We start from the raw sequence: 113,853 nt of genomic DNA on the forward strand, positions 1-113,853 counted from the left end.
CTCCAGCGGCAGGTTAAAGGCGCGGACGATCATGGTGATGAATTCAGCACGGGTCACTTCTTTGAGCGGTGCGAATGAGTTGCTGCCTACACCGTTAATGATGCCTTTAGCCGTCAATTCTTTGATAGCAGCTTCTGCCCAGGCTACTTTACCGAGATCCGTGAAATTGACCGCCGGAGCTGGTGCAGCTGTCGGCTGTGGTGTAGCCGGAACTACAGTTGGAGCCGGTGTTGCGGTTGGCGTTGCGGTTGGAGCTGGCACACTAGTATCCGGGTAAGCCGGTGTAGCCGGAACCGGCTCAAGCGCACCATTATCCATACTGTCTGCTTCCGTAGCTGCCGGAGCGGAGGCATAGATCGCGTTCGCCAGTAATCTGAACTGGTTCTGCGGATGATATTTGTTCAGCAGATCGTTCGCGAACAAGGTCACATGGATGCTGTCCGTTTGATAATCCAGTGCCAGCACCTGACCCTTGGCAGAATCGCTTTTCGGCCACCAGCCGGCTTTGAAGAAATCATCGCCCGTTCCGTATTTCGCCAGCACTTCAGCGCCTTCCGGAACAGCCGTGATATAAGCGGCAGATACGGTATACAGGTATTCATTGTCTGCATAAGGAGCAGTAATTACGCTGTCTTGCGAGACGGTTGCTTTGAACAAGCCTTCATGTGCTGCGGATCTGTCCGATTGGTTCACCGGATTGGAGTAGTCCAGGCCCGGTAAGATATTCAGAGATTTAAGGCTGTTGAGCATTGTACGTCCATATCCGATGAACGGCTTGCCGCTGGCAATCAGGTTTGTACCTGTATTGACGAGGACGTCTGCCGCAGCAGCATCAGAAGTTACCTTAAATCCAAGATCGGCCACGATAAAGGAAGGTGCTGCGGCAATGCCAACATTCACTGGCTTGAGCAGTTTGCCTGTCTTGTCACCTGATGTGCTGAATGGCACTAAGTCGAGCAAGTATTTGGATGCTACTGTTCTCAGGTTTGATCTGGAGACCAGGAAGCTGCCTTTTTCATAGCCGGGTCCATCGTTCGAGAGCAGGGTTACTGCTTTTCGGTTCGCAAGCAAATCGTTAACCGCTTTGATCGCATCGTTGTTGCTGTTGCGGATGACGTAATTTTGCTCAAAACGGTATTGATTCAGATCTGTCGTTGGAATGACGATGCTGCTAACTTGCTGTGTCTTGCCGGAGAATGCACCAGCGAAGCGGCTGATGTACCGGTCGAATCCCCGCATGTCCGCAAAATTCTGTACGGTGTCGGAATACATCGCATCGAAGTCGGATACATCCAGTCCGTCATACAGAACCAGGTTGGCATAGCCTCGTTTGGCCTGATGCATGTTCACCACATAGGTTCCTGCCGGATAGGTGACGCCATCCACGTTTACCGGAGTAATTGTCTGCTCTACCTTCACTCCATTACGAAGCAGGTATTTCACCATTTTGTATGTTTCCAGCTCGTTCTTTTGCAGATCTTTGGCTACTGGAAGCACATAATATTCAGGGAAAAAGTTACTTTCTTCCGTTTCACGCTCACGGCCGACCGATTCATATTTAGCATTTATCAAATACGGGTCAACTGCTTTGTTGTCTTCATTGTTCAAGCCGCGTTTGAAGATTTCGAGCTGGTTCAGGAACAGCTTCTCTTTGTTGTCCTGCACATAGTTAGTGGCAGCAAGAGTTGCATAATAGAAGGCGTTCAGGGAATCCTCATTCAGCTCCGGCACTTCAATGGTATGTCCAAGGGCACCTTGGTGCATTGCATAGACAGCAGTGTAAGCCGGTGAAGCATCATCCCATCCGGTAGCATTGCCATAAGGATCGGCATAATCCGGGTCATTTTTTAATTTCTCAGCTTCCAGGTAAGGAATGTGGTACTCCTCATATTTGGTGTTGGCGATCCCGGCATTCCCCATTGCTGTGGCCTGTTCAATCAAATTGTCCATGACCAGATCGTATTCGACGTTCGGATCATGCGGTGGTGTGCATGGCTCGATCAGGAAGCCGCTCACGAACCCGTGCATATCCAGGAAGCTCAGCGGGGTCCACTTGGCGATTTGTGCTGTAACAGCCTGAGTCTCCGGTTGGGTCTGGTAGGAGTTGTCGCGGTTCGGGTCAAGCAGCGTTGAAGTCGCACGTGTGTTCAAAACCCGCCCATCCGGATTCTCCACATAGTCGAGCAGGAAAATCACATTGTCCAGCGCCTTGTCAATGTCCAGTGTAACCGGGACGACAGTGCCGTCAGCATTGGTCGTATCATAGTTTACGATTTTCTCGGTCATCAGCGTATCCAAAAACTTAATAATAACGTCTACGCCATTGGCTTCATCCGCATGGATGTTGTTCAGCCAGATGGGCACTTTATAGTCCTGCAACTGGCCGTTTTTGATCATCTCCTGCAATGCAGCAGGATCATTGTTCATCAGCGGCAGTGTTTCATTCAAATATTGGTCTACGGACGCTTTGTCCTTGGCTACGATGGAGAAGTGGATCGCCCGTCCTTGTGTGGACGTTCCGATCTGCTGATATTCCACATAACGGCCATATTTATTGTTGCTGTCGGCAGTAATGGTATCAATCGCCGGTTTGATCTCATCATATGTATGATAGGTATCATACGGGTTCAGCTTCACTTGCTGCTGCACCAGCACATCATCGTCAGGAGCGGTCGCCGTCAGGTTGTATACACCCGCAAGCTTCACATACTCGGCCCGGATGCCGCTAAGTGACAGGTTGGAGCCGAATGGCATATCGAAGTATACCAGAGCGGTTACCGTAGAAGGTGAGACAGTCTCATAGCTTACTTTTACGAACGGATCACCCGTATATGCTCTAACGTTAGAAACGTTGTTCCATTTTTTCCACTGTGTTAGCGGCTTCATCTCTTCCGCCGTTCTGCCAAACTTCCAGGTGATTTGGTCTGCTGTCAGACCATCGGGAAGGGTCAATGTTATCGGCAGTGTTCTGGCCTCGGTCATTGAGGCTTGGTAGACTGCTGTCGATACTGAAGGAACAGAAGTTTGATAGACTTCCGAGGAAACCGTAGATGATAAGCCGGAATCCGTGGATACCGGTGCGGTTAGAACCTGAGGCTGTGCCTCAGCGGCAACTTCACCGGCATAGGCTGCCGGAAGGATTCCGGACAACGTCAGGGTTAACGCGATTAATAAGGATAATAATTTCTTAGACATCATTTACCTCCCAGTAGTTCTCTCTATTTGTAGGCTTTCTAGTAAAACGGACTACTCCAGCGTCTGCAGGTTTATGCATCCCTCCAATAGATTCGCACGGCAATGCTACCATGATTATGTCATAATCACATCGCGTGTGATGAATTAATATACATAATATATTTTTAATATACATTTAATTTAATATAATATAGTATTTTATTCAAAAGCGGAAGCTTTTTCATAGATTAGTTCCAGAAAATAAAAAAGACTGCGTCATACGTTGCCGGGGATCGCTCAAGGGGAGTTTATCAATGAGTCTGACAGTGAAAGAGAACGAACTGGATAAGCTTAATGAAAGGGATCTGCGGGAGCCATGGGAGGAAGAGCCTGAGATATGGATTGACGATGACTGCGTATGATGTGGGAGGGTAGATTCTGTAGGTGAGAAAAGAAAAGCCAGCGGATAAATAACCGCTGGCTAGAAAATAAGCATTTATATGCTTCACGCTATAAATTATCCTTCTATTTCTCGCTGAAACGGATACCGTCCTGTTGAGGACGGCGAAGCCGTTTCCACTTGTTCAGCAGCGGCAAATTATTGAACGCTGCTGGAGGATACTGAGGAACCGGCAGTGCCGGTTACAGGCTGGGCTGTCGCTGTATAGCCTTCCGGCAAGTAGGTGACTACGGAAGCTGCCGAGATCACCTGCGCGTAACTTTTGCCGGGATCCGGCTGGGTTACGCTGTAATAGATGACGGCTGTCTTGTTCTTGCCAAATTCGATCCGGTCGATGCTTAGGCCATAGCCCGGATGCGGCAGGTTGCTGACGGTCACCGTAACTTTGTTTACTCCGTCAGCGGCTTTTTCCAGCTTCACTGCCGTTTCATAATTATAAGAAGGAGCTGTTGTTCCGCCATCCGGCTCAATGACTTCCTTGGCAAATTTGACTGCATCGAAGAGCCATACCGCTGCTTCCCCGCGGGTAACGGCTTCTGATGGGCGGAACGTGTTGTTCTTCTCCAGGGTAACGATATGTGTGTTAACCAGAATTTGCAGGCTGTTCATTTCCGCCGTGGACAGCTTGCTGCCATCGGAAATATTGGCAAACATCATCGTTACCGGGAAGTTGCCCTTGCTCTGCAAAGCCTGGGTCAGCAAATGAGCGAACTGGGCGCGTGTCATCGTGCTGTTCGGATCAACGGTTTTGTCCAAGGACAGGCCGTTCTGCTTGGCGGCTACGAATGCGGAAGCATACCAGGCTTTGTCCTTTACTTTGTCAAAGTAATCACTAGCTTTACCAGCGGTTTGCGGGGACAGCTGCAGTCCGCTTACGATAAACTGAATGCCCTGGGCGAAGGTTACCTTTGATTTCGGTGCGAACTTGTCGCTGGTTACTCCGTTGATAATCCCGTCCTTATGCAAAGTGTTGATTTTGGCTTCGGCGGAATGGCCTTTCAAATCGGAAAATGCAAATGCCGATGTTCCCAAAGACAAGCTTGCTGCCAGAATGCTGCACGCTATGGTTAGTTTTTTAGCGTTCATCTGGAATGATTGATTCTTCTTCATTGTGCCTCACCTCTTATTCTCTTAGATGGCAGAATGCCGCAAAATGTTGCAGAGTAGCTCAAATTAAATGTAATTAAAGCATTTATCCGCGGAGCAGCGACTCGGCACCATCCACAAATATTTCCGTCCCCGTGACATGAAAGGACTCGTCCGAGGCAAGAAACAGCACCAGATTAGCTACCTGCTCCGGCTTGCCGGGAGCTTGCTCCAGCGGATGACTGCCGTCCGGAAACTCCACGGGGATTTTACTTCCTTAATTGCATCGCTTTTGTACGTATTATCTCCAATATTGTTATCAATTGATCCGGGGCAGACGGCATTTACGCGGATGGCGTATTGCGCCAGCTGCAGTGCAGCCATTTTCATAAAAGCGACCTGGCCTGCCATAATAAATTCCTCCTAAAAGTTGCTCTGTCAGTAACTACATACCCCTCTCATTGGGGATGAACCAGTCCGGAAGCGGGGATGCGGGAAGGTGCAGGGAGGCTTCTGGTCCCTTCACCAGCGCTGTTAGCAACTCATACCGCTATGTCTCTTGCAATTGAACAAAAGTGCCATTTCGCAGTACACTTAAGGATGATAGCGCTATATTTACTACTTTCAGACCATGACAGGAGAACATAGATGATTCAGCAGCAGGGAATGGAGCGGATTAACGTCGGGATCTTTGCCCATGTCGATGCGGGAAAGACAACCACGACGGAGCATATTTTATATGAAAGCGGGCGGATTCGTGCGCTGGGCAGTGTGGATAGCGGAACGGCTATGACAGATTCGATGGAGGTCGAGCGGCAACGGGGAATATCGGTGCGGGCGGCGCTGGCTTCATTTGCCTGGAAAGGGGTGCAGGTTAATCTGGTGGATACTCCGGGCCACGTCGATTTTCTGTCCGAGGTGGAGCGGAGTCTGCGCGTGATGGACTGCGCGGTGCTGATCCTCTCGGCGGTGGAAGGTGTGCAGGCTCAGAGCGAGATGATCTGGAATGCGCTGCGCAAGCTGGGGATTCCGACCTTGATTTTTGTGAACAAAATGGACCGCGTCGGCGCTGATCCGGGGGCTGTGCTGGCCCAGGCGCGCACCTACCTGTCCGGCGATATTATTCCGGTCCAGCAGCCAGTCGGCAAAGAGCAGGAATACACGGGGGCCTCAGATTTATGGCAGGCAGGTGCAGATGCGGCGGCACGGACGGAGCTGCTGGAGGCGCTGGCCGAACGAGATGAGCGGCTGCTGGAGCTCTACATGTCAGGTGGTTCCCCCGATCTTGCGGTATGGAAAAAACATCTGCAGGCGGAAGCGGCTTCGGGGCGGATGTTCCCGCTTGTCTACGGCGTCGCGGCCAAAGGCCTCGGCATTACGGAGCTGCTGGACGCGATGATCGATTATTTTCCCCGGGCTGGAGGAGATGCGGAGCAGCCGGTGTCCGGCATCGTGTACAACATTCAGCGCGATAAAAGCATGGGCCGGATGGCTTTTGTCAGGCTGTATGACGGAACGATACGCAACCGTGATACGGTAAAGAACTACTCACAGAATGTAGAGGGCAAAGTGACGCAGATCCGCAAGGTGGAGGGTGGACGGACGGAGGATGTCGGGGCGCTCGAGGCCGGAGATATCGCCGTAGTATACGGGCTCTCCGGCGTGCGGATCGGTGATGTGCTGGGCCGGCCGGATGCCATTCCGCAGGAAGCGAAGCTGGCTGTGCCGCTGCTGACTGTTCGTGTCTTCTGGGGAACGGAATTCGATGACCACAAGGTGATTGGCGCGCTCCAGGAGCTGGCGGATGAAGATCCGCTGCTGGATGCCCAGTGGCTGCAGGAGGAGCGGGAGCTGCATATCAAGGTCATGGGCCCGATCCAGCTGGAGGTGCTGGACAGCGTAATGGAGAGCCGTTACGGCCTGAAGGTCACCTTCGGCCAGCCGTCGGTGATTTACAAAGAGACGCCAAGCCGCGCGGGTGAAGGCTTCATCGCCTATACGATGCCGAAGCCGTGCTGGGCGATTCTGCGCTTCCTCATTGAGCCGGGGCAACCGGGCAGCGGTCTGGTGTATGAATCGCTGGTGCGCAGCTCGGATCTGCTCCCGCAGTACCAGAACGAGACGGCCCGCCGGGTGCCGGAGGCGCTGCAGCAAGGCCTCTACGGCTGGGAGGTGACCGACCTGAAGGTGACGCTGGTGGAGGGGAACCATCATGTGTGGCATACCCATCCGCTGGATTTTGCCGTGGCTACGCCGATGGGCATTATGGACGGGCTGAACCGAATCGGCACCACGCTGCTGGAGCCGATTCTCCAGGTGCGCATTGTCGTGCCGGAGGAGAACGGCGGCCGTGTAATGAACGACCTCGTGCAGATGCGCGGCACCTTCGAGCCGCCGCTGCTGCAGGGCGAGCGGATGATCATCGAGGGCCGGCTGCCGCTGGCGACATCGCTCGATTACCCGGTGACCCTGAGCTCCTACACGAAGGGGCGCAGCACATTCACGTCTTTTTTTGCCGGCTACGAGGAATGCCCGCCTGACGTCACCGCCGAGCGTACCCGCCGGGGCGTGAACCCGCTCGACCAAGCCAAATATATCCTCAGCGTGCGCAAGGCGCTGCAAGGGTGAAACGGATGAGGCTAGTGGAAGAGGTTTAGTTGGAGTGAAGCTGGATGAAGGAGAACGGGGGGCGGAGGATTATGCCGGCCGTATGCGAGTAAGTACGTCTCCCAGCGGGCAAAGCGCTGGAGGGGCTAAAGCTAGAAGTCGAGAGGCTGGGGCTGAAGGGATTCTATTGTAAAAAATGCAGCAGATAGCTGATTTTTGAGCTGGAAATGGCAATCTGCTGCACTTCCTGCAGTTGAATTTCTCAATTTGCAATAATAAGGGGGTTCCGCTGATTTCTACTGCACAAACTGCAGCAGAACACGAATCTCAGGTTATGGCAGGCATTTCTATTGTAGAGAATGCAGTAGATTATTGATGATCGCATGATGCATGGCGGTGCGCAGGGATGTCACATGGGGGATGCAGTAACCTAGTAGAATGGATAGAATGGAGAATCGGTATGGAATGCCTGGGATGCAGAATCGCTAACCGGCTGGAGCCGGGGGTGCAAATTGTTTATGAAGATCAGTATGTGGCCTGTGTGCTGGACATCGCCCCGTTTAATGACGGACATTTGCTGATTATGCCTAAGGAGCATTATCTGGATGTTGAAGAGATGGATGAAGCTACCTCAACGCACATTATGCGTGTCTCTGTCACCATGTCACAGCTGCTTAAGCGCGCCTTCCGGCCGGATGGAATTACAATCTGCCAGAACGGCGGAGTGTTTAATGACCTGGGACATTATCACATGCATGTGATCCCCCGGTATGAGGGAGACGGATTTGCCTGGTCCGAACCGAAGGAGGGCTTTCTGAGCGGAAGACCCCTAAATGAGGTCAAGGAAAAGCTGGTCAGAGCATTGGAAGCACCAGAGTCAGCAGCATTACCAGAGTCAGCAAAAGCACCAGAGTTAGCAGCACTACCAGAGCCAGCAACAGTTCCAGAGTCAGCAGCACTACCAGAGCCAGCAACAGCTCCAGAGTCGGCATCAGCAACTACATCAGAGTTGTTATCAGCGCCTGGGGAGCCTCCAAAAGAGTGAACACCGGCGGAGGCCGCAAGGATAATCTTATCCGCAGGCTGGCAGGAAGATGAAGCCGGGGGCTTTTCACCGATCCCCTGTCATTGATCGAAGACCTTGTTTAGCGGTACAGCACCAGCTCAAACGCAGTCCGGCCTGGGCGGTTGTCCAGGTTCAACTCGCCGCCCTGCCGCACCATCATCTGCTTGGCAATCGACAGTCCCAGCCCGCTGCCTCCGTCCCGTTTTCTGGAGGCGTCGCCCCGTACAAAAGGGTCAAAGATCACAGCCTTCAGTTCATCGGAAATGCCTACGCCATTGTCTATTACAGCTAGCCGCACGACATCCTCCGACTGCTCAAGCCGGAGCGTAACCTCTGTGCCGGGGGGATTGTAGCGCAGCGCATTCGATAAAAGATTGGCAATGGCCCGCCGCATCAGATTGGTGTCGTAGGGTACCAGCACTTCATTGGACGGGATTTCAACATGCAGCATAAACTGCTTGTCCTCGAACTGCTGATAATAATCCGCTGCGGCTTCCCTCAGCAGCTCGGCGATATCACCGGGCTTGACGGATACAGGAAAGTCGGGACTGTCCAGCTTCGACAAATGGAAAATATCGTCGATGAGCGAGGTGACAAGCTGGGATTTGTTATAGATAAGCTGCAAATACTGCTCTCTTTTCTCCTCGTTGTCCGCCATTCCGAGCTGTAGCGCTTTGGCGTAGCCCTGAATAGTAGTAATCGGGGTCTTGAGGTCATGCGACAGATCGACAAGCATCCGCTGCTTGCTCAGCTGTAGCCTGCGGTTTTCGGCTTCTGTCCGCTGCAGCGACTCAGCCAGATCATTGAAGTACATCTGCACCTGGGCAAATTCATCGCTATCGCCAGTTTGAATATCAAGCCGCTTATGAAATTTACGCAGCCGCATCTCCCGGATGGCTCCGGCAATCTGCTCCAGAGGTCTGGTGATCCGCCGGGCGGTCCAAACACTGTAGATTAAGACGTTTAGGCCAAATAATACAAGCAGGAGCAGCAGCCACTGCACGGAGACCGTAATGGTTTCCTGCTCCACATCAATAGCCATAATCAGAAAGGTTATGCCGACTACAGCCAGTGTACATGCGAACAAGATATAGGATTTGACCAGCCTGGACAAAAGCGTGTTTTTCTTCACCGGAATTCATCCTTCCTGGCGAACTTGTAGCCCAGTCCCCGGATGGTCCGGATATACACCGGCTGTCTGGCGTTGTCCTCAATCTTCTCTCTCAGCCGGGAGATATGTACCATAATGGTGTTGGCATCTTCATAATAAGGATCGGACCAGGCCTGTTCGAACAGCTGTTTTTTGGTCCATACCCGGCCCGGAGAGTCCATGAAGGTGGTAAGCAGCTTGTATTCGATCGCCGTCAGCGGTATGTCTTGGCCCTCTTTGTACAGGACACAATCCAGGTGATCCAGCTCTAGCTGTCCGATGACTGTGCGTTCCTGCGGAGCCGGTGGCTCAGGGTTCTCCTGGCCGGTAGGTTCGTTAAATTCATAGGTCCGTCTCAGCATCGCCTGAATGCGGGCCATAACCTCCAGCGGATTGAAGGGCTTCGCAATGAAATCATCCGCACCCAGCTGAAGTCCCAGAATTTTATCACTGTCCTCATTTTTGGCGGAAATAATAATAACGGGAATTTTGTAATCCGTCCGGAGCAGCTTCAGCAGCTGAATACCGTCTAGTTCAGGCATCATAATATCAATTACAGCCAGATCAACCCGCTGCTCCCGTATAAAACTCCATGCCTCGATGCCATTCAGTGCCTCCAGCACCTTCAGGTTCTCCCGCTCCAGAAACAGCCTCAGCAATTCCAGAATATCCGGGTCATCATCCGCCAGCAAAACAGTTCTGCTCATCTGCTGCTCCGCTCCTCTCAAGTTGTCCTATTTTCATCAGTCTATCATTTTTTGATGCGTATTTTATGATCTTAAGATGAATTTAAGATTGAGGGAAGATTCAGGACAGAAACGGACGGTATGCTAAAAGCAGAACGAACCATTATAGTGCTGGAGGTTGCAAGAATGAAAAACAAATTACAGCGATTGCTCGCAGTGCCGCTTGTCTTCTTGGGGATGAACGTCTTCATGGGCCATGAAGCAGAAGCGGCTGCCACACCTGCTGTGTCTGCCGCTTTATCGGCGAGTCAGCTTGAACAGAGTATAGACCCTATTATGCAAGAGGAGCTTGAGAAGCGGCATATTCCCGGATCTGCCGTAGTCGTGACTCAGGGAGACCGGATTATTTTCAGCAAGGGTTATGGTTATGCCGATGTTGAACAGAACATCCCTGTAGACCCTGCAAAAACGATTATGCGGTTAGGTTCGATTACCAAAACGGTCACAGCCGTCTCTGCTATGCAATTGGTAGAGCAAGGGAAGCTGACGCTGCATGATGACCTTAATTCTTTTTTGCACGCGTATCAATTGCCATCCTTCGGAAAGCAGCCCATTACGCTGCATCACCTGCTTACCCATACTGCCGGGCTGGACGAGTCCATCTACAAGATTCAGGCCCACTCCCGGGAGAAGTCTCTTTCGGCAGAGCAATATCTGCGGCAATATTTCCGCCAGCAGCCTCCCGTGCGGGAGCCGGGACAGGAATACGAATACAGCAACGCGGGACTGGGATTGGTTGGCAACTTGATAGAGCAGACTGCGGGTACTGATCTAGGGGCCTACATGTTCCAGAATGTGTTTACTCCCCTGAAGATGCCCAGCGCAAGCCTGACGGTTCCCGAAAGCAGCCCGGATATGGCAAAATCCTATGTGTATTCCAATAAAAAGTACACTGCTGTGTCGTCGACTTACCCCCACATCCCTGGGGCCGGGGCCCTGAGTGTGATTCCCGATGAATTTGCCCATTTTATGATCGCTTTACTGAACCAAGGGGTTTATCAAGGGACGGCATTGTTGAAGCCTGACAGCGTTGAAATGATGCAGCAGTCTCAATTTGCTGAGCACCCGAAGGTTGACGGTGTAGGATATGGCCTGTATCGGGGACATCTTGCAGATGGTAGCACTGTGCTGACGCATACCGGAGAGATCGAAGGATTCGCCGCCAAAATGGAGCTTATCCCTTCGCAGAAGCTTGGCATTCTAATTGTCAGCAATGGTGAAGAGGGTGGGATAACTTACAACAAGGTCACGGATGCGGTTGCCGGGCTGTTAACCAAAAAGACGGAAGCTGTGACGCCATTGCCGTATTCCTTGGAGGATTTGCAGCAATACGAGCGGACTTATACCTTTGCCAAGGTTCCGCAGCATGGCTGGGGCAAATGGCTGTATTTCCTGGGCGGCAGAAATTACAAGGTTACAGCAGCTGAAGGAGAACTGGTTGTGAGCGGAGTATTCCCGGGTGGGAGCGGAGAAACGGCGGAGAAGAGCTTCGTGCCGATTGCCGATGGATTGTTTCAGGAACAGGAGGGTGGGATGCAGCTATTGATCGACAAGCAGCATGATTGGAAAATGACCATCATCCAGGAGACGACCTTCTCACCGGAGCCGGGATTCTGGAAACGTCCTTCCACCTTGCTCATCGTTTACATTGTCCCTGGATTACTGTTCCTTGCGCTGCTGGCAGTCACGCTGATCCGTTATGTCGTGCGGTTATTTCGTAAGCCGCGCAGAACTGTGTCGCTGCATATTACTGCAATCTCGCTGCTCATGTCCGTCTTTCTGCTGCTTCAGCTGACTTACAGCAATGGGGCCATTACCTTCGGCTACCCGGCATGGTATGCATGGGGTATCTCTTCCCTGCCTCTGGTGGCTGTCCTGTTAGCACTTCATTTGCTCTGGCGTAATGCCGGTCAGGCTGTTAAAGGAAAGGTCGTTTCCCTGACGCGCTGCTTCGTTGCGATTGCCTGCATCGGTTATACGGGATTTATGTTCTATTGGAATATGTTATCGATCCATTTCTCGTAGCCCGGGAAAGCTCACTTTTCCAATGGGGATTTATTTAGGCACTCTGTTCATGCCCGGAGCCCTAGTGTATGATTAAGCTATGATCTTAACGTTTGCTATAAGCGATGGGAGAGAGCTGACATGAAGAACATACAGGATGGAGTCTTTCCCGCGGTATGCCCGCTTGATTGTCCGGATACCTGCGGGCTGCTGCTGCACAAAAAGGACGGAAAACTTGTCAAGGTAGAGGGCAACCCGGAGCATCCGGTGACCAAAGGAGCGATTTGCAATAAGGTGCGGCATGCAAGCGAATGGACGCAGCATCCGGACCGGCTGACACAGCCGCTGAAGCGGGTTGGCCCTAAAGGGGAAGGTGCTTTTGTACCGATCAGCTGGGATGAGGCCATTGCCGAAATTGCCCGGAAGCTTCGCTCGGTGAGTGAAGAGTTCGGCTCCGAGAGCATCCTTCCTTATAACTTTTACGGCAATATGGGCTTCCTCAGTGTGGAGGGGATGAACCGCCGTTTCTTTAATGCGCTTGGCGCGAGCCGGTTGGAGCTGACCATATGTGCATCCGCCGGAAATGAAGGCTGGAAACATACGATGGGCTTCAAGGGCGGGTTAAATCCGGAGGATACGGTGAACGCCGACCTGATTATTATCTGGGGAGCCAACATCGTCAGTACGAATATGCATCAGGTGGTGCTGGCGGAACAAGCGCGCAAGCGCGGGGCGAAGGTCATTGTTATTGATGTTCACCGCAATCGCACGGCCCAGTGGGGCGACTGGTTTATCCAGCTCCATCCGGGAACGGACAGTGCGCTGGCGCTGGGGATTATGCACATCCTGTTCCGTGACAAGCTGGTGGATGAAGATTTTCTGGCCCGTTATACGTTTGGGCATGAGGAACTGCGCCAGCAGGCGCAGCTGTATCCTCCGCAGACTGTCTCGGATATTACCGGCGTCCCTGTGGACGACCTGGAGCAGCTTGCACGGATGTACGGCGAAGCCAATGTGTCTTACATCCGCATCGGCAACGGCCTGCAGCATCATGACAACGGCGGGATGAACGTGCGCAGCATCAGCTGCCTGCCCGCCTTGACCGGCCAATGGCTGAAGAAAGGCGGCGGCGCGCTGAAGTATAACGGCGCTTATAACGCGCTTAATGCCCGGGCGCTGGAACGGCCGAAGCTGCGCCCTAATCCGCGGGCGCGGAGCATCAACATGAACCGGCTGGCCCAGGCGCTGGAGATGACCGAGCAGCCGGTGAAGGCGTTGTTTGTGTTCTGCAGCAACCCTGTGGTAGTGGCGCCGGAAGCGGACCGGGTGCGCGCCGGCATGCAGCGGGAGGATCTGTTCACCGTGGTGCATGAGCTGTTCATGACCGACACCGCGAAGTACGCCGATATCGTGCTGCCGTCAACAGCTTCGTTCGAGAATACCGATCTGTATGCCTCCTACTGGCATCACTATATGCAGCTCCAGGAGCCAGTTCTTGAGGCACCGGGAGAGTGCAAAAGCAACTTTGAGCTGTTTTCGCTGCTGGGCCGGGCGATGGGGTTTGACGAGGAGGCCTTTAGTCAGAGCGAGGACGAAATGATCCGCGAAGCGCTGGACAATCCGGCTAATCCGTACCTGAACGGTGTCACGCTGGAGCGGCTGCAGGCCGAGCGCCATGTGAAGCTGGATCTGACAGCGCGGGAGAACTTTCTGGATAAGCTGCCGACGCCATCAGGCAAAATCGAGCTGTATTCTTCCACACTTAAGGCAGAGGGCCTCTCGCCCCTGCCTGTTTACGAACCGCTGAAGGAAGGATATGACGGTGTACGCCGTCCCCGTGCAAACGATGCGTACCCGCTGAACTTCATCTCGCCGCCGAACCACAATTTCCTGAACGGCACCTTTGCCAATGTGGAGAAACATCAGCGGATGGAGAAGGGGCCGATGCTCCAGATCCACCCGCTGGATGCCGAAGCCCGCTCCATCCGTGACGGTGACAGAGTGAAGGTCTATAACGGCCGGGGCGAAATCGTGCTGAAGGCCGTTGTGACCGACAAAATGCTGCCCGGCACGGCGATCAGCCAAGGCCTCTGGTGGGAAGGGGAAAACGGCCCGCAGCGGGTCAATGTTCTGACACCGGACCGGCTCAGCGACATGGGCCGCGGTGCCACCTTTTTCTCGACCACGATTCAGGTGGAGAAGCTGAAGCTAGAGGAGCAACCGGAGACGGTGGTTCAAGAGTCGTAATATTGCAAATAAATGAGCCGCCCTTGCAAGTGAAGGGCGGCTCATTTGATTATTGACGCAATAGCTGGTGTTTTTTGAGAATAGGAAAATCTGCATTGCTGAGGTTGAGAAACCAATGTTAAAATTCCCATAAATAAACAAGGTTCAGGGTGAATAAATATGATTGAACGGGAGGTTGAAGCGGAAAACAGGCAGAGCCGAAATGAACCTGAAGGGGATAGCTGAACATGATGATAGTTGGAACGATACTCGCGATTTTGGCTGCTGTGGTATTAACCATTTTTTTGGGCCCCTACGGGATACTGGTATTGTTTGCAGTAGGGTTTGGATTCTTGCTCAGCATACACGTCAGAACGAAAGAAATTCATGACGACATGCAGAAAATCAAGGAGAAGCTTGGCCTTACAGCCGGCGATGATTATGTCAGCGATCAGGAAATTGAGGCGGAGCTGGAGCAGGACAGAGTGAAGGAAGAGCATTAGGACGAGGAAATGGTAAGGATAAGGTAAGGAGAAAGATAAGGACAAAGATAAGGGTTAGACAAAAAAACTGAAAAACTGAGTGCTTTTATATGAATTATTAGGAGGAGTGTATCTCCCCATGCAGGATTGATATTATGTACTGTGGTATCTTGAAAAAGAAAATAACACTCTATAAAACTAGGTATCGGCTGAAAGTCGATTAAGACTAATGCCATCATGTAATCCTTGTTTGTACATTAATACTTCTGCAATCCCTTGAAGGAGGGTGGTGGCTGTATCATAATTTTGAAGAGTATCTTTACAATCTTCAGGCAACTTGGTTAGTAAATCTAAAAAAATCCGGTTGCAATCACCAATTAGGTGCTTATATTCATCGGACTGAGACAAAATTGACTTATCGATGTAGTCCATACGTATGGATAGAAATTGATTAAAAGCGTGCTCTATATCAGCCATGATTGTTCCTCCGACAAAAAAATGAAATGGAATGTATATATCTAATTATATAGTGACATCACTTAGGTGTCAATGTGAATGTATGAGTGCGAATTTCACAATGATACAATAATGACATCACTTTTAGGGAGTAATAAATATATGGCTACGGATAAAAGAGTGTTTACTTTACGGTTAAAGGATGAAAATTTCAGTAAAATCAAATATATCGCAGACCGAAACAAGCGGTCCATTGCTATGCAGATAGAGTATCTAATCGAACAACAAATAGAACAGTTCGAAAAAGAAAAAGGAATTATAGAAATTGAAGAATGAAGCGTCAGTTTTTTTGTATGGCTTCGTTTTGTACCCTCGTACAATCCATTTCCTGTCTTAGCATGGTCCTCTTCTTAAATCAATTCTTCTCTGATAGTCTGAAAAGTGCGAACCTGAAGCGCACATGGAATCTCTGGGAGATTCGCACCCTTGGTGTTAGAAGGTAATTCGTAAATTTTGCAGAATATACTTGTGATGTAGTATCTATATTTTGAGTGGTTCGCACTTTTAGCTGTTTGAACCCTTACGTAGTAAGGGGTTTCGGGTGAACTGTCGCTCCCCGTGCGGGAACGTTGATTGAAACACGTTTGGATGGAAGATAACCACGCGCGCATTATTCGCTCCCTACGGAGAGCGTAAATCGAAATCCAAATACTCCAACATGGTTTGCCCAAATAGCGCGTAGCCCCCTATACGCATGGTCACTTCAGCAAACTTTTTAGGCTAGATTTAACCTTGTTTATGTGTGCCTTTTCAGGCGGCTACTTTCTTTATTCTCTATCATGGGATTATTGGCTTAAGTATGATTGAAGTGGATTCGATCTGGTGACCATCCTCCTATCATTTAACATGATCCCCGGCGTCTTCTGCTTTTTTTCGTGCCCGGAAGCGGCGCACCTTCATCAGATTGCCGCAGAGCTTGTCGTCGCAGTAGCGCTTGGAGCGGTTGCGGGTATCGTCGTAGTAGACCCAGAGGCAGTCAGGATTGTCGCAGATGCGGAAACGGGAGGTTTCCTTCTCCAGCAGGGCAGCAGCAAAAGAAGCGGCAATCTCGGCCATAACCTGTTCCCAGTCGTTGCGTTGCGGCAGAAGAGAGAGCTCCGCCCGGCCGTCCGGCTTCCAGACTACTTGTCTAATCGCTGGCCCTTTGCCCATATACATATTCAGTTGCTCCAGCAGCTTGGGATCTGCGCTATTGCCTTGCACGAGCTTCTGCACTTCGCCCCATAACAGGCCGCGCAGCTGCTTCAATTGCTCCAGTTCATCAGGCTCCGGCGGCGAAGTTACCTGCAACGATTGCTGCTCCAGCCACTTCTCCAGCCATTCCTGATCCTCCAGCCTGTCCCGGTCCTTGCTGCGGTCGCCTGTCCGCCAATCCCGCCAATAGCTGTTAATGAAATCCTCCCACAGCACGGTTCATCCATCCTTCCGCAGCCTTCTCTTTCTCTTGATTGTAACAGTTAAAAAACATGTTTGCTAGTTACTTGAATCCTCCGCTTGAATATGCTACATTTCTTGTGTAACGGTTATCGGAGCTTTGAGTGGTTACATTGCTCACAATACTTTGAGGAGGTAAAACATGCAGAATAAGATTAGCGATGTTTTGCTGCAAAACTGGGATTATGCCATGGATGTCGAGGATTGGGCGCCGCCGCTAAGTGATGCGCTGCAGGGTGTGGACAGCATTCAGGCCAGCTGGAAGCCGGGGGAAGCGGGCAACTCCATCTGGGAGACAGTCAACCATCTGACCTATTACAAGGAACGTTTGCTGAATAAGCTCAAAGGTCTGCCGCAGCTGCCGGATGCAGAGAGCAACGACGCCACGTTTACCGTAACAGCTAGCGGGGAAGAAGCGTGGGAACAGGCGGTTTCCAAGCTGAAGACCATCCATGCTTCACTGCGGGAAGTGATTGAGGCGCTGGAAGAAGGCATCTACGACTGGGGCGGATCGGGTCATGCTCCGGGTGAAGAAGTGATGAGCCTGATTCTGCATGATTCCTACCACACCGGACAGATTGTGCTGGTCCGCAAGCTGCAAGGCTCCTGGCCTTCCCACCGCAGTTTTAACTGATTATTTAACATACAATAATGAAGCCGCATCTCCGCTGACCGGGTATATCCTGGCTTTGTGGGGATGCGGCTATTTGTTTCAAGCAGGAAAAGCCGGGGTTAATGGATGCTATACAAGCTCAAGAATCGAAAGGAGAGATTGATGATGGAACCGAACTATAAGGACAGAAGTGTTGAAGTAGAACGCACGGAGGTACACAAGAAATCGGATTCCAGCGTTGTCGCATCCACCTTTATTAAATACGCGGCGTATATTATTATCATTTTCGGAATCCTGTTCTTCCTGGTGAGGTACGTTTTCCCGATGTTCTAAAATCATAGACGACGAGGCAGCGAGCTTGCGGCAAATGTAAGCGCCTGAGGATCTTCACAAACCAAAAGCCACGGCTACCCTGACGGTAATCGTGGCTTTTGATCTTCACACACACCTGAATTGCAATATAACTCTATACTTCTCTAGGTACAGAATCACGGGATTCGGCGGAATTGCGGTAAAAAAACCAGCATTCGTTCAGCAGCTTGATCTGACGGCGGTCCTTTTTGAAATAAGCCTTCATGAGCTGATGGCAGAGCCACTGTGGCAAGTGTACCCCTCCTCTGGCATGCTTCCTATGTACAGCATATGGGAAGGAGTGCCCAAAGGTGCGGCGAAGGCTACAATTTAATGAATACCTTCTTCTTCCTCTTCGTACCACTGTTCCAGCTGTGCCTGCAGCGCACGGATTTCCGTCAGCAGCGAGATCAGCGGATAATTATTCTCCTGAATAGAGGAAAAAGCGCTCTCCAGCCGGTTGATGTACGCAAGCCCCGACTCCAGCGTATACCCCTCGCGCAGCAGATCCAGCGAATCACATTCCGCGATGGCCAGCGGCAGGTTCGGCACATTGTCCGCCGTCAGCTTGTCGATCTCTTTATTGAGGCGGAGATTAAGCGCACTCAGCTGGTACGCATATTCCTCCGGCATTTCCACAAACTGCAATTCCTGTTTCTGCTGCAAAATTACATACCGCATTTTCGGCATACGTCATTCTCCCTCCGGACTTGTCTTCCTTCTTGACAGTTTAGCCTATGGGCAAGTTACAATTCAAGTAGAGATCTTATTTCCTGTGGAGAGGACCTGTGAGAAACGCTATGACGACTATGAGTAACGAAGAGCTGCAGCTGTGGATCGAGCAGGTGTCGCTGGGCAGCTTTGGCGTGCCATTCCGGCACAAAGCAAGCTTTAACAACAGACTTACGACAACAGGCGGACGATATTTTACCAAAAGCCATAATATAGAGATTAACCCGCAGCAGCTGGCGATGTATGGGCGTGAAGAGACGGAGAAGATCATCAAACACGAGCTCTGCCACTACCATCTGCATCTGGCGAAGCGGGGATATATGCACCGGGATGCCGATTTCAAAAGCCTGCTGGCCCAGGTCGGCGGAAGCCGTTACTGCGGAGCGCTGCCGGGGGCCAAGGCCCGTAAGCCGCAGCCTTACCGGTATAAGCTCGTGTGCACCGACTGTGCCATGGAATATCCGCGCAAGCGCAAGGCTGACCCGAAGCGCTACCGCTGCGGCAAATGTGCCGGCAAGCTGAAGCTGGTAGCACTTGAACTAGGAAATGGCCAGTCTACTTAATGACGAGGCCCAGCAGCCCGGCAAAAGAAGCCGCCTGATCTGCGGAAATAATACAGCCCGGCAGATCTTCAATATCCACATTCAGGCCGCTGAATTCGCAGTCGCTTAAGTCGATATCTCTTAATTTGGAGCCTGCCATTACCGCCTGATCGATTTTGCAGACTGAGAACGACATTTTATTGAAGCTGGCTTGATAGAAGTCGGCGCTGTTCAGCGAACTGTTCTCGAAGGCCGTTTGTTTGAAGTTTCCTAACCGGAAGCTGGCGAAGTCGCCTATGCAGTCCGTCACACGGACATTCTGGAATCTTGCTCTGGTAAAGTCGGTTCCGATCATTTTGCACAGCTTGAACTCTGTCCGGTGAATGAAGGCTTCGCTGAAATCGACGTTGGACAGATCGCAGTTTTCAAAGATCACATCCGTCAGCTCGACAGCACGGAGTGAGGACTCGGTGATCGTGACATTTTTGAACAGTACTTTATCGAAGGATACCTTGGACGCTTCCTGGTATTCAATGAAGGTATCGCTGATGGCGCAGAGGCTGAACTCCTCTTTGGACTCCAGGGAGAACACTTGCTGCACTGGCAGAGAGAGCGGGTCGGCGATTTTGGGCGGATCAATTTTATGATTCATGCTGGCCTCCAATAATGAATAGGGTGGGTTCCGTCGCCGAAGCGGCGGGTGAATGAGTTAACTATCCTGCGCGGCAGGTGTTTTGTCAATGTTCCGGTAGTCTGCTGGAGGCTAGCTCAGAACAGGGATAACAGCCTAGTTATAACGGGAACCCAAAGGCTTTCTATTGCAAAAGATACAGCAGATTTCTTACTTTTGGCCTGCAAATAGCAATCTATTGTATTTCGTGCAGCAGAATCCGTCACTTCTCCGAAAATCAGGGGCACTGGCCAAATTCTATTGCACAGAATACATCAGAACGCCGATTCAGACGGCTGAGAGGCAAATCTATTGTATAGAATGCAGCAGATTGAGGTAGGGGTAGAGGTAGAGACCTTTCACAGAGTCACTCTATTGATGTTCAGCGGAGGGCGGCTGGTATTTGCGGAAAATATGCAGCAAAAAACAGCTGTTTGGCGTTATTGCCGATCAGCTGTTTCTGCTATTCACCTATTCTGCTGCTCACCTATTCTGCTGTCCATCTGGTGATACTGCGGTTTATTTGAGCTGTTTCATACCCAGATTAATCCGATAATTGCCATAATCCAGCAGTTCGTCGAGAAAACCATTCAGCTCCGCCTGATCCCCGGTACGCACGCGCATCCAGTAGCAGCCTTCCCCGCTGACACGGTGCAGTTCCACTACGCTGCTGTGGTTTAGGGCGAACTTTTGAAAGGGCGGATGGGCGGCGTTGGAGCTTAAGAACACGGTGATAAAGGCGTGGATGCTCTGTCCGATTTTGAGCGGATTCCAGCGGACGGTATAACCTTCGATAATCTCCAATTCCCGCATTCTGCGGATTCGTGCGCCTACCGCCTGCCCCGTCATATGAACATATTCTCCGATGTCCTTGTGGCTGAGCGTGGAGTCTTCTATAAGATATTGAAGGATGCGGTAATCCGTATCGTCGATGAGGTAGGGGGTCATAAGTTAAATTCCTTTCCAGATGAAAATAGAACAGGCCAATCTCTTTCACGGTACAATGTATTCCGCACGCAGGTCCATTTATAATGAATTGTAGCAGAAGACAGCTGGAAAGAAGAGGTGTTTAGAATGAAAATTCAATTGATCCGCAATGCGGCCTTATGGCTGGAATACGGCGGTGTTACCTTCCTGATCGACCCGATGCTCAGCGAACAGGGTGCCAATTCGCCGATTGTGAATACGGAGAATGACCGTAGAAATCCGCTCGTTCCTTTGCCGGGGCCGGTTCAGCAGTGGCTTTCACCGGATGCTGTGCTGGTTACACATCTCCATCAGGATCACTGGGATGCGGCGGCGGTGTCACTTTTGCCGCATGAGATCCCGCTGTTATGCCAGGATGGGGATCAGGATACAATCGCTGCCCAAGGGTTCGGCAATATCACCGTGGTACAAGACAATGCTGCATTAACATTCCGGGGGGTGACCCTGACACGAACCGCAGGCCGGCATGGAACAGGAGAGATCGGAGAGTGGATGGGCAAGGTATCCGGTTTTATCTTTCAGGCTGAAGGTGAGCCTGTACTGTATTTGACCGGAGACACCATCTGGTGCGCGGAGGTCAAACAAGCCTTGGACGAGTATAGTCCGGAAGCGGTCATTGTCAATGCCGGAGGCGCACGGTTCATAACGGGAGGCCATATTACAATGAATGATCAGGATGTCGTTGATTTATGCCATTATGCCCCTGAAACATCCGTCATCGCCGTCCATATGGATGCCATTAATCATTGTCTGGTTACACGTGACTTGCTTAAAGCATGCTTGCAGCAGGAGGGGCTGCTGGACCGTGTTGCCCTTCCGCTGGATGGAGAATGGATTCAGATCGATGCCTAAATCTAAGCTTCGTGTATAGTGTTGGGCCCGTCAGATACATGAGCTGATTGTAAACGATCTCAGAGTGGATTTTGTCCGCTTGACTAGATCACGAAATCATGATAAATTATTCCTTGTTCATGTAATGTTCCCTGATAGCTCAGTTGGTAGAGCACTCGACTGTTAATCGAGTTGTCACAGGTTCGAGTCCTGTTCGGGGAGCCATTTACTTGGAGAGATACCCAAGTGGCTATAAGGGGACCCTCTGCTAAGGGGTTAGACTGCGTAAGCGGTGCGAGGGTTCGAATCCCTCTCTCTCCGTATTGATACTTTCAGACAGTAAGAGCTCCCGAGCGGGGCTCTTTTTTTGTGCTGTATACTCATGCTTTTCCAGCCGGACTACCAGTGCAACCCGTTACCTCTTTAATAAATTGAAGGATTGAAGCAGTAAAGAGACAAATGTTATATTATTTACAGAAAAACAAAGCATTGTAACAGAAAAGGGAATAAATACAAAAACAATCGACCTTTAAAATCCTCTGCTTTACTCCGGTTTTCATCGATTATTGCGAACAATACACAAAACACTCCATTCAATTCACACATAATGTCAATAAACCTAACGTTTAATTTCGAATTTTATATTAAAACCGCTCATATATTAGTGACGGAGAAATAACTGTATGTTAATATAAATGACATCTTGAGGGATTGAACAGAATGTAAGGCGTAGAAAGGGGAATTTTGATTATTATGGAGAGAAGGGGATGGCGATGGAGTACTTCATTCAGCAGTTAATTAACGGTATTTCCGTAGGCAGTATTTACGCTCTAATCGCCCTTGGTTACACCATGGTGTACGGAATTATTAAGCTGATCAACTTTGCGCATGGGGATGTGTTTATGGTCGGTTCGTTTATCGGACTGTACAGCGCAAAATATTTGGCGAACGCAGGGCTCCCTCCTGTGCTTGTGTTGATCTTGTCGCTTATAATTTCGATGACCATCAGCGCACTGCTGGGCATCACGATTGAACGCTTCGCCTACAAGCCGCTGCGCAAATCGACCCGGATTGCCGCACTTATTACGGCCATTGGCGTATCGTTCCTGCTGGAATACACCGGAGTGCTTATTCTCGGGCCTCAGGCGAAAGGCTTCCCGGACATAATGGACAAGAAACAGTACCAGTTGTTCGGCACATCCATTCAAGTGGAATCCAATCAAGTCATGATTCTTCTAACAACTATAATTCTAATGATTCTCTTGCAATATATCGTACGTTACACCAAAACCGGTAAAGCGATGCGGGCGGTATCGTTCGATGTGGAGGCGGCCCGTTTGATGGGGATCAACGTAGACCGCACCATCTCGGCAACCTTTGCTATCGGTTCGGCGCTGGCTGCTGCTGGGGGAGTGATTTTCGGTATGACTTACAACTCCGTCGATCCGCTGATGGGCGTTATGCCGGGGCTTAAAGCTTTTGTAGCCGCAGTGCTTGGAGGCATTGGAAGTATTCCCGGGGCGCTTGTTGGCGGCTTACTGCTGGGAACGGTAGAGACGGAGATTTCTTCGCTCGGATTTTCCTCCTGGCGTGATGGAGTGGCTTTTGCAGTATTGATCCTGATCCTTATCTTTAAACCATCCGGGCTGTTCGGCAAGAATGTCCGGGAGAAAGTGTAGGAGGGAACCGGCGTGAAGATGATAAGCAAAAAGTTCTGGATGGGCATTATTGTTGCCCTGGCGTTTTATGGAGTCGTTCAAGTTCTTCTAACAACGGGAATATTCAGTGATGTTACAAGGTCGATGCTTCTCTTGATCGGTGTCAACATCATGCTGGCGGTATCGCTTAACCTCATTACCGGGATTACCGGACAATTCTCCATCGGTCATGCAGGCTTTATGTCTGTAGGTGCGTATACTTCGGCGATTCTGACACTGGATTATAACGTTCCATTTGTTCCGGCGATTATTGCCGGCGGTTTGCTCGCTGCCGTGTTTGGGGTCCTGATCGGAATGCCTACACTCCGGCTGAATGGTGACTATCTGGCCATCGCCACACTGGGGTTCGGCGAGATTATCCGGATCATCATGCTGAACACGGAATTCGTCGGCGGCGCATCCGGGCTCAGCGGCATCCCGGCCAAAACGACCTGGACCCTGCTATTTCTCTTTACCTTAATTACAGTGGTTGTGATCAATAACTTTATAAGATCCACACATGGCCGGGCCTGCCTTGCCATCCGCGAGAATGAAATCGCCGCAGAGGCGATGGGGATTAACACGACGCGCTATAAGATTATTGCTTTTACAATCGGTGCATTGTTCGCCGGTATAGCGGGTGGATTGTCTGCGCATACGTTCTACGTGATTACTCCGGGCAGCTTTAACTTTCTGAAATCGTTCGAGATTATCGTTATGGTTGTTCTCGGGGGACTCGGCAGTACAGCCGGCTCCATTGTGGGGGCTGTCTTCGTTACCTTGCTCTACACCTATCTGCGTGAATTCCCGGAATGGCGGATGATTATTTATTCGATCGTTCTGATCCTGATGATGATATTCCGTCCAAGCGGGCTGCTGGGTACGACGAAATTTTCATTCGGGAAGCTTGGCAAAAAGGAGGTGAAGGCAGATGACAGCATCACAGGCAGCAGTGCTTCTTGATGTTAAAGAGGCCAGCCGTTCCTTTGGAGGGCTTAAGGCGCTCAGCGAAGTTTCTCTTCACATTAACAAAGGTGAACTGATCGGTCTGATTGGGCCGAATGGTGCCGGCAAAACGACGCTGTTCAACCTGTTAACCGGCGTATACCCGCCCTCTACAGGCAGCATTCTTCTTAACAATGAGTCCATTGGCGGGATGAAGCCCTACAAGATCAACCATAAGGGCGCTGCGCGCACCTTCCAGAATATCCGGCTGTTTACGGCCATGACAGTATTGGAGAATGTCAAAATCGCCTTTCACCAGCATGCCAGACATTCCTTGTTCACCTCCATGCTGCGGCTGCCGAAGCATTTCAAGGGAGAGGACGAAATTACACGGAAGGCGATGGATATTCTCAAAATATTCAATCTCGCGGACCAGAGTGAAGAGGTTGCCAGCAATCTCAGCTATGGTAACCAGCGGCGTCTGGAAATTGCACGGGCGCTGGCGGCCGGGCCGAAGCTGCTGCTGCTGGATGAACCGGCAGCGGGTATGAACCCGAACGAGACGCGGGACTTAATGAATCTGATCGCCTGGATCCGCGAGGAATTTGACCTCACCATTCTGTTGATCGAGCATGATATGTCGCTTGTTATGGGCGTCTGCAACCGGATTTATGTCTTGGATCGCGGGATACTGATTGCTGATGGAACTCCGGCGGAGATTCGGAATAATCCCAAGGTTATCGAAGCGTATTTGGGACAGGAGGCGTAATGGCAATGCTTAAAGTACAGGGGATCAATGTTTATTATGGAGCCATTCATGCTCTGAAGGACCTTAGCATCCATGTCGAGCAAGGGGAAATTGTAACACTGATCGGAGCCAATGGTGCAGGCAAATCAACGCTCCTGAAGACTCTGTCAGGTCTGCTTAAACCCAAGACAGGCAGCATTGAATTTCTGGATAAATCAATAACCAGCCAGAGTGTTCAGGCGATCGTCAAGCAGGGCCTGATCCATTGTCCTGAAGGACGCCGCGTGTTCGCCAATATGTCTGTTGAAGAGAACCTTGAGCTTGGCGCTTACCTGCAGGAATCCGGAAGTCTGGCGGCTGATTTCGAGAAGGTGTACGACATCTTTCCGAGGCTCCGGGAACGCAAGAAGCAGCAGGCAGGTACTTTGTCCGGTGGCGAACAGCAGATGCTTGCCATGGGGCGGGCCATTATGGGGCATCCCCAGCTGCTGCTGCTGGATGAGCCGTCCATGGGGCTTGCACCACTGCTGGTACAGGATATTTTCAAGATTATTAAAGATGTGAACGAAGCCGGAACTACCGTGCTGCTGGTGGAGCAAAATGCGCATCAGGCGCTCAAAATCGCCCACCGCGCCTACGTGCTGGAAACGGGCAGGGTTGTTCTTGAGGGGGATGCCAAGGAATTGGCGGATTCCGAAGAAATCAAAATGGCCTATCTCGGGCACTAAGAGGTTAGCCTCACTAAGAGCATCTAGAAACAACATATATACAATTCTATTATCCGGGAGGCTGGGAGAAACTATGAAGAAAATCGGGGCCATTATTTTGTCAACAGTACTGATTGCAGTATTGGCATCGGGCTGCGGCAACGACAACACAGAGAACAGCGGAAACTCTGCAAGCGGCGGTAATTCTGGCGGGGACACTATCAAAATCGGCGCGAACCTTGAGCTCACGGGCGGCCAGGCCTCTTTCGGCGATTCCGTATCCAAAGGCGCGAAGCTGGCGGTACAGCAGATCAATGACGCAGGCGGCATACTCGGCAAGAAACTGGAATTAATCGTAGCCGATAACGCCTCGAAATCCGAGGAAGCCACGCAAGCCGCGCAAAAACTGATTACCAATGATAAGGTTGTTACCATCATCGGCGCTTCGACCTCGACCAACACGCTGGGGATCGTCCCGGTGGCTACCGAGAAGAAAATACCGCTGGTATCCGTTGGTGCCACCAACCCTAAAGTGACGGTGGATGAGCGCAGTGGCAAAGTGAACGAATGGGTGTTCCGCACTGCCTTTATCGATCCTTTCCAAGGAGAAGTTATGGCTAACTTTGCTGTAGATTCGCTGAAAGCCAAAACAGCTGTAATTTACACAGACACGTCGAGTGACTATTCCAAAGGTCTGCAAAAGTTCTTTGAAGAAACCTTTAAGGAAAAAGGCGGAGAGGTGCTGAGCCAGGAATCCTATCAGCAAAAAGACTCCGACTTCAAAGCCGTGCTGACACGGATCAAAGAGCAAAACCCGGATGTAATCTATCTGCCGGGCTACTATGAAGAAGTCGGCAAAATCGTAAAGCAAGCCCGCGAGATGGGCATTACAGTTCCCTTCCTCGGCGGCGACGGCTGGGATTCTCCGCAACTCGCTGAAATCGCCGGCAAAGCGGCTCTGGACAATACTTATATGTCCAACCACTACTCACCGGAAGATACCGCTACTGAAGTTACATCCTTCGTTGATGCCTACAAAGCTGCCAACGGGGGCGCAGTACCGGACGGGATGGCCGCTCTTGGTTTTGATTCCCTGAAGCTGGTTGCTGACGCCATTACCCGTGCAGGTGAGGCCGATCCTGCCAAGATTAAAGATGCTTTGGCAGCGACCAAAGATCTGCAGCTGGCTACCGGTAAAATCACGCTCAACGAAACGCATGACCCTGTTAAGGCAGCTGTCGTTCTGAAATTTGTTGACGGCACACAAACTTTCGAAACAAAGGTAAATCCGTAAGAGGTTCAAATGCATACAATAACGGGTAGGAACGATTAAGAACCGCAATCAAATTTGTTTATCATCGGGGTGTCCAGTGCGCCCCGAATCACCTTAGCTGTGAAGAGAAGGGCTCAACATTGGGCCTTTCTTTTCGCATAACATTAAGGAGGAGAATAAATGATTGTCGGAGTACCCAAAGAGATCAAAAATAATGAGAACCGTGTAGCGATTACTCCAGCCGGAGTGGAGGCGCTCCGCAAAGCAGGTCATGAGGTGTTGGTCGAGCAATCGGCAGGCGCGGGCAGCGGATTCACGGACAGTGAATATCTGGAGAAGGGTGCAGAGGTGCTGGACGCTGCGGCCGGGGTCTGGAGCAAAGCAGCGATGATCATTAAAGTGAAGGAACCGCTGCCGGAAGAGTATGGCTACTTTCGCAAGGGGCTAATCCTGTTCACGTATCTGCACCTCGCTCCTGAGGCCGGCCTTACCCAAGCGCTTATGGAGAGTGGAGTAACTGCGGTCGGCTACGAGACGATACAGCTTGAAGACGGTTCATTGCCGCTGCTTATCCCGATGAGCGAGGTAGCAGGACGGATGGCTGTACAGATTGGCGCCCGGCTGCTGGAGAAGCCGCATGGCGGCAGAGGTATCTTGCTTAGCGGAGTTCCGGGCGTGCAGGCCGGTGAAGTGGTCATCATTGGCGGAGGGATCGTCGGCACAAATGCGGCGAGGATTGCGCTGGGAATGGGGGCACGCGTGACGGTGCTTGATTTAAATGCCAGTCGGCTTCGTGAGCTGGATGATATTTTTGACGGGCGAGTGGCTACCCTTATGTCTGATTCTTATCACATTGAACAAGCTGTACGCAAAGCCGACCTGTTGATCGGTGCAGTGCTTATACCGGGTGCCCGTGCACCGAAGCTGGTAAAAGAGTACATGGTGCGGCAAATGGCAGAAGGTTCTGTAATTGTAGATGTGGCGATTGACCAAGGGGGTTCGATTGAGACAATCGACCGAGTGACTACTCATGAGCGCCCAACCTATGTAAAGTTTGGTGTTGTGCACTATGCTGTGGCCAACATGCCGGGCGCAGTAGCCCGGACTTCAACGCTAGCGCTGACCAATGTAACCATTCCTTATGCCCTGCAAATTGCCAATTTGGGCATTCATGGAGCAGGGGTGAAGAACGCGGCGCTTGCCCGCGGACTTAATGTCGTGGCCGGACAGGTGACCAATTTGGCTGTTGCACAAAGTCTGGGATATGAGGCGGCGGATGGGCTGGAGGTACTGGCTGCTCAAGGGGTGTGACGGGCATAGATAAGTTGGAGGGTCTCTGCGGGAAGGCGGAGATTTAGCGGGGATGAACGGCTGATTGCTGCAGCTGTGAATGTCCGTTATTTTTTTGAGAAAAGTTCTTGTCAAATCCCCCTGGGTTTGATATACTCATTTTTGTTGTGACAAAGACAACTTATCAATCATGGCCCGTTGGTCAAGGGGTTAAGACACCTCCCTTTCACGGAGGTAACATGGGTTCGAATCCCATACGGGTCATATATGCGGTAGTGGTGGAATGGCAGACACGCTATCTTGAGGGGGTAGTGGGTGTATACCCGTGGAGGTTCGAGTCCTCTCTACCGCATACGATGTTTAGAAGAGAAAGTCCTTGATATTCAAGGGCTTTTTTCTTTGCATTCACAGGTTGTGGATTTCTGGTACTTGGACAGGAGAAATCACCATTTCAAGGCTCCGGCGTATTTCGGGTACAGCTCACGGATGCAATCCGGACAAATATCATGGGTGAATTGCAAAGACAGCTGCTGCAGCAGGAAACGTTCAATGGTCACCCACTCCTCGCTGCTGTTGCGGATAGATTTGCAGGAGGCGCAGATAGGAACAAGAGGTTGAGGGTTCTTCTGGTGCAAACGCAACGGCTGGATCGTTCGGACAGGCTGAACAGGCTGACTTGTGACAACAGGGCCAACATCCTGCAGAGAGAGAATGATAGCCTGGTTTGCAGCCGGATTCTCATGGATAAGCGGAAAGGCATTTACACGGAATCTTTTGCTGCCTTTGGCCGCAGTCTGTAGAATAAACTCGGAACTGGATATTAAAGACTCGCCGCGAAGGATGTGATGCAGCGCCTCCTTAAGTGCAGTGATCTGGGAAGGGGTGGACATCGATTGTTCGAATAACTCCAGAGCATCAGCGCCAGTCCAATCGGCATGCGGGGAGAGTCCATAATGGTTGTTGTATTCCTTCCAGGAGTCGTTGGTGAACAGGATGATCCCCTGGCTGTCGATAACCAGTGCATTATGCGGCAGAGCATTAAGGGAACGGATGAGGGAAGTGGATATGCTGAATGGCAAAGGTTATCTCTCCTTGATAGATTGCAGGATGGAAAGCTAGGATGGGGGCAGGTTAAGGAGCTCTGCGACTTGGCGCCTGTAGCGCTCGGCCCTGCGGGTACCGTGAATCAGATTGGATAGGCGATAAGGCGGAATTCCGTACAGCTCGCAGAATTTCTTCTGATCCATGTGCATTTCCGTCAGCCGCTGTTTGATTGCCCAGCCAAAAGGAGTAACAGGACGTTTGCTGTTCAAAACACTTCACCTCTTATCGACTATCCAGTCGTGTGATATAATGAATGGGAATAATAATAGTTAATTATATACTTTTTTACGTCATTTTACAATAAAAAATACGTAAATAAGTATATTTAAATAGTGCGGAAGGCGGATTGCTGATGGCGTCGATATACGAGCGGATAGAATATTTGATCAAACAAAAAGGACTGACAAAAAAGTCCTTCTGCGAACAGTTGAATATCAGTACCGGCAACATGGGGGATTGGAAGCGGGGCAAGTCGACGCCCGGAACACATAAGCTGATCGAGATCGGTGCTTTTTTTCATGTGAGTCTGGATTGGCTGATTCTGGGCAAAACTACAACGGAGATTCTTCGCGAAGGCGGGGAGGATTATTTTTCTGGCCAAATACGGCAACTGAATTGCCAAAGTGAGGAATTGCTGCAGAAGGAGCAAGAATTTATTAAGGAATATATCGAGTTTGCCCGATACCGCAGGCTTAAAGAAAATGACGAAAATTCTTAAAGTGGTGTCTTTACATTTTGCTGAAATGGATTTATAATATTGAATGTTGGCCTCAAACAATGCTTTAACGTTATACTCACCGCGCGGTAGTGGTGGAATGGCAGACACGCTATCTTGAGGGGGTAGTGGGTGTATACCCGTGGAGGTTCGAGTCCTCTCTACCGCATACTTGAAGAAACCTGAAATCCCTTGTTGCTCAAGGGATTTCAGGTTTTTTTGTTTTGTTTTATAGACTGACCCAATGGAGGGAAAAAGAGTGCCGAATAAAATTCACAACACTAATGAGCGGTTCCTGATCGTTACCGCCGACGATTTCGGAATGTGCCATTCCATGAATGAGGCTATTATGAACCTGTACCAAGCAGATGCAATCAATTCCAGCATGATTATGATGCCGGGGCCCTGGGCGAAAGAGGCTGCTGAGTATGCCAAAAATCATCACAATGTTAATGTGGGAATTCATCTTACGCTTACTTCGAGTCTCCCGGCCTATAAGTGGGGCCCGGTTACCAGGAGTTCCAGGATACAGTCGTTAATTACTGCAGAGGGATATTTTTGGGAACATGCAGCTCATGTGGAAGAGCGGGCTACTGCTGAAGCCATCCGAACTGAAATCCGAAGTCAGATCGAGATGGCTCTAACGCTGGGGATTGAACCGACACACTTGGACAGTCATGAGGGCAGTTTATTGGGATTGTCGAGAGGCCGGGATTTTCTGGAGATCGTATTTGATCTGTGCCAGGAGTACCGGCTGCCTTTTAAGCTGCCTGTTAATATAGTAAATCAATCATTTCTGGATTTAGAGACGAGGGAATTAATGACGGAGAGGATTGAATCGGCGCGGAAAAGAGGGATTTTGTTAATTGATGACTTGATTAATCTTCCCTATCACTTGGAGCAGGGGGAGGACTATGACATTGCTAAGGTTAAAATGATGGAAGCTATAAAAGGTGTGGGAGGAGGGATAACAGAAGTTGTCATCCATCCTGCGCTGAATACTTATGAAATGCGGGCAATTACTCCACACTGGAAGAAAAGGGAGATCGAGTACCTGTTATTTATGGATGAGGATATTCACAGATTACTGCAAACCGAAAAGATTCAGCTCACTTCATGGAAAGACATACGCGATAGACAACGTCAGGCCAGTGGCGGTGACACGACGGGAAACCCGGATTACAAAGGTTGCCGTTCGTAGGATGCAAACGGCGGATCGCCGCTATTTTTCCACCACAGGTACACACAGATGGGCCTCGAATCTTTCGTCATCAGGTCCTGACTTCTCTGTATAGTTGGCTGATCTCCTCATTCAGATGATCTTCGATATAATCGAAAACCCGCTTCAAAACATCCTGCTTCATAGCCAACCTGCTTTCCGGGGAATTAAACGGTGATATGTTTCAAGCATCGAGTGCTATATTCTCTGTATACCATAATTAGGGAGGATGGAAATGACAATTAGCATAATGATTGTGGTATAGCGAACACAAAGATACTCTTCACAGGAGCCGCGGGCCTTTGTGAAGAGTATCTTTTCATATTATAGGGGAGGATTAGTCCAGCAGTTTGGCAATATCGGCTTCGATCTGGTCCGGAGTAGTTTGTGGTGCAAACCGCTTCAGGACACGGCCTTCCTGATCGACCAGGAACTTGGTGAAATTCCACTTGACGCTCTTAGAGCCCAGGACGCCCGGCGCTTCCTTGGACAGGTATTTGAATAACGGATGCGCTTCGTCGCCCTTCACGTCAACCTTCTCGTACATCGGAAAGGTTACTCCGTAATTGATTTCGCAGAATTCGGCGATGTCTTCGCTTTCACCCGGCTCCTGTCCGGCAAACTGGTTGCTCGGAAAACCAAGCACCTCAAAACCACGGTCCTTGAATTTATCGTACACTTCTTGGAGACCCTTATATTGCGGGGTGAATCCGCATTTGCTGGCTGTGTTCACGACAAGCAGCACCTTACCTTTGTACTTGGACAGGGATTCTTCTTCCCCGCGCAGCGTGTTGGCTTCGAAATCATAAATACTCATGAATAACGCCTCCCGAACTTTGATTTATCACAATTTAATTTTACACTATTTATCGTAAGAAGCAACCCGTCAGAATTGTGACAACATTGTATATTCGTTTCAAAATATCTCTGTTGTTTAAATGTAGGGTATGCGGCGGTACAAATACATTTTGATAAAGGAGCAGATACAGATGAAAGCATTATATACGGCTACAGCAACGGTTCACGGCGGACGGGAGGGCTCTGTGAAGTCCTCGGATGGTGTACTTGAACATGATTTGAAAATGCCAAAGGAGCTTGGCGGCCCCGGGGGTTCCGGCACGAATCCTGAGCAGTTGTTCGCGGCAGGCTACGGTGCCTGCTATGAAAGTGCCTTGGCCAATATCGCCCGTAAAGAGGGCGTTAAGCTGCAGGATGTGGAGGTCACCGCCAACGTATCGATCGGCAAGGATGACAGCGACGGCGGCTTCAGACTGGCTGTAAGAATGGATGTGAAGCTGCCCGGCATTGACCGTGCGCAGGCGGAGGATTTGGCAGAGAAGGCTCATGCGTTCTGTCCGTATTCCAAAGCTACGCGGGGGAACATCGAAGTTGAACTGAATGTGTTGTAACGAGCAGTCGGTATTTAGAAGGATTTCTGGAAATAATGGCTAAATAGAGACGGTGAGGCAGGAAACAGCCGGGAATAGCGGTCTAAAGGGCGGCTTTGGTTGACATCACCCCTAAAATTCTTTAATATGTCTAAGTATCTGTTATGCACGTGTGCTACTAAGTACCAAAAATATAAATAATGGGTGATGAAGATGTCTTACAGACCGCATATTACGAATGTGACCAAAGCCAGCAGCAATGATAAGGAAGGATTGTACGAGTTCATTATCAAGCTTGCTGACGGAACGGAGTGCCGCGCGTTCTATCATCGGTTTCCGGAATGGAAAATGACGAACATCAGCCGCCTGCTTAAGACACCATGTCCGGTTTGCCGCAAAGATTTCATCTGCAAATGTATGGAATCCTTCACTGCTGATTTCGAAGGGCAAATGCTCGGCGACGAGTGGATCGACAAGGCTATTGCTGAATAATTAAATGGACGGATGATGAGGCGCGGGAGCTATCCCGCGTTTTTGTTTATTTCCGGGGAGATACTATGAAGAGGGGGTGCGGCAAGATGGAGGAAGAGCAAAACAAGACGGGCGGTAAGTCTATTGTGCTGATCGACGGCGTATGCCATCTTTGTCAGGGGCTGGTGCGGTTTATTATTCCGCGCGATCTCAAGGCCAGATTTCTGTTCGCCCCCTTGCAGAGTGAGACAGCAGGCAGAATGCTGAGTGCAGGCGGGCTTGGATCAGACCCGCTGAATACGGTCGTGCTGGTGGAGAACGGGACCTGCTATACAGAGTCGGCTGCAGTGCTGCGGATCGCCCGTGGCTTGCGTTTTCCATGGCCTGCCGCATATATCTTCATACTTGTGCCGCGGCCTCTGAGAGATGCCCTGTACAGGCTTGTGGCAAGGAACCGGTACCGCTGGTTTGGGCGTGACGAGCAATGTCTGCTTCCCACACCGGAAATCCGCAAGAGATTTCTGTAAGGTGCACAAGCCGATATGTATAACCCAAAAAAAGCAGCAGGTGGCTATGTCACCTTGCTGCTTTTTGGGCTGGCTTAACCCCCTATTCGGTTTGGGAATAGAGGATTTATTGATTAAGGGCTGTCGTCGTGAGGATATAGGTTTGCGTAAGTTTCCATTTGCCGTCTGCCGTTTTTTTCAGTATATTGACCGATACGGCCCGGTTGTCCTGAAACTCCGGACCTTTTACTTTCTTGGACGTCTGCACTGTGTATACCGCCGCAGTGTCCCCGGTATAATCAATAATTTTAGAAGAGTCAAGCGTAATGGCTAAATCATAGGCTTTAAACATTTGCATATAAAGTTCTTTACTTTGCTCGTATGCAGGGGAGGTTTCGTCAATGGTGGATAATGCCCCATCCAGATCCTCTTTGTTGGAGTAATCCACATTGGCCTGAACCACAGCTTTAATTTGGTCTTCATCTGTTTTGGGTACAGTGATCTTAGCCTCCAGCACATCTGCCGGAAGAATGTACTGTAGCGCAGCGATTTGGATACCGCTGATTTGCCAAGCAGAACCGGCGGCTTTTCTGGTGAGGGAGTATACATACTCCGCTTGGCTATCCAGCATGAAGGGACCGTTTACTTTCTCGGAGGTTTCAATCGTGTGTACGGTTGCTTCATTCCCTTTGGAATCTATAATTTCCATCTGGAGGACGGTAGTCTTGGCATCAAAATTCTCGTACTGCTCTTTGATTTCTGGGCCGATCCCTGCCAGTGGGGATTCCGGATCAATAAGGTTCATGAACCCGTCATAATTCTCTGTATTAGAATACGTCACATATTTATCAAATAATGCGGAGATTCCCTTGACATCAGCGGTATTCTCCTTGCTTGTAATTGCAACAGTTCTGGAAGCTGCTTTCCACTCCACACTGTTTCCGGTGGCTTCGCTTACAAAGCGCAGAGGAACATAAGTGACTTTGTCTTTTGTTTTTGGTGCGGAGGCCAGCTGTTTAACGGTTCCGTTTATAGTTGCTTTTTTGCTTCCAATCTGCAGCTTGATGCTGAGACCTTCCTTGGTGGCTGTGATCGTGTTACTTTTGGCATCCCAGACCAGCTTCATACCGAGCTTTTCAAAAATGGGCCGCATAGGGATGAGCACGGAATTGCCCTCCTGAATCGGGGCGGCGGTGGTCAAATTAAGCTTCTGCTGGTCAACGAGTACAGTGATAGGTTTGGTTGCTGCGGCTGCTGACAAGCTGATGGATCCGGATAAGACGAGGGCTGCGAGTAAACTGGGCACTAATTTCATGTTGAATGATCTCCTTTAGTTGTAATCTGGCCGTGCTGAAAGCGGACTGGCTAATAGTATAGGGCAGTGGAATGATCCGGTAAATATCCAACTCAGGATATGGTGCGGGCTCAGGAATTGGAGTATAGAAGAGGTTTTCGTAAAAAAGATATTGCCGCTCTACTGCATATATGCTACTATAGCTGTAAATTAAAGGATAGTAACGGAAGCACCGTTCAATGACCGTATACCACGGTTATTGGCGGTGCTTTTTTTGCTGTCTTTTTTGTTGTTTTTTTTAAAAGGTAAGCATTACAGGAAGGAGAGTGGTTTCATGGCGGCGAGGATCGTACTGGCAGTTCGTGAGAGTCAATACATTGAGCCGTTGCTGCATTACTTGCATCACAGTGAGTATGGGGAGATGCTGCGGATCACAGCTTTCAGCCGGCTGGATACCTTTATGGAATTCATGAAGGGAGAAGAGCTGCCGGACGCCGTTGTAGGCGATCCCATTTTCGTTGAGGCCTGGCTGGTGGAAGGCAAAAATACAGTTCCTTGGGGTGTTCTAAGCGAGGCCGGGAAGTATTCCGGCAGCAATACGGGGAGTCTGGCCGGGGGCATGGTGATTGAGAAATATCAGTCACTGCCCTCACTTCTGGAGTCTATCCTCCGTATAGGTGATGTGAAACGGATGAGGACAGCTTCGGCTGCCAAGGAGGAGACGCTGCTGCTCGGGATAGTTTCAGCCAGCGGCAGCAGCGGCAAAACAACGATTGCGCTCAATTTGGCCAAGCAGCTTGGCGGGATCGGGCTGTCTGTATTTTATCTGAACCTGGAAAGTGTGGACAGCAGCGGGTTGTTCCTGCGGATGCCTCCGGGTAATGCTTCCGGCCTGGAACTTCTGTTGTATGAGCTCAAGGCAAGCGGCAGCGAAGGAAGCAAGGGGAATGCAGGCAAGCCTGAACTCGGGAGATACGCCGTAAGACATGACAGCCTCCGCTGTGACGCCTTCAGACCGATCGGTAATTTCAAGGAAATGCTGCAGATGACCCGGCAGGATACGCTGGATTTATTGGAGCTGCTGGCCGGCGATGCTGGCTATGATGTTGTGATTGTAGATACAGGCAGCATTGAGGAAGAGCGGGCCCAGGCAGTACTGCAGCGGTGCGGCATTCTGCTATGGGCGCTGAAAAGTGACGAGGCAAGTATGTATAAGACGCTCAGGTGGCTGGAGCATTGCGGAGATCCGCATTCCGGTCTGCCGCCGGAGGTGCCGGGCAAGAGCAGGTTTGTGATGAATTTTGCCGGGGATTCAGCCGCGGGCCGGCCAGGGCGGGAAGAACTCAGAATAGATGGTGCGCTTCCTTTTATCCCTTCCTGGGCACTTCAGCATCATGTGGAGCTCTGCTTGAATTCTCCGCAGTTTACGGCTGGGGTGCAGCTGCTCTGCACCGGTATCATTGAGCCGGCGCTGCCGCGGGTATTCACCGGGGGCTTACATGAATGAAGCCATGTTCAGGAAGCTGCGCAGCGACATACGCGCAGGGCTTGATGTCACTTCGGCTGTCGGAAACCGTGAGCTTAACAGCTATATTGAACGAACCATTCTGGAGATGGACAGCCTGCGTTATTTAACTGCCCAGGAAAAGCATGAACTGGTAAAAAAGCTGTTCGATTCCTTCCGGGGGCTGGATGTGTTGCAGCCGCTGGTGGATAACCCGAATATCACCGAGATTATGATCAACAGTCATGAGGAGATATTTATTGAAGAGGAAGGGCAGATCCGCCGCCTGCCGCTGGCTTTCGAATCCAGGAGCAGACTGGAGGATATTATCCAGACCGTAGTTTCCGGTGTGAACCGGGTGGTTAACGATTCCACCCCGATTGTGGATGCGCGGCTGAAGGATGGTTCCCGCGTCAATATCGTACTGCCGCCAGTATCCTTGAAAGGGCCGGCGATGACGATCCGCAAATTTCCGGAAACGCCGATGTCGATGAGCGAGCTGGTGCATCGTGGGGCGCTGAGCGGAGAAGCGGCGGAGCTGCTGCAGATTCTGGTAGCTGCCGGATACAACATCTTTATAAGCGGCGGCACGGGCTCCGGCAAGACCACCTTTCTGAATGCTTTGTCTCAATTTATTCCGCCGCAGGAGCGGGTGATCACGATTGAGGACTCTGCCGAGCTGCAGATTGTCACCGTGCCGAATCTGGTCTCGCTGGAGACCCGCAACGCTAACACAGAAGGCCGCGGGGAGATCACGATCCGCGACCTGATCCGCTCCTCCCTGCGGATGCGCCCGAACCGTATCGTGGTCGGCGAGGTGCGGGGGGCCGAGTGTCTGGATATGCTGCAGGCGATGAACACGGGCCACTCTGGTTCGCTCTCAACTGGACATTCCAACAGCGCACAGGATATGGTCAGCCGTCTGGAGACGATGGTGCTCAGTGCAGCTGATTTGCCGGTATCAGTGGTCCGCCAGCAAATCGGCTCTGCGATTGATATCTTTGTCCATCTCTCCAGGCTGCGGGACCGCTCGCGGCGGGTGATGGAAATCTCTGAGGTCATCGGGCTGCGGGATGGGGAGGTGGCGCTGAATCCGTTATATGCGTTTCAAGAAACGGGGGAACGTGAGGGCAGAGTAGAGGGGGGCCTGGTTCCTTGCGGGAATCCTCTGCTGCATTCCAGCAAGCTGAAGATGGCCGGGGTACAAAGTTATCCGTTATCGCAATACAGTAAGGGAACTGAGAAGGAGGTGGTCTTCTGATTCATTTGGGGAAGAAGCCGTCTTCGCCGGGCAAACGGAGGGGGTCCTCCGCAGAGAAGGGAGGGACGTCTGCGGAGGCTGAAGCCGGGGGCAATCCGCAGCTGCCGGATTATACCGTCTATGTGTTGACGCCTTTGTCTAGAATGCTGGCTATGCTGGCAGGCGGGCTCCTGCTGTTCGGCATCGGGTACCTGTTCTACCATAACCTGTTGCTGTCTTTGCTGCTTGTGCCGGGGGGAGCTTATACACCACGGCTGTTGCGTGAATACCTGCGGCAGCGCCGCCGGTCTGCGCTTAACCTGCAATTCAAGCAGACCTTATTTTCGCTCTCTTCTTCGCTGTCCGCCGGACGTTCCGTAGAGAATGCGTTTCGCGAGGCCGTGCAGGATCTGCGGATGCTTGACCCGGAAGGGGGCAGCGATATGATCTTTGAGCTGAATATTATATGTGCCCGGATGGAGTATGGCCAACCTGTGGAAGAAGCGCTGCAGGATTTCAGCAGACGGGCAGGCATGGAGGATGTGGAACGGTTCGCTGATGTATTCTCTGTCTGCAAGCGGACAGGGGGCGACCTTGTGGAGATTGTGCGCCGCACCTCCACAATCATCGGGGAGAAGCTGGATATCCAGCAGGACATTGCCGTCAGCATCGCCCAGAAGAAATTCGAGGCGAAGGCGCTGCTGGCTTCCCCGCTTGCCATGGTGTTGTTCATGAGCCTGACCGCCGGAGATTATATGCAGCCAATGTATACAGGTGCCGGAATTGCAATTTCCACACTGGCGCTGGGCGGGCTGTTTCTGTGTTATCTCTGGACCTCCAAGATTATGGATATCCCGCTGTGAAGGAGGTGAAAGAATGATTTGGCTGTGCGGTTCGGCCGTTCTGATGTTAGGGCTGGGATGGATATTCCTGCGCCTGAAATGCGGCAGCCGTTATGCCGGGCTTCGCGGTCTGCCTATGGACGGGCTGCGGCTGCGCGGATTGGGCGAGCCCTTCCTGCTGCTGATTGAGCGATGGGGAATAGGCAGTCATATTCCTTCGGTGATGTTCCGGATTCAGCGATCCTTGCAGCGCAGTTACGGCATGCGCTACAGCTCAGAACGGACGCTGCTCTTTATGGGGGAGATGTTCAGCTACAGCTGGCTGCTGCTTATCGGTGGAAGCGCGCTGACCCTGTTCAGCGGCGAGAAGGCGGGAATTCTCCTGGGGGCTGGTCTGGCAGTTATTCTACCCGTTGCACTGGTCAGTGATTTGCACAAGAAGGTAAGGCTGCGGGAGCAGAATATTATGCTGGAGCTGCCCGAGCTGCTGAACAGTATTGTCCTGCTGGTCGGCGCCGGGGAGAATGTGCAGCGGGCGATTATCCGCTGCGTGGAGAGCCGGAAGGGAGATTACAGCCATCCGCTCTATAAAGAGCTGTCAATTATGACTGGGGAGTGGGAGAGCGGCTACTCCTTTCAGCAGGCGTTTGAGAATTTCAGCAAACGCTGCGCCGTACAGGAGGTATCGCTATTTACAACCACGGTGCTGCTGAATTACCGCAGAGGCGGAGCCGACTTTGTCTTGTCGCTGCGCGATCTTTCGCGGATGCTCTGGGAGAAGCGGAAGGCGATCAGCCGGACGCGGGGGGAGCAGGCTTCTTCGAAGCTGGTGTTCCCGATGGTGGTTATCTTTTTAATTGTAATCATTCTGGTGGGTACACCGGCATTTATGATGATGAAAATGTAGGAGGATGAGACGAATGATGACATTCATAACAGAAGGCGCTAAGAACTTGTGGAAGGACGAGGAAGGGCTGGGCACGCTGGAGATGATCCTGATTATCGCTGTACTGATCGCTGTAGTTTTGGTGTTCCGTAAGGAGATTGTCAAAGTGGTAGAAGACTTGATCAGCACTGCAGGAAGCAAGAGCCAGGAAGTATTCGAATCATGAAACTGGAGGATGACGAAGGCAGCTTTACTATCGAAGCTTCACTTTTGCTGCCTATCATCATGTGTATTACGATGCTGCTGCTATTCTTCTGCCTGTACAGTTACCAGAAGTCAATGCTGCTGCAGGTCGCTTCCGCTGCCACTGAACGTGCGGCCTACAATTGGGACAACAGCCATAAAGAGACAGAAGGATCATTTGTTATTGGCGAGTATGACTCGCTGTATTGGCGGATCGGCGAGGATGGAATGCTAGCTTCTTTATTCGGGCTTAGCGCCGGGAACGGCGGGGCTTCTGTTACACTGCCGAATGCTGCCGAGGGTACTGGCACCTTGCCTGTAATTAAGCTTCAGCAATCTTCCGGCATAGTTCCGGCAAATCTAAGTGGCCAGATGAATTATACCTACAGTTTAACCGGCCGGAAGATCAGTGCGGAATTGAAGCAAATGCTGAATCTGCCCGTGCTGGATGAGATGCTGGCGGACGAGGCCAACCCTCAAGTGAATGCCCAGTCTGTTGTTTCTGAGCCTGTTGAGTTTATCCGAACAGTAGATCTGATGCGTTATTATGGTGCGAAGTTCAAGGGAGGCACGGAGAGTGGCAATACCGGAACAAGCATGGAAAAGAAAGACGCATCCCAGATGCTGAAGAAGCTGCGCTGATCTGGTTTGTTTGTAAGTGCTGTGAAGGAGAGTTCGGAACCCCAAAGAGACCAAGGAGGGGCGCGGATGAGGAGTAGAAAAGGTACGGCCTGCAGTCCAAGAAAAGCGTTCAATTCGTGGCGAAAGAAAGGAACAGAGGGATCGGTTTCTATTTTCCTGATTATGATACTGGCCTTCGTGTTCCTGTTCACTGCTGTGCTGATAGATTATGCACGGATTGCCGCCGTTAATGTGCAGCAGGAACGTTTGGCGAGAGCCGCAGTCCGTTCGGTAATGTCTTCTTATGATATTCAGCTGCGCGAGAGCTATGGCCTGTTCGCCTTTGGCGGCAGTGACGGCAATCAGCTGCTGTCCGGGGTGCTGAACGACAATCTATACGAGAGCGGGCGGGGGGATGCTTTTAATTTATTGCCCTTAGGACTGGATTCTTCGGTCTTGAATTGGAGTCGCCCTCTTGGAAGCTATGATGTTTTTCAAAGGCAGATTGCTGAGGAGATGAAATATAAAGCACCGATCGATTTTGCCCTGGAGCTGGCCGGCAAGTTTAAGCCGCTCTCGGCGGCTATGGGTGAGGCTTCACGCTCAACCAAATTATTCGGCAAGCTGCAACCCTTGTATGATGAACGCGAGGCTGCACTGGATCTTATGATGGAGCGGCGAAAGCAGGCTGCGGAAAGCGTAAGATCCCTTCAAGAACTGATTATGAATCCGCCGGGAGACCATATTGAGTACCGTTTTCTGGGGGAGATCACTTCTGCGGCTGACATTGCAGCGATGTATGACGATTATGTCGGCAAATACTATGCGGATTTTTACCGTGAAGAGGATGAATATTCCAGATACAGCAGTCAGATCAGCGAGTATTTAAGACAAACTACGGATTTTCTTCCGAGGATTCCGTCAGCACTGACTCTTTTTCGTACGGAGCATACCCGTCTTATCGCTGATGCCGGGAATGCGCTGCAAAGAGTCAGGGAGCTGAATGAAGAGATGAGGTACATACTTGAACAGTCCAGAACTAACGGGGCGGGGAGTGCCGAAGATAGTGCGCGGAATTGGGACATACCGGGAAGTGCCGGTGAACTGAGTGCAGAGCCGCTAAAAAAAATGCGGGAGCAGGAGGATTCGCTTATTCTCGCACCGGCAGAGATCAGCGCCATGGAGCATGACTTAAATATTCAGGAAACTGCCTCTCAGACAGCGGAGCAGGCAGCTTCCGGATTGCCTGGCGCATTGAGTGGAGCCACGGGGCTGGATGCGGATTTTGGCAGTATGAATATGGCAGTTTTGAACGCTTTACAGGCCGTCAGCAGTTACCTCCAGAACTATGGTGAACATGGAGATATCATTGCTGCTGAAGCCGGGAAGATTGAAGCCCACCGAACTTCGGACAGAGAGCGCAAGCAAATCGAACGGCAGGCAAAAGCCAAGCTGAACGATGCTATGAAGCTGTTGGATCAGATTCGTCAGCTTGGCGACAGCGCCGGAGCAGCACGGGAACGTTATCAGACGCTGAGCCAATATTATCAGGACAACATTCAGCTGAACAGTGGATCGGACCAGGAAGCCTCGAATGCGCAGAACACATCGGATCCTTATGCAGCCGGAAGTTCTTCAATGGCAAAGACAGATGATATTTATGCCGCGATGGGCAGCATTATGGAGGGTGCCAGAGACCGGCTATTCCGAACAGAATATTCTGCAATGTATTTTCCGCATTTCGATCTTTCAAAGTTGACTCCGGTAGCTTCCGGCTCCGCAGGTGACGCTGCACTGCCGCTTGCGGACCAGCTTGATCCCCATGCCCAGGAGCTTGAATATATTCTCTACGGCTTCCATAACCCTGCGGGTAATGTGGCGGCAGCGTACGGTGAGATCTTTGCGCTGCGGCTAGCCATCCGCACTATGGAGGGCTTTATAGAAAGTTCCCGTCTCGGCAATCCGCTGGCGATTCTAGCTGCAGCGCTGCTGTACGGAATCGAGCAGGCTGTTCAGGATATGCTGCTGCTATGCAGGGCAGGGGAAATCCCGCTGTCCAAATACATGCCTGCAAAGCTGTCCTACCGTGATTATTTGCGGTTGTTCATGCTCCTGCATGGAGGGGGCGATGTGCAGCTCTCCCGCATGCTCGCTTTGATCCGGCTGAACACCGGAATTAATCCGGCCGAGAAATTCACCTATGCCTCGGCGGAGATTAAGATGGCGATGCCGCTTTGGTTTTTGCCGGGCGTAGTGAAGCTGGTGGACTACAGCGCCGGTCTTCCCGGGGATGTTCAGGGCAGATTGTATTACAGAGGGGTAAAGGCTGATTTTTCATATTAGCGGGAGGTTGCAGAATGGAGCAATGGCGGAGCCAAACCAGACAGCGGGATGAAGGCAGCATGGTTGTTGAAGCGGCTATGGTTCTCCCCATGTTTTTGCTGTTTGTCCTGTTCCTGATTTTTATCGTGCAGATGACCTTGTACTCTACAGCCTTGCAGAGCACAGCTTCTGATACGGTCAAGGTGATATCGGCCCACATGTATCCGGCGGCACTAGCTGCGCAGAAGTGGGGGGAAGAACAAGGAGCAGATAGCGGAACGGCAGGTCAGCCGGCTGCAGCAGGAAGCACTGGTGGAAGCAGAGGAAGGGAAGCTGATGCAGCTCCGCAAATCAATGCTGGCACAGAAGGAGGAACGTCCCCGTTATCATCCGGGACTTGGAGTATCCCGCGCCTGTCGCTTGAGCAATGGGGTGGAAGCTTCGCCGCAGACCTTCCTGAGCCCTTGAACGAGTGGGTCAACGCTGCGATACAGCGGGGTGAAGGCCCGCTTCAGGAGCTTCAGGCGGAGGCGTCGCAGTCGGTGCTGGATCTTGCGCTGAAGCCAATAATGAAGCCTTATCTCTCATCTGACTGGCTGGATTATGAACGGGTTCATGTCTCCAATGCCATTATTCCGGAGCTGAAGAAAGGTGCACGTCCTTATTTTGGTCTCGTTGTCAGCTACGAGCTGCCGATGAAGGTCCCCTTTCTGAACCGGAGCATTGTACTGGAGGCAAGTGCGGTGGAGCGGCTGTGGATTGGCGATACCGGAGAAACAGGGGCAGATGGAGACAGCGGTGCCGGAGAAGAGCAGCATTCCATTGTAGTCCTGGCGAAGCCGAATCCGGGGGTGGCAAATCACCAGGGCAAGATCCGGGTTAAAGTTCCGCCAAATGCTTCGGCGAACTTGTCGATATTTTATAAAAGCGGCCAGAGCACGGCCAAATATCTGGGCTGGAAGCAAGCTGATGAAGGCGGTTATATCGAATGGGAATGGAAAATCGGCGTGAATACAACACCGGGTTCCTGGCCTTTTGTAGTCCGTTTGGATGACGGTACATTCCTAGAGGCGGCATTTACGGTTGTGAAATGAACATGGCGGAAGAAGGATGTTATGTATGACGGAATGGGCATTTTGGGGTTGCCTGCCGTTTCTAACGGCGGCGTTAATAACTGATATCCGGTGGATGAGAATACCAAACTGGATTTCAGTCTCTGCACTGACGACAGGCCTGCTTGTGCAAGGCATAATGAACGGCTGGCACGGATTGCTGTTTGCTGCCTGCGGTGCTGGAGTTGGCTTTACATTGCTGCTGATCCTGTATGTTATGGGCGCTGTCGGAGCTGGAGACGTTAAGCTTTTTGCAGGAATAGGTGCATGGACGGGCGTGCTGTTCACGCTGCAGGTCATGATGTATTCTATCTTATTCGGTGCTGTAATCGGCTGGATGATTGTCTTGTGCAGACGGGAGGCAGGAAGGAGGATTCGCGGTATTGTCAGCAGGACTGCCGGATTTCTGCTGCTGCGTAATCCAAAAATATTAAAGGCTGGGAACGGCAAGGAAATGCTCAGGTTTCCCTTTATGCTGGCTGTAGTTCCAGGGTTCATTTGTACATATCTCTACTTATAGATTGGAGGTGAAGCTTGATGTTCGGATTGAGCCGCGATTTTGTGCAGCAGGACGGTATCTCTATGCTGCTCGGCAAGCCGGATGGATTGTCTGCGGGCGAGCTTAATATGGTTCAGGCCCGGATGCTGATGAACAGCGGCATTCCGTATCACCTGCGGCTGCTGCTCAGAGAAATTGATTTGCAGGTGACCTTGGAATATTCCCTGTCCCGCCGCAAAATGCTCAGCCATTTGCTGAAAAGCGACAGGCTCAGCATGAACGATTTTTTCGGGCTGCTGCTGCAAATTGCCCAGGGAATGGAGGAAGGCCGGCTGTACATGCTGCGGGCGGAGCAATATGCGCTGCATGAGGATTACATTTTTGTAGAAGGTCCGCTGAACGGAGGAAGAGTCTACTTGACCTGCATTCCTTTGCAGCAGCCTGCAGCAACCACGAAGCCGGGAGAATGTTTGAGGTCTTTGATTATGGTGATGATGGCTTCGGTAACAGAGCTTGCCGGAAGCGGTGTGCAGAGACTGCTGCAATATTGTGGAGGAGAGGATTTTACTCCTGCAGGCTTAAGGGATTTGCTCTCGGAGCTGCTGACGGTGATTAGACCTGTGAATAATACAGAGCTGCCGGGAGAAATCCAAATATCTCAGGCAGCAGTGCCGCCGGGTGCAGAGAGACATATTCAGGAGAAGGCAAGTGCACGTGAAGCAGGTAGACCGACAGCTCTGCCAAGGCGTTCGATATATGGGGGAACCGAGAATGCAAACACTGCAGACAATGCCCAGCAGTATGAGCCTCCATGGAACAATGACTTGCCAAAACTTAAGCGGAAGGACGAGGAGGAGGAGACAAAGCCGGATAAAGCGGGCAGTGAGCATCGTCTTTCTTCCCAGTCCTCTGCTAACAGAACCTATGTTGTACTCGGTGGTGTTTTGGCCGGCGCGTTGTTATGGAAGTTCCTCTATTTAAATAGTCCCAAGCCGTTGTGGCTGGCAGTTTGCGCAATAGCAACGTTAGTATTGGGTGGATTTTGCTGGTTGGTCTGGAGTGAAAGGCTTGTGCTCGGAGGGAGCAAACCAGAGGAGGAGGAAGAAGGCGAAGTGGATGCTGCGGACAAAAGCTGGAGGTCCAAGCGGGAACTGGAATGGGATTTTGGCAGAAATCCGGTAACTCCAGTCCGTACTGAAGCTCCTGTCAGAGCTAGTCCGCAGCTGTCTACAGCTGCAAATGCTGGTGTTCCTGCGGGCATACAAAGAACTGAAGTGGAGATGGAGGGGCGCAGCAGGATTAAGCCGCCGGTGGCTGTAGCCGCGACGGCACTGCTCTCCCGGGAGAATCTTTCAGAGATAAGGCCGGAGGTAAAGCCGATATCTGCCTCTCCTTATCTGGAAAGATGCGGTGAGGATGAAAGCGGACCAGCAGAAATCATTGAACTGAACCGAGCCAGCTTCATTATCGGCCGCTCGCCGGAGGTAGCCCAGTATGTAGAGAAATCAGAAGGCGCATCGAGAGTGCATGCCGAAATCTCCAAGAGTCCTGAGGGGTACATCCTGAAGGATCTGGACTCCAGGAACGGCACCCTTTATCAGGGAGAAGCCATGATTCCTTATAAGGAGTACCCGCTGAACGAAGGATCTGTTTTTACCATTGTAAAAGGGTCTTATACGTTTCATTCGCTCTAACCTAGGAGAAGCGGGCCGATAGCAGATCTATACTCTATTCTGATTTCAGCTGTTCCAGAGCCGGCTGCAAGGTCGGATAAGTAAACGTGAAACCATGCTGAATGGCTTTGGTAGGGAGCACGCGCTGGCCTTCCAGCAAAATTTCCGACAGTTCACCTACAGCTGCTTTTAATAAAAACGCCGGAAGCGGGAACCAATGCGGACGATGATATACTTTGCCGATCATTTTGCCGAAAGCCTCATTTGTAACGGGATTCGGGGCAGTCGCGTTGACAGGGCCTTCTATTCCGGGAGTCTGGATGCAGAAATCGATTAGCCGGGACATATCGGCAAGGTGAATCCAGGACAGCCACTGCTTGCCGCTGCCCATTCTGCCGCCAAAGCCCAGAGCATAGGGCAGCTTCATTTTGGGAAATGCTCCGCTCTCGTTGCCGAGCACAACTCCGGTCCGCAGTTTCACCAGCCTAACCCTTGTATAAGCTTCATCCGCGGCTGCTTCCCAGGTCTTGACAACCTCAGACGGAAAGTCCATTACATGTGCGGGTGAGGCTTCGTCAAAAGTATCGGCCAGCGATGTTCCGTAAATGGCAACAGCGGAGGACTGGATCACTACCGGGGGCTTATGCTGCAGCGTATTCAGCAGCTTGGCGGCTGCGGCAACGGTTTCAAGACGGGATTCCATAATAACTTTCTTTCCCCTTGGACTCCAGCGCTGGCTGAGCGAAGCTCCGGCCAGATTGACCAGTGCATCTGCACCTTCAGCAGAATCCGGATTCTCTGAAAGGCTGTCCCAGGTAAGGTAACTGAGTCCCGGATGTATCATTTGGGTTTTGGGCAGCTTGCGTCCGACGATGATGATTTGATGTCCGGCCTGCAGCCAGTATTCTGTAAGCTCTTTTCCGATAAAGCCGCTGCCGCCGCAAATTACGTATTTCATAGGGCAATCTCCGTTTCAGGACGTCCTGAAGAGACGTTAGTGGTATATCTACAGCAGGAGATAAGCGGATTGTTACTTGATTAAATGCCGGTAAGGGGAGTAGTCGATGCCGTTCTTTTCAAGGAAGGTGATAAGAAACCGGTTATCACGCCGCGGGGTGGCGACAATGTAGCCTTTGATGCAGTGCTCGCGGGTGACTGCCGGAGCATTGCTCTCTACCGCGATTTTACCGATCTCTGCAGCAATGGAATGTTTGGCAATATCGCGGAAAGGTCCGGGCACCGGCTGCACAAGCTGATCCAGGAAAGCCTTCGTCTCGTCGCTCCATAGCGGACGGCTGCGCTCGACCCAGTAATTCTGCCAGTCCAGCTTGGACTTGCCGTCGGCTTTGGGCAGCACCTTCAAAAACTTGCGGAACATGAAATAGCCGCCGATGCACATGCAGCCCAGCAGCAGAAAAGTCCAGAATGCGATGGAGTTCATAAACCAATTGCTTGGTATTGCGGATAATAAGCTCAAGTCTGATTTAAAAGACATGTATACACCGCCTTTGACAATGATGATTGTCACAATCCTTAATCTCTTCTAAAGTATAGCGTATTTCCACAGTTTTGCGAAGCGAAAGACGTCCGCTGGAGCTTGCCTAGATTTATTTTCCCGATCACGGTAGAATAAGGGTTAATTCGTGAAGGAAAGAGGGAAATGGCATGCTGAAAATAGGTTCACATGTGTCCTGCGCGGACAAGGGTCTCCTGAGCGCGGCCAATGAAGCAAATGAGTACGGTTCAAGCTCGTTTATGATATATACAGGAGCTCCGCAGAATACACGCCGTAAGCCGATCGAAGCGATGTACCCTGCTGAAGGGAAGCTCGCTATGCAGACTAACGGAGTCGAGGAAATCGTTGTTCACGCTCCATATATTATTAATTTGGGTTCCTACAAGGAAAACACCTATCAATTGGCGGTTGATTTCCTGCAGGAAGAAATCCGCCGTACCCATGCACTTGAGGTCAAGCATATTGTATTACATCCCGGAGCGTATACCGACAAGGATGCCGAGTACGGAATTCAGCGTATTGCCGATGGCCTGAACGAGGTGCTTGGCGGTACGAACGAGACAGAAGTACACATTGCTCTTGAGACGATGGCCGGCAAAGGAACAGAGATCGGCCGCAGCTTCGAGGAAATTGCCTCGATCATTGACAAGGTCGTACATAATGAGCGGCTGTCCATTTGTCTGGATACCTGTCACATTCATGATGCCGGATACGATATCGTTGGCGATCTTGATGGTGTGCTGCGGAAGTTCGATGAGGTGATTGGCCTGAAACGGCTTGGCGTAGTCCACATTAACGACAGCAAAAATCCGCGCGGAGCGGGAAAAGACCGCCATACCCCGATTGGGTCTGGCTGGATTGGCTTCGAAACGATCAATAATGTGGTTCACCATGAAGCTCTGGCAGGTTTGCCGTTCATTCTGGAGACCCCTTGGATCGGGAAGGACGCCAAGACACTTCGCCCGATGTACGAAGTGGAGATTGCTCTGCTGCGCGGCAATGTGGCTGAACGGTTCGGAGCAGAATTCCTGCAGGAGGTAGAAGAGCTGCATGCTTTCTTTGCCAAACAGGAGCTGGATTCCCGCAAGTATGTGCTTGATGTGTGGGAACTGCTGAAGAATGATGCCAAAGCCAAAAAGGCTGATCCGCGTGAACCGCTGGAACGTTTATATGATAATATCGCTTCTGCCGGATTGTTCCCGCAGCTAAGCGAGGAAGCCATCAATCAGCGTTTGATCGCCTGGCTGGCCGGCAGACAAGTTCTCGTGAACGCTTAAGCTAAACTACAGATTGCGCAAGTAGATGAGAGGATGGACAGGGGATTATGGAATTACATGTGAAAAGAGATCATTCATCAGGCGGACAATACCCGAACCGGGCACGTATGCTCATTTCTTGTCCCGACGGACCGGGGATTGTTGCGGCTGTATCGCATTTTCTATACCAGCACGGAGCCAATATCGTGCAATCCGATCAATATACAATGGACCCGGATGGCGGAATGTTCTTTATGAGAGTGGAGTTTGACTTGCCAAAGCTGGAAGAACGTCTGGAAGAGGTACGGTCCATCTTCGGAGGGGTCGCCGAGCGGTTCAAGATGGACTGGCAAATTTTCAATGTAAGCCACAAGAAGAAACTGGCGATTTTCGTCTCCAAAGAAGATCATTGTCTGGTAGAGCTGCTCTGGCAGTGGCAGGCAGGCGATCTGGATGCCGATATTGCGCTTGTTGTCAGCAACCATACCGATATGCAGTCGTACGTTGAGTCTTTCGGTATTCCGTTCCATCATATCCCGGTTACGGCGGATACCAAGATGCAAGCAGAGAAACGCCAGCTGGAGGTCATCGGTGATGATATTGACGTCATCATTCTGGCCCGCTACATGCAGATTATCTCTCCTTCATTTATTGAGCATTACCGGCACCGGATCATCAATATCCACCATTCCTTCCTGCCGGCATTTGTGGGTGGCAAACCCTATGCCCAGGCCTATCAGCGCGGAGTGAAGATCATCGGCGCTACTGCCCACTATGTGACCGAAGAGCTTGACGGAGGTCCGATTATCGAGCAGGATGTGCAGCGGGTCAGCCATAGCGATGATGTGAATGAACTGAAACGTATTGGACGCACCATTGAGCGGGTTGTTCTGGCCCGTGCGGTCAAATGGCATATTGAGGATAGAATCCTTGTTCATCACAATAAGACAGTAGTATTTAATTAATTGAATTCATCCGGTGAAAGCCAGAGTGTAATATCGCTGCCAATCCTGTCCCAATGGGAATACCAACTGTATTGCTAGTGTCATTGACGGCAGTATTGGCCTGGCTTTTACCGGAATCCTTTCTCCAGCCGGGAACCTTTATCCTGCAGTTGCCTCTAGATTTGTTACCTCATATGTATAATCTAATAATCTTCTTATTCTCAATCAGGTAAAAAAGCATTTTACCAGCATTTTGGCTACGTATGCCAAAGTGCATTTTGTCATGCGCAAATGACCGTATTTCAAAGGAGGTAAATCGCTTGGGATCACAGCGGGGACATCTGTTAAAACGAAATTATTTCTTCGCCTTTCTTATACTGATCATTGGCTTTGGCGGTCTGCTTGGCTATGATCTCTATTTCAAGCCGTATGTGCTGTCACAGACAGTAGTTAAGGTGAAGGTGGCTGAGGGTGGTTTTTTACCCAAAAATTATGAGCTGAAAGTGGGAGATCTCTACCTGGATTCTGTCCAGACCAAGGATATTCCCTCAGGGGTCATTACGGAAGTCAGCCAGGTGGAACACAAGATAACTAATGTGAATTTGATGGACGGCAGTATCCTGACGGAATCGCTGGTCGATGTCAGTGATTTGGAGCCGCAGCAGGATGAAGGGATTTTCCCTATTCCGAAGGAAGCTATCTATGCGATCAATGGATCGCTCCGCAGCAGGGACAAGGTGGATATCTATCTGGTGGAAGGAGATCCGCCGGATAAATCCGAAGCCGCCCCTCCTACTGCTGCCAATGCATCCGGAACTCCGGCGTCCACCACAGGAGTCAAGCCTGATCCATCGGCAAGCAACTCAGCAGATAAGGCAGTCCAGCCGGCTGAACCTGCCCGTCAGGTTTTCCTCAGCGGTGTCACTGTAAACTATGTCCGTACAGAGGATAACAATGATGTGCTGGATACAGAGAAGGGCAACAATAACAACCGCTTTACTTCTACGGGCAAGGTTGCGACGCCGGAACTGAAGCTGAAGAAAAGCGACGGTGAGCTGCTGGGACAATATTTGGAGCAAGGCAAGAAGCTATGGATTGTACGAGTTGAGTAGAAAGGAGGAAGGCAGTCTTGAAAATTTTCAGTCTCGGTATGGATCAGCTAACCATTAACGAAATCAAGCTTGCCGGGTTCACCGTCATCACACAAAGTGTATTGCCTGAAGCACAACATGCCGAGGGGCACATGCTGATGGTAACAAGCGAGCAGGTACCTGTTGCAGCCTTAAGCGGACTTCGCCAAGGATATCCGGGTTCAACCATTTTATATATGTATTTGCAAAAGGGAGTCCGCGGCTATCAGTCTATACATATGCTGTGTGAGAGCCTTGGCATATTCTTCATTCCGCCCCGCTCAACATCATCGGCGGTGGTGGAGAAGCTGCGGTACATTCTGGAGGAGGAACACGAGGAGCGCGGAAATCTGGTCGGCTTTTTCGGATCCGGTCCGGGCATTGGCTGTACAAGTGTGGCCAAGCTGTTCGCCAGGAGGATTGCGGCAGCAGGACTGCGTGTGATTTTGCTCGGTTTGGATTTGTATGATCCAGGCTATGATCCCAAAACGGCCGTAAGTCTGGACAGGCTGCGGCCGCGTATTACCGGCAAGATGCTCCACCCCGAGGATTTCGCAGGGTTGGTTAAGCAGGAGGGATATAGCTATTTGCCGGGCAACTTCGATTACTTAAGCGCACAGGATTATCAGGAGGAGGAGATTGAATATTTGCTCACGGAAGCCAGGGCGAACGCAGACCTGGTGGTTGCCGATTTTGGCTCCATTCCTGAAAGTGCCGCGTGGTACGTAGGAATGCAGAAATCAGTGCTCCGGATGATCGTAACCCATCCCAAACACGAATATCGTCTTCAGCCCCTGATGGAACTGGCCGGACACATGGATCTCTATCCGCAGGACTTCCAGTGGATTATAAACCGCAGCAATGTCGAAGAGCTGACTTCGCCTAAGAATCTGGCGCTGCGGTTCGGCAGTGAGATTTTGTTTGAGCTGCCGTATTATCAGCCTTTTCTGGAATCACTGCCGCTTGGCAAAAAGGAGCTTCAGCAGGTAGACGACAAGGTCCACTCCCTGTTGGTTAGTCTTGGACTGGCGCAGGAAGCCCGAAAGAGAGGGATTTTTCAATGATCGAATACCGGGAAGAGATGTGGCAAGCAGAACAGAAGCCGGGCCAGAAGCAAGATCACAGGAAGCTGCAAGGTAACCTGTACCCTCGTCCGTATACGGGAGGCAATAGTCCGTCCGGTCTTGAGCCGAATAACCGGCACAGTTATCTGGACTCCCATCGGCCCTTCTCGCTGAAGCAGAGTCTGCTTCGCACCAGCAAGCCGGGCAAGGAGGACTTTTATAGCTTCCTGCAAAAGATGAAAAACGATATGAACACCGGACTGGAGCGGGAGGATGACAGCTATTTTGAGCTGAATGGAAAGGCGCTGATCGGTGATCCGCAGGCGGTTAGCTTTTTTATGAACGAGATCGAGAAATACTTGCGCAAAACACCGTTCACCGGCAAGCTGCCGGAGGCATACCGGACCGCGGCAGAGGCGCTTTTTCATGAATGGAAGGGCTTTGGGCCAGCCTACCGCTGGTTCACGGACCGGGCTTACAGCGAATCTACCGGGCTGCAGATGATCGGTAAGCAAATTTTTTATAACCATCGCGGGAAATTTGTGCCTTACCCGTATGGAATGCCTTCGCTTGACCGGGTCGAGCAGCTGAAGCGCTCCCTGCTGAAAAGTGATCCCAACAAAAAGCTGAACAAGGACAATCCTTCGGTAGAGTTCAAAATGGATGATCCGCTCTGGCCCGGACGGTTCATCCGGCTCGCGATCTGGGTGTCGCCAAGGGTGTGGGACGGTTTTACGACCATCTCGCTACGCCGCCAGGTTGTGGAGTTTCTGGATCTGGAGGATCAGGCCGGTACGGAATGTATTCCTGCCGAAGCAATTGAACTGATCCGGGCGTTAGCGGGCACGTTCCGCAACACGATTATTGCCGGGGCAGTGGGTTCGGGCAAAACCACTTTTGCCAACACGATTGTCGGGGAGCAGCTGCTCGGTTCCACCTCCTGCATGGGCGTGGTGATGATCGAGAAACATCCGGAGTCGATTTTGCCGTACCAGATTAAAGGTCACCGGATCATTCCGATCCAGGCTGCCAACGAAGAGCTGATGGAAGTCGGGGTGGAGTCGCTGCGGCATGATCCCAATATCCTCTATATGACCGAGATGCGCTATAACGAATGGGAGTTTTACCTGTGGAGCGGGGAAAAGGGCTATGACGGCATCACGGGAACCTTTCATACGGTGGATTCGGAGGATATTCCTTATCAGGGCGCTTTTGCCGTATCCACACGGATCGGAGGCAGTCTGAAGGGACATCTGATCTCCGCGCTGAAGTCCTGTGAGCTGGTGTTCATTCTGGAAAGCGTTCCGGACGGGAAAAAGCGGCTGGCGCGGATTTCCGAGGTTTTTTATGAAGAAGGCAGCAATTCGGTGTTTGCCAATGATCTGTTGCGCTGGGAGGATGAGAAATCCGCCTGGAGCTATAATGACAAGCTGACAACAGGCCTGATGACCAAGATGAAAAAGAAAAATCCGCAGGCGACACGTCTGCTTCTCCATGAACTGGGGCATTTGGCCGCCATGAAACCGATGGAAGGGCCGCTGAAGGAAAGCCTGAAATCGAGGATTGTGTTGAACGAATGAGGGGGCGGAGCGTGTGGAGCTAATCTTTTATATAATCCGCTTTGCTCTTCATGTGCTGGTTGTCTGGGGCATCTGGCTATTGGTGAAGCCGCTCGTGGATCGGCACTTGCGGGAGTTCGGACAAAAAATAGACTATCGGATGAACCTGAGGGTCAGTCTTTTCGGCAAAAAGGTCAGCGGGATCAAAAAAAGAATGTGGCTGTACCGGCATCTGGATGATCTGCTGTATTTCTCACACCGGAAATATGAGCCTGGCCTCAGTGTCATGCGTTTCTCCATGCGGACGGTCTTTCTGTTCACAGCGGTTTTCTTGTCCGGTTTGTTGACGTTAAAAGAGCTGCCGGGACAGATGAGCTTCAGTAATCCTTTTTTGGAGGGGATCAGCTTCAATGAACGGCTACCGGTTAAAGGTGCTTGGCGCCTTCCGTTATTTGTGGCAGCAATCTCGGCGAGCGTTCCCTATTTGCGGATGAGATACACCTATGCCCAGAGAAAAGTGCGCGGAAGCTACGATTTGCTCGATGTCATCAAAATTGCTACCAAATTCACGCATTTATCAGTAGATGCTATTTTGTCCAGAACGTCTGATTTCCTGACTGAAGATAATGTGCTGAAGACCCCACTACGGTTACTGAGCGGGGCATTCGCTAATTACAGCAATGAAAGTGAGCTGAATGAGGAAGCAGCCAGATTCTCCGGGGCGATCGGGACAACCTTCGCTGTAGAATTCGTGTCGGACCTGCTGTATTGCGAGAAGGAAGGCACCCGTTATTTAAAAAGCTCGCTCATGATGCTGAATCGGTCCATGGAGCAGCAGCGGGAGACGATTCTGACGGTAAAAGCCGGGAGCAGGGATGCAATCAGCCTGGGGCTGTACGGCAACCTGATAGTGCTCGTATCCTCTGTCGGAACTTTTATTTACATGCTGAAGCCTGATGTTTATTTTAAGCTGCAGTTTGAAACTTCAGTCGGCATTATTTTTCTGACGATCATTATCTCCGGGCTTTTTATTTCTTTCATCATTAGTACCATTCTCGCCAGACCCAAACTGGACTACCACTAAGGTGATGAACTATGGATAGATTATTGCTATTAATCTCAATACTTGGTGTTGTATATCTCTCGCTGTTGGTCTTTGTGAGCAGCAGCAGCAGGCAGGAACGATATGTTCACCGGTTAGGCGTGAAGTGGAAGGCGCTGGGGGAACGTGTGCAAAATGAGCGGCTGCAGCAATTACTGCATGGCAGCGGCCTCTCGATATCTGCAAGGAAAATCACACTGTTTCGTTATTCGGCGGCATTGATTTATTTAGCAGCTCAGGTGACGGGTGATTTCATCCGCGCAGTTCCCTTTTCCATCTATGATTTGCTGATTGCTTTACTGATTCTGCTCATCACCAGTCCGCTGCGTTATCTGCCTTTCGGCTGGCTGCTCGCTTGGCTGCATCAGAAAGCACTGATTCATAAAGACGGTGAACTGATCTCCTTCATCCGCCTCTACGAGAACAACCGGCTGCGCAAGCGGGGGTACATGCAGTTTGGTGCCTTCTGTGCAGGAACGGCCAGCCATTTCCAATACATCCGCCAGGATTTATATGAGCTGTCCGAACGGGCAGTCGATGAAGGGAACGAGCGGGCGATCGAATGGTTCTGTGGTAAATTCCCAGACGGTCATGCTTTTATCAACGATATCCGCTCAATCCTGCTGGCCACGGAGGGGATGGATGATGACACGGAAGCGGCGAACTATTTGCGGGAACAAGGCAAGATCATCACCAAAATCTCCAGTGATCAATATCTCAAAAAATGGTCGTTTATCGGCGACGTTTCCACCATTATCAACGTGATCCCGTCGCTTGCCACTTTCCTGATGATCGTTTCGCTGGCCATGCAGTACATCATGCTGATTAAGGGCAATTTTAACGGTGTGGGGATGTTTCAGTGAGGTTTTTGTTATATTCAAGCATCAATATAAAATATACAATTAAAAGGGAGATATTAACAATGAAAAAAGACGCTATTTCTACTGGACTGTTCATCGCTATCGGATTTCTCTGTGTTGCCATTGTAATTGCCATTTTGGTTCCTTTAGTACGTGATGTGGTCTCTAAGGCAGATGATAACAGACCCGATATCCCCGGTGTAACTATGCTTCAACCTGCCCAGCCGGGGCAAATGGCTTTGGGTGATATTTTACCCCATCAAGTGGGCTAAGACGATATGAAAAAAGACTCCATTTCAGTCGCTATGTTTCTGGCTATCGGTTTTGTGATTGCGGGGATCTTTATTGCGGCAGCAACAGACATCATTGGCGGAAGCCAGGACGATATCATTACACATACCAAGCAAGTGGAGCAGTATTAAAAGGGGGCGTTAAGTTTGAAGGCAACCGTCCTCCGCGCTTTGTTTATGTGGCTTGTCTTATTCATCATCCTGCAGCCGATCTTTACGTACATCGATTATTTGCTGGATTTGCAGGTCAAAGCAAACACCTCCTATATTACGCAAAAAGCGGCAACAGAAGGCATGGTTACGACTTCCTTGCGAAGTGAGGTCATTGCGAACCTGAAGGCAGTTGGATTTCCTGAAGCTTCAATTGCAATCACAAGCAGCACGACGAGTGTGCAGGAGCGCAAACAGCGGCTTGATGTGTATGTGACCGCACCGCGGATGAACCTGTTTCCCTATAATTTCTCAGGCATGTCTCAACCGACACGTTATTATGGCCATGGATCGATCATGAGTGAGTATCTTGACTGATTAAGGGATGAATCTAATTTATGGATTATATTATTAAGCTGGCCTTTGTTCTGCTGATTTTTATTTATTCCTGGTTTTTTCAGATTCAGAATCAGGAGTGGGACATGCTGCGCAGTATGCTGAAGGATGCCAACAATATGGCTGTCCACGATGCATCACAGCAACTGAATGAAGCCGCACGGGCACAAGGCCGTCTGATCATCGACCCGGCTGAAGCTTACGCTACCTTCCGGCAGTCGCTTCGGATTAATCTGGGCCTGGATGGCGGCCTCTCCCCCTTGGCAGGCAGCAGGCTCCAGACACAGGTGAAGATTGTAAAGTTCGACATTGTGGATGAATCCACCGGAGTGAATTTTCCGTTCCTTTACGAAGACAGCGCTCATGGCATCGCCAAATACATACAAGGCCCCTCGGTCATCGCTGTTATCGAGACCAAACATCCGGTGCTGGTCACCAGAGCTAAAGTTCAGGAGGCCATTATTGTACCGGCGGTGCAGGAGTATAAGCTGAATGAGTGATTTTGTCAGATGCAAGATATCTGCTATATCAGTTGACTAAAGGACTGGCTAGAGACTAAAGCAGTGGGAGGGTGGAAATGTAAGAGCGATAGCGACCGCCTTTGTCTCCGGATTTCAACCGCAAAATCGGTATAAATCAAGAAATCCGGAGACAACAGCGTAATCGGTAAGTACAAGATCAACGAACAGGCTGAGGAGAAACTAACCAAGTTCAATTAGAGGAGACGTTAACCTTGAAAAAAGATGCTATCTCAACAGGATTGTTTATCGCTATCGTTTTCTCTGTGTAGGATCGTAATCGCCATCCTTTCTCCCGTCGTACATGACGTTATTAATGATACGGATGATAACAGACCCACAATACCCGCTGCTATGCATTTTGAGGTGATAGATTCGTTGGATAGGGAAGGCTATTTGACAGCTTAACCAGAATAAGACTATTGATGTCTTATCCAGGTCTCCCAAAGGTATGATTATCGATCCTGTTAATAGATGCATTACTAAATATGAATATAAGGGGAAATTCAAAATGAAAAAGACAATGATTAAAGCAGCTTTAGCAGGATCGATGTTGTTTAGTTTGGTGTTGGGGGAGGTCGGTGTTACAAACGCAGCAGCAGCAAAACCGGCAGCTACAGCTGCTCCAGTTGTAAGGGACAACCTTTCAAGTTATGGTCTGAAAAAGGATATCGAACTGCCGGTGACTGTTACGGCTGGGGGTTTTAGTTATACGCTGGAGAAAATCATGATAATGGAAACAAAGTCGGCCGCAGCTCAGGCACTGATAAAAAAATACGGTTACGCCGGTGATCAGAAATATTTCATTTGGACAAAAATCACCATTGCTAATAATAGCAAGGCAGTTGTGCAATTTTCTTCGAAGGATTTAAGTGATAAATGGAGTCTCCATTTTGGAGAAGAAGCTTATACCTCTATGCCAAGTAGAATGGCTGATCTTAAAAATAATAAAGAAGCTTTGTGGACTTGGAATTTGTCTCCGGGACAAAAGCTCTCAACTTATCAAGCCTATACTTACGATGCTCCCTTCGAGTGTTTTTATGTAAGGGTAGATAACAAGAGTAGTCGTGAATATAAAGATATTGTTATTCCGGTAAAATAGCATGAAAAAAACATTTGCTATACTTCTTTGCTTACTGTTATTGTTTCCTGTTTTAACACATACTACACTAGCTGCTGATACAAAGTCTGTATCAGTAGCTATCCCAACAATAACAGGGTTGACGGGTTCAAATAATAGCGGAAAGACTTTCACTTTGGATCTTCCCAGTGGAGTAACAAGCACCTCTATTAAAACAGGAACCTTAAAATATAACGGGAATAATGCAGTAGTCGGGGCAATTACTGTGGAAAACGGGAAGATTAAAGTCACACTTAAAGGTGATGAAAAATCTGAGAGAATAAATGTCACAGGTAGTAATGGAAAGTTTGTAGATAAATTTAAATCTAAAGTCGGTAATTCCATTTGGCGCTTTTCTGACGGAAAAAGGTGGCAGATTAACGACTATAAGATTGAAAGTAGATCTCAACATAGCTACAATGTTAACGCTGGTGATGCATCTGTTCCCTCTGCGTTTCCACCTAAAACAGAGGTAACAACATATTCTGAACCGGTAGATCCGAGTACAGCCACTTGGTATCGAAATAACGGAATAGATACTGTCCCTTACAGTAGCGTTGCACAGTCCAGCATTCAGATAACTCATGAAAGTATGCAGGGTGGATCAGGAACAGTCAGTAAAATTAATGATATGTTCTACAGTGTCCATTACACTACACCATCCGCTAATTTCACAATAGAAGACGTACCTGAAAGTTTCGGTAAAGGCATATGGGTGATTGGACGGTTATATTACGTTACGATTCCTTATTACTTTACCGGAATCGCCAATGTGACTTCTTACAGCTACTCTGGAAACGTATCTTTCGAATCTGGTCTTTCGGAAGGACCAACCCTTACCGGATTAGTCGTCGTTAACAAACCCGATCCCAATCCATTCAAATATGCTAATGCGGATGTGCCGGTCAATTTGACCCTAAAAGGAATACTATCGGGGTATGAAAATTCCTCTAACATCGCAGAATGGGTGTTTTATGCGCAGGAAAAAGAAAATCCAGGTACGTTAGACACCAAGAAAAGTTTTGAGAAAAGTAAAACAAGCAGTCAGGCATTTAGTAAATTTAAGATCCCAAAGATGAAAGTTGAAAACAGTACAGATAATTATCAGCAGGTTTATGAATTACGGGTTACGGTACGCTTCAGCAAGCCGATAGAGACGAAAGAGGGGATGAAAGATTTTCTCTCCGAAAAGTTAGAGGCTACCGTGGAAGTCTATAAGGGCGAACCCACTGTTAGCTTCCCCCCTAATATCGAAGAACCGCCAACTCCAAAGGGTAGGCCTCCTGTAGCTTCCATTTTTGCTAACCCTATCGTTAAAGCCGGGGATGAACTTGTCGCTAATGGCTCGGGATCTTATGATCCGGATGGAGACATCATCGGTTATTATTTCGCATCAGAGGGAGCGAATTTTGTGTCCTACTCTCAAAAAGGAGATTTGGCCACCCTGTGGTATCCCTCCGAACGAGTGGGGCAAAATTCCATTGGGCTTACGGTAGTGGACAAGGACATGATGATCGACAGTGCGGGTACCTTCGTCCGGGTCATTGAGCCGATTCCGGAGGCGCTCCTGGAGATCGGCGGGACGAAGAAGCAGAATCGCAAGGTGACGCTGATCGACAAGAGTACCAGCCCGAAGCATTATCCAATCAAAACCGATAAAACCAAAATCACCATTTCTGCGGTGGCCGGGGCTGGAGGCAGTAATGGAGCAATCAAGTATAGCGGCAGCTTAAATGGTATATATCAAAAAGATGTTCTATTTAGGGAGCCGGGGCTATATAAGGCTACCATTTATGTAGAGAACACTTTAGGGTATAGCGCAACAAACGAAGTTACCTTTGAAATTGTGCCGGACGATTCTCCGATCATGTATTTCTCCACACCGGGGAGAGTTTACCGCGATCCGCAAAAGGGGAACAAAGCGATAGTCACTCTGGATGATCTGTCCTATTCGCCTGACGGCGATATCATCAGCCGTAGAGTGTGGGAGTACCGTTTTGATTCGGATAACGATAAGAGTTTTGCTGACGAATCCTGGGTGGTATTCAGCGATGCAAATGAGCACCGGCTAAATTTGGAGCTTTCGCATGTGGGCAGATATGAGATCCGGCACACGGCATATGAAAGCTTCAATCAACCGACCATTGATGAATTTGTGACAGCAGCAGATCGGAGACATGCCGATTCATCGGATCAGCATATTGATGAGAAAATTGTGGAGGTAGTGAATCTTGGACCCGAAGGGGATTGGACATGGTAAAACGGATCGTAACTGTACTGCTCTGCTGGTTGATGGTCCTTTCAGTGTTCCCGGAAGCTTTTCCGGGAACAGCTAAAGTGAACGCCCTGGATACAAATATTATCCAATATGCAGATGTAATCATACCCGCATGGAGTGATACTTTATCTTATTCCGACGATGAATACGGAATTATAAGAAACGGTACTTTGATATTAGATGCATCTGAGACCACGATTACAAATATAACGTTTAATAAAATCACTAAAGAATTTAATTATAAAATTCTTCCCGCCCAGTATCGGGCAAGGAGAACAAGTATTTCTAGAGATATGTATATAAGAAACAAGGTTCAGTTTGGTATGTATATGGGGATTAGAGATGATCTTCCAGATTACCCTTGGTACAATCCAGTGGATGAAATGCATTTTACTACCAGTCAAGATTATCTCCCGGAAAAAAATCCACCAGAGCAAAATGAACGAGAAGTAGATACGATGGTGGATATTCTACATGATAGTCATGATCCTTTCAAAGAAACTGAAGCCGAATATCCGGGGGTCCAAAAGCGAATCGTCAACCCACCAACACAAATGGAAGTTGAGGTTTCATTGCAGAATGATGTAGCTGATTACAATCATTCGAGAACTTTTAGAATAAGGAAAGTTATGAATTTTGATCTGGTAGTGAACTCAACGCCTACTTTGTCACTCACAACACCAAGCGGCCAAACGCTGCAAAATGATGCAGGTAAAAGCCTTCTTAATGTGGAGGGCTATGTACAGGATGCGGATAATAATGATGTTACCGTTAGTGTAGAAGTCCCTAATGTGTTGTACAAGAAAATTATCGTACCCAAAGCACATAATACCAAAGCGTTTTCGATCCCTATTGATGTCCTGGAGGATGCGATACCTCCAGGTGACTACACCGTAATTGTGAAGGCGGTCGATCCCTCGAATGCTTCAGCCTCTGCTTCAATGTCCTTTAAAGTGAGGCAAAGGTTAAAGCGTAGTGCATTCGTGCTTATTAATAGCCAAATCCAGAACAGCACATCATACAGCGATTATGAGGGAGATGCCAAATACGCGGAGCGCTTTAAGTACCAGCATAATCCCGATTATTTTGACAACAGTATGGGACTGCTTGCTGATTCCGGAGCCTGGCGGAATTCGCCGTATGATTCCTTTCCATTCACCGGTTACTATGTCGTCACCTATCAGCCCAAGGATACACCAACAGCAGATAACCGATTCAGTGAATACCGGATGTGGGGCAGTGACAACTTTACGAAGCTTTCCTTCCAGGTACACCGCAAGCCGATTGCCTTATTCACTGCTAAATTAGTCGGAGGAGCTTTGCAGATCACCGACAGTTCCTATGACTCCGATCATATCTCAAGAGTGGATAAGGGGTTAACACAGCGGCAGTGGCAATATAAAAAAGGCGATGAAGAGTTATGGAAAGAGGGTACCCCTTCAGGGACGTTATCATCTACCGAAAACTATGTTATCCGCCTGCGGGTACGAGACATAGACGGAGAAAATGCTTTGGGCGTGTGGAGTGACTGGTGCGTACGCACGGTTGGCACAGCGGCGGGCAACCTGCCTCCGGTAGCACTGTTTACCGTAGAGCCGAGCACCGTTTCCTACCGGAAGGCAACCACGGTCACCGACAAATCCTTTGATCCCGACAATGACCCACTGGATACCTATCAATGGTCCGTCGTGAAAAATGGATCACAGACGGTATGGTCCTATACCGGTAGAGCTAGTACACCACCGAATATCGCCAGCTATGGAGTAGGAAGTTATCAACTGACCTTAAAAGTACGCGATAACCGCGGATTATGGTCTGAGCCTTACAGCCAGAGCGTGACGGTAATGAATCATCCCCCGATTGCTGACTTCAATATGCCTTCGGAGGTATACCGGGATACCGTTATTGCCCTAGAAAACTTGACTCCAGATCCGGACAAAGATGGTGACAACTTGTCCTATGTTTGGAAAACAGCGAACCGTGAAGGTCCATATTATGCTGTAGGGACCAATCGAAATCAGACCGTGGTCATGCAAAACATAATTCATGCGAACAGTCTTTCGCCCAAACAGTCCATTTCGGATCGATGGGAGATGAAGTTGACCGCATCCGACGGATCGCTGAGTTCAACCGTTTCCCGGGCGTTCACCGTGCTGAATCATATTCCAACAGCGAAGATTATCGGGAGGACACAAGTTTATCAGGATGACACACTTACATTCAATTCAGCGGACGTAGACGAAGATACAGCGGATCAGCACACACTTCGGTATTACTGGAATGTTACGGACAGCAGCGGCCAAATGAAGAGCTATACGACCCCGAATATAGAGGTGAGCTTTCCAGAGACGGGTACCTACCGTTTTGAGCACTGGGCGATTGATCAGATTGGAGCGAAGTCCAATATCGCCACCTTGGAGGTTAGTGTTATTCCAAACCTGCCGCCATCGCTGACACTCACCACTCCGGCAGGAACGGCAGCGAGTCCTTCCGTCATTGATGCGCAGCTGCTGGGAGATCCGCTAGTGAAGTGGACATACAGTGATCCGGAGAACGACGCGCAAGAGAAGTATTTATTAGAGTTTTATGACAAGGACGGATCATTAGTTAAAACCATTCAGAACAATGATCCCGCCGGCACGCTGCGGCAGTATCAGATTCCGAACCCGACTTTTGAGCGGTTCGTATACTTTTATCTGTACGGCCGAGCATACTCCAAAGGTTCCTGGTCGGAAATTTCGAATGAGAAGGCCTTCATCCTCGATAATCCGCCACAGCCGGGTTTCACCTTACTGACGGACACAGGACGTAATGCAGCTCAAGTGCCGATTTACCGGACGGATGTCTTGAATATACAGGATAAGGCGACAGATCCGGATATCGTGAAAGGCGACAGCATCAGTCATAAATATTATCTGAAGCCGGCAGGCGGAACGGAGAGCTTAGCCAGCGCCCAGGGCAATTTCAGTAAGCAGTTCACCACTAACGGAACCTTTACGCTGCGGCAGGTGGTCACAGACTCCCTGGGGCTGTACCGGGAATTGACGCAGTCCATCACTGTGGCCAATCGGCTGCCAACGGTGAACATTACGTACCCGACCAGCAGCAGTCAGGCAAGTCCAACGGTAGTCAACACGCTAACCCCGATTATGAAGTGGGAATACCAGGACGAGGATGGAGATCTGCAGCAGCGGTATAAAGTGCGAATCATTAATCTTACGACCGGAGCTGTGACTGTACAGTCGGGGGAACAGACTTCAAGTGCGAAGCAGTGGCAGATCCCGGCAGGAAGCCTGGCAGAAAATCAGAAGTATGCAGTGGAGGTAGAGGCGTATGATGGCTTCGGCTGGAGCAACGTGTCTCCACGTAAATATTTTATGGTCAATCTGCTGACGGTGAAGGGCGGAGTGCAGCACACAGGGGAATGGAACAAGAATAGGCAAGCTTATAATTTAAAAAAGAGCGGGAATGCGGAGAGTCCGCGAGGCTATAACATCTTTTGGGCGGGAGAGAGTTTTGTACTTGAGGCAAAAGCTACGGGTATGCCAGATACGGTTGATGTGACCATGACGGGTGGTTACACGGTTCAACTGAATCCGGTGAACAGCGACAGAACGCTGTGGATTGGCGAACTGTATGATCCTTCTTTTGAAAAGCTGCCGGATGGTCCGGTTGCGTTCACTTTTACCGCTAAAAATGAGTTTAATACCAAAACGGATACTGTGACAGTAACTATCATGGGGGAATGGACCGAATATTTTCAGAGTCACCGGATAAAATAAAAGCAAAACCGGACGGGCGGAGGGATAATCGTTAGACGATTCCCTCGGCTCGTTCTTCTGTTGCTCTTAACATTCTTGAACCTAGCGAGGCAGTTGAAGCAGCAGATCCTGTTTTCATTCCCTGGGTTATGTAAGCCGTTCTTTGAGTTCTGCGCATATAGTAGGACAGTTTGCCGCTGTAAATTTTATGAGCGCACAGCGATGAGGCGAAATCTTCGGGCGTCACGAAGCAAGAGGGCTTATCTACAGGCTGAAACGTAATCTCTTCAAACAAGGAGGCGACAAAATGGGAACAAAAATAAGCGTCCTCCCTGTCTATTTTTATGTTCAGCAGGACTCCAATCAGGCCCAGGAGATGGTATTTATAGCGCTCTTGATGCTGCATCATGCCCTGCACATGGTTGTACATCGTCTCGTATTCCGTATTGCTGACTCTGAGCTGATAGATTGCGCAATTCGCACTGCTGTAAAAGGGATCGATAAAGTTCTCGTGAATGAGCCCCGCAACAAAAGGGTTGTACATTTTTTTTCTTCCAAAGCTGTATACCTCGCGCAATTCACTGTCAAAGGCGATCGAAGCATGATTCAGCTCAGCTTTCGTGAACCATTTGATTAATCCGCTGAAGGCGGTACCCGTCCCGGTAAGCACAATATAGATATCTCTATTTGCGGTCATGTTCGAAATTCCTTTCTTCTGGAAGTATTGTATCATCCGGTTAAACCGTTAATTGAAGTATCTTCATCTTACTGTATAATCCAGCTTTGTAAAACAAACTTTAGTCTTAACTCAAAACTGGACCAAAGGCTAAGTTGACATAAGTTAAAACTTCACCTTAAACGCTTATCAGAATGCTACCGCCAGTTAGGACAGCATTTATTTAACGGAAGAGCCGCTAGGGGTTCATGCTTCAAGATGCAAGTTTTATTTGATGTAGGTGAAATCAGGTATAGGATGTTTGGGAGATACAAAATATAAGCTGTTGAAACCTAGAGTTTACAAAAACAATTGGAATTGCTTCCACATTAGTGATACAATAATAGTCAAAATGACATTCTTGATTTAGAGGAGGATTATTGTAATGACAGAACAGGCAAAAGAACAAGCGATCCACAAAGAAGAAAATTCAACGGTGGATAACCTGGCCATCACAACCATCCGTACTTTGGCAATCGATGCAATTGAAAAAGCCAATTCCGGACATCCAGGAATGCCGATGGGTTCAGCCCCAATGGGCTACCAGCTGTTCGCGAAAACAATGAACCACAACCCGGATCACCCGACTTGGGTAAACCGTGACCGTTTTGTACTGTCTGCAGGACATGGCTCCATGCTGCTATACAGCTTGCTGCACCTCAGCGGATATGATCTGCCAATGGAAGAATTGAAGCAGTTCCGTCAATGGGGCAGCTTGACACCAGGCCATCCGGAATTCGGACACACTGCCGGTGTTGACGCTACTACGGGTCCGCTTGGACAAGGTATCGGTATGGCGGTAGGTATGGCTATGGCTGAAGCTCAGCTTGGCGCTACTTATAATAAAGATGAACATAATGTAATTGACCACTATACGTATGCAATCTGTGGCGACGGCGATTTGATGGAAGGGATTTCTTCCGAATCCGCATCGCTTGCAGGACATCTCAAGCTGGGCAAATTGATTGTAATGTACGATTCAAATGATATCTCCCTTGACGGCAAGCTGAATCTTTCATTCTCCGAAAATGTAGCTAAACGTTTTGAAGCGTATGGCTGGCAGGTTCTGCGTGTAGAAGACGGCAACGATCTTCCGGCGCTGGGTAAAGCACTTGCCGAAGCACAAGCGGACAGCAGCAAACCGACACTGATTGAAGTCAAGACTGTTATCGGCTACGGAAGCCCGAACAAACAGGGTAAAGGCGGCCATGGCGGTACTCACGGTTCCCCGCTCGGTGCAGACGAAGCGAAGCTTACAAAAGACTTCTACAAATGGGTATATGAAGAAGATTTCTATGTACCTGACGAAGTACGCGCCCGTTTTGCTGAAGTGAAGGAAAATGGCATCGCGGCTAACAAAGCTTGGGATGAAAAATTTGCTGCCTACAAAAAGGCTTACCCTGAGCTTGCAGCACAGCTCGAAACTGCAATCAGCGGCGAACTGCCTGAAGGCTGGGATGCCAAGCTTCCATTCTTCAAAGCAGAAGACAAAGCGGTATCCACCCGCGTAGCTTCCGGTAATGCACTGAACGCCCTTGCTGCCGGTGTTCCTCAATTGGTGGGCGGTTCCGCTGACCTTGAGAGCTCGACAATGACACATTTGAATGGTCTGACACAGTTTACTTCCGATTCCTATGACGGCCGCAACATCTACTTCGGCGTACGCGAGTTCGGTATGGCTGCAGCGATGAACGGGATTGCACTGCATAGCGGTCTCAAAGTATTCGGCGGTACCTTCTTCGTATTCACCGATTACCTGCGTCCTGCGGTTCGTCTGGCTTCGATCATGAAGCTGCCGGTAACCTACGTGCTGACACATGACAGTATTGCTGTCGGCGAAGACGGCCCTACCCATGAGCCGATTGAACAACTGGCTTCCCTGCGTATTATTCCAGGTCTTACTGTGATTCGTCCGGCGGATGCCAACGAAACTTCCGCGGCTTGGGCCTACGCAGTGGAGAACACCTCGAATCCGGTAGCACTGGTGCTTACCCGCCAGAACCTGCCAATCCTGCCTGGTACAGTTGAAGGAGTGCGCGATAATATCAAACGCGGCGGATATGTTGTCTCCGACTCCAAGAATGGCACACCGCAAGCACAAATCATTGCTACCGGTTCTGAAGTGCAGCTGGCTGTAAAAGCACAAGCAGCGCTTGCTGAAGAAGGTATTGATGTGCGTGTTATCAGCTTGCCGAGCTGGGACCTGTTCGAGAAACAGGATAAAGCCTACCGTGATTCCGTCATTCTGCCTGAAGTAAAAGCTCGTCTGGCGATCGAAATGGCACAAACCTTCGGCTGGGAACGTTACACAGGTGACCAAGGCGATATTCTGGGCATCACAACCTTCGGAGCTTCTGCACCTGGCGATACTGTAATTAAAGAATATGGCTTCACTGTGGAAAATGTAGTCAGCCGCGTAAAAGCCCTGCTATAATATACGCATTAAGGACAAGGGGAGAATGAGCACATGAGTCAGTTCACCAACGCGACAATTCAAAAAGCAGCTAATATTTATTACGATGGAAAAGTTACCAGCCGTACAGTCATTTTGGAGGACGGAACTAAGGTGACACTCGGCATTATGCTCCCTGGTGTGTATGAATTCGGCACAGATGGTCCCGAGACCATGGAAATTTTGTCCGGTGATCTAAAAGTGCTGCTTCCCGGCACTGAGGTGTGGAAGGAAATTAAAGGAGCGGAGACGTTCCACGTTCCCGGAAACTCCAAGTTTGCACTGGAAGTATTCGGCTTAACTGATTATTGCTGTTCTTACCCGATTCTGTAACAATAAGTGCTTCAACCTGGAAGTCCCGCGTTTATGGCGGGGCTTCTTTTTTTGTCTTCACTGGAAAAATGATAGGGACCCTCCTGCCAGTTTTGCCGTATTGGATCGTTCAAGGGATGATTTATGCTGTTACATTGGAGCTGATCCGTTCGTACTCAAAAAATGCGTCTTGACTGTCAGGGTCCCCGATTACTCCGGTCTGGACGAATCCCATTTTCTTATAGAAGTGACGATTTCTGACGGCCCAGGAAGGGGTGTCAAGTGACCATCTCTTCGCGCTTGGGTAGCTGGCAAAGAGGTAATGAAATGCTTCCTGTCCGAATCCGCGATTCTGCTGGAGGGGGTCAATAAAGATCCGGAGGAGAAGGAATTCGTCTTCCACTGAAGCAGGGAACACGATCATTCCGCCGATAATAACGCCGTCAGCAAGAAGCTTATAATAATGGCCTTTCTTCATCATTTCTGCCTGCCAAGCAATGGAATCGTAACCTGGGGGTCCGTCTTCCGCTTTATTCCGATACTTAAGTGCATCTTCGTCGAATGTTCTTTTCTGTATTTCAGCCAACACCGGAGCATCCGAAGGGTCAGCGGGATGAATGTTCAGCATGGGTTCCTCCTTGAAATGATATGTACTTATATTCACAATCAATATTCGTCAATGGACAGGCAGAATCCTGCATGGATACTCCTTACAATAGGTTAATAACGGATTCACAGAGAACGGTGCGACAACCCCGGCCATACAGCAAAAAAAGACGCAGCCTGTACTTCCGGCTGCGTCTGAAAATTCAGCTAAATTAAATTTCTACTCCTGGCTAGCGCCAGCGCCAATCTTCTGGCCGATCCACTCTTCATAACATTTGACGACAGCAGAGAGATCTTCATCACCGTACCCTTGGGTATATCCGGCTTGGAACATACTTTTGGCAAGGCCAAGCATTGGTGAAGGCACACCTGTGGAATCGCTGAGCGAGGAGGCGAGCTTCAGGTCCTTCAGCATTAGTGCGAGTGAGAATTGGTTGCTGAAGTCATTTTCGATAATTTTGCGGCCTTTGAGCTCTGCCTGCTTACTGCCGGCCGAACCGTTCTGGACGAGCTCAAGGAATTTGTCCGCAGGAACGCCTGACTTCACGGCGATAGAGAAGCCTTCAGCGAGGGCGACATTATGAATCCCGACCATAGCATTATGAGCAAGCTTGGCAACGGCACCGCTGCCGTTGTCACCCATGTGCAGCAGCTTGCGGCCAAGCGTGTCGAAGATATCACGGTGTTCTTCAATCACCTCTGCGCTGCCGCCAACCATAAATACCAGCGTGCCTTCGACAGCCGCTGGTTTACTGCCGGTGACAGGCGCATCGAGGAATTTTCCGCCGCGTTCTTCCACCGCTGCTGCGATTTCCCGCACCAGTCCGGGTGAGATCGTACTGGAATCGATGATAACGGCTCCCGGTTTAAGGGCCTCCAGGATGCCGCCCTGGCCGTAGAATACTTCCCGGATCGAATCATCATTGCTGATCATGGTCATAATAACATCCTTACCCTCTGCCGCGTCCTGCGGAGTAGATGCACTCAACGCGCCTTCTGCAACGAGAGGCTCGCATTTAGCGGCTGTACGGTTATATACCGTAACCTGAAAACCGCCGCGCAGAAGGTTGGAAGCCATGGGGGCTCCCATTGTACCGAGTCCAATAAAGCCGATCTGTTTCATTCCATTTCCACCTTCGCTCTTAGAGATTACTATAGAAATTGAACCAGTAGTTCCCGGCTCAGATTCTTTAGCCATGTTTTTCTACATTCTATCACGGCACCCGGGCTTGTTCCACAGGAGAGGCTCCCATGATTACACGGCAAACGCTTCCATGAAACTTCCAAAAACATGGTTCTAAAGCCGGGGATGTGCCTTAAGACCTTGCCAGTCAAGGCGATTTAAAGTATCCTAATTATAAAGTTGTAACAAACGGTGTCAAATCTAAAGAGATAAACAGGAGGTTACCATTACCGATGTCCAAGAAGATTAATTTTGACTACACCAAAGCTCTTTCCTTCTTCAGCCAGCAAGAGATCGATTATTTTGCCGCTCCCGTGAAATTGGCTCATGAACAGCTTCACAACAAGAGTGGCGCAGGTTCCGACTACCTTGGCTGGATTGACCTGCCTACAGCCTATGACAAGGAAGAGTTCGCACGTATTCAACAAGCTGCCAAGAAAATTCAAAATGATTCCGATGTACTGATCGTTATCGGTATCGGTGGTTCGTATCTGGGCGCACGTGCTGCCATTGAAGCACTTTCGCATTCCTTCTACAATAACCTTTCGAAGGACCAACGCAAGACGCCGGAAGTTTATTTTGCCGGTAACAATATCAGCTCTACATACATCACGCACCTGCTTGATCTTGTAGAAGGCAAAGACTTCTCCGTGAATGTCATTTCCAAATCCGGAACAACCACTGAACCGGCTATTGCCTTCCGCATTTTCCGCGCAGCGCTGGAGAAGAAATACGGCAAGGAAGAAGCACGCAAACGCATCTACGCTACTACTGATAAGGAGAAAGGCGCGCTCAAGAAGCTGGCGAATGAAGAAGGCTATGAGTCGTTTATTATTCCTGATGATGTAGGCGGCCGTTATTCCGTGCTGACGCCGGTAGGCTTGCTGCCAATCGCCGTAGCAGGAATCAACATCGAAGAAATGATGCAAGGGGCCGCAGCCGCAGCAGATGAGTTCAACAACCCTGACGTGGCTACTAACCAGAGCTATCAATATGCTGCAGTACGTAACGCTCTATACCGCAAAGGCAAAACAACGGAAATTCTCGTAAACTACGAGCCGTCCCTGCATTTTGTATCGGAGTGGTGGAAACAGCTTTACGGCGAAAGCGAAGGCAAGGATTTCAAAGGAATCTATCCTTCTTCTGTAGACTTCTCCACAGATTTGCACTCGATGGGCCAATTCATTCAGGAGGGTAACCGTAACATCTTTGAAACAGTTATCCAAGTGGAGAAGGTGGAGCATCATGTAACGATCGAGAACGATCCGGATGATCTGGACGGTCTGAACTTCCTGACCGGCAAGACAATGGATTTCGTTAACAAGAAGGCTTTCCAGGGAACCATGCTGGCGCATACGGACGGACAAGTGCCGAACCTGATCGTTACCATCCCTGATCAAACGCCTTATACTTTCGGTTATCTGGTGTATTTCTTTGAAAAAGCCTGCGGTATCAGCGGATATCTGCTGGGTGTTAACCCGTTCGATCAACCGGGCGTAGAAGCATACAAGAAAAATATGTTCGCGCTGCTGGGCAAACCGGGTTACGAGAAAGAAAAGGCTGAGCTTGAAGCCAGACTTACTGAGTAGTACCACTGCCTAACACAGAACATTCATACTAAGTAATCATCAGGGAGCAGTCCATAGGTAATCCATACCGGGGCTGCTCCTAAACTATATCAAGTTATCATACGTAGGTAAGGACTGGAATAAGGATGCTGGAACAATATCGGACGGTGCGTTCTCCCGGTTTCCGGGAAGTCGTAATCCGTAAATCGCGCTTCATCGGCCATGTAATGCCGGTGGAGAATGAAGAAGAAGCGGTGCAATTTATCGAGAACATCAAGAAGCAGCATTGGAATGCTACACATAACTGCTCTGCTTATACGATTGGTGAGAGGGACGAGATTCAGAGGCAATCGGATGACGGGGAACCGAGTGGAACGGCCGGTAAACCGATTTTGGAGGTAATCCGCAACCAAGGTGTTAAAAATGTCGCAATTGTTGTTACCCGTTATTTTGGAGGCATCATGCTGGGAGCAGGAGGACTTATCCGGGCGTATACGGATGGGGCAGTGCTGGCACTCGAAGCTGGAGAAGTGATCACCCGTGTGCTGAGGCGGGAAGTATTCGTGGAAATCGAGTACACCTGGCTGGGCAAGGTCGAAAATGAGCTGAGAAATAAAGGCATTAAGACCGGAGAAACTTCGTTCACAGATAAAGTCAAGCTGCTGTGTCTCCCGCGAAATGATGAAGGCGACGCATTTAAGGCATGGATAACAGATCTTACTGAGGGGCAATCCCTGGTAACTGAAGGGCGGCGGCTTTACTACAGCGAAGGGGAATAAGATATGGCAAGAAGAGCAGTGGAGAGAGAGTTGTCGAGGGAAAGAATATTGGAGGCGGCAAGGCATCTGTTTATCACCAAAGGATACCGGGCGATTTCCATGCGCAGCATCGGTCAGCATTTGGGGTATAGCCACGGCTCTCTTTATTATCATTTCAAGGAAAAGGCGGAGTTGTTCTACGCCATTGTAGTAGAGGATTTCAATCATGTGGCAATACTGCTTAATGAAGCAATGAACAAACCGCCTGAACCGGGAATGACCCGGGTGGAGCAGCTTATTATGGAGTTTATCCGCTTCGGACTGGATCATCCTTACCAATATGAGATTATGTTCATGATCCGGGATGAAGAGCTGCTTGCTTATTGTCGAGCGGAACAGGGACGATGTTTTGAGTTATTCTCAAGTATTGTACGCAGCCATATGAAGGAAGAGGGTTATGTTTCGGAGGATTGGCAGAGCGTGCCATTAACCTTGTTTTTATCTGCTCACGGATTCATTTCTTATTACATTCAGGACAAAGTTTCTTTCGATGATGTCAAAGAGGCCGCATTGACACATGTCAAAGTACTAAGCCGCAGTTTGTAAAAATACCGTTTTTCTAGCCCTTCACACTTTAGAACGTTGCATTGGTATAACTTTGCATGGCGAAAGTGTTATAGAGGCTATGCATTGTATAGAAAGCGGATCCCCGAAACTGGCGGAGCCGCTTTTTCTATACAATAATAGCTATAACTTTCGGGTCTGCCTACCCCTCGACAATTTTCAGATAACACTGCCGCCGTCTCGGTCCGTCGAACTCGCAGAAGTAGATGCCCTGCCAGCGTCCAAGCAGTAGCGCGCCTTCGTGGATAATAATGCTCTGTGAGGGACCGGCCGTAATTGATTTCAGATGAGCGGCGGTATTTCCTTCCGCATGACGGTAGTTGGGATGCTCCCAGGGAAAAACTTCGTCAAGTCTCATCAGCACATCATGCTTCACGTCGGGATCGGCATTTTCGTTGATCGCAATTCCTGCGGTGGTATGCGGACAATACACGACGATAATCCCGTTCTGTACACCGCTCTTTTTAACATAGGAAATAACTTCGCGGGTAATATCCCGCAATTCGTCCCGCTTGCTGGTCGTGATCTCCATGGTATGAAGCATTAGTAAGTATCTCCTTTCGGTGCTGCAGAAGTTGGAATGATAATATATTTTACCCCAAAAGTCTGTGAAAGTAATTGACGATACCTGAGGCATTTGGTAAAGTAGTGATAATATTAAACCAAGTATATTAATAGGAATAATTATGGGTATAAAGGCAAGTAAACCGACCGGTAAGCCGGAGGTGGGGGGACTTATAACTTGAATTCGCTGCTTAGACACAAGGGTTGGACTTGGGGATTTCGCTCAACTATACTGTTGTATTTCGTAATTCTTATCGTTTTGCCTATACTGGGCGTCTATTACAATTCATTTTCGCTAGGGTTCGGCAGTTTTGCTGAAGCCATAAGCGACCCAATTGCCTGGAAGTCAGTCTTCTTGACCTTAAAACTGGCCGTTATTGCCACAGTTATTAATGTTGTACTCGGCACGATGATTGCCTGGGTCCTTATACGTTATCAATTCCCCGGCAAGTCATTGCTGAACAGTCTTGTTGATCTGCCTTTTGCCCTGCCAACAGCAGTGGGCGGACTGATGATTCTCCTGCTGCTGGGTCCAGGCAGCCTGATTGGCGGGCTCGCGGAGGCGCTGGGCTTTGAAATTGTGTTTCATCAGCCGGCGATTGTAATCGCAATGGTCTTTGTAACATTTCCCTTCGTAATTCGTGCGGTTCAGCCGCTGCTGGAGGAGCTTGACCCTTCCGAGGAAGAAGCAGCTTATACGATGGGAGCCAAGAGCAGCCGCGTATTCAGGCAGGTGATTCTGCCCTCCATGGCACCGGGGATGATCAGCGGCGGGATGCTGGCCTTCTCACGTGCGCTTGCGGAGTTCGGAGCGGTTGTATTGGTAGCAGGCAATATTCCGGGCCGTACACTCGTCTCCTCCGTTTTTATTTTCGGGGAAGTAGAGAGTGATAATCCGGTGGGGGCCGCTGCGGTTTCCATCATTCTGCTGACGTTGTCCTTTCTTATTCTCTGGATGATCAATCTGCTGCAGATGCGGGGGAGACGGTCATGAGAAAATTATGGATTGGACTAACTTATCTAGTATTTTTCCTGCTGATTGCTGCACCGCTGGGCAAGATGGCAATGGGGGCTTTCAGTGAAGGCTTCGGCGGTTTCTGGGCCGCCCTGAGCAGACCGGAGGCGCTGCATGCGCTGATGATGACCGGGTTTGTCGTAGTTGTCGTTACGCTGCTGAACACGCTGTTTGGCATTATGATGGCTCTTTATCTGGTGCGGGCAAACTGGCTGGGGAAACGGGTAAAAGGGCTGCTTAACAGCATTGTAGATTTGCCCTATGCGGTATCTCCGGTTATCGGCGGGCTGATGATTGTGCTGCTGCTGGGCCCGGACAGCGCTTTGGGGTCAATCTTTGAACAAATCGGACTGAAGATTGTGTACGCTTTTCCCGGGATGGTCATTGCTACGCTCTTTGTAACCTTCCCTTTAATGGTGCGTGAAGTGATGCCGGTGCTCCAGGAGATCGGTTCACAGCAGGAAGAGGCGGCTTCAACGCTTGGAGCCTATGGCTGGACAACATTTTGGAAGGTGACCTGGCCGTCGATCCGCTGGGCGGTAATCTATGGTGTAATTCTAACGGTTGCGCGCTCGCTTGGTGAATTTGGTGCGGTGCTTGTCGTTTCCGGCAACATCATGAACAAGACCCAGACCGCGACCACCCTGGTCTACCAGGATGTCGAGAATTTCAATGTAACGGCTGCGGGCGGGATAGCGCTGGTGCTGGCCGCATTTTCCGCGGGTCTGCTGCTGTTGATGGAATGGAGCAAGAGAAGAAAGGGAGTGCATTAGGTATGCATGTCGAGGTTCGGGGTCTGAATAAACATTTTGGAGATTTTCATGCCGTCAAGGACGTTGATTTCGGGATTACCAAAGGTCATCTGATCGGGCTGCTCGGGCCCAGCGGAGGCGGCAAAACCTCGATTCTGCGCATGCTGGCAGGACTGGAGACGCCGGACAGCGGTGAGATCATTTTTCACGGCCGGGCGGTGAACAATCTTCCGCCGCAGGAGCGGGAAATCGGCTTTGTTTTCCAGAACTATGCACTGTTCAAGCACATGACCGTTTATGAGAATATTGCTTTTGGCCTTAAGGTGAAAAAAGTTAACAAAAATACGATCCAGAACCGTGTTATGGAACTGGTGGAGCTCACAGGACTGAAGGGGTTCGAGAAACGTTATCCCCATCAGCTCTCCGGCGGCCAGCGCCAGCGGGTGGCTTTTGCCCGGGCGCTTGCGCCTGAGCCGCAGCTGCTGCTGCTGGATGAGCCGTTCGCGGCGATTGACGCGAAGATCCGCCAGGAGCTGCGTTCCTGGCTGCGCGAGCTGATCGAGCGTGTCGGGATCACCTCCATCTTCGTTACACATGACCAGGACGAGGCGATTGAAGTGGCTGATGAGATCATGATCATCAACCAGGGCCGGCTGGAGCAGAAAGGCACGCCTTGGGATATTTACAAGGAGCCGAAGACGCCGTTCGTGGCGACCTTTATCGGCGAGTCCACACTGATCGAAAGCGCCTCCGAGCTGAAGGGCTTTAAGAATGCGGGCGGCGGCAAGCCGACCAAAGCCTTGATCCGCCCCGAGTATATCGAAGTGGGCCATCTGAATGAATTTAAAATGGCTTCGGCCACGGAGCAAGGTGTTGTGAAGCATCTGCATTTCCGCGGCAGCGAATGGCTGGTAGAGGTGGAAGTGAACGGCCACAAGCTGGTGACCTACCGTTCACTGGAGAAGGAAACCTTGCAGCCGGGCCAGGAGATCGCCGTGCTTGTCCACCGCGCCTATCTGTTTAATGATGAGCGGAGCTGGATTCAGGAGAACGGGCTGAAGGAAGACCCAATGCCTGTATTTATTTAATCACTAGTTATCGTTAACCGTCCCTAGCAGGACGGTGCAGTTTCTATTAAATATAAAACAGGGTTTAACAATCTGTTGTCAAAGCGGCAAGAGGAGAGTTAAAGCTGGAGCAAGCGATAGCGCCCGCAATGAAGTAAGATGAACTTTAGCCAACAATAACGGGTGAAAGCAACGGAGGGGAATTTTGGAACTGTAGGAGCGACAGCGACCGGAAGTCCAAACATTCCCCGCAGTTGCGAACGTCACCTTGATTGGATGATTGGAGGGTTCATCTTGACTGAAAAGAACTGCCCGCAGCTTTAGCCCCAACCTCCCCCAGCCAAGCTGTCAACACAGATTGTTAAACCCAACACCCCGAAGGATGTGGAGCCGGTATGAGGCTTTTCAAAAGGAGCAGACAACTGCACGGATGGCTAGCTGCCTTAATGCTGGTATTGCTCGCGCTGGCCCTTGCCGGCTGCGCGAAGGAACAGGACACCGCAACGGAGGAAACTCCCCAGCAAGGAGACCTGACGCTTGTGGTCGGTGCCTATAGCGTGGCTAAAGACGCGATGGGCGATATTCTGCCGTTGTTCGCAGCGAAGTGGAAGGCGGAGACCGGCCAGACTATCGCCTTTCAAGAATCCTATGAGGCTTCGGGGACCCAAGCCCGGGCAATTGCCGGCGGGTTCGAAGCCGATGTGACGCTGCTGGCCATGGAAGGCGATGTCGACAAGCTGGTGAAGGCAGGGCTGGTAGAGAAAACTTGGAAGGAGCGGGGAGAAGCCGGGATGGTGACCCGCTCGGTTGTTGCTCTAGGGACACGCGAAGGCAACCCGAAGGGAATTCACAACTTTGCTGATTTGGCGAAGCCCGGCATTAAGGTGCTGTATCCCAATCCGAAGACCTCTGGCGGAGCACAGTGGGATATCAACGCCATCTATGGGGCGGGTCTCAAGCTGTCTGAGGCGCAAGGAGGGGTGAAAGACCCTGCTGCCGCCAAAGCTTTTTTGGAGAGCATACACGCGAACGTAGAATCTCTGGACAAAAGCGGGCGGGCTTCGATGGCTGCCTTTGAATACGGCGTGGGCGATGTTATCGTCACCTACGAGAATGAGCTGCTGGCGCGGATTGCCCAGGGTGTAAATTATGAGGTTATTATTCCACAGAATACGATCCTGATCGAGAATCCTGCGGCGGTCGTGGACAAATACGCGGATGAGCATGGAACCCGCGAGGCGGCGGAGGCGCTGGTGGACTTCCTGACAACCCGGGAGGCCCAGGAGGTCTTCGCCGAATACGGCTTCCGTCCGGTGAATGAGCAGGTGTATGCGGAGAATGCAGACCATTATCCTGTCCCGGCTGGGCTTTTTGATATTCAGTATCTTGGCGGCTGGGATGAAGTGCGCAGTACACTCTACGCCAAACGTGGAGTCTGGTATCAGGTACTGGCCGGAATATAGCCCATACGGATAGGATTGCGCAGCCTAAGCAGCAGCAAATAAGACCGTACCTCATCGCAGAGGGCGGTCTTTGCTCTGTTTTTATAAGGGAATGTTTAAACCTATACTTGTCAGCCTACAATTTCTCCAACGCTCCCCGCAGTTTATGCTTCAATTCTTCCAATGCCTCATAACTCGGTCTGACACTTTCGGAATACATCGTCTCTCTGGGTGTCCACCAAACAGGATGAGTAGGATTCGGTTCTGTTAATCTTCTAGGGAAGATATGCCAGTGTATATGTGAATCACCGTTGCCAAGCAGTTCATAGTTCAGTTTATCCGGTTCAAAAGCTATGTTGACCGCCTCAGCGACTTTACTCATTTCCATAAGAAACTTCTGCTTGAAGCCGCTGTCCAGTTCGTGAAGCTCCCGTTTATGTTCTTTGCAGAGAAAAAGAGTGTAGCCTTCAAAATACTGATGGTCGCCAATGACCACATAGCCAGTTTCGAGCTCAGCTACGAAGTAGGGATTGGTATCTTCTTTAATCATGTCCATCCGCCTGCAGATCAAACAGTCTTCCATGAAAATAACCTCCTGTATGCGTTCTTGAAATCCACATTTTACATTAACAGCTCCCCCCTTTCACCGCTGTGCTAAATATGCTTGTTGCATGGAGAGCTTTAATAATAATGAGATGAAGAGGGAGATGTACTATAATGGGGGTTACTTAAACTTCCGCACCGGGAACTGAAGGAGAGATTAGAGATGGATAACTTGGTGTTTTTGGGGACAGGCGACGCGATGGGCGTTCCCCGGGTATATTGCAGCTGTGAGACCTGTATGGAGGCTAGAGCGGGCGGGCTGAATGTGCGGCTTCGCTCTTCCGTGCTTATAGATAACGGCAGTGATTTTTTGGCGATTGACTGTGGTCCGGACTGGCGGCGGCAGATGGAATTGCTTGGGCAGCGTACTATGCGCAGGCTGCTGGTGACTCATGCCCATTTCGACCATATTGGCGGCTTGCCTGAATGGGCGGATGCCTGCCGGTGGATGGGATATAAAGGGGAGCTGTACGCGCCTGCGGAGGTGATTCTGGTGATTCTGCGGCAATATCCGTGGCTGGACCGCAATATACAGATGATACCATGCGATGACGGGATCGAGCTGGATGGCTGGCAGATCGACACGTGGAAAGTGAATCACGGCAAAAACGGATACTCCTACGCCTTCCGGCTGGAGAAGGAGGGATATAAGTGGGTATATTGTCCGGATTCCATCTCCCTTACACCGCAGGAAACGGAGCGCATGCATGGCCTGGATCTGCTGGTACTGGGTACAAGCTTTTATTATGAGGCGGCGGAGCTGTCGACCCGCTCTGTATACGATATGACGGAAGCAGCAGATCTGCTGCGGACAGTTCAGCCGGCACGCGCCGTATACACACATATGTCGCATGATGTGGATCTGAGAAAAGCTTATATTTTGCCGGAAAATGTGACGCTGGCGGTTACGGGCCTAAGACTCCCGCTCACACGTTCAGAGTAGTGGAGCGCGGCAGTCATGATGAGCTGCTTGCGGCTGAGGGGCGTTACCATGGACTCTATCATTCCCAGCTGGAGCTGGAAGAGGGAGAGGGTCTGGAGGACTGGAGCGCAGCGCAGGAGCTCACTGGCGGCGGGGAGCGGGAGCTGGCGGGGTAGAGGCCATATGGCAGGTGCGGAGCGTAGGTGTGCTGTTGAGGTAAAAGCGATGATGACAGGCGCGGAGCCAATAGATTTCCCGGCATGCTGTTAGCTGTGCCACGCTAGACAACAAAAGGGTGCTTAGTCAGGTCTACAGACCCGGGACTAAGCACCCTTTTGCATAATGGCCAGGGCGGAGAATAAATATGCGATATACAGTAGCGCCAATGCGGCCCTGAGCGACAGAACGTGTACTATTAATTAGTTGAGTAATCAGCAGTCAGGTAATGAGCGGTTCATCGTACAGACTGAGTGATCTGCTTAATCGCAATTGCGGTTAACTGTATTTCATACAGCTATATCTTTACTCTTCGGTAGCAATTGGGGAATAGTTGCACTTTGTACATTTAAATAGGCGGGTTCCGGCTGAAAAGCAGGTTTTCGTCTTTTTTAATTGCGCGGAATACAACTATTTCTCAAAATCAATCGTTTTTGCCCCAAATAGTTGCAGCAAATACATTTAAGCAGGCGGTTACTTATGCGATCTTCAATCGCACACTTCAAAATCCCGGTTCCCGCCGAATCATCCGCTTCCCCATCATTACAGCACACTACCTAAGGTTTACCTCAACTTAAGCTTCTACGTTATTCAGAATAAATTTATCGATAGCGAACTTTACACCGTCTTCGTTATTGCTGAGTGTAATGAAATCAGCGATTTCCTTCAGCGCGGGAATGGAATTGGCCATAGCGACGCCGAGGCCGGCAGCTTCCAGCATTTCGTGGTCGTTCCAGGAATCTCCCACAGCAATGGTTTCGGACAGCTCGCAGCCGAAGTGGGCCGCAAGGAACTCAAGCGCCAGGCCTTTGGTGCCTTCATGATGCATGATTTCCAGGAAATGCGGCTTCGACTTCGTGATGTGGACGGAATCGCCCAGCAGCTCACGCAGAATTGGCGACAATTTGTCCAGGAATGCGGGATCGTCGATGATGAGCATTTTTGGCGTTTTTTGCGGAACGAGCTTTTCCCAATCCGGCTCAATATAGTATTGAGTTCCGTTCAGCGCGGAGTAATCAATCAGCTTCTGGTTCTCTTCACGGGCATACAGCTTGTCGTCAATATAAGTCTGCAGGTGCAGATCATGCTCCACACAGTAGGTGAACAGCTTGTGTACGGCATCCTGCGGGACATAACGCTCGTACAGTACTTTTTCATCCATCAGGTTCTTCACCAATGCGCCTTGATAGGTGATGATCGGCACATTCAGTCCCGTTTGACGGGCGATGGCTTGTGCTGAAGCATAAGCGCGACCGGTAGCCAGAGTTACGACAACGCCTGCGGCAACGGCCTGTTCCAGTGCGGTCTGTGTTGCGGGAGTTACTTCTTTCTCATCATTGATCAGGGTGTCGTCAATATCGATAGCAATCAATTTGTACATGTGTGTGGTTCTCTCCTTAGTTTTTTCTATTTGTATTTGTATTTCCGGCTTGTGGCGGTGGTTTGTACTGCTGTTCAGTCCTGCTTCAGGCTCAGTTTCTATCCTGCTGCAGAACTCCGTTCCTGGCCGGTTCAGGGCTGAGCTCCGCCATTAGCATGGCCGCAAGGATGCAAAGGCAGCCGAAACCAGCGGAGATGCCTAGTGTCTCACCGCCGAAGGCAAGGCCGGTCAAGACGGCGAATACCGGCTCCGTAGCGTAAATGATGGCTACCCGTGACGGGGTGGTGTACTTTTGGCAGGCGGTCTGAATCCAGAAGGCAAACGCGCTCGTAGGGCCAATGGATATCAGCAGTGCCCACAGCATATCCGGTTTCAGGATCAGCGCTCCGCTGTGAGCCAGCGGTGCGGTTCCGTCCACAAGGAGCGAAGCCGCAATGCTGAACAGTCCGACAAAAGCGAGCTGCAGCGTCGCCAGCGGCAGCGCAGGATAACGCGGAGCATACACGCCAGTATAGGCAACCTGCAGCGCAAAGGCGACAGCACAGAGCAGAATCAGGCCGTCGCCTTTATTCAGGGAGAATACCGAGCCGGTAAAGGTCAGCAGATAAAGTCCCGCCACCGCCAGGATTGCACTAAACCAGGTATAACGGGATATAGCGTGTTTCAGCAGCGCCAAGGACAGGAAGGGGACAAGCACCACCGACAGACCGGTAATGAATCCGGTGTTGGAAGTGGTCGTGTACAGCAGGCCCATCGTCTGGAAGCCATAGCCCATAAACAAAAAAAGGCCGAGCAGCAGGGAGTGGCCCACCATGCGCCAGCTTAGCTTTTTCCATTCATGGCGGTAAAAAACAGCGGTAATCAGCGCCAGCAGCAGAGCGGCACCCGTAAACCGGATACTGTTAAAAGCGAGAGGCGGCAGCACTCTGACGGCATGCTGTACAATCAGAAACGTTGAGCCCCACATCATCGCTACCAGCAGCAGACTGAGATCGGCGATTCGGGAGCGGGTCACAGTGGTCATCCTTTCCTGGAATATAAGAAGGGTTAGATAGAGTTCAGCTGCTGTATCAAGTTGTCCAAATTGTATCCTAAAACAGGGGGAAGGACAAGCCGGAACTGCGCAAAAGGCCAGCAGGTATAAGGAGTGAAGCTCAATCATTCAGCCCAGGCTGGACAAAAAATCCAGACCTTGGTATACTTCGATAACCGCACACTTGTTCTTATTTCGACAACTTAGAAAGGAGCGGTTCTCTATGATGGGCAAATCCCATTTAGTAATCAGCACCGGGGTTACCCTCTCTGTTATGAATCTGCTCGCGGATTCGTTGACTCAGCGCGGGATCACCCCGCTGCCTCCGATCCCCTTCAAGCTTCGGCTCAAGCTGATGAGCACCGGCACGAAGAAGGGCGATGCAGTAGAGAATCTCTGTATCGTGTTTACGCTTGTACTGGTCATTTATGCATTTGTACTCACCCCTTGAGACGGGCGAAGCCTCTCCTGGGGCACTGAAGGCTTTCCGCTGCAAGCAGCGGGGAGCCTTTTTTCTCGTCCTTCTTGAGCAAGGTGTTAATTAATTCACAGATATCACCACTAGTCCTTGTTATATTGAACATACCGACGGTCGGAATGGAGAACGGAATATGACAAAAAAACAGTTAAAGGAACATAGAGTGGAGTCTCTGCTCATGGCAGCCGTAGAAGAGTTTCTCGAAAAGGGCTATGATGGCGCATCTGTAGATGCTATAGCCAAGCGGGCCGGTGTCAGCAAAGGCGGCTTTTATCATCATTTTCCCAATAAGGAAGTCCTCCTGATGGAGGCGAATCAGAAGCTTTCGGAGCCAATCATGGAAATGGCAGAAAAGGCTTACTCGAATAGCAGTGTTATGGATGGATTAAGACAATATATTCAAGAATATCTGAACTATTGGGCAAGCAGGCCACGAGAACTGAGCTTTTTTTTCTTATCGATGTCAAAGGCTTTGCAAGCTCCGGCCCTTATGGAGTATTACAGAGAATATGTAAATCAAAGCACCGCGTTCCTTGTAGGGATGTTTCAAAAAGCAGTGGAATCCGGAGAGGCTGATCTGAAGGACCCTGAAGCCTATGGGATCTCCTTGATGGGGGCACTCGATGGGGTTGTTTCTTATGTGATGATTCATCCTGAAGAGGATGTTGAGCTTCTGGTCGAACGTTTTGAACAGGTCTGGCTGAAATAAACGAAAGGAGTAATCCAATGTATGGAGCATGAGAACTTTCTTTCTGTAGAAGGATTAAGCAAAACATATGGTGAACTGCCCGCAGTAGACAATGTAAGCTTTTCGGTTCGCAAGGGAGAGGTATTCGGGTTGCTCGGACCCAATGGTGCCGGTAAGACGACTACCATAAGAATGCTGTGCGGTCTTCTCAAAGTGGATTCAGGCCGTATTACTGTAAATGGAATCTCCATGTCTTCCGGCTATGAACGTGTAAAAGGGATGATAGGGTTGTGTCCGCAGGAAATCGTCATCTGGGAGCTGCTTACCTGCCTTGAACAATTGAAATTTGCCGGTATGGCCTACGGGCTAAGTTCCAGGGCAGCCGGTAATAAGGCAGAAAGCCTGCTGCAATCGCTTGGACTTTGGGAGAAAAGAAATAAGCTTGCCAAGACGTTATCAGGCGGAATGCAAAGGAGACTCAATATCGCACTGGCACTTGTCCATGACCCGAAGCTGATTATTTTGGATGAACCTCAGGCAGGGCTTGATCCCCAGAGCAGAATACTCGTACGTGACTTCATCAGACAGCTAGCACAAGAAAAAACGGTGATCCTCACCACACATGATATGGATGAAGCCGACAGACTTTCAGACAGGGTGGCCATCATGGACCATGGGAAGGTGCTTTTGATAGACACTCCTGAGAAGCTCAAGGCAAAATCCGGGGAGGGAGAACTTCTGCAGCTACGGGTAAATGGGGTAAGCGCAGATTTGGCCCATCAAGTCCTGAAGTCGATGCCGGATGAATGTACAGAGCGAACCTATTCGGATGGATTATTTTTGCTGGGGGCGGGTGGAGTTCTTGAGCTTATTCCGAAGGTGAACCAGAGATTGCAGGCTTTTAACATACATATAGAGGATATGACGATCCGGAAGCGGACGCTTGAGGATGCATTTATTGCTGTGACTGGAAGGGGGCTGCGGGAATGAGACTGGCGGCTTCGGTTACCAAATCCTTTAAGGAAAACATAAGGGATTGGAAAGTTCTCGCGATGGTTTTGATGTTCTCTCCGTTCTTTTTAGTACTGATGAACCTTTTTTACGGGGGAGGGCCTACCACCTATCATTTAGGCGTTCTGAATTTGGATTCAGGCCACGCGTCCATCGAATTAATCAGCAATCTGGAGAATATGAAGGGGCAGGACAACTCACAACTATTTAATGTAACCGGTTTCGGTGGCGAGGAGCCATTAAGGGCAAAGATTAAGGAAAAGGCGATAGATATAGGAATCGTGATCCCAGAAGATTATTCTGACAAATTAGGCAGCAAGGCTGCCGGGAACAATGCAGACCCTGCTCAAATAAACTTTTATGGAAGTATGGGAAATATGCGATATCCGGTTGCGGCGGTATGGGTGGCAGATGCTGTAAGCAAACAGGGGATGGATGCAGCGAAAATAATATTGCCCGCAAGTATAAATGAAACTTTTCTGGAGAAAAAACAGCCGTTGAACGAATTTGAAGGTTATGTTCCGGGTTTAATCTCTTTGGCTGTTTTAATGATCCTGTTTACAGCTACAGCTTCCATTGTAAAGGAAAATGATAAGAAGACACTTATAAGGTTGAAGCTCAGCCGTCTTGGAGCCTTCAATTTCCTTGCCGGTATATGTATTACGCAAGCCATCGTAGCAGCAGGGGCCATTGTTCTGTCCTACTGGACCGCGCTTGGGTTAGGCTACAGACCGGCAGGAGGATTTGGCGCCATCCTTGTTGTTGGGATCCTGTCGAGCTTTTCCATGGTTGCTATAAGCTTAGTGGTAGCAAGTTTTCTGAATACCGTTTTTGATGTTTTAACTGTCGGCTGTTTTCCTTTCTTTATTCTAATGTTTTTTTCAGGGAGTATGTTCCCCCTGCCGAAGATGAGTATATTTACAATTCACGGGCATTCCTTTGGGATCACAGATTTATTGCCGCTTACGCATACCGCCAATGCTTTTAATCACATTTTGAACGATGGAGCAGGCTTACATGAGGTATGGTTTGATTTCATAATGATTGCGCTGCTCACCGTAATATATTTTGTAACAGGACTTTTGCTGTACCAGAAGCGTAAGCTTTCCAAAGCATAACTGAATGTGAAGAGAGGAAGGAACGCGCTGGAAACCGCTGTTTCATTAAAAAACCAGCCAGACTCCGGTTAATGGAGATTGGCTGGTTTCTATTTCTCGCTGAAACGGTACCGTCCTAAAAAAGGACGGCAAAGCCGTTTCCACTTGCGAAAAGCTATTCTTCCAGGAAAATAAGCCCGATAAAGTCCTCCGGCTCAATGCGGCCGAAATAATGCTTCAGATCGAGCCCGGACAGAGCGTCTCTGACCTCAGCTTGTTCATAACGTTTGCCGCGCAGCGCGTTCTCTACGTCTGCCACATCGCCGACGCCGAAGAAGTCACCGTAAATTTTGATCTCTTGAATAATGGAGTCTTCAATATCCATGCGGATATCGACAAGTCCTGCCGGGAATTTGCGGGTATGCTTCACATTGCTTTTCGGCGACAGGCCGTAGTTCCAATCCCAGTTCTGGTAATGCTCCTTGGAAATTTCATTGATCCGCACCCAGTCATCCATGGTCAGCTTGTACTGTGGAACCTCGGAAGGCTCCATGCCAAAGATGGAACGCAGCAGGCCTTCGCGGAATTCCTCAATCGTCATTTCAGTGCCGAGCAGCTCCTTAATGTTGGCCACCCGGCTGCGCACGGATTTGGTGCTCTTGGATTTGAATTTCTCCGGATTGACATTGAGCGAAGCCTGCACATCATCCAAATTGAGGTTGAACATCAAGGTTCCATGGCTGAACATACGTCCGCGTGTGGAGAATTGGGCATTTCCGGAGATTTTTTGCTCGCCGACCTGAAGGTCATTGCGCCCGCTAAGCTCGGCATTTACACCCATGGACTGCAGATAGTCGATGACCGGCTGGGTGAATTTGAGAAAGTTATGGAACGACTGTCCGTCGTCTTTGGTAATGAAGCTGAAGTTGAGATTGCCGAGATCATGATAGACAGCCCCGCCGCCGGACAACCGCCGCACGACCTGGATGTTGTTGTCTTTTACATACTCATGGTTGATCTCTTCAATCGTATTCTGGTGTTTGCCGATGATGATGGACGGACTGTTGATATAAAAGAGCAGATAGCTTTCGTCCATCGGCAGGTTTTTAAGCGCAAACTCTTCAATCGCCAGATTAATCGATGCGTCTGTGATTCCTGTGTTATCGATAAAAAGCATAGTGTATTCCTCCGCTTAGGCATGATTAACTACTGCATTTATTCTAAACTAAAAGCTTGCATTTCACAAAATAGAAAACATTCTTCATATAAGCAGCGGTGTGTGCTGAAGAGCCCAACTGTGCATTCACTGGTGCCGGGGCATTGACGTACTCTTGGCAAAGGGGCAATAATTGGGTCAATGAAGAACATACCCGCGAGGAAGATCAGAGGGAGTGCAGAACTATGCTTGAAAAATATGGCCACGGCGGTGATTTGCTGACAGCAGCGGAACTCTATGGGGTGGGGGACGGCCTGTTTCTTGATTTCAGCGCCAATATTAACCCGCTGGGCCCGCCGCCCGGCGTGCTTGAACTGCTGCGTGATTCCAGGCAAGCCGTCACGGCTTATCCCGATCCCGGACACCGCCGATTAAAGTCGCTGCTGGCGGAGAGTCTTGGAGTGGAGAGCAGGTGGATTACGGTGGGCAACGGGGCAGCAGAGTCAATGGCGCTGCTACTGCTGGCTGCAGCACCGCGCAAGGTGGGGATCATTGAGCCTTGCTTCTCCGAATACCGCCAGCTTGCGGAGCAATTCGGTGCGGAGGTCTTGTCCGTTCAGGGAACGAAGGAGCAGGAATACCGGGCCGGTGTGCAGAGCATCGCCGGACTGCTGGAGCAGGTCGATCTGCTGTTCCTCGGCCAGCCGAACAATCCGAACGGCGTCCAGTATTCGCTGGACGACCTTCGGCTGCTGGCACGCAAGGCGGAGCGCTGCGGGGCCATTCTTGCGGTCGATGAAGCGTTCATCGACTTCATTCCCGGGGAGCGGCGGCAATCTTTGCTGCCGGAGCTGGCGGGTTACCGTCAGACGGTGCTGATCCGCTCGATGACGAAGTTCTATGCCATCCCGGGGCTGCGCCTGGGATTCACGGTCGCGCATCCCGAGCTTGCGGCGGCAATGACCGCCAAGCAGGTGACGTGGAGCGTGAACGGCCTGGCGCTGCTGGCCGGGGAAGCTTGCCTGCGCAGCGGGCAAGCCTATGAAGCGAACACCCGCGAGTTAATCGCGGAGGAGCGGGAGGTGCTGCGGCAGGGGCTGCTGCAGCTCGGCTGTGCTGTGCCGCCGGGCGAGGCCAACTTCCTGCTCGCCGGCCTCCCTGCGTCATGGAGCGCGCAGGAAATGCAGGCCAGGCTGGGCCGCAGCGGCATCCTGGTGCGCAGCTGCGCCATGTATGCCGGCCTGGGGCACGGCCATATCCGCGTCGCGGTCCGGGGGCGCGACGATAATGCCCGGCTGCTCCGGCAGATGGCGGAGATTATGCAGGGGGAATTTTTATGATCGGCTGGGTTGCATGCTGGATATTAGGCGCGTCGCCGGATTTGATTTGATTTGATGCACCAGTATTCTATTGTATTTTGTACAGTAGAATGGACGTTGAATTGGGCGGAAATTGATTCTATTGTATTCTCTGCAACAGAATTCCCCAAAAAGGTCCATTTACGAGCGATGTGGCGAATTCTACTGTATAGAATGCAATAGAAAGCTTTTCTGGAGTCAAAAGAGTTGGATCTGTTGTACTTTTTGCATTAGAAGTTGAAGGGATTGTTTGATATTTATTCTCTGGATTGGGCGATTGATCAGAGTAAGCTCACCCATCTGCCACATAGTGAAAAGGGTTATTTGGTGGGATATAATGGAATGAAAAGTCCGTGAAAATGATTGGTTACGAGAGCCCGAATAGAATAAATGTAATTTCTGCAACTATCAGGTGCGGCAGCAGGGCGCTTTGAGAGATACCTGTATTTTGTGCAATTAAAAGTAGCCGAAAAGGACATTTCTGCTGAAACCGGGCTGTTTAGATGTACGGAGTGCAACTAAATCAAATTTCCTCCTGAAATGGGGGCTTTTAGTTGTACAGAATGCAGTTATCTCTATAGCTGAGGATGAGAAGAAGTAGGTTAGCTGAGAAGAGGTAGGTTAGAGGAGAAGAAGTACGTTAGCTGAGAAGAGGTAGGTTAGAGGGGAAGAAGTAAGTTAGCTAAGAAGAGGTATGTCAGCTGAACTGTTGTTTGTTCGTAGAGAAAAAGTTTGTTAGATAGGCAAGGTTATTTCTATAAAAAGTCATAGTGATCTGGCTGCCCTTCTATATTTAGCAGGAATCCAACGTTGGTGAAAGTCTTATGTTATTCACTCCTTGTGCAGCAAGGTTTAGGGAGCTCGGCTAGATGGCATGCTTCTTCTTGCCCGCTTTTTGAGTACAATTACAGTAGGAGTTACGGAGCCGCAGTAAGCTGCGAACACGGAGCTGCAATACGAACGAGGTTGAAACTGCAAACAAGGCTGATGCTGTGCATAGAGTTTGGAAAAGAACTGTGAGGGGAGACGGATAGAAGATGGATGAAGTGAAAATCCCTTTTAATCTTACCGGCGGGGAAACTGTGTACCTGAGCAGGGTCTGGCCGGGGCTTGTGCTGGAATGGAAGGAAGGACATCTGCTGCTGGAGTTCCCGGCTGAGGCGGATGGGATTTCGAGTGCGGTGTACGGCGGGGGAATGGGACGTCTACAGCGGGCCGTCAACCAATTTGTCAGTCGTGATTACGAATGCAGCGATCCTGTGCGGGATATGGAGCTTAAATTGTACGAATGGGGCTACCCGCAAGAAGGCTGTGCGGGCCTTATGACCGCTGTGCCGCTGGAGCACGCAGCTGTGATAGAAGAAGATACCGGCTCGGCAGGCATCTTTTGCTGTGTGACGGCCGCTTCGGGCAATGCCGCGCGTGCCGGGGTGGAGCGCCCCGTGCTGGCGGCTTACCGCCCCGGCACGATCAATATTATGCTCGGCATTGACGGACGGCTGACTCCGGCGGCGATGGTCAATGCCGTAATGACGGCAGCCGAAGCCAAAGCTGCCGCCCTGGCCGATCTCGGCGTCACTGATCCCGAGAACGGCCTGATTGCAACCGGCACAACCACGGATGCGATTGTGCTTGCGGTGAGCCAAAGCGGGCGCTACGGCGCGGAGCATGTCTATGCAGGAACAGCGACTGATCTTGGCGGCGCCATTGGCCGGCTGGTGTATGCCGCTGTTACCGGCAGCCTGCAGTCTGTGAAAACTGTACAGCCGGCGCAATCTGTGCAGCCAGCCAAGGTGGAACAATTGGCTGAACCAGTAATCTCGGCTCAAACGGATCAAGTTGTGCAGCACGATTCCAAGGCGCAAGCCATCCAAAGCGCCCCCATGGCTCAAGCTGTGCCACCTGCTCCACTGGCTCAAACTGTGTCATCAGCTCGACTGACTCAAGCTGTGCCATCCGCTCTACAGGAGCAGGCTAGGAAGGGCGGGCAATGAGCAGCCAATTCCTGATAACCCGGCGGGGTGAGCGCCCGTGAGTCTTGCCTTAATATTGCTGGCAGCCTATGTGCTGGACCTGATCGTAGGCGATCCAAGGAGTCTTCCCCATCCCGTAGTGTATATGGGGAAGGCGATTTCTGCGATTGAGCGGCTGATCCGCCGCTTTGTTTCGCAGCCGCGGAGTCTGAAGCGGGCCGGGGTCCTGCTGCCGCTGCTGGTGGCGGGCGGAGCCTGGGGGCTGACAGCACTCCTCGTCGGACTGCTGTCCTGGGTATCTCCTTGGCTCGGCTGGGCAGCCGAGGCTTGGCTGATCTCCACAACGATTGCCGCCAAAGGATTGAAGGAGGCTGGGCTTGCCGTATATGTCGAGCTGCGCAAGGGTGATCATCCCGCAGCGCGCAGGGCGCTGGGGATGATCGTCGGCCGCGATACGGCTGGGCTGGACAGCCCGGAGATTGTCCGCGGCACTGTGGAAACCGTAGCGGAGAATATCGTCGATGCGATTATTTCCCCGCTGTTCTTCGCCCTGCTGGGCGGTGCACCGCTGGCTATGGCTTACCGTGCAGTGAACACGCTGGATTCCATGGTCGGCTACAAGAACGATAAATACCGCGACCTCGGCTGGGCATCCGCCCGGCTCGATGATGTGGTCAATTACATACCGGCGCGAATCACTGCGCTGTTGTTAACCTTATGCGCCTCGCTGCTGCGGCTGGATTGGCGGGGCTGCTGGTGCACCGTACTTCGCGATGCCCGCCTTCATCCCAGTCCGAACAGCGGCTACCCGGAGTCGGCAGTTGCCGGAGCACTGGGCATTCGGCTGGGAGGCGAAAATGTCTATCACGGCATCACTTCGTTCCGGGCTTACATGGGGGACCCGCTGCGCGCTATGGAACCGGAGGATATTATTGTGACCTCCCGGCTGATGCTGCTCTCTTCGGCAATATTCGTCTGCATCTGCTCAGCATTGGCATGGATTTGGATCGGAGGCTGAGCGGAAAGCATGACAGATCTAACACATGGACAAGGACATGGACAAGGACATGGACAAGAGCATGAGCATGTGCGCGAGCAATGGCAAGAGCAAGAACAAAGGCAAGAGCAAGAACAAAGGCAAGAGCAAGAACAAAGGCAAGGGCAAGAACAAAGGCAAGGGCAAGGGCAAGAACAAAGGCAAGAGCAAGAACAACAGCAAGGGCAAAAGCACGGAAAAGAGTCAAAACTAAAACAAGTGCTAGAGCAGGAGATAAGGAAAGAACCAAGGCAAGGGGATGAGAAAGCACAGGTGCTGGCTCCAAAACTGGATCAAGTGCTGCCCAAAGTACTGCCCAAAGTGCTGCCCAAAGTACTGCCCAAAGTACTCCAGCTCCAGTTAGTTCTTCTCCGCCATGGCCATACACAGTGGAATAAGGAACGCCGTTATCTGGGGAGCACGGATCTTCCTCTGCTGCCCGGAGCACGGGAGGAGTTGACTGCGCTCAGGGAGCAGCCTGAACTGCGCGGAGATTTCTGGAGGGTATATTGCAGCGATTTGCGCAGATGCCGGGAGACATTGGCTTGCATCGCACCAGGTCTTGAGGCGTCGTCCCTTTATGATTCCCGTTTGCGTGAGATGAGCTTCGGCACGTGGGAGGGCTGTACTTATGAGCAGCTGCAGAATAATCTCGATTATCGAAGCTGGATTGATGATCCTGCCGAGGTCACGCCGCCTGACGGGGAATCCTGGCAGGCCTTCGAAGCGCGGCTGGACTCGTTTTTAAAGGAACTAAGGCAGGCAGCCGAAGCAAGCGGGGATGAGGCTGAATTAAGCCCGCTCCCTGAAGACAGTACCGTCCAAACTGCCGCTCCGGACCACCACCCTAGTGAAGAGCCGCTGCATTTGCGTGTGCTGCTGGTGACCCACGGCGGTGTAATCCGCCAGCTGCTGGCACGGGCTTTGGAGGACGTGACTTTCCGTACCGCTGCCGCTCCGCCGCCTGGAACGGCGGTAGTACTTACACTGGTACGGAGCGCAGGCAAGTGGCAGTGGTAATCCTTATTCAAAAAAACGTTCAGCCAAACGCATCTGTAAGCACTAGAAGAAATCACATGATGCAGGATAGAACCACACCGGAAGAAAATCCCGGGGTTGTGGTTCTTTTTTTACGCTGGCGACTGTGCCATGATAGCTATGGGGGCGATTGAAGCATGTTTAAGGATTTCAAGCTCATTGCCGGACGTCCGGTATATATTCAGGTGAAGGATTATTTGAAGCATCTCATTCTAAAAGGCGCCCTCCAAGGCGGCCAGAAGCTTCCGTCGACACGCGAGCTCAGCACACTGCTGAAAGTCAGCCGCAATTCGATTATTTCCGCCTATGCGGGGCTTACGGATGACGGCTTTGCGTATACGGTGCAGGGTCAAGGAAGTTATGTTTCGCTTGCTGCCTCTACTGAGAGTGCGGCGGCCCCCTCCTGGACCGTGGACTGGAAAAAGCGGATGAACAGCCGCGCGCTGCTGGCGGAGGAACTGGATATAATGAAGCGCGGAATCCGCGCGGAGAAGGGCACGATTTCTTTTACCAGTATTGCGCCCGATGAGAGCCTGTTTGATCTGGATAATGTAAAGCGGGCCTTTCTGGACCGCATGTCCGTAGAGGGCAACGTTCTGCTGAACTATGGCTATGCCAAGGGGTATAAGCCTTTAATAGACTATTTGCGGCAATATATGGAGCATAAGGGCGTGGATATGCGCGGCAAGGATATGCTGATTACGAATGGTTTTACGGAAGGCTTCGATTTGGTGCTGTCCGCACTTGGCCAGAAGCATGGGTATGTGCTCTGCGAGAATCCGACCCATCATACGGCGATCAAAAATATGCGGCTGAATGGATTTGATATCACTGGAGTAACCATGGAGCGGGACGGCATCCACCTCGGTGAACTGAAACGGGTGCTGGAGGAGCGGGAGTATGACTGCGCGTATTTTTTGCCTTCCTATCACAATCCCACCGGCATCGTCATGTCCCCCGAAAAAAGACAAGGGCTGATGAAGCTGATGGCGGAGTACAAGGTGCCGGTCATCGAGGATGGCTTCAACGAAGAGCTGCGCTATTCGGGTTCGCATGTGGCTCCGTTAATCGCGGCGGCGGGCGGCGGGAACAGCGTCGTCTATCTTGGCAGCTTCTCCAAAGTGTTGTTTCCCGGACTGCGGGTAGGCTGGGTGCTGGCTGATCAGGAGCTGATCTACTATCTGGAAAGTGTCAAAAGAGCCCGCAGTATTCATACTTCAACGCTGGATCAATCCATTCTGTATCAATATCTGCTCGGCGGCCATCTGGAAAAATACCTCAAACGTGCGCGAACGGAATATAAACGGAAATACGAGCTGACGCTGGAATGCTGCAAGGAGTATTTGCCGTATGTTGGGCTGAGCGGAGACGGCGGACTGCATCTTTTTGTAACATTTCCCGAAGGCTTTAGTACAAGAGAGCTGCTGGATGCCTGCCGTGAGCGGGGGGTTATTTTTACAGCGGGGGATATCTTCTTCACGAATGGAACAGGACAAAACACGCTGCGCCTGGGCTTCTCCAGGGTGGCTGACGGGGATATCCGCAGGGGAATTGAAATTATCGGCAGGGCAGCACGGCAACTACTGGGATGAAAAGGGGTTATGGGGATGATAAAAGTAGGCGTAATAATGGGCGGGGTTTCCTCTGAATATGAAGTGTCGCTGAATACCGGCAGAGAAATGCTGAAGCACCTGGACCGGAGCAAATATGAGGTTGTCCCGGTGGTTATTACAGAGCGTGAACAGATGATCGGACAGGTAAAAGGTCTGGATTTCGCGCTGCTGGCCCTACATGGAACCTATGGTGAGGATGGAACGGTTCAGGGGACGCTGGAGACGCTTGGCATCCCATATTCCGGGAGTGGCGTGCTGTCCAGCAGCCTGTGCATGGATAAACATCTGTCCAAAACAATTCTCCGCAGCAAAGGTGTTCCTACGCCTGACTGGCTGTGCTGGGACCGGGCGGAGGATGTTGCGCCGGAAGCCGTGGAGCGGCTCGGTTACCCGGTGATGGTGAAGCCGAACTCAGGCGGTTCCAGCATCGGGATGACCAAAGTGAATAGCTCGCAGGAGCTGCGGAGCGCGGTGGAGAAAGCTTTTGCCGCAGACCAGTCGGTACTCGTCGAATCGTATACCGAAGGTCAGGAGATTACCTGCCCGATCCTCGGCGGAACCCTGCTGCCCGTTATCGGCATCCATGCGCTGGGCGCGGACTGGTTCGATTACAGCTCCAAATATGAGCAGGGCGGAGCCGACGAACGGGTAATTCAGCTGCCTGCCGAGATCCTGGAGCGGGTACAAACAGCAGCGCTGGCCTGTTATCGTGCGCTGAAATGCTCGGTATATGCACGGGTGGATATGCTGCTGAAGAATGGGATTCCCTACGTACTTGAGGTCAATACGCTGCCGGGCATGACCGAAACGAGCCTGCTGCCCAAAAGCGCACTTGCGGCCGGATTCACCTTCAGCAGCCTGCTGGATGAGATTATCGCGGGTTCTCTGAAGGAACGGCGAGCGAATCAGGCAGTCCAAGTAACGCAAGAGGTAACGGAGACGAAGATGGAAGAAGAAAGGCAAGAGGTAGCAGGTCATGCTTAAGGAGAACCGCAAGATGGCAGAGGATTGGATAGCTCCCCGTGTGCGGGAGATTGCGCCTTCGGGCATCCGGGCTTTTTTTGATCTCACTACCGGTAACAACGATATTATATCACTGGGCGTAGGTGAACCGGATTTCGCTACACCTGAGCATGTAAGAGCTGCCTGCGTCCGCGCTTTGAACCGCGGGGAAACGATGTACACCCCGAATGCCGGACTGCTGGAGCTTAGAGAAGAGATCGCCCAATATCTGGGGAGCAGCTTTGGACTGCAGTATCATCCGGCGGACGAGATCATGGTTACGGTGGGCAGCAGCGAAGCCCTTGATCTGGCACTGCGCGCTTTCACGGCTCCGGGTGATGAGATCATCATCCCTTCTCCCAGCTATATTGCCTATTCGCCGATTGCCCACTTAAACGGAGGGAAGCTGGTTGAGGTGGAAGCTACGGCAGAGCAGGGCTTCAAGCTTACAGCGGAAGCGCTGCGTAAGGCCATTACCCCACGCTCGAAGCTGCTGGTAGTGAATTTTCCGAATAATCCTACGGGAGCGGTCATGTCCTATGAGGACTGGCTGCCGATTGCAGAAGTTGTAAAAGAGCATAATCTGCTCGTGCTTTCGGATGAAATCTATGCGGAGCTTACCTATGACAGCACTCATGTTAGTATCGCTTCGCTCCCCGGTATGCAGGAGCGGACGATAGTGATCAGCGGCTTCTCGAAGGCATTCGCCATGACCGGCTGGCGTGTCGGTTATGTCTGCGGGAACCATGAGCTGCTGGCAGCGATGCTGAAGATACATCAGTATACCGCGATGTGCGCGCCGGTGCTGGGCCAGATTGCCGCGATCGAATCCCTGCGCAGCGGGCTGCCCGACAAAGACCGGATGAAGGCATGCTTCCGGCAGCGCAGAACCCTGTTTGTCGAAGGCCTCAGAACCATCGGACTTCACTGCCATCAGCCGCAGGGTGCGTTCTATGCCTTCCCGTCGATCGCTCATACCGGATTGAAATCGGAGGAATTTGCTTTGCGCCTCCTGCGGGAGGCTGGAGTTGCTGCAGTTCCGGGACATGTGTTCGGAAGCGGCGGCGAGGGGCATATCCGCTGCTCCTATTCGACATCCACAGAGAGGCTGACCGAAGCGCTGGAGCGGATGGAAGGGTTTATGAAAGTAAGAATATGAATGTAAACGAAAATGAAAGTGTGAATGCAAGCGTGAATGCAAATGATCATACATGTGAAGAAATTCTCCGCAAGACAGCATTGAAGCTCTGTACCCGGAAGCAGCGGTATAGACAGCTTTCCAAGTGCATGAAGGTAAAAATGTAATTGTATGATCCTGCTATATCACCTATAATCCTTAAGGAAGAAATAGGGGTATGCACTAAAATAGTTCGCGGCTGCGGCAGTGGCAGCACAAAGCCCCCTTCTTTGGAGAAGGGGGCTTTGTGCAAATATAAGAATTTATATGCTTCACGCTATAAATTATCCTTCTATTTCTCGCTGAAACGGATACCGTCCTTTTTAAGGACGGCGAAGCCGTTTCCACTTGCGTGGAGCTACGGTTATTCAAATAGAGTTGTAATAGAAGAAATAGGAGGAGTAACTATGATTTCAGCATTGGAAGAAGTGATCGGGCGGATTGTCCCCGCCGATGAACAAGCGATACTGCGCGCCGAGGACCGGCTGAACAGTCTGACTAAGCCGCCGGGAAGCCTTGGCCGGCTGGAGGCATTAGCCGTCCGGCTGGCGGGAATCTCCGGTGTGGAACAGCCAAGCTACGGCAAACGCACTGTAGTGGTCATGGCTGCAGACCACGGTGTCTGCAGTGAGGGAGTCAGCGCATTTCCGCAGGAGGTTACGGTGCAGATGGCCCATAATTTCCTCAGCGGCGGCGCAGCGGTGAATGTGCTGGCCCGCCAAGGCGGGGCAGAGGTGAAGCTGGTGGATATCGGGATAGGCGGTGACCTGAGCCATCCGGAGCTGATTGACCGCAAGGTGCGGCGTGGAACCTGCAATATGGCGCAGGGACCGGCGATGAGCCGGGAGGAAGCGCTGAGAGCCATTTTGGCCGGGGTGAACGTGGCGGAGGAAGCGGTGAAGAGCGGGACGGAGATACTTATCACCGGCGAAATGGGCATCGGCAATACGACAGCCAGCGCTGCGGTACTGTGTGCACTGGAGGGCATTCCCGCAGAGACCGCTGTAGGCCGGGGGACTGGCATTGACGATGAGCGGCTGCGCCATAAAATCGCAGTGGTGGAGCGGGCGCTGCAGATCAATGCACCGGATCCGGACGATGCTATCGACGTGTTGGCTAAGGTAGGTGGCCTTGAAATCGCCGGTCTGGCCGGGCTTATTCTGGGTGCAGCCGCTGCACGGGTTCCCGTTGTGCTTGACGGCTTCATCTCCGGCGCCGCAGCGCTTGCAGCCAAAGCACTTGCACCGGAGTCCATCCATTATATGATTGCCTCCCATGTCTCAGGGGAGCAGGGGCATAAGCTGATGCTGGAGCGGCTGGGGCTGGAAGCACTGCTCGACCTTGGGCTGCGTCTTGGCGAAGGAACAGGGGGCGCCCTCTGCCTTCATCTGATTGAGGCGGTGTGCCGGATTATGCGCGAAATGGCCACCTTCGAAAGCGCAGGGGTATCCGGGGCGGAGAGCCGATGAGCATCCTTGTAACAGGCGGCGCGCGCAGCGGTAAAAGCAGCTTTGCCGAACGTCTGACACTGTCGCTGGCCGGTCAGGCTTTCTATGTGGCGACCGGGCAAGCGTTCGATGAAGAGATGAAGGCGCGGATTGCCCTGCACCGGCAGCAGCGCGAAGAAAGCGGCGGCCAGTGGGAGACGCTGGAGGAGCCGCTGGATTTGCCGGCTCTGCTGGAGCGTCTCTCCGGGGGGAAGGCGGTGCTTGTAGACTGCCTGACCTTGTGGCTCTCCAATGTGCTGCTGGCCGTGGAAGGGCAGGTGGACAGACAAGAGCGGGTGGAGCAGGAAATCGCCAGGCTGGAGCACAGTGTGGCGTCTTTCCAGGGGACGCTCGTTCTGGTTACGAACGAGGTTGGCGACGGCATCGTGCCGGAATATGCACTGGGACGGCTGTACCGTGATCTCGCCGGACGGATGAATGCGCTGCTGGCCCGGCAGTGCCGGCAGGTCTTTCTCGTCACTGCCGGAATACCGGTTGAGCTAAAAAGCAGGGAGTATCTGCTATGAGTGCGCGGGAGGATGCTGCCGCCGCTTTTCAGTTCCTGTCGCGTTTTCCGGTAAAGGGCGGCGGCGACTTTTCCCGTGATTTGCTGCGGCGCAGCGTGGTCTATTATCCGCTTGTCGGCGCGGCGATCGGGGGGAGTGCTGCGCTGTGCGCTGCTGCAGCGGCTTGGCTGCTGCCGGCTTGGCCTGCCGCTGTAATCACCCTCATCCTGTGGGTAGGGCTGACCGGCGGGCTGCACCTGGACGGCTGGATGGACAGCGCCGACGCACTGCTCAGCTACCGCTCGCGGGAGCGGATGCTGGAGATCATGAAGGACAGCCGCGTAGGGGCGATGGGCGTCCTGGCCTGCGTGCTGCTATTGCTGCTGAAGGCCGCCTTGCTGGCGGCATTTATTGAAGGCGGCACCTATTACGAGCTGCCGCTGCTGTTATTGCCGCCGGTCTGGAGCCGCTGGTATATGGTGCGGGCGATGGCCCGCTATCCTGTTGCCCGCGGCAATGAGGGGTTGGCAGCCAGCTTCGCAGAGCTGCAGCCCCGGCAGGAGCGGCGCGCGCTGCTCACCGCCGCGCTGCTCTCACTGGCCGCTGCCGCTGCGCCACTTGCGCTCGGCGCGGCAAGCGGCACCTGGCCGCAGCATCTGGCGGCGGCCTGCCTTGCCCCGGTGGCCGCAGTGCTCTGCGGCCATCTCGCGGCGCGGCGGATCAGCAGCCGGCTCGGCGGGCTCACCGGCGATGTGTACGGCGCGCTGAACGAGCTGCTGGAGGCTGTGCTGCTGCTCCTGCTGGTGCTGCTGCAGCACAACCTGATGTAGCACAACCTGATGTAGCCGGAAGGCTCTGCGGAGAGCTACCTTTCCGGCGTATGCTAGAACAAGAACAACTGCTTCGCCAGTATCCCGGCAGCAGGAAGAAAGCGGGGAGAAGAGCATGAAGAATCAAGCGGACACACAAGAGAAGAAACAGCGGGCGGCCGTGCTGATGATGCAGGGAACGGCTTCGGATGTCGGCAAGAGCCTCGTCACTGCAGCGATCGGGCGGATTATGACACAGGACGGCTACCGTACGGCGCCCTTCAAGTCGCAGAATATGGCGCTGAATTCCTATGTCACCGTGGACGGCAAAGAAATCGGGCGTGCCCAGGGCATGCAGGCCGAAGCGTTCGGCATTACGGCTACCAGCGACATGAATCCGATTCTGCTGAAGCCATCGGGCGAGATGAGCGCGCAAATCGTCGTCCATGGCGTACCGCACATGGCGCTGAGCGCGCGGGAATACCGCGAGAAGTTTCTGCCTGAAGCTAAAGGGACAGTGCTGGACGCGCTGGATCGTCTGCGGGCGGCTTACGATATCGTGCTGATGGAAGGGGCGGGAAGTCCGGCCGAGATCAACCTGAAGGCGCGGGATATCGTCAATATGAATCTCGCAGGCTGGGCGGATGCGCCGGTGCTGCTGATCGCAGACATTGACAGAGGTGGCGTATTCGCCTTTCTGGTCGGTACACTCGAACTCTTGGAGCCGCATGAGCGGGCGCGTGTCAAAGGCTTCATTATCAATAAATTCCGCGGCGATCTGTCCTTGCTGCAGCCTGGTCTGGATTGGCTGGAGCAGCGCACCGGGATCCCGGTGCTTGGTGTGCTGCCGTTTCTGCCGCAGCTGCGGATAGAGGCGGAGGATTCCGTAGTACTGGAAGGGACTTCGGGCCGTATGCAGCCCGGCAGCGCGAAGGAGCTGGATATTGCGGTCATCCGCTACCCGAGAATATCGAACTTCACCGACTTCGATCCGCTGGAGGACGAGCTGGATACCGCCGTGCGTTATGTGACCTCCGTAGAGGAGCTGGGCACACCGGATGCCATCATTCTGCCGGGCACGAAAAATACGGCGGCAGACCTGGATTATTTGCGGGAGCTGGGCTTCCCTGAAGCAATAACGAATGCGCTGGAGCACGGAACACTGCAGCTTACCGGGATTTGCGGAGGTTACCAGATGCTGGGGCGGAAGCTGCTTGATCCGCATGCTGTTGAAAATGCGGAGCCGGGGGGTAGTGCCGGGCTGAACTATCTGCCCCTGTCCACGGAATTTCTGCCGCATAAGACGACGGTGCGTGTGAGCGGCACGCTGGCTGGTAATCATCCGCTGCAATTATGCGGCCTTGACCCCGGAGCGGCTGAGGGAATTCCTGTTGCCGGATATGAGATTCATATGGGTACTACGACAAAACACGAAGGTGCAGGCGTGAGAAGCCTGTTCCACCTGACGGGACCGGATGGGGAGACGTTGCCTGAAGGTTGGGGTACGCCGGACGGCAAGATATGGGGAACTTATCTGCATGGTTTGTTTCATAATGATAACCTGCGCAGAGCCTGGCTTGACGGAATACGGCAGGCCAAAGGTCTTGCCCCGCTGGCCAGGACCTTCTCGTCGGCAGCGCTCCGCGAGCAGGAATTCGACCGCCTGGCAGATGCCGTAAGAGCCAGTCTGGATATGGAGGCAGTTTACAGAATAATGGGTCTTCCCGGAGAAGAGGGGTAAGAATGGTGCTGGCGGTTCTGCTGTTTATTGTTGCCGGTCTGGCTGAAATCGGCGGCGGCTATTTGATCTGGCTGTGGCTGCGGGAGTCGCGGCCGCTCTGGTACGGCCTCGTTGGTGCACTAATTCTGATTGCGTACGGCATCATCCCCACCTTGCAGAAGTTCCCTTCTTTCGGCAGGGTGTACGCCGCCTATGGCGGTGTGTTCATCGTGCTTGCTGTTCTTTGGGGCTGGCTGGTGGACAAGAAGACACCGGATCTGTATGACTGGATCGGTGCAGGTATTTGTGTGATTGGGGTATCGGTTATCCTGTGGGCACCAAGACACTGATCTGGAGGAGAAGAGCGTTATTAAATTGCAGCGCAACCTAACAAAAAGGCAGTCCAAGCTCTGATAAGCTGTGGACTGCCTTTTGATATGGTTCGAAAGAAGCGGGTTTTCTTTAAATCTTGAACTGTTTCACAGCTTCCTGCAGCTTCACCGCTTGTTCATGCAGATGCTCCACGGTCAGGGAGTGGCCATCCAGCTCCTCGTGCTGCCGTGAGGAGTTCTCGGCAAGCAATTCTGCACTGGCTTGCGATTTGCCGGTGATTTGTGCGGTTTCCTCCACTGAGGCGCTTACTTCTTCGGTGCCGGCCGAAATCTGCTGGGTGGCGGCAGATACGGACTGAATGTTGTGATTGATGCTTTGAATAAGAATTAGCAGTTGATTAAAGGCATTGCCGGCTTCCTCCGCTTTGCCTACGCCCGAGGCAACTTCCGAGTTCACATGATTCATTTCTTCCACCGAACGGTTCATATCCTCCTGCAGGCTAAGCAGGAAGTCACGGATCTGCTCATTGGATTCCTTGGACTGCTCAGACAACTTGCGGACTTCTCCGGCTACAACAGCAAAACCCCGGCCATGCTCGCCTGCGCGTGCCGCTTCAATGGAAGCATTCAGCGACAGCATCTGAATCTGCTTGGTTATTTCCGTGATGCCCTGGACAACCCCACCAATCATCAGGGAACGTTCATTCATGATGCGGAACTGCTCCAGCGACTTCTGAGAGGCATGCTCCACCTGACGCATTTGCTGTACGGCACTCTGGGCAACCTCATTGCCGCCCATGGCTTCCGCTGCAGCTTCACTGATCTGCTCGGTGACTTCACCGGCTGCGGATGCGATATGCTGAATGCCGAAATTGATTTCTTCCATGGCTCTGGAGTTCTCCAGTGCGCTGCTGGCAATAGTTGTACTGCCTTTGCCGATCTCCGTAACGGATAGCGCCGAACGCTCGGCCATTTCGCCCAGCACTTCAACACGCGCTTTCAGATCATTGGCATCGGCGACGACACTGCCTGAAGTATCGAGCACCTGCCCGATCATTTCCTTAAGCCGTTGTCCCATACTTTGGAAGCTCACCGACAACTGGCCGACCTCATCGTTACCCTTGATAACCAGATTCTGCGTGAAATCACCGGCAGCGAGCTTATTGCTATAAGCGGTAAGCTGAGAGAGCGGCCGCGTGATTTTCCGGCTCATGAAGGTAGCGGCGGCGGTTCCAATGATCAGCGACAGCAGTGTAATTCCTATACTTGCCCAAACGATGCTGTTTATCTTGTCTTCAACAAAACCAACGTCAGAACTTACTCCGATGACCATCCTGCTGCCTGGAACACTGACATAGGCGGTCTTATGTATACCGTGACTGTCACTATAGATTTCACTGAGCCCCGTTTTTCCTTTAGCGGCTTGTTCCATAGCGGGCAATACGTTAAGGCTTTCTTCAGCCTTCAGCTTTGAGCCGTGATCTGCGGCCAGTACGGTGGCCTTTCCATCTTTCATTTCGATGAGGAAAATGGTCTCCACATCATGCAGCTTTCTTTTTTCCTGGAAATAGTATTCGACATTCGTGGTGGCCTGTGCACTCTTACTAAGGGTCTGCTGGGCGTGGGTTGCGTTCAAATTCTTGTAGACATCCTGAGCGGCCCCGGTCAGAAGCTTGTTAATTTGCGGCATTACGTAGCCGTCGATGGTACTCATTGATATAAAGTAGAAGCTGATACTTAACACAAGGGATGTGAGCAATAGGACGACAAATAACAAAAGTGTAAATTTGCGGCTGATTGAATTCTTAAAGCGTGACATATCCATTCTCTCCTTTTCTATTTGAATGCATCGATCCCATGCCAACGCTTATAAGCGGGCACACAGCTATATACTCCATTGATGTTGGTCATATATCAGGCTATCGTTCCGGGGATATGATTGATAACTATTCTATAGAATTAACCTCCGGTTGAATAGTGAGAAAATTGAATTATAACGCATATTTTTCAGAAAAATATGAATAATTGTCGAATGAACCATTTGTTTACCGAAAATAAGTGACAACATTCTTCTTTTCTGAAAATTTAAAATTCTCATAGAATGTTAGCTTTTTATATGGTAGAGTATTAATGTTTTGTTCCTAAAAACAAAATATCCGCGGTTCGTAACCATCCCGCGTAACCAAAACTAGGAGGAAGTATAGAAAAATGTTTAATTTGTTGTGGGGGATTTTGTTCGTTATTGTCAACTTCGGCCTATTTCTGCTCTGTTACCGTCTCTTTGGTAAAAAGGGGCTGTATGCCTGGGTTGGAGTTGCTACGGTCATCGCCAATATTCAGGTGGCCAAGACGATTGCCATGCCGCTAGACATCGTGATGACGCTGGGCAATACGATGTATGTAACGCTGTATATGACCAGCGATTTGCTTAATGAACGGTACGGGCGGAAGGAAGCGCGCAATGCCGTATGGTTCGGCTTTTTCACCCTGCTGATGACTACGGTGATTATGCAGATGGCGCTGGTGTTCAAACCGCAGGGAGATCCCATTTTCCAGACCTCGCTGGAAACGATCTTTGGACTGATGCCGCGTCTGGCGCTGGGAAGCCTTGCCGCCTATTTCATCAGCCAGTTCCTCGATGTGCGCCTGTATTCGTGGATCCGCAAATACTACAGCACCTCGCGCCAGCTTTGGATCCGCTCCAACGGCAGTACGATGATCAGCTCATTTGTTGATACGCTGATTTTTTGCACCATTGCGTTTGCCGGCAGATTCGATATGCAGGTGTGGATCGAAATTCTGCTGACTACCTATGTAGTGAAATTCCTGCTGACCGGTGCAGGCACGCCAATCCTTTACATTGCCCGCTCCTTTAAGTTTGCCGAAGAGGAAGAGCCGGCCCTGAAGGATGCGGATAGCCGCAGCATTTCATAGATTGTGACCATGAAAAAGCAGTGAGTCTCCCGTTATGGGGTCGGCTCACTGCTTTTTTTGATGGACATATCTTATATTGGAATGCTGTTACAAATGGAGGATAGTCAGCTCTTTCGGGAAGCTGGTCAGCGTTACGGGACCTTCTGCCGTAATAAAGACATCATCTTCAATACGTACACCGCCTACGCCCGGCACATAGATGCCCGGTTCCACGGTGAATACGTTGCCGTTCTCGATAATATCCGTATTTAAACCGTGAAGGGAAGGATACTCATGGGTATCCATGCCAAGTCCATGGCCGACACGGTGCATGAAATATTCTCCGTACCCCGCATTTTCGATCACTTCACGCGCTGCCCGGTCCACTGAGCCGAAGGTAGCTCCTGCTCGGGAAGCGGCAATGCCTGCCAGGTTAGCGGCCAGCACCGTGTTGTAGATTTCGGTCAGCTTGCTGTCCGCTTCCTCCACGGCAAAGGTCCGTGTGATGTCGGAAGCATACCCGGCGGCATATACGCCAAGGTCGAACATCAGGAAATCACCCGGCTGGATGATGCGGTCTCCCGGCACACCATGCGGAAGGGCAGTGTTAGAACCACTGAGGACCATAGTGTCGAAGGAAGGACCGGAGGCGCCGACCTTTTTCATCAGATATTCCAGCTCGGCTACCAGCTCAATTTCGCTGACTCCGCGTTTCACATGGTTTAGACCGCGGCGCAGAACCTCTTCCACCAGCTCGACGGCATGTTTCATCCGGCTGACTTCCTCCGGTGTCTTCTTGGCGCGCATCGCCCGGAGCAGGGGACCGATATCGCTAAATTGCGCTGCAGGCACAGAATCGGCGAGCAGCTCATACCGGCTTACGGAGAAATGCTCTTTCTCTATGCCGAGTGTGCCAGGTGTTTTGCCGCCAAATTGCGACTTTAGCAGCTCATACGGATTATCGGTATCGCTGTGTGTCAGGATCGTCGTGACGGAGGAAGCCGCATGAGCTGCTTCGGCATCCAGTGCCGGAACAATCAGGACGGGCTCCTCTCCGCGAATCAGCAGCAGGCCAAGAAAACGTTCATGCGGATTGCTGGCAAACCCGGTCAAGTAGTAGACATGTTTGGGATCGGTGACGAGCAGAGCGTCCAGCCCTTCTCCCGCCATTCCCCCAGCCAAACTTTGTAGAGCCTCATTCATTTCAGGTGTTCCCCTTTCGTAATCACGATAAAAAAAGCAATGTTTTCATTATAGATCATTAGCCGGCAGGGTGCACGTCTCTGTAGATTTGCTTGCCCAAAGGGTTTAGCGAACCGCAAGGCCGGGTAATAGTTGCCCAAATTGATTGCAGACTGAACATAACAAGCTTTGAAGCCAGTGTTCATATATTCTTTCAGGAGGTGACAGCCATGTCCGGCAAAAGAAAAGTCCACCACAGCCTTCTAGGGTGCTGTATGTTGATCCTGCTGACAGGAGGGTTGTCAGCCTGCACCGCTTCTTCCGAAACCAGTAATGCGGGGGAAACGCTGAAGAGTGCAGGGCCGCGCCTCTCAGGAAACCCTGCAGAGAGCGCAGAGCCATCCTTGGTTTCTCCGTCAAATAATACGGCGGATGGAAAATCGGTTCAGCAGGCAGAGGCGCAGGTCTCACCGAGCCCCGCTCCCTCTGCAGAACCAACCCCACTTCCAGTGCCTGAGGATCCTGCAACAACAACTTCTGTAAAGTCAAAAACGTCCTTCCCCTATACAGCTCAAACCGTAGCAACGGGGCTGAAGGTCCCTTGGGAAATGGCATTTGCTCCGGATGGGCGGATTTTTTTTACTGAACGGCCTGGCAGCCTGCGGGTGATTGAGAATGGTAAACTGAGAAAGGCTCCGCTGCTGGAGCTTCTTGCGCCGTTCGTCAGCAAGGGGGAGGGCGGTCTCTTGGGGCTTGCGCTGGATCCGGCGTTTGAAAGCAACGGGTATGCCTACGTCTACCATTCCTATCTCCATACAGACGGCGGAGTGCAGAACCGTGTACTGCGGCTCAAGATCAGCAGCGGCAAAGCGGAGATTAACAAGGTGATGCTGGATGGCATCCCTGGAGACACCAATCATAACGGCGGCAGGATTAAAGTAGGACCGGACGGATATCTGTACGTCACTGCTGGTGAACGTTATAAGCCGGAGCTGGCACAGGATAAAGACAGTCTGGGCGGAAAAATCCTGCGAATCTCCCTTGACGGGTCCATCCCGCAGGATAACCCTTGGCCGGATTCTCCCGTCTACAGCTGGGGCCACCGCAACCCGCAAGGGTTGGCCTGGCAGCCGGACACTGGAGTGCTTTACAGCTCGGAGCATGGGCAGTCCAGCCATGACGAAATTAATATCATTGAGGCAGGCGCCAATTACGGCTGGCCGCTTATTGAGGGCGATGAAACCGCAGGCAAAGGTGAGGTGAGTCTGAGGCTTCCGCTGCTGCATAGCGGCAGCCAAACCTGGGCTCCGTCGGGAATGGCTTTTATTACACAGGGTCCATGGAGCGGCGAACTGCTGGTTGCCGGGCTGGCCGGAGAACAGCTGCTGTGGATTTCCCCGTCGTCCGGAGGCGGCAAGGCTAAGGCAACAGCATTGTTCCAGGAGAAATGGGGCCGGCTCCGCAATGTGGCCGAGGGTCCGGATGGTACCTTGTATGTAATGACGAATAACCGGGATGGCAGGGGCGAGCCCGGAAACAATGACGACAAACTGATTGCCCTGAAGCCAAACTGGAAATGAGCCTAGTGCCGCTCCTCGTTTGATATCCCATCATGAGCATAAATCAGGCCCGCTCGTAGATTACTCTACTTGCGGGCCTGATTTATAACTGGACTATAGCCGGAGATGCTCTGTTAGAGCACATCCGTCAATTGGTTGATCAGCTCCTGCGGACTGCCGTCGTAGAGTCCGCCGTGGTAACAGAGGACGGACTGGATTAACCGTCCTTCCAGCTTGTGCAGGCTGCGCAGCGCCTGCGGCATGTCCGGTGTGGCCGACTCTGCCGGTCCGGCCAGCTGTCCGTCTACGACGAGCAGCTCATCGACTGCCAGCAGCAGCGCTTGTTCCTGCACATAAAGGCAGATATGCCCCGGCGTATGGCCGGGGGTATGAATAATTTCGATGCCGCCGCCCCACGGCAGCCGCTGGCTGTCATGCAGCTCCGTGAAGCTGCCGAGCTGCGCCAGCTGCTCCAGAAACGCATGGAACTGCTCCTGAAATGCCTGCGGCATCTGCGCGACCCGCTGCGGATTCATCTTCAGCATCGGCTGGCTGTTCGTGATTGCCGGAATATCGCCCGGATGGGCGAATAGCTCAACGCCGGGGAGCTTCTGCACGAGCAAAGGGAGATTGCCGATATGATCAATATCCTGATGGGTGAGGATGATGCGTTTAATGCTGGAAAGCTGTTCGCCCGCTTGCTCTATAGCTTGCAGCAAAGCATCGTATTGGCCAAACATGCCGGTGTCTATGAGGGTCAAGTCCTCCCCATCTTTCAGCAGCACCGGATAAATCTTGGTAGGGCCCATTACGGGTGAGATCATGGGGACAGTTAGTACGATAACATTTGGGCCAATATTCATAGTTCAGCTCCGGGAACAGGATTCCCGGAATTCACCTCCATATAAGTTTTCTCAGTTAGCAATCGGCGTTCCGTTCGGGACCTTGCGGTCCGGAGCCAGCAGGATGACCTCACCTTCCTCCGCATGCGTTGTGTAACCCGCCAAACGTGAAACTTTGAGCATGCGATGCGTAACCCGCCAAACGTATATCCGTGAGCATAGTTTTGGTGCTGTTTCTGCTCGGCGGACTGTATGTTCTTTATTTGGCTCAAATCCCGTGATCAGCACTCCACGCGGACTGCATAGCCCTTATTTGCCTGGAAAACAGGCTAAACCACCCATTTTCAATGAGATAGCGGCGCTGGTGTCCGTTCGAAGAGTGAGGAGTCCTTTTTGTACAAAATAACGTCTCCTGAGTCCGCGAGACAGTCTGAGCCGCTAGATGCTGATTGCCGGCTGACTTATGCTGTACTCCATTCGATTGACGCCGTATCCTATTCAAATAAGGATACAATTACAGGACTGCAGCAATCTGGACGAGCGATTCACATAGCTGAATTGCCATATGTACTGAAAGGCTTTTCTTGTGCACCTGATTTGATGTAACATAATCTTAAAACATATGCTGTGGAAAGGCCAGGCTGGCAGTTGTAATTGGCAGGTTGCTAGAGAGGGGATTGGCCATGAATGGAAAGACGGTGCTTGTAACCGGAGGCAACTCCGGGATGGGATTGGCAACGACGATTGAAATGGCCCGCCAGGGAGCAACGGTGGTGATGGCCTGCCGCAGTCGCAAGCGCGGGGAAGAGGCGCTTGCGAAAGCCAAGCGGGAGAGCGGATCTGACCATATCACGCTGATGTTATGCGATTTGGCTTCGTTTCAGAGCATCCGCGGGTTTGCAGCGGAATTCAAGGCGAGCCACCCCATACTCGACGTATTGATTAACAATGCCGGTGTAGTGGCCGTTAGACGTGAGCTTACGGCAGACGGCTTCGAGCAGGACTTCGGCGTGAACCATTTGGGACACTTCTTGCTGACCCGTCTGCTGCTGGATCAGCTAAAGGCGGCAGAGCAAGGCAGGATCGTGGTCGTTGCTTCCGGGGCCTACAAGATCGGAAAGCTGTATTTGAACGATCATACTCTGTCGCGCGGCTTCAATCCGGCCAAGGCTTACGCGCGTTCCAAGCTGGCCAATATCCTTTTTACGAGAGAGCTGTCCAAGCGCCTACAGGGCACGGAAGTTACGGTCAATGCTGTACATCCGGGTGCTGTGGGGACCAATATCGGGGTTAACCGGGAGACAGGCTTTGGCCGCTCGGTGCTGAAGCTGTTATCCTATTTCTTCCTGACACCCGAGCAGGGGGCGGACACGGCAATCTATCTCGCGACGGCGCCGGAACTGCTGGGAGTGACCGGACAATATTATTACCGCCGAAAGATCAAAGAGCTGTCACCGCGGGCACTGAATCAGGAAGATGCCGAACGTTTGTGGCATTGGAGCCTGGAACAGACCGGAGCAGACAAGGGCTTACACAACTTATAGGAGGATCTGAAGAATGGCTTGGCACAATTACAGCATTGAAGATGCAACACTAGAGGATTTAGGGGCAATTGTGGAGATTTATAATTCGACGGTAGCCGGACGGATGGTTACTGCCGACCTGGAGCCGGTTCGGGTGGAGGACCGTTTGCACTGGTTCCACGAGCATAACAGCCATCATCGCCCGCTGTGGGTACTGAAGCAGGACGGCGAGGTTGCCGCCTGGTTCAGCTTCCAGTCGTTCTATGGCCGTCCGGCCTATAGTGGAACCGCAGAAGTCAGTGTATATGTAAGCGGGAAGTTCCGCGGCAGCGGTGCCGGGAGTATCCTGCTGACCAAGGCACTGGAAGAATGCCCGCGCCTTGGTCTTCAGAATTTAGTTGGTTTTGTATTCGGCCACAACGAGCCAAGCCTGGCTCTGCTGCGGAAATTTGGTTTTGAACAATGGGGACTGCTGCCTGGAGTTGCTGAAATGGACGGCATTCAACGTGATCTGGTCATTATTGGCCGTAAGCTGTAAGGAACAGCGCACCATTGTTTGTACAGTATGAGAAGGATAACTCTTAATCAGGAGGAATTCCTTCAGGCCCGCAGCCTTCTGGTTCAATCCAGGATTCCGACCATTCCTGCAAATCACGGATGACCGATTTCAGCGCCCGCCCTTTATCCGTCAAGGAGTATTGAATTCTTACGGGTGTCTCGGGAAATACTTCGCGGAGGACAATGCCTTCCAGCTCCAGTTCCTTAAGCCGTTCGGACAAGAGTCTGCCGCTGACGGGCAGAGAAGACTCGATAACACTGAAGCGCTGTGGTCCCTGAAGGAGCTGATAGATGATTAAGCCTGTCCAACGTCTGCCGATGATATCCATGCTTTTCTGTAACTTTGGACACAAATCTAGGGATTTCATAAGGCTCACCTCTTACTGAGTATTATAAACGAAAAGACCTATAACTAAAACAAATTTGAACTACATGCAATGCCCGAAAGGATGAGCTACATGGCCAAAAAAAAGAAAATAACCCCTGCTCCACGTCCCGCTGCATCGGATGCTCCGGCAACACTCCGGGATCTCCTCAGCAGTGATGTGCTTGACAAGCTGAAGGCGCAGTCCGATGCGCTCAAAGCCGAGGAGAATGACAAGAAAGAGGCAGCCCGCAAAGCGGTAGAGGATCAGCGGAAAGCCGAGCAGAAGCGGCTGGAGAATGATTTTGCCCATTTGCTGGAGAACAGCAAACAGGATTGGCATAAATTCAAGTAAACAAATAACCTATGAAGAGGCGCCTGAGAGGGTGTCTTCTTTTTTTGCGTGCAGGGGAAATAGTCCTTTTGATGTATTTTTTGTGCAGGTGAGCCGCAGAATTCAGTAGATTCTGCGGCTTTTTTTGCAGCCTGGCGGACAGGACTTCCAATATTAGGGTTGACAATCTGCAGCAGAGCCATATATTATTGGGTTTATCATTTAGAGAAGGGAGGCCGATGGGCCATGATTGGAACTATTGTACTGGAATTGTTGCCTTGCCACATTACAACCGCATATGAACCATCTGATCTCATCGCCTTCGTCCGGGAGACATGATGTGCCCTTGGCTCATCCTGTCGCATTCTTGCACATGGGTAAGCTTTAAATTATGTTAGGTAATTTTGAAGCAATGATTAGCTCTTCGGGAGCCGTGGATCAGAACTGATCTGCGGCTTTTTTTGCGTACCTGAAACACTAAAGATTTCACGAACGGAAAGATAATTTAACTTATTAACGAACTTGAGAGGAATTGAAAATAACTTATGAATAGTAATTCACAACAAGCGGGCTTCGATGAGCCGCAATATAAACACCGGGTGGCTCTTCCGGGAGGCGACCTGAGGGTCTATGCCAGCGGGCAATTATTTGCCACACTGGACTATAAGGTCATGGAAATGGCGAACAACAACCTGCAAATCCCGAATATTGAATATATGAGCTACACACCGGATGTACATGTAGGCGTCGGCACCTGCATCGGCACAACTGCGGTATGGGATGCGGCAGGAGGATATGTGTCGCCCTCTATCGTGGGCAGCGACATCGGCTGCGGAATGCGCGTACATCTCACGAATCTGCACAAAGATGATCTGCGTGAGGTTAAGCTGCGGAGAAAGCTGGTCCGCGCCATCGAGAAATATTTGCCGATGGAGGCGCAGCAACGGGGCCATTACGGCGATATCCGGCTGGAGAATGTGGTCCGCAAGGGGCTGCACGGGCTGCCGAACAAATATGTGCCCGACAGCTACACTCCGAAGAAATCAAGCGCGCTTTCCCATGTGGAGATCAGCAAGCTGGCGTTTGACGAGGAGATCCTGAATGAGCTGCCCGATATGGCCTGGCACCGCGGGCACCGCCAGCTGGGTACCCTTGGAGGAGGCAATCATTTCGTCGAGATTCAGGCGATTGAGATTGCGGAGGAACAGCGGGAGGTGGCGGAAGCCTGGGGGCTGCAGGACGGGCAGGTTGTCGTGATGATCCATTCCGGCTCACGGGCCTGGGGCGGCATGGTCAACCAGTTCTGCACCCCGGCCTTCGCCAAGGTGATGGGGCAGCTAGGACTTGGCAGCGCCGATCCGCGCCTGATCTTTGCCCCGCTGGAACATCCGCAAGGCCAGCGTTATGTTAATCTGATGTACTCCGCCTTGAACTACGCTGTCGTGAACCGGCATCTGATCGCCTACGGTGTCCGCGAAGCGTTCCGTGAGGTGTTCGGCACGAAATGTGAGCTGCGCACCCTGTATGACCTGATGCACAATTATGCCTGGAAGGAAGAGACCTCTTCGGGGACCAAATTTGTGCACCGCAAGGGGGCTACCCGTGCCTTGCCGGCTCAGCATCCGGACAATCCGCGGCCTTATGCCGCGACCGGTCACCCGGCGCTGATTCCCGGCTCAATGGGCACCGCCTCTTATATCATGGTCGGCCAGCCCGGCGGGGAAGAGAACTTTTATTCCATCTGCCACGGTGCAGGGCGGATCCGTTCACGCACGGCAACGAAACGGCTGGTGTCTGTTCATGAATTTTCCCAGTCGCTAAAGGTAGGCAAAGAAGATGAGATTGTAGTAAACCAGCATTCCCTGGAATCTATCATTGACGAATCTCCCCAAGCCTATAAGAATGTAGATGAGATCATAGAAAGCGTTACGGGCGCCGGCCTGGCTGCCGTTGTGGCCAAGTGCAAGCCGCTCGCAGCGATAAAGGGGACCAAATAGGATGGAGCAGGAGTGCAAGAAACAGGCTGTGATTTACGAATACGATGGAGGCACGAGTGGCATGATCAAGGGGTACGACGTCTATGCCCGCCTAGTAGACGGTATCCTTGAAGCTCTTTATGCCCGCTATGGTGTCCGCTATGAGCTGTACGCCAGCGACGACCCCAACAGTGAGTATTGGAAGCTGCTGGAGAATGATGTGCAGTCCGGCAACCCCGGAGTAGAGCATGTGGCGCGGATATTTGACCGGCTGGAGGACCGTACCTTTGTCTACGACGATGACAAGGAGCAGCCGGAATATAATATTCACCTGTCGATCCGCAACAATGTGCTGGCTTATCCTGCCATGGGCGTGGCGCTGGCACGCGTGCCCGTATTTCAGGAGAACGGCATCAACTTTCAGGATTTTGTATTTGCCGCCTCCGACGCGCAGCTGCAGGCTTTCCTGAGCAATGTGCGTACGCGGCAGCGGGAGCAGAATATCAATAAGGTGACGGTGTTCACCGATCGGCGCAACGGTATTTTCCGGGAAGATGAGCCAATCACCCGTTCTGTCGGACGGGAGGAAGTGGTGCTGGATGTCGCGATCAAAAAGGAAATCTACCGCTCGCTCGACCAGTTTTTCGATTCGGACCGCAGCTTCTATGTGACCTATGACATCCCTTATAAACGGGGGATTCTGCTCTACGGGCATCCGGGCAACGGCAAGACGACGCTCGTCAAGTCCATCGCCGGAAGTGTGCCCGGACCGGTGATCTATTGGCAGATCACCGAATATACAAGCAGCGAGTCGGTAGGCGAGGTGTTTGAAGCCGCAGCCCGGCTGGCACCGATGGTGCTGGTGATTGAGGATATCGACTCTATGCCGCAGGAGGTCAGATCCTTTTTCCTGAATACTTTGGACGGGGCGACCTCCAAGGAAGGCATCTTTCTGATCGGCACGACCAACTATCCGGAGAAGATAGATCCCGGACTGATGAACCGCGCCGGACGTTTTGACCGGGCCTACGAGATCAAAATGCCGAATGAGGAGCTAAGGCTGGAGTATTTACGGCTGCGCGGCTTCTCCGCCTTTGCCGGTGATGAGGGAGTTGACCTGGCCGCACGCTTGACCGGAGATTTCTCCCTGACCCAGCTTGGCGAGCTGTATGTCAGTGCGGCACTGGAATGGCATGAGAACGGCAGAGCCGATGTGGAGGCGCTTGTCCGCGGAATGCGCGGGGAGCTGGACAAAGGACGCAAGCGCGAATGGATGAAGGACGGCTCGTCCGCGATTGGATTTTACTGATTTTATTTGGCAAAGAAGCCCGGGTCCTGGAGACACCGGGCTATCTTTTTGTATTTGCGTTTCATTATCTTGGTTAGGCACCCGTCTGCCTACCGAAAGATTGTACGCGGTATTTTTTGCATCGATGGACCGGGTTATCGTGATTGATTCATCTTGGATGAATATCTGATTGGCCTTTTCCTCTTCACCTGTTTAATCAGCAAAAATTATTATCCTGACCATGTAACTTTTTCCAATCTTATACGTGGTTAGAGTAAGGGGGGAGGGAATGAAGCCAAATTCGCTGGATGATCTTTATCAGAGTTATGTTCAGGATATTTACCGCTATTTGCGCTCCCTCTGTCATGATCACCATGTGGCCGAAGATTTAATGCAGGAGACTTTTTACCGGGCTTATCTGTACCTGGAGAATTGCCGTGAAGACACCATCAAGCCGTGGCTGTTCCGCGTCGCCTATAATGCTTTTGTGGATTACAAGCGGAAAGAGAGCCGGAGTGTCACCAAAGAAGCGGGTTATTTCAATGAGCTGGCCCATCCGGATACGACCGAAGGCACCCTGCTGCGGCAGGAACGTCTGGAAGAGATGGCCTTGTCTGTAGATAGCCTGCCGGAGGGGCAGCGGCACGCGCTGCTGTTGTATGATTTTCACGGAATGTCTTACAAGGAGGCGGCAGAGATCATGGATGTGGGGATGTCTCAATATAAAATATTGTTATTCCGCGCCAGACAGCGGCTGCGGGAGGCAGAGCGGAGGAGGAGCAGGCATGAGTGAGGAGTTCAAGGAGAAGCTGCGGAAGTACAGCGAGGGGACACTGCCGGAAGAGGAACGGACTGAACTGGAGCAAGAGTTGGAGAAGCTGGAGGCCTATCAGGTCTATGTGGATGAGCTGATGGAACGGGAAGACCACATGTCTGAACATCAGGAGGTAGTTCTCTCCAACGGCAAGAGCAAGGGTAAGGGAAAAAGCAAGAGGAAATCTGCGTCCGCCAGGGAAAAGGGCATTATCCGCCGCGGCAAATGGAGGGCGCGAATAGCCAATACGTTTACTGTACTGGCGGCATTCTTGGTATTTTCGACCATCAGCGGCATTATCACCGCAGTGTTCTATAGTACCGGCGACCGTGGAGACATTTACAGGGACGTTGTATCTTCTGCGATTGCCGTTTCCCGCCCCAATACGATCGTGCATTTGAACAGCAACGGGAAGGTTTTTTACAGGATGGAGTTATCGGGCAGGCTGCAGAAGCAAATCGGCGGGGAAACGGTGGATGTGGGAAGCTACTCCACTCCGTTTCTGCTGGGGCTGGGCGGTGTAGGCAAGTTCTCTTGGACGGATGAACGGAGTGGCGGGAATTATTACTTTCAATACCCGGAAACAGGGAAGAACTCAGGCAGTCTGCGCAGCGACGGGGTGGAGTGGCGGATGCTGGAGAAGCTTCACGAGGGCACCGTGGCTGAGGCTTATCTGTCTTTAGACCGGTTATACACAACGGATGAGTTGCTGAAGAAGCTGGAGCCATTGAATCTGCTGCCTGTGTGGTTCGCTGCAGATGCCGGTCAATTCTCGCGTGAACGCTTTGCCGGCACTCCCCTTGGATTTCCTTATACACCGCTGTGGCATGCCGATGACATGAAGGTAACAAAGATCTCGGAAGAGAAATCGGGCTGGTTCAGCAAG

At 51.2% G+C, this 113,853-nt stretch carries 110 protein-coding genes, 5 tRNA genes and 1 pseudogene (2 of these 116 cut by a window edge); 87 read left to right on the forward strand and 29 right to left on the reverse strand.

Going from position 1 to position 113,853, the window contains the following annotated elements:
• From NSS79_RS06345 to NSS79_RS06355, 3 genes and pseudogenes are all read right to left on the reverse strand, one after another.
• Window positions 1–3,195, reverse strand: partial view of a M14 family metallopeptidase gene (locus tag NSS79_RS06345; RefSeq protein ID WP_340894398.1) — the 5' portion only. 381 nt of this gene lie to the left of the window's left edge; 3,195 of the gene's 3,576 nt are visible here — the first part of the coding sequence; its start codon is at window positions 3,193–3,195; its stop codon lies off the left edge, out of view.
• 577 nt (window positions 3,196–3,772) lie between these two features.
• Window positions 3,773–4,744 carry an S-layer homology domain-containing protein gene (locus NSS79_RS06350; protein ID WP_076111229.1) on the reverse strand — a complete coding sequence of 324 codons (972 nt, stop codon included), beginning with the start codon at window positions 4,742–4,744 and terminating at the stop codon, window positions 3,773–3,775.
• A gap of 82 nt (window positions 4,745–4,826) precedes the next feature.
• Window positions 4,827–5,128, reverse strand: a pseudogene (locus tag NSS79_RS06355) (SDR family oxidoreductase); the annotation flags it as partial.
• A 240-nt stretch (window positions 5,129–5,368) separates the two neighbouring features.
• On the opposite strand from NSS79_RS06355, the gene NSS79_RS06360 reads away from it, so the two are divergent.
• A complete protein-coding gene (locus NSS79_RS06360) occupies window positions 5,369–7,348 on the forward strand; it encodes a translation factor GTPase family protein (RefSeq protein WP_342438715.1) in 1,980 nt (659 codons plus the stop codon).
• 439 nt (window positions 7,349–7,787) lie between these two features.
• Window positions 7,788–8,372 (forward strand): HIT domain-containing protein, encoded by a 585-nt coding sequence (locus NSS79_RS06365; protein WP_342438716.1) that lies wholly within the window; start codon window positions 7,788–7,790, stop codon window positions 8,370–8,372.
• A 100-nt stretch (window positions 8,373–8,472) separates the two neighbouring features.
• On the opposite strand, the gene NSS79_RS06370 is transcribed toward NSS79_RS06365, so the two are convergent.
• Window positions 8,473–9,525, reverse strand: coding sequence for a HAMP domain-containing sensor histidine kinase (locus NSS79_RS06370; RefSeq protein WP_342438717.1), 1,053 nt, complete (start codon window positions 9,523–9,525; stop codon window positions 8,473–8,475).
• The gene (locus NSS79_RS06375; protein WP_341119588.1) at window positions 9,522–10,250 is read right to left on the reverse strand and encodes a response regulator transcription factor; all 729 of its coding nucleotides are present in this window, start codon (window positions 10,248–10,250) and stop codon (window positions 9,522–9,524) included. Before NSS79_RS06375 ends, NSS79_RS06370 begins: the two co-directional genes overlap by 4 nt.
• A gap of 165 nt (window positions 10,251–10,415) precedes the next feature.
• Here NSS79_RS06375 and NSS79_RS06380 point away from each other — a divergent pair, with 165 nt between their 5' ends.
• From NSS79_RS06380 to NSS79_RS06390, 3 genes are all read left to right on the forward strand, one after another.
• Entirely contained in the window at window positions 10,416–12,314 is a 1,899-nt protein-coding gene (locus NSS79_RS06380) for a serine hydrolase domain-containing protein (protein WP_342438718.1), read from the forward strand.
• A gap of 120 nt (window positions 12,315–12,434) precedes the next feature.
• Window positions 12,435–14,540, forward strand: coding sequence for a molybdopterin oxidoreductase family protein (locus NSS79_RS06385; protein ID WP_342438719.1), 2,106 nt, complete (start codon window positions 12,435–12,437; stop codon window positions 14,538–14,540).
• A 227-nt stretch (window positions 14,541–14,767) separates the two neighbouring features.
• A complete protein-coding gene (locus NSS79_RS06390) occupies window positions 14,768–15,022 on the forward strand; it encodes a hypothetical protein (protein WP_342438720.1) in 255 nt (84 codons plus the stop codon).
• 177 nt (window positions 15,023–15,199) lie between these two features.
• Here NSS79_RS06390 and NSS79_RS06395 read toward each other — a convergent pair whose 3' ends face one another.
• Window positions 15,200–15,478, reverse strand: coding sequence for a hypothetical protein (locus NSS79_RS06395; protein WP_038586987.1), 279 nt, complete (start codon window positions 15,476–15,478; stop codon window positions 15,200–15,202).
• 141 nt (window positions 15,479–15,619) lie between these two features.
• On the opposite strand from NSS79_RS06395, the gene NSS79_RS06400 reads away from it, so the two are divergent.
• Window positions 15,620–15,793: a hypothetical protein gene (locus NSS79_RS06400; RefSeq protein WP_038598778.1), complete on the forward strand. Its 174-nt coding sequence runs from the start codon at window positions 15,620–15,622 to the stop codon at window positions 15,791–15,793.
• A 561-nt stretch (window positions 15,794–16,354) separates the two neighbouring features.
• Here the strand turns inward: NSS79_RS06400 and NSS79_RS06405 are convergent.
• The gene (locus NSS79_RS06405; RefSeq protein WP_342438721.1) at window positions 16,355–16,927 is read right to left on the reverse strand and encodes a CGNR zinc finger domain-containing protein; all 573 of its coding nucleotides are present in this window, start codon (window positions 16,925–16,927) and stop codon (window positions 16,355–16,357) included.
• A 166-nt stretch (window positions 16,928–17,093) separates the two neighbouring features.
• On the opposite strand from NSS79_RS06405, the gene NSS79_RS06410 reads away from it, so the two are divergent.
• Both NSS79_RS06410 and NSS79_RS06415 read left to right on the forward strand, forming a co-directional pair.
• Window positions 17,094–17,585, forward strand: coding sequence for a DinB family protein (locus NSS79_RS06410; protein WP_342438722.1), 492 nt, complete (start codon window positions 17,094–17,096; stop codon window positions 17,583–17,585).
• A 141-nt stretch (window positions 17,586–17,726) separates the two neighbouring features.
• On the forward strand, window positions 17,727–17,897 hold the full coding sequence (locus NSS79_RS06415) for a hypothetical protein (RefSeq protein ID WP_342438723.1): 171 nt from the start codon (window positions 17,727–17,729) through the stop codon (window positions 17,895–17,897).
• A gap of 133 nt (window positions 17,898–18,030) precedes the next feature.
• On the opposite strand, the gene cmpA is transcribed toward NSS79_RS06415, so the two are convergent.
• Both cmpA and NSS79_RS06425 read right to left on the reverse strand, forming a co-directional pair.
• Window positions 18,031–18,168, reverse strand: a complete 138-nt coding sequence (cmpA, locus tag NSS79_RS06420) for a cortex morphogenetic protein CmpA (protein ID WP_144024341.1) — start codon at window positions 18,166–18,168, stop codon at window positions 18,031–18,033.
• 77 nt (window positions 18,169–18,245) lie between these two features.
• Window positions 18,246–18,605: a hypothetical protein gene (locus tag NSS79_RS06425; RefSeq protein WP_038586996.1), complete on the reverse strand. Its 360-nt coding sequence runs from the start codon at window positions 18,603–18,605 to the stop codon at window positions 18,246–18,248.
• Between the two features lie 119 nt (window positions 18,606–18,724).
• Between NSS79_RS06425 and NSS79_RS06430 the strand changes: the two genes are divergently transcribed.
• Window positions 18,725–19,210: a SprT family protein gene (locus tag NSS79_RS06430; RefSeq protein ID WP_197073705.1), complete on the forward strand. Its 486-nt coding sequence runs from the start codon at window positions 18,725–18,727 to the stop codon at window positions 19,208–19,210.
• Here the strand turns inward: NSS79_RS06430 and NSS79_RS06435 are convergent.
• Both NSS79_RS06435 and NSS79_RS06440 read right to left on the reverse strand, forming a co-directional pair.
• The gene (locus NSS79_RS06435; protein WP_076111219.1) at window positions 19,203–19,841 is read right to left on the reverse strand and encodes a pentapeptide repeat-containing protein; all 639 of its coding nucleotides are present in this window, start codon (window positions 19,839–19,841) and stop codon (window positions 19,203–19,205) included. The genes NSS79_RS06430 and NSS79_RS06435 overlap by 8 nt on opposite strands.
• A gap of 537 nt (window positions 19,842–20,378) precedes the next feature.
• The gene (locus NSS79_RS06440; RefSeq protein ID WP_341119602.1) at window positions 20,379–20,807 is read right to left on the reverse strand and encodes an Lrp/AsnC family transcriptional regulator; all 429 of its coding nucleotides are present in this window, start codon (window positions 20,805–20,807) and stop codon (window positions 20,379–20,381) included.
• A 126-nt stretch (window positions 20,808–20,933) separates the two neighbouring features.
• Between NSS79_RS06440 and NSS79_RS06445 the strand changes: the two genes are divergently transcribed.
• The 11 genes from NSS79_RS06445 (at window position 20,934) to NSS79_RS06495 (ending at window position 28,689) form a co-directional block, all read left to right on the forward strand.
• Entirely contained in the window at window positions 20,934–21,698 is a 765-nt protein-coding gene (locus tag NSS79_RS06445; RefSeq protein ID WP_342438724.1) for an MBL fold metallo-hydrolase, read from the forward strand.
• A 128-nt stretch (window positions 21,699–21,826) separates the two neighbouring features.
• Window positions 21,827–21,902 (forward strand) — tRNA-Asn (locus NSS79_RS06450).
• Between the two features lie 7 nt (window positions 21,903–21,909).
• A tRNA-Ser gene (locus NSS79_RS06455) sits at window positions 21,910–21,998 on the forward strand.
• 452 nt (window positions 21,999–22,450) lie between these two features.
• Window positions 22,451–23,356, forward strand: a complete 906-nt coding sequence (locus tag NSS79_RS06460; protein WP_076111272.1) for a branched-chain amino acid ABC transporter permease — start codon at window positions 22,451–22,453, stop codon at window positions 23,354–23,356.
• A gap of 18 nt (window positions 23,357–23,374) precedes the next feature.
• Window positions 23,375–24,337: a branched-chain amino acid ABC transporter permease gene (locus NSS79_RS06465; RefSeq protein WP_341119839.1), complete on the forward strand. Its 963-nt coding sequence runs from the start codon at window positions 23,375–23,377 to the stop codon at window positions 24,335–24,337.
• Complete coding sequence (locus NSS79_RS06470) at window positions 24,306–25,088, forward strand: ABC transporter ATP-binding protein (protein ID WP_038587007.1); 783 nt, start codon at window positions 24,306–24,308, stop codon at window positions 25,086–25,088. Before NSS79_RS06465 ends, NSS79_RS06470 begins: the two co-directional genes overlap by 32 nt.
• Before the next feature lie 5 nt (window positions 25,089–25,093).
• Entirely contained in the window at window positions 25,094–25,795 is a 702-nt protein-coding gene (locus NSS79_RS06475; protein ID WP_038598786.1) for an ABC transporter ATP-binding protein, read from the forward strand.
• A gap of 73 nt (window positions 25,796–25,868) precedes the next feature.
• Complete coding sequence (locus NSS79_RS06480; protein WP_342438725.1) at window positions 25,869–27,068, forward strand: ABC transporter substrate-binding protein; 1,200 nt, start codon at window positions 25,869–25,871, stop codon at window positions 27,066–27,068.
• Window positions 27,069–27,227: 159 nt separating this feature from the next.
• Window positions 27,228–28,358 (forward strand): alanine dehydrogenase, encoded by a 1,131-nt coding sequence (gene ald, locus NSS79_RS06485; RefSeq protein ID WP_342438726.1) that lies wholly within the window; start codon window positions 27,228–27,230, stop codon window positions 28,356–28,358.
• A gap of 171 nt (window positions 28,359–28,529) precedes the next feature.
• Window positions 28,530–28,601, forward strand: a tRNA-Glu gene (locus NSS79_RS06490).
• 5 nt (window positions 28,602–28,606) lie between these two features.
• Window positions 28,607–28,689: transfer RNA gene (locus tag NSS79_RS06495), tRNA-Leu, on the forward strand.
• A 91-nt stretch (window positions 28,690–28,780) separates the two neighbouring features.
• Here the strand turns inward: NSS79_RS06495 and NSS79_RS06500 are convergent.
• Together NSS79_RS06500 and NSS79_RS06505 are read right to left on the reverse strand one after the other, a co-directional pair.
• The gene (locus NSS79_RS06500) at window positions 28,781–29,416 is read right to left on the reverse strand and encodes a PAS domain-containing protein (protein WP_342438727.1); all 636 of its coding nucleotides are present in this window, start codon (window positions 29,414–29,416) and stop codon (window positions 28,781–28,783) included.
• Window positions 29,417–29,452: 36 nt separating this feature from the next.
• The gene (locus tag NSS79_RS06505; protein WP_038587016.1) at window positions 29,453–29,650 is read right to left on the reverse strand and encodes a transcriptional regulator; all 198 of its coding nucleotides are present in this window, start codon (window positions 29,648–29,650) and stop codon (window positions 29,453–29,455) included.
• A gap of 143 nt (window positions 29,651–29,793) precedes the next feature.
• Between NSS79_RS06505 and NSS79_RS06510 the strand changes: the two genes are divergently transcribed.
• The 3 genes from NSS79_RS06510 to NSS79_RS06520 all read left to right on the forward strand — a co-directional run bounded on the left by NSS79_RS06510 (window position 29,794) and on the right by NSS79_RS06520 (window position 31,357).
• Complete coding sequence (locus NSS79_RS06510) at window positions 29,794–30,159, forward strand: helix-turn-helix transcriptional regulator (protein ID WP_038587018.1); 366 nt, start codon at window positions 29,794–29,796, stop codon at window positions 30,157–30,159.
• Window positions 30,160–30,242: 83 nt separating this feature from the next.
• Window positions 30,243–30,325 (forward strand) — tRNA-Leu (locus NSS79_RS06515).
• 90 nt (window positions 30,326–30,415) lie between these two features.
• The gene (locus NSS79_RS06520) at window positions 30,416–31,357 is read left to right on the forward strand and encodes a polysaccharide deacetylase family protein (protein WP_342438728.1); all 942 of its coding nucleotides are present in this window, start codon (window positions 30,416–30,418) and stop codon (window positions 31,355–31,357) included.
• A 355-nt stretch (window positions 31,358–31,712) separates the two neighbouring features.
• Here the strand turns inward: NSS79_RS06520 and NSS79_RS06525 are convergent, their stop codons facing one another.
• Window positions 31,713–32,192 (reverse strand): glutathione peroxidase, encoded by a 480-nt coding sequence (locus NSS79_RS06525; RefSeq protein WP_038587026.1) that lies wholly within the window; start codon window positions 32,190–32,192, stop codon window positions 31,713–31,715.
• Window positions 32,193–32,364: 172 nt separating this feature from the next.
• On the opposite strand from NSS79_RS06525, the gene NSS79_RS06530 reads away from it, so the two are divergent.
• From NSS79_RS06530 to NSS79_RS06540, 3 genes are all read left to right on the forward strand, one after another.
• Window positions 32,365–32,784 (forward strand): organic hydroperoxide resistance protein, encoded by a 420-nt coding sequence (locus tag NSS79_RS06530; RefSeq protein ID WP_038587029.1) that lies wholly within the window; start codon window positions 32,365–32,367, stop codon window positions 32,782–32,784.
• Window positions 32,785–32,976: 192 nt separating this feature from the next.
• Window positions 32,977–33,255 carry a hypothetical protein gene (locus NSS79_RS06535; protein WP_038587032.1) on the forward strand — a complete coding sequence of 93 codons (279 nt, stop codon included), beginning with the start codon at window positions 32,977–32,979 and terminating at the stop codon, window positions 33,253–33,255.
• A gap of 86 nt (window positions 33,256–33,341) precedes the next feature.
• The gene (locus tag NSS79_RS06540; RefSeq protein WP_342438729.1) at window positions 33,342–33,761 is read left to right on the forward strand and encodes a thiol-disulfide oxidoreductase DCC family protein; all 420 of its coding nucleotides are present in this window, start codon (window positions 33,342–33,344) and stop codon (window positions 33,759–33,761) included.
• Window positions 33,762–33,867: 106 nt separating this feature from the next.
• On the opposite strand, the gene NSS79_RS06545 is transcribed toward NSS79_RS06540, so the two are convergent.
• Window positions 33,868–35,055, reverse strand: a complete 1,188-nt coding sequence (locus NSS79_RS06545; RefSeq protein ID WP_342438730.1) for a copper amine oxidase N-terminal domain-containing protein — start codon at window positions 35,053–35,055, stop codon at window positions 33,868–33,870.
• A gap of 313 nt (window positions 35,056–35,368) precedes the next feature.
• Here NSS79_RS06545 and NSS79_RS06550 point away from each other — a divergent pair, with 313 nt between their 5' ends.
• The 10 genes from NSS79_RS06550 to NSS79_RS06595 all read left to right on the forward strand — a co-directional run bounded on the left by NSS79_RS06550 (window position 35,369) and on the right by NSS79_RS06595 (window position 45,997).
• The gene (locus tag NSS79_RS06550; protein ID WP_342438731.1) at window positions 35,369–36,541 is read left to right on the forward strand and encodes a hypothetical protein; all 1,173 of its coding nucleotides are present in this window, start codon (window positions 35,369–35,371) and stop codon (window positions 36,539–36,541) included.
• Complete coding sequence (locus NSS79_RS06555; RefSeq protein WP_342438732.1) at window positions 36,534–37,799, forward strand: CpaF family protein; 1,266 nt, start codon at window positions 36,534–36,536, stop codon at window positions 37,797–37,799. The genes NSS79_RS06550 and NSS79_RS06555 overlap by 8 nt, the downstream gene beginning before the upstream one ends.
• Before the next feature lie 101 nt (window positions 37,800–37,900).
• Window positions 37,901–38,641, forward strand: coding sequence for a type II secretion system F family protein (locus NSS79_RS06560; RefSeq protein WP_342440311.1), 741 nt, complete (start codon window positions 37,901–37,903; stop codon window positions 38,639–38,641).
• 13 nt (window positions 38,642–38,654) lie between these two features.
• Window positions 38,655–39,527, forward strand: coding sequence for a type II secretion system F family protein (locus tag NSS79_RS06565; RefSeq protein WP_342438733.1), 873 nt, complete (start codon window positions 38,655–38,657; stop codon window positions 39,525–39,527).
• A gap of 13 nt (window positions 39,528–39,540) precedes the next feature.
• On the forward strand, window positions 39,541–39,732 hold the full coding sequence (locus NSS79_RS06570; protein WP_038587051.1) for a Flp1 family type IVb pilin: 192 nt from the start codon (window positions 39,541–39,543) through the stop codon (window positions 39,730–39,732).
• On the forward strand, window positions 39,729–40,391 hold the full coding sequence (locus NSS79_RS06575) for a TadE family protein (protein ID WP_342438734.1): 663 nt from the start codon (window positions 39,729–39,731) through the stop codon (window positions 40,389–40,391). Before NSS79_RS06570 ends, NSS79_RS06575 begins: the two co-directional genes overlap by 4 nt.
• 66 nt (window positions 40,392–40,457) lie before the next feature.
• Window positions 40,458–42,713: a hypothetical protein gene (locus NSS79_RS06580; protein WP_342438735.1), complete on the forward strand. Its 2,256-nt coding sequence runs from the start codon at window positions 40,458–40,460 to the stop codon at window positions 42,711–42,713.
• Window positions 42,714–42,727: 14 nt separating this feature from the next.
• A complete protein-coding gene (locus NSS79_RS06585; RefSeq protein ID WP_342438736.1) occupies window positions 42,728–43,786 on the forward strand; it encodes a TadE/TadG family type IV pilus assembly protein in 1,059 nt (352 codons plus the stop codon).
• A gap of 25 nt (window positions 43,787–43,811) precedes the next feature.
• Window positions 43,812–44,324, forward strand: a complete 513-nt coding sequence (locus NSS79_RS06590; protein ID WP_038587059.1) for an A24 family peptidase — start codon at window positions 43,812–43,814, stop codon at window positions 44,322–44,324.
• A 17-nt stretch (window positions 44,325–44,341) separates the two neighbouring features.
• Window positions 44,342–45,997, forward strand: coding sequence for a DUF6382 domain-containing protein (locus NSS79_RS06595; RefSeq protein WP_342438737.1), 1,656 nt, complete (start codon window positions 44,342–44,344; stop codon window positions 45,995–45,997).
• Window positions 45,998–46,031: 34 nt separating this feature from the next.
• On the opposite strand, the gene NSS79_RS06600 is transcribed toward NSS79_RS06595, so the two are convergent.
• Entirely contained in the window at window positions 46,032–46,934 is a 903-nt protein-coding gene (locus NSS79_RS06600; protein WP_342438738.1) for a TIGR01777 family oxidoreductase, read from the reverse strand.
• A 72-nt stretch (window positions 46,935–47,006) separates the two neighbouring features.
• Window positions 47,007–47,471: a DUF2621 domain-containing protein gene (locus NSS79_RS06605; RefSeq protein ID WP_038598797.1), complete on the reverse strand. Its 465-nt coding sequence runs from the start codon at window positions 47,469–47,471 to the stop codon at window positions 47,007–47,009.
• Window positions 47,472–47,641: 170 nt separating this feature from the next.
• Between NSS79_RS06605 and NSS79_RS06610 the strand changes: the two genes are divergently transcribed.
• The 14 genes from NSS79_RS06610 (at window position 47,642) to NSS79_RS06675 (ending at window position 63,941) form a co-directional block, all read left to right on the forward strand.
• The gene (locus tag NSS79_RS06610; protein WP_038587067.1) at window positions 47,642–48,769 is read left to right on the forward strand and encodes a deoxyribonuclease IV; all 1,128 of its coding nucleotides are present in this window, start codon (window positions 47,642–47,644) and stop codon (window positions 48,767–48,769) included.
• Between the two features lie 47 nt (window positions 48,770–48,816).
• Window positions 48,817–49,713: a formyltetrahydrofolate deformylase gene (gene purU / locus NSS79_RS06615; RefSeq protein ID WP_038587070.1), complete on the forward strand. Its 897-nt coding sequence runs from the start codon at window positions 48,817–48,819 to the stop codon at window positions 49,711–49,713.
• Between the two features lie 299 nt (window positions 49,714–50,012).
• Window positions 50,013–50,804 carry a hypothetical protein gene (locus tag NSS79_RS06620; protein WP_342438739.1) on the forward strand — a complete coding sequence of 264 codons (792 nt, stop codon included), beginning with the start codon at window positions 50,013–50,015 and terminating at the stop codon, window positions 50,802–50,804.
• 17 nt (window positions 50,805–50,821) lie between these two features.
• Window positions 50,822–51,886, forward strand: a complete 1,065-nt coding sequence (locus NSS79_RS06625) for a hypothetical protein (protein ID WP_342438740.1) — start codon at window positions 50,822–50,824, stop codon at window positions 51,884–51,886.
• Complete coding sequence (locus NSS79_RS06630) at window positions 51,883–53,466, forward strand: ATPase, T2SS/T4P/T4SS family (RefSeq protein WP_342438741.1); 1,584 nt, start codon at window positions 51,883–51,885, stop codon at window positions 53,464–53,466. The genes NSS79_RS06625 and NSS79_RS06630 overlap by 4 nt, the downstream gene beginning before the upstream one ends.
• Window positions 53,467–53,479: 13 nt before the next feature.
• Window positions 53,480–54,529, forward strand: a complete 1,050-nt coding sequence (locus NSS79_RS06635) for a hypothetical protein (protein ID WP_342438742.1) — start codon at window positions 53,480–53,482, stop codon at window positions 54,527–54,529.
• 11 nt (window positions 54,530–54,540) lie between these two features.
• Entirely contained in the window at window positions 54,541–55,410 is an 870-nt protein-coding gene (locus NSS79_RS06640; protein ID WP_342438743.1) for a hypothetical protein, read from the forward strand.
• A gap of 59 nt (window positions 55,411–55,469) precedes the next feature.
• Window positions 55,470–55,679: a hypothetical protein gene (locus tag NSS79_RS06645; protein ID WP_341377577.1), complete on the forward strand. Its 210-nt coding sequence runs from the start codon at window positions 55,470–55,472 to the stop codon at window positions 55,677–55,679.
• 6 nt (window positions 55,680–55,685) lie between these two features.
• Window positions 55,686–55,829 (forward strand): hypothetical protein, encoded by a 144-nt coding sequence (locus NSS79_RS06650; protein WP_156130821.1) that lies wholly within the window; start codon window positions 55,686–55,688, stop codon window positions 55,827–55,829.
• Between the two features lie 15 nt (window positions 55,830–55,844).
• Window positions 55,845–56,225, forward strand: coding sequence for a hypothetical protein (locus NSS79_RS06655; RefSeq protein ID WP_342438744.1), 381 nt, complete (start codon window positions 55,845–55,847; stop codon window positions 56,223–56,225).
• A 20-nt stretch (window positions 56,226–56,245) separates the two neighbouring features.
• Complete coding sequence (locus tag NSS79_RS06660) at window positions 56,246–56,743, forward strand: hypothetical protein (RefSeq protein ID WP_342438745.1); 498 nt, start codon at window positions 56,246–56,248, stop codon at window positions 56,741–56,743.
• A 529-nt stretch (window positions 56,744–57,272) separates the two neighbouring features.
• Window positions 57,273–57,863 carry a hypothetical protein gene (locus NSS79_RS06665; RefSeq protein WP_342438746.1) on the forward strand — a complete coding sequence of 197 codons (591 nt, stop codon included), beginning with the start codon at window positions 57,273–57,275 and terminating at the stop codon, window positions 57,861–57,863.
• Window position 57,864: 1 nt separating this feature from the next.
• Window positions 57,865–60,141 carry a hypothetical protein gene (locus NSS79_RS06670; protein ID WP_342438747.1) on the forward strand — a complete coding sequence of 759 codons (2,277 nt, stop codon included), beginning with the start codon at window positions 57,865–57,867 and terminating at the stop codon, window positions 60,139–60,141.
• Window positions 60,135–63,941, forward strand: a complete 3,807-nt coding sequence (locus tag NSS79_RS06675) for a hypothetical protein (protein WP_342438748.1) — start codon at window positions 60,135–60,137, stop codon at window positions 63,939–63,941. Before NSS79_RS06670 ends, NSS79_RS06675 begins: the two co-directional genes overlap by 7 nt.
• A gap of 31 nt (window positions 63,942–63,972) precedes the next feature.
• Here NSS79_RS06675 and NSS79_RS06680 read toward each other — a convergent pair whose 3' ends face one another.
• On the reverse strand, window positions 63,973–64,617 hold the full coding sequence (locus NSS79_RS06680) for a hypothetical protein (protein WP_179091761.1): 645 nt from the start codon (window positions 64,615–64,617) through the stop codon (window positions 63,973–63,975).
• A gap of 403 nt (window positions 64,618–65,020) precedes the next feature.
• Here NSS79_RS06680 and tkt point away from each other — a divergent pair, with 403 nt between their 5' ends.
• Together tkt and NSS79_RS06690 are read left to right on the forward strand one after the other, a co-directional pair.
• The gene (gene tkt, locus NSS79_RS06685) at window positions 65,021–67,069 is read left to right on the forward strand and encodes a transketolase (RefSeq protein WP_342438749.1); all 2,049 of its coding nucleotides are present in this window, start codon (window positions 65,021–65,023) and stop codon (window positions 67,067–67,069) included.
• A 33-nt stretch (window positions 67,070–67,102) separates the two neighbouring features.
• Window positions 67,103–67,420 (forward strand): pyrimidine/purine nucleoside phosphorylase, encoded by a 318-nt coding sequence (locus NSS79_RS06690; RefSeq protein ID WP_038587105.1) that lies wholly within the window; start codon window positions 67,103–67,105, stop codon window positions 67,418–67,420.
• A gap of 121 nt (window positions 67,421–67,541) precedes the next feature.
• Here NSS79_RS06690 and NSS79_RS06695 read toward each other — a convergent pair whose 3' ends face one another.
• Together NSS79_RS06695 and NSS79_RS06700 are read right to left on the reverse strand one after the other, a co-directional pair.
• Window positions 67,542–68,027, reverse strand: a complete 486-nt coding sequence (locus NSS79_RS06695; RefSeq protein ID WP_342438750.1) for a GNAT family N-acetyltransferase — start codon at window positions 68,025–68,027, stop codon at window positions 67,542–67,544.
• A 198-nt stretch (window positions 68,028–68,225) separates the two neighbouring features.
• Entirely contained in the window at window positions 68,226–69,128 is a 903-nt protein-coding gene (locus tag NSS79_RS06700; RefSeq protein ID WP_342438751.1) for an NAD(P)-dependent oxidoreductase, read from the reverse strand.
• Window positions 69,129–69,421: 293 nt separating this feature from the next.
• On the opposite strand from NSS79_RS06700, the gene NSS79_RS06705 reads away from it, so the two are divergent.
• The 3 genes from NSS79_RS06705 (at window position 69,422) to NSS79_RS06715 (ending at window position 72,120) form a co-directional block, all read left to right on the forward strand.
• Entirely contained in the window at window positions 69,422–70,777 is a 1,356-nt protein-coding gene (locus tag NSS79_RS06705; RefSeq protein ID WP_038587113.1) for a glucose-6-phosphate isomerase, read from the forward strand.
• A gap of 125 nt (window positions 70,778–70,902) precedes the next feature.
• The gene (locus tag NSS79_RS06710; RefSeq protein WP_038587115.1) at window positions 70,903–71,535 is read left to right on the forward strand and encodes a YigZ family protein; all 633 of its coding nucleotides are present in this window, start codon (window positions 70,903–70,905) and stop codon (window positions 71,533–71,535) included.
• Window positions 71,536–71,538: 3 nt separating this feature from the next.
• Window positions 71,539–72,120, forward strand: coding sequence for a TetR/AcrR family transcriptional regulator (locus NSS79_RS06715; protein ID WP_038587118.1), 582 nt, complete (start codon window positions 71,539–71,541; stop codon window positions 72,118–72,120).
• A gap of 160 nt (window positions 72,121–72,280) precedes the next feature.
• Here the strand turns inward: NSS79_RS06715 and NSS79_RS06720 are convergent, their stop codons facing one another.
• Entirely contained in the window at window positions 72,281–72,682 is a 402-nt protein-coding gene (locus NSS79_RS06720) for a secondary thiamine-phosphate synthase enzyme YjbQ (protein WP_076111178.1), read from the reverse strand.
• Window positions 72,683–72,880: 198 nt separating this feature from the next.
• Here NSS79_RS06720 and cysT point away from each other — a divergent pair, with 198 nt between their 5' ends.
• The 4 genes from cysT (at window position 72,881) to NSS79_RS06740 (ending at window position 76,999) form a co-directional block, all read left to right on the forward strand.
• Complete coding sequence (cysT, locus tag NSS79_RS06725; protein WP_038587124.1) at window positions 72,881–73,696, forward strand: sulfate ABC transporter permease subunit CysT; 816 nt, start codon at window positions 72,881–72,883, stop codon at window positions 73,694–73,696.
• Window positions 73,693–74,490, forward strand: coding sequence for a sulfate ABC transporter permease subunit (locus NSS79_RS06730; protein WP_038587126.1), 798 nt, complete (start codon window positions 73,693–73,695; stop codon window positions 74,488–74,490). The genes cysT and NSS79_RS06730 overlap by 4 nt, the downstream gene beginning before the upstream one ends.
• A 2-nt stretch (window positions 74,491–74,492) precedes the next feature.
• The gene (gene cysA / locus NSS79_RS06735) at window positions 74,493–75,557 is read left to right on the forward strand and encodes a sulfate ABC transporter ATP-binding protein (protein ID WP_038587129.1); all 1,065 of its coding nucleotides are present in this window, start codon (window positions 74,493–74,495) and stop codon (window positions 75,555–75,557) included.
• A 374-nt stretch (window positions 75,558–75,931) separates the two neighbouring features.
• Window positions 75,932–76,999, forward strand: coding sequence for a sulfate ABC transporter substrate-binding protein (locus NSS79_RS06740; protein WP_342438752.1), 1,068 nt, complete (start codon window positions 75,932–75,934; stop codon window positions 76,997–76,999).
• Window positions 77,000–77,114: 115 nt separating this feature from the next.
• On the opposite strand, the gene NSS79_RS06745 is transcribed toward NSS79_RS06740, so the two are convergent.
• Window positions 77,115–77,561 (reverse strand): HIT family protein, encoded by a 447-nt coding sequence (locus NSS79_RS06745; RefSeq protein WP_342438753.1) that lies wholly within the window; start codon window positions 77,559–77,561, stop codon window positions 77,115–77,117.
• A 183-nt stretch (window positions 77,562–77,744) separates the two neighbouring features.
• Here NSS79_RS06745 and NSS79_RS06750 point away from each other — a divergent pair, with 183 nt between their 5' ends.
• Window positions 77,745–78,524: an MBL fold metallo-hydrolase gene (locus NSS79_RS06750; protein WP_342438754.1), complete on the forward strand. Its 780-nt coding sequence runs from the start codon at window positions 77,745–77,747 to the stop codon at window positions 78,522–78,524.
• Window positions 78,524–78,679 carry a hypothetical protein gene (locus tag NSS79_RS06755; protein ID WP_342438755.1) on the forward strand — a complete coding sequence of 52 codons (156 nt, stop codon included), beginning with the start codon at window positions 78,524–78,526 and terminating at the stop codon, window positions 78,677–78,679. Before NSS79_RS06750 ends, NSS79_RS06755 begins: the two co-directional genes overlap by 1 nt.
• 614 nt (window positions 78,680–79,293) lie before the next feature.
• Here the strand turns inward: NSS79_RS06755 and NSS79_RS06760 are convergent.
• Both NSS79_RS06760 and NSS79_RS06765 read right to left on the reverse strand, forming a co-directional pair.
• Window positions 79,294–80,100: a Cof-type HAD-IIB family hydrolase gene (locus tag NSS79_RS06760; protein ID WP_342438756.1), complete on the reverse strand. Its 807-nt coding sequence runs from the start codon at window positions 80,098–80,100 to the stop codon at window positions 79,294–79,296.
• A 91-nt stretch (window positions 80,101–80,191) separates the two neighbouring features.
• On the reverse strand, window positions 80,192–81,115 hold the full coding sequence (locus NSS79_RS06765) for a DMT family transporter (protein ID WP_342438757.1): 924 nt from the start codon (window positions 81,113–81,115) through the stop codon (window positions 80,192–80,194).
• A gap of 241 nt (window positions 81,116–81,356) precedes the next feature.
• On the opposite strand from NSS79_RS06765, the gene NSS79_RS06770 reads away from it, so the two are divergent.
• The 4 genes from NSS79_RS06770 (at window position 81,357) to NSS79_RS06785 (ending at window position 84,428) form a co-directional block, all read left to right on the forward strand.
• A complete protein-coding gene (locus NSS79_RS06770) occupies window positions 81,357–81,584 on the forward strand; it encodes a hypothetical protein (RefSeq protein ID WP_342438758.1) in 228 nt (75 codons plus the stop codon).
• Window positions 81,585–81,744: 160 nt separating this feature from the next.
• Entirely contained in the window at window positions 81,745–82,320 is a 576-nt protein-coding gene (locus tag NSS79_RS06775) for a TetR/AcrR family transcriptional regulator (RefSeq protein ID WP_342438759.1), read from the forward strand.
• Between the two features lie 21 nt (window positions 82,321–82,341).
• The gene (locus NSS79_RS06780; RefSeq protein ID WP_342438760.1) at window positions 82,342–83,289 is read left to right on the forward strand and encodes an ABC transporter ATP-binding protein; all 948 of its coding nucleotides are present in this window, start codon (window positions 82,342–82,344) and stop codon (window positions 83,287–83,289) included.
• The gene (locus NSS79_RS06785; protein ID WP_342438761.1) at window positions 83,286–84,428 is read left to right on the forward strand and encodes an ABC transporter permease; all 1,143 of its coding nucleotides are present in this window, start codon (window positions 83,286–83,288) and stop codon (window positions 84,426–84,428) included. Before NSS79_RS06780 ends, NSS79_RS06785 begins: the two co-directional genes overlap by 4 nt.
• Window positions 84,429–84,582: 154 nt before the next feature.
• On the opposite strand, the gene NSS79_RS06790 is transcribed toward NSS79_RS06785, so the two are convergent.
• The gene (locus NSS79_RS06790) at window positions 84,583–85,584 is read right to left on the reverse strand and encodes a lipoate--protein ligase (RefSeq protein ID WP_342438762.1); all 1,002 of its coding nucleotides are present in this window, start codon (window positions 85,582–85,584) and stop codon (window positions 84,583–84,585) included.
• Window positions 85,585–85,808: 224 nt separating this feature from the next.
• Between NSS79_RS06790 and cobD the strand changes: the two genes are divergently transcribed.
• The 13 genes from cobD to NSS79_RS06855 all read left to right on the forward strand — a co-directional run bounded on the left by cobD (window position 85,809) and on the right by NSS79_RS06855 (window position 99,632).
• A complete protein-coding gene (gene cobD / locus NSS79_RS06795) occupies window positions 85,809–86,903 on the forward strand; it encodes a threonine-phosphate decarboxylase CobD (protein WP_342440312.1) in 1,095 nt (364 codons plus the stop codon).
• Window positions 86,904–87,958: 1,055 nt separating this feature from the next.
• Window positions 87,959–88,915: an adenosylcobinamide amidohydrolase gene (locus NSS79_RS06800; protein ID WP_342438763.1), complete on the forward strand. Its 957-nt coding sequence runs from the start codon at window positions 87,959–87,961 to the stop codon at window positions 88,913–88,915.
• Between the two features lie 37 nt (window positions 88,916–88,952).
• On the forward strand, window positions 88,953–89,912 hold the full coding sequence (cbiB, locus tag NSS79_RS06805; protein WP_342438764.1) for an adenosylcobinamide-phosphate synthase CbiB: 960 nt from the start codon (window positions 88,953–88,955) through the stop codon (window positions 89,910–89,912).
• Window positions 89,913–89,937: 25 nt separating this feature from the next.
• Entirely contained in the window at window positions 89,938–90,144 is a 207-nt protein-coding gene (locus NSS79_RS06810) for a hypothetical protein (RefSeq protein WP_342438765.1), read from the forward strand.
• A gap of 59 nt (window positions 90,145–90,203) precedes the next feature.
• On the forward strand, window positions 90,204–90,950 hold the full coding sequence (locus NSS79_RS06815) for a histidine phosphatase family protein (protein ID WP_342438766.1): 747 nt from the start codon (window positions 90,204–90,206) through the stop codon (window positions 90,948–90,950).
• A 155-nt stretch (window positions 90,951–91,105) separates the two neighbouring features.
• On the forward strand, window positions 91,106–92,560 hold the full coding sequence (locus NSS79_RS06820; protein ID WP_342438767.1) for a PLP-dependent aminotransferase family protein: 1,455 nt from the start codon (window positions 91,106–91,108) through the stop codon (window positions 92,558–92,560).
• A 15-nt stretch (window positions 92,561–92,575) separates the two neighbouring features.
• On the forward strand, window positions 92,576–93,565 hold the full coding sequence (locus NSS79_RS06825; RefSeq protein ID WP_342438768.1) for a D-alanine--D-alanine ligase: 990 nt from the start codon (window positions 92,576–92,578) through the stop codon (window positions 93,563–93,565).
• Window positions 93,558–94,742 carry an aminotransferase class I/II-fold pyridoxal phosphate-dependent enzyme gene (locus NSS79_RS06830; RefSeq protein WP_342438769.1) on the forward strand — a complete coding sequence of 395 codons (1,185 nt, stop codon included), beginning with the start codon at window positions 93,558–93,560 and terminating at the stop codon, window positions 94,740–94,742. Before NSS79_RS06825 ends, NSS79_RS06830 begins: the two co-directional genes overlap by 8 nt.
• Before the next feature lie 425 nt (window positions 94,743–95,167).
• Window positions 95,168–96,229, forward strand: coding sequence for a nicotinate-nucleotide--dimethylbenzimidazole phosphoribosyltransferase (gene cobT / locus NSS79_RS06835; RefSeq protein ID WP_342438770.1), 1,062 nt, complete (start codon window positions 95,168–95,170; stop codon window positions 96,227–96,229).
• Window positions 96,226–96,774 carry a bifunctional adenosylcobinamide kinase/adenosylcobinamide-phosphate guanylyltransferase gene (cobU, locus tag NSS79_RS06840; RefSeq protein WP_342438771.1) on the forward strand — a complete coding sequence of 183 codons (549 nt, stop codon included), beginning with the start codon at window positions 96,226–96,228 and terminating at the stop codon, window positions 96,772–96,774. Before cobT ends, cobU begins: the two co-directional genes overlap by 4 nt.
• The gene (gene cobS / locus NSS79_RS06845) at window positions 96,771–97,583 is read left to right on the forward strand and encodes an adenosylcobinamide-GDP ribazoletransferase (RefSeq protein ID WP_342438772.1); all 813 of its coding nucleotides are present in this window, start codon (window positions 96,771–96,773) and stop codon (window positions 97,581–97,583) included. Before cobU ends, cobS begins: the two co-directional genes overlap by 4 nt.
• Window positions 97,584–97,698: 115 nt before the next feature.
• The gene (locus NSS79_RS06850) at window positions 97,699–99,303 is read left to right on the forward strand and encodes a cobyric acid synthase (RefSeq protein WP_342438773.1); all 1,605 of its coding nucleotides are present in this window, start codon (window positions 97,699–97,701) and stop codon (window positions 99,301–99,303) included.
• Window positions 99,304–99,305: 2 nt separating this feature from the next.
• Window positions 99,306–99,632 carry a YnfA family protein gene (locus NSS79_RS06855; RefSeq protein WP_076112675.1) on the forward strand — a complete coding sequence of 109 codons (327 nt, stop codon included), beginning with the start codon at window positions 99,306–99,308 and terminating at the stop codon, window positions 99,630–99,632.
• A 112-nt stretch (window positions 99,633–99,744) separates the two neighbouring features.
• On the opposite strand, the gene NSS79_RS06860 is transcribed toward NSS79_RS06855, so the two are convergent.
• On the reverse strand, window positions 99,745–101,433 hold the full coding sequence (locus tag NSS79_RS06860) for a methyl-accepting chemotaxis protein (protein WP_342438774.1): 1,689 nt from the start codon (window positions 101,431–101,433) through the stop codon (window positions 99,745–99,747).
• Window positions 101,434–101,822: 389 nt separating this feature from the next.
• On the opposite strand from NSS79_RS06860, the gene NSS79_RS06865 reads away from it, so the two are divergent.
• Window positions 101,823–102,548 carry a queuosine precursor transporter gene (locus NSS79_RS06865; protein ID WP_342438775.1) on the forward strand — a complete coding sequence of 242 codons (726 nt, stop codon included), beginning with the start codon at window positions 101,823–101,825 and terminating at the stop codon, window positions 102,546–102,548.
• 87 nt (window positions 102,549–102,635) lie between these two features.
• Here NSS79_RS06865 and NSS79_RS06870 read toward each other — a convergent pair whose 3' ends face one another.
• On the reverse strand, window positions 102,636–103,730 hold the full coding sequence (locus NSS79_RS06870; RefSeq protein ID WP_342438776.1) for a Xaa-Pro peptidase family protein: 1,095 nt from the start codon (window positions 103,728–103,730) through the stop codon (window positions 102,636–102,638).
• 209 nt (window positions 103,731–103,939) lie between these two features.
• On the opposite strand from NSS79_RS06870, the gene NSS79_RS06875 reads away from it, so the two are divergent.
• Entirely contained in the window at window positions 103,940–105,289 is a 1,350-nt protein-coding gene (locus tag NSS79_RS06875; RefSeq protein WP_342438777.1) for a PQQ-dependent sugar dehydrogenase, read from the forward strand.
• 113 nt (window positions 105,290–105,402) lie between these two features.
• On the opposite strand, the gene NSS79_RS06880 is transcribed toward NSS79_RS06875, so the two are convergent.
• Entirely contained in the window at window positions 105,403–106,131 is a 729-nt protein-coding gene (locus NSS79_RS06880; protein WP_342438778.1) for an MBL fold metallo-hydrolase, read from the reverse strand.
• Between the two features lie 662 nt (window positions 106,132–106,793).
• Between NSS79_RS06880 and NSS79_RS06885 the strand changes: the two genes are divergently transcribed.
• Together NSS79_RS06885 and NSS79_RS06890 are read left to right on the forward strand one after the other, a co-directional pair.
• Window positions 106,794–107,654: an SDR family oxidoreductase gene (locus NSS79_RS06885; protein WP_342438779.1), complete on the forward strand. Its 861-nt coding sequence runs from the start codon at window positions 106,794–106,796 to the stop codon at window positions 107,652–107,654.
• Window positions 107,655–107,667: 13 nt separating this feature from the next.
• A complete protein-coding gene (locus tag NSS79_RS06890; RefSeq protein WP_342438780.1) occupies window positions 107,668–108,171 on the forward strand; it encodes an N-acetyltransferase family protein in 504 nt (167 codons plus the stop codon).
• 43 nt (window positions 108,172–108,214) lie between these two features.
• Here NSS79_RS06890 and NSS79_RS06895 read toward each other — a convergent pair whose 3' ends face one another.
• The gene (locus NSS79_RS06895; protein WP_342438781.1) at window positions 108,215–108,559 is read right to left on the reverse strand and encodes a helix-turn-helix domain-containing protein; all 345 of its coding nucleotides are present in this window, start codon (window positions 108,557–108,559) and stop codon (window positions 108,215–108,217) included.
• A 90-nt stretch (window positions 108,560–108,649) separates the two neighbouring features.
• On the opposite strand from NSS79_RS06895, the gene NSS79_RS06900 reads away from it, so the two are divergent.
• The 5 genes from NSS79_RS06900 to NSS79_RS06920 form a co-directional block, all read left to right on the forward strand.
• Window positions 108,650–108,910: a YqkE family protein gene (locus NSS79_RS06900; RefSeq protein WP_038587188.1), complete on the forward strand. Its 261-nt coding sequence runs from the start codon at window positions 108,650–108,652 to the stop codon at window positions 108,908–108,910.
• Window positions 108,911–109,434: 524 nt separating this feature from the next.
• A complete protein-coding gene (locus tag NSS79_RS06905) occupies window positions 109,435–110,886 on the forward strand; it encodes an RtcB family protein (RefSeq protein WP_342438782.1) in 1,452 nt (483 codons plus the stop codon).
• 1 nt (window position 110,887) lies between these two features.
• Complete coding sequence (locus NSS79_RS06910; RefSeq protein WP_342438783.1) at window positions 110,888–112,174, forward strand: AAA family ATPase; 1,287 nt, start codon at window positions 110,888–110,890, stop codon at window positions 112,172–112,174.
• Window positions 112,175–112,442: 268 nt separating this feature from the next.
• Window positions 112,443–112,946: a sigma-70 family RNA polymerase sigma factor gene (locus tag NSS79_RS06915; protein WP_342438784.1), complete on the forward strand. Its 504-nt coding sequence runs from the start codon at window positions 112,443–112,445 to the stop codon at window positions 112,944–112,946.
• Window positions 112,939–113,853 carry the 5' portion of an anti-sigma factor gene (locus NSS79_RS06920; RefSeq protein ID WP_342438785.1) on the forward strand. The gene runs 294 nt beyond the window's last position, so 915 of the gene's 1,209 nt are visible here — the first part of the coding sequence; the start codon lies at window positions 112,939–112,941; its stop codon lies beyond the right edge, outside the window. Before NSS79_RS06915 ends, NSS79_RS06920 begins: the two co-directional genes overlap by 8 nt.

Source organism: Paenibacillus sp. FSL L8-0436, assembly GCF_038593025.1.
In the GTDB taxonomy this organism is placed as follows: domain Bacteria; phylum Bacillota; class Bacilli; order Paenibacillales; family Paenibacillaceae; genus Paenibacillus_AQ.

Excerpts from the sequence above, each read along its gene's own strand:
- NSS79_RS06350 (WP_076111229.1), bottom strand. The coding sequence starts at position 4,744 with ATGAAGAAGAATCAATCATTCCAGATGAACGCTAAAAAACTAACCATA.
- NSS79_RS06360 (WP_342438715.1), top strand. The coding sequence starts at position 5,369 with ATGATTCAGCAGCAGGGAATGGAGCGGATTAACGTCGGGATCTTTGCC.
- NSS79_RS06365 (WP_342438716.1), top strand. The coding sequence starts at position 7,788 with ATGGAATGCCTGGGATGCAGAATCGCTAACCGGCTGGAGCCGGGGGTG.
- NSS79_RS06375 (WP_341119588.1), bottom strand. The coding sequence starts at position 10,250 with ATGAGCAGAACTGTTTTGCTGGCGGATGATGACCCGGATATTCTGGAA.
- NSS79_RS06380 (WP_342438718.1), top strand. The coding sequence starts at position 10,416 with ATGAAAAACAAATTACAGCGATTGCTCGCAGTGCCGCTTGTCTTCTTG.
- NSS79_RS06385 (WP_342438719.1), top strand. The coding sequence starts at position 12,435 with ATGAAGAACATACAGGATGGAGTCTTTCCCGCGGTATGCCCGCTTGAT.
- NSS79_RS06390 (WP_342438720.1), top strand. The coding sequence starts at position 14,768 with ATGATGATAGTTGGAACGATACTCGCGATTTTGGCTGCTGTGGTATTA.
- NSS79_RS06395 (WP_038586987.1), bottom strand. The coding sequence starts at position 15,478 with ATGGCTGATATAGAGCACGCTTTTAATCAATTTCTATCCATACGTATG.
- NSS79_RS06400 (WP_038598778.1), top strand. The coding sequence starts at position 15,620 with ATGGCTACGGATAAAAGAGTGTTTACTTTACGGTTAAAGGATGAAAAT.
- NSS79_RS06410 (WP_342438722.1), top strand. The coding sequence starts at position 17,094 with ATGCAGAATAAGATTAGCGATGTTTTGCTGCAAAACTGGGATTATGCC.
- NSS79_RS06415 (WP_342438723.1), top strand. The coding sequence starts at position 17,727 with ATGATGGAACCGAACTATAAGGACAGAAGTGTTGAAGTAGAACGCACG.
- NSS79_RS06425 (WP_038586996.1), bottom strand. The coding sequence starts at position 18,605 with ATGCCGAAAATGCGGTATGTAATTTTGCAGCAGAAACAGGAATTGCAG.
- NSS79_RS06430 (WP_197073705.1), top strand. The coding sequence starts at position 18,725 with ATGAGTAACGAAGAGCTGCAGCTGTGGATCGAGCAGGTGTCGCTGGGC.
- NSS79_RS06435 (WP_076111219.1), bottom strand. The coding sequence starts at position 19,841 with ATGAATCATAAAATTGATCCGCCCAAAATCGCCGACCCGCTCTCTCTG.
- NSS79_RS06440 (WP_341119602.1), bottom strand. The coding sequence starts at position 20,807 with ATGACCCCCTACCTCATCGACGATACGGATTACCGCATCCTTCAATAT.
- NSS79_RS06445 (WP_342438724.1), top strand. The coding sequence starts at position 20,934 with ATGAAAATTCAATTGATCCGCAATGCGGCCTTATGGCTGGAATACGGC.
- NSS79_RS06460 (WP_076111272.1), top strand. The coding sequence starts at position 22,451 with ATGGAGTACTTCATTCAGCAGTTAATTAACGGTATTTCCGTAGGCAGT.
- NSS79_RS06465 (WP_341119839.1), top strand. The coding sequence starts at position 23,375 with ATGATAAGCAAAAAGTTCTGGATGGGCATTATTGTTGCCCTGGCGTTT.
- NSS79_RS06470 (WP_038587007.1), top strand. The coding sequence starts at position 24,306 with ATGACAGCATCACAGGCAGCAGTGCTTCTTGATGTTAAAGAGGCCAGC.
- NSS79_RS06475 (WP_038598786.1), top strand. The coding sequence starts at position 25,094 with ATGCTTAAAGTACAGGGGATCAATGTTTATTATGGAGCCATTCATGCT.
- NSS79_RS06480 (WP_342438725.1), top strand. The coding sequence starts at position 25,869 with ATGAAGAAAATCGGGGCCATTATTTTGTCAACAGTACTGATTGCAGTA.
- ald (WP_342438726.1), top strand. The coding sequence starts at position 27,228 with ATGATTGTCGGAGTACCCAAAGAGATCAAAAATAATGAGAACCGTGTA.
- NSS79_RS06510 (WP_038587018.1), top strand. The coding sequence starts at position 29,794 with ATGGCGTCGATATACGAGCGGATAGAATATTTGATCAAACAAAAAGGA.
- NSS79_RS06525 (WP_038587026.1), bottom strand. The coding sequence starts at position 32,192 with ATGAGTATTTATGATTTCGAAGCCAACACGCTGCGCGGGGAAGAAGAA.
- NSS79_RS06530 (WP_038587029.1), top strand. The coding sequence starts at position 32,365 with ATGAAAGCATTATATACGGCTACAGCAACGGTTCACGGCGGACGGGAG.
- NSS79_RS06535 (WP_038587032.1), top strand. The coding sequence starts at position 32,977 with ATGTCTTACAGACCGCATATTACGAATGTGACCAAAGCCAGCAGCAAT.
- NSS79_RS06540 (WP_342438729.1), top strand. The coding sequence starts at position 33,342 with ATGGAGGAAGAGCAAAACAAGACGGGCGGTAAGTCTATTGTGCTGATC.
- NSS79_RS06545 (WP_342438730.1), bottom strand. The coding sequence starts at position 35,055 with ATGAAATTAGTGCCCAGTTTACTCGCAGCCCTCGTCTTATCCGGATCC.
- NSS79_RS06550 (WP_342438731.1), top strand. The coding sequence starts at position 35,369 with ATGGCGGCGAGGATCGTACTGGCAGTTCGTGAGAGTCAATACATTGAG.
- NSS79_RS06555 (WP_342438732.1), top strand. The coding sequence starts at position 36,534 with ATGAATGAAGCCATGTTCAGGAAGCTGCGCAGCGACATACGCGCAGGG.
- NSS79_RS06565 (WP_342438733.1), top strand. The coding sequence starts at position 38,655 with ATGATTTGGCTGTGCGGTTCGGCCGTTCTGATGTTAGGGCTGGGATGG.
- NSS79_RS06570 (WP_038587051.1), top strand. The coding sequence starts at position 39,541 with ATGATGACATTCATAACAGAAGGCGCTAAGAACTTGTGGAAGGACGAG.
- NSS79_RS06575 (WP_342438734.1), top strand. The coding sequence starts at position 39,729 with ATGAAACTGGAGGATGACGAAGGCAGCTTTACTATCGAAGCTTCACTT.
- NSS79_RS06580 (WP_342438735.1), top strand. The coding sequence starts at position 40,458 with ATGAGGAGTAGAAAAGGTACGGCCTGCAGTCCAAGAAAAGCGTTCAAT.
- NSS79_RS06585 (WP_342438736.1), top strand. The coding sequence starts at position 42,728 with ATGGAGCAATGGCGGAGCCAAACCAGACAGCGGGATGAAGGCAGCATG.
- NSS79_RS06590 (WP_038587059.1), top strand. The coding sequence starts at position 43,812 with ATGACGGAATGGGCATTTTGGGGTTGCCTGCCGTTTCTAACGGCGGCG.
- NSS79_RS06595 (WP_342438737.1), top strand. The coding sequence starts at position 44,342 with ATGTTCGGATTGAGCCGCGATTTTGTGCAGCAGGACGGTATCTCTATG.
- NSS79_RS06600 (WP_342438738.1), bottom strand. The coding sequence starts at position 46,934 with ATGAAATACGTAATTTGCGGCGGCAGCGGCTTTATCGGAAAAGAGCTT.
- NSS79_RS06605 (WP_038598797.1), bottom strand. The coding sequence starts at position 47,471 with ATGTCTTTTAAATCAGACTTGAGCTTATTATCCGCAATACCAAGCAAT.
- NSS79_RS06610 (WP_038587067.1), top strand. The coding sequence starts at position 47,642 with ATGCTGAAAATAGGTTCACATGTGTCCTGCGCGGACAAGGGTCTCCTG.
- purU (WP_038587070.1), top strand. The coding sequence starts at position 48,817 with ATGGAATTACATGTGAAAAGAGATCATTCATCAGGCGGACAATACCCG.
- NSS79_RS06630 (WP_342438741.1), top strand. The coding sequence starts at position 51,883 with ATGATCGAATACCGGGAAGAGATGTGGCAAGCAGAACAGAAGCCGGGC.
- NSS79_RS06640 (WP_342438743.1), top strand. The coding sequence starts at position 54,541 with ATGGATAGATTATTGCTATTAATCTCAATACTTGGTGTTGTATATCTC.
- NSS79_RS06645 (WP_341377577.1), top strand. The coding sequence starts at position 55,470 with ATGAAAAAAGACGCTATTTCTACTGGACTGTTCATCGCTATCGGATTT.
- NSS79_RS06650 (WP_156130821.1), top strand. The coding sequence starts at position 55,686 with ATGAAAAAAGACTCCATTTCAGTCGCTATGTTTCTGGCTATCGGTTTT.
- NSS79_RS06660 (WP_342438745.1), top strand. The coding sequence starts at position 56,246 with ATGGATTATATTATTAAGCTGGCCTTTGTTCTGCTGATTTTTATTTAT.
- NSS79_RS06665 (WP_342438746.1), top strand. The coding sequence starts at position 57,273 with ATGAAAAAGACAATGATTAAAGCAGCTTTAGCAGGATCGATGTTGTTT.
- NSS79_RS06670 (WP_342438747.1), top strand. The coding sequence starts at position 57,865 with ATGAAAAAAACATTTGCTATACTTCTTTGCTTACTGTTATTGTTTCCT.
- NSS79_RS06675 (WP_342438748.1), top strand. The coding sequence starts at position 60,135 with ATGGTAAAACGGATCGTAACTGTACTGCTCTGCTGGTTGATGGTCCTT.
- NSS79_RS06680 (WP_179091761.1), bottom strand. The coding sequence starts at position 64,617 with ATGACCGCAAATAGAGATATCTATATTGTGCTTACCGGGACGGGTACC.
- tkt (WP_342438749.1), top strand. The coding sequence starts at position 65,021 with ATGACAGAACAGGCAAAAGAACAAGCGATCCACAAAGAAGAAAATTCA.
- NSS79_RS06690 (WP_038587105.1), top strand. The coding sequence starts at position 67,103 with ATGAGTCAGTTCACCAACGCGACAATTCAAAAAGCAGCTAATATTTAT.
- NSS79_RS06695 (WP_342438750.1), bottom strand. The coding sequence starts at position 68,027 with ATGCTGAACATTCATCCCGCTGACCCTTCGGATGCTCCGGTGTTGGCT.
- NSS79_RS06700 (WP_342438751.1), bottom strand. The coding sequence starts at position 69,128 with ATGAAACAGATCGGCTTTATTGGACTCGGTACAATGGGAGCCCCCATG.
- NSS79_RS06705 (WP_038587113.1), top strand. The coding sequence starts at position 69,422 with ATGTCCAAGAAGATTAATTTTGACTACACCAAAGCTCTTTCCTTCTTC.
- NSS79_RS06710 (WP_038587115.1), top strand. The coding sequence starts at position 70,903 with ATGCTGGAACAATATCGGACGGTGCGTTCTCCCGGTTTCCGGGAAGTC.
- NSS79_RS06715 (WP_038587118.1), top strand. The coding sequence starts at position 71,539 with ATGGCAAGAAGAGCAGTGGAGAGAGAGTTGTCGAGGGAAAGAATATTG.
- NSS79_RS06720 (WP_076111178.1), bottom strand. The coding sequence starts at position 72,682 with ATGCTTCATACCATGGAGATCACGACCAGCAAGCGGGACGAATTGCGG.
- NSS79_RS06730 (WP_038587126.1), top strand. The coding sequence starts at position 73,693 with ATGAGAAAATTATGGATTGGACTAACTTATCTAGTATTTTTCCTGCTG.
- cysA (WP_038587129.1), top strand. The coding sequence starts at position 74,493 with ATGCATGTCGAGGTTCGGGGTCTGAATAAACATTTTGGAGATTTTCAT.
- NSS79_RS06740 (WP_342438752.1), top strand. The coding sequence starts at position 75,932 with ATGAGGCTTTTCAAAAGGAGCAGACAACTGCACGGATGGCTAGCTGCC.
- NSS79_RS06745 (WP_342438753.1), bottom strand. The coding sequence starts at position 77,561 with ATGGAAGACTGTTTGATCTGCAGGCGGATGGACATGATTAAAGAAGAT.
- NSS79_RS06750 (WP_342438754.1), top strand. The coding sequence starts at position 77,745 with ATGGATAACTTGGTGTTTTTGGGGACAGGCGACGCGATGGGCGTTCCC.
- NSS79_RS06760 (WP_342438756.1), bottom strand. The coding sequence starts at position 80,100 with ATGTACAAATTGATTGCTATCGATATTGACGACACCCTGATCAATGAT.
- NSS79_RS06770 (WP_342438758.1), top strand. The coding sequence starts at position 81,357 with ATGATGGGCAAATCCCATTTAGTAATCAGCACCGGGGTTACCCTCTCT.
- NSS79_RS06775 (WP_342438759.1), top strand. The coding sequence starts at position 81,745 with ATGACAAAAAAACAGTTAAAGGAACATAGAGTGGAGTCTCTGCTCATG.
- NSS79_RS06780 (WP_342438760.1), top strand. The coding sequence starts at position 82,342 with ATGGAGCATGAGAACTTTCTTTCTGTAGAAGGATTAAGCAAAACATAT.
- NSS79_RS06785 (WP_342438761.1), top strand. The coding sequence starts at position 83,286 with ATGAGACTGGCGGCTTCGGTTACCAAATCCTTTAAGGAAAACATAAGG.
- NSS79_RS06790 (WP_342438762.1), bottom strand. The coding sequence starts at position 85,584 with ATGCTTTTTATCGATAACACAGGAATCACAGACGCATCGATTAATCTG.
- cobD (WP_342440312.1), top strand. The coding sequence starts at position 85,809 with ATGCTTGAAAAATATGGCCACGGCGGTGATTTGCTGACAGCAGCGGAA.
- NSS79_RS06800 (WP_342438763.1), top strand. The coding sequence starts at position 87,959 with ATGGATGAAGTGAAAATCCCTTTTAATCTTACCGGCGGGGAAACTGTG.
- NSS79_RS06810 (WP_342438765.1), top strand. The coding sequence starts at position 89,938 with ATGGACAAGGACATGGACAAGGACATGGACAAGAGCATGAGCATGTGC.
- NSS79_RS06820 (WP_342438767.1), top strand. The coding sequence starts at position 91,106 with ATGTTTAAGGATTTCAAGCTCATTGCCGGACGTCCGGTATATATTCAG.
- NSS79_RS06825 (WP_342438768.1), top strand. The coding sequence starts at position 92,576 with ATGATAAAAGTAGGCGTAATAATGGGCGGGGTTTCCTCTGAATATGAA.
- NSS79_RS06830 (WP_342438769.1), top strand. The coding sequence starts at position 93,558 with ATGCTTAAGGAGAACCGCAAGATGGCAGAGGATTGGATAGCTCCCCGT.
- cobT (WP_342438770.1), top strand. The coding sequence starts at position 95,168 with ATGATTTCAGCATTGGAAGAAGTGATCGGGCGGATTGTCCCCGCCGAT.
- cobU (WP_342438771.1), top strand. The coding sequence starts at position 96,226 with ATGAGCATCCTTGTAACAGGCGGCGCGCGCAGCGGTAAAAGCAGCTTT.
- cobS (WP_342438772.1), top strand. The coding sequence starts at position 96,771 with ATGAGTGCGCGGGAGGATGCTGCCGCCGCTTTTCAGTTCCTGTCGCGT.
- NSS79_RS06850 (WP_342438773.1), top strand. The coding sequence starts at position 97,699 with ATGAAGAATCAAGCGGACACACAAGAGAAGAAACAGCGGGCGGCCGTG.
- NSS79_RS06855 (WP_076112675.1), top strand. The coding sequence starts at position 99,306 with ATGGTGCTGGCGGTTCTGCTGTTTATTGTTGCCGGTCTGGCTGAAATC.
- NSS79_RS06860 (WP_342438774.1), bottom strand. The coding sequence starts at position 101,433 with ATGTCACGCTTTAAGAATTCAATCAGCCGCAAATTTACACTTTTGTTA.
- NSS79_RS06865 (WP_342438775.1), top strand. The coding sequence starts at position 101,823 with ATGTTTAATTTGTTGTGGGGGATTTTGTTCGTTATTGTCAACTTCGGC.
- NSS79_RS06870 (WP_342438776.1), bottom strand. The coding sequence starts at position 103,730 with ATGAATGAGGCTCTACAAAGTTTGGCTGGGGGAATGGCGGGAGAAGGG.
- NSS79_RS06875 (WP_342438777.1), top strand. The coding sequence starts at position 103,940 with ATGTCCGGCAAAAGAAAAGTCCACCACAGCCTTCTAGGGTGCTGTATG.
- NSS79_RS06880 (WP_342438778.1), bottom strand. The coding sequence starts at position 106,131 with ATGAATATTGGCCCAAATGTTATCGTACTAACTGTCCCCATGATCTCA.
- NSS79_RS06885 (WP_342438779.1), top strand. The coding sequence starts at position 106,794 with ATGAATGGAAAGACGGTGCTTGTAACCGGAGGCAACTCCGGGATGGGA.
- NSS79_RS06890 (WP_342438780.1), top strand. The coding sequence starts at position 107,668 with ATGGCTTGGCACAATTACAGCATTGAAGATGCAACACTAGAGGATTTA.
- NSS79_RS06895 (WP_342438781.1), bottom strand. The coding sequence starts at position 108,559 with ATGAAATCCCTAGATTTGTGTCCAAAGTTACAGAAAAGCATGGATATC.
- NSS79_RS06900 (WP_038587188.1), top strand. The coding sequence starts at position 108,650 with ATGGCCAAAAAAAAGAAAATAACCCCTGCTCCACGTCCCGCTGCATCG.
- NSS79_RS06905 (WP_342438782.1), top strand. The coding sequence starts at position 109,435 with ATGAATAGTAATTCACAACAAGCGGGCTTCGATGAGCCGCAATATAAA.
- NSS79_RS06910 (WP_342438783.1), top strand. The coding sequence starts at position 110,888 with ATGGAGCAGGAGTGCAAGAAACAGGCTGTGATTTACGAATACGATGGA.
- NSS79_RS06915 (WP_342438784.1), top strand. The coding sequence starts at position 112,443 with ATGAAGCCAAATTCGCTGGATGATCTTTATCAGAGTTATGTTCAGGAT.